Origin of the sequence: Limosilactobacillus coleohominis 101-4-CHN (assembly GCF_000161935.1) — a bacterium.
GTDB lineage: Bacteria > Bacillota > Bacilli > Lactobacillales > Lactobacillaceae > Limosilactobacillus > Limosilactobacillus coleohominis_A.
The window spans coordinates 198,230-313,572 of record NZ_GG698803.1 but is presented as its reverse complement, the minus strand read 5'-3'; the positions used below and the strand labels follow the sequence as shown (position 1 = coordinate 313,572).

Below are 115,343 nucleotides of genomic sequence, written 5' to 3'. Positions count from 1 at the left end.
TCTGGAGTGCCAATTCTTGGGAAGGTTCCAAAACTACAATTTGGATTCCCGTACCCGCTTGCACCCGGGTCAATAAGGGCCACGTGAAGGCAAGCGTCTTACCAGAACCAGTTGGGGCAATTCCCACTACTGTCTTGCCATCTGCCAATGCGTCGTACACGGCAGCTTGGATGGCAGTTTGTTTCTTAAAACCGCGTTTTTCAAAATGTGCTTGTAATTGCTCGTTCAAAATAACTCCTTTTTAACGGTTCCGATCAGCTGGGAACATCAAATCAGCGGATTGACGCAGGTCAAACATCACTGAGTTAACAACCCGCGCTTCATCAAACCACTTGTTGTAACGTGCCAGTTGATCTTGATCATCTGGATTTTCGAAAACATCCGCAAAATCGTTCATTTCATCAACCATTGAGTTGGTGTAGAAGACTGGTGCCTTAATTGGTTCCGCCTGCTTTTTTTCGTTGTAATACGTTACCTTAGTGGTATCGAAAATACTGTCAAAGTACAGCGTATCCTTTAAGCCGTAAATTTCAGAACCAAGGTACGAGTTCGCGGTCTTACCAACGTTCAGTGTAACTTCAAAGTTGTCATAGGTTAAGATGGCAACTCCTTTACCATCAACGCCGCTGGCAACCATCGTTGGGAAGTAAACGACTGAATTAGGGGTACCAAAGAGGTCCACAGCCGCGTAAACACCGTAAACCCCTAAGTCTTGCAAAGCTCCACCAGCAAATTCCGGGGTAAAGATGTTTGGATATGGCTTTTCACCAGCTAAGACCTTGTCGTACCGTGAAGAATACTTCATGACGGTAAAGGTAGCTCCCTGAATCGTCTTCATTTCCTTCATCTTGTCCTTAGCTTGTTGGTAAATGCCGGTATGGATGTGCCGGGCAGCTTCAATCAAACGAGCCTTAGGGTGGGCCTTCAACAGCGATTCGATTGCGCTAAATTCTTCTGGATTGACGAGCGCTGGCTTTTCCAGAATGATAAACTTATCATTTTCAATTGCTAAGCGGACTTGTTCGTAGTGCAGACTGTTTGGTGAAGCAATGTAAACCACATCGAAGTCGCCTTCATCAAAGAAGTCTTCCAAACTGTCATAAAATTCGGTTGCTCCGTAAGGTTTGCCAAATTGTTTTGCTCGGTCAAGCGTCCGTGAATAAACCGTCGTTAATTGATAACGACCAGTCGTTTTAGCGGCATCTAACATCTGATCAGTAATGATATGAGTACCAATAATTCCAAGTTTCAACATTATCATCAATCTCCTTTGCAATCTTTACTATTCTATTATACAAACTATTGCGAGTTTTTAACAGAAATGAAATCTTTCCCTTCCATAAATCTGTGTATAATGAATGTAATGAATTAATTTAGATCAGACGATAAAAGAAATTATTACTGTTGGGAGAGTTGCAAATGATGAAGAAAAAAGGAATGCTTTTGTTCGGCGCGGGATTAATGGCTGGAATCTCAAGTTCATTTGGTTTCAGCCATTCACGACATAAAACTCCCGCAACGACCTCTCCCCTATTTTACGCTGGTACATGGGAATACTTTGACGAAGAACGGAAGCGGTCGCATATCATCACCATTGCTCCTGATTTAAAGTTGGGGATTGATCATCAAGAGATCCCCGCAACGGTTGAACAGGTGAGCAGTACGGAGCTAGTGTATCTTGATAAATTCGGGTATCATATTACCGTTAAGGCGAACGAACAAATGCCGATTCAAATTATTGATGAAGCGGATGAACAAGCCTACCGGATTAAACCAGTGGTTAGTAAAAAGGCATGAGTTGATTTGGCTCATGCTTTTTTGCTACTTAGATTGGTGGTTCAATGTTAAAATACAGGTATTAATCTAAATTTGGGGATGAAATCATGATTAAAAAACTTGCAGTGTACTGTGGTGCCCGTCCCGGTTGCAACCAAGAATATATTGATATGGCAGCCGCTTTTGGTGACGCCATGGTGAAAAACCACATCGAACTCGTGTATGGTGGTGGTCGGTTTGGTTTAATGGGCACCGTTGCAAACCACGTTTTGGATAACGGCGGTCACGCCTATGGAGTCATTACTGAAGAACTCTATTCCCGTAACACCAGTTTATCCCGCCTCACTGATCTGAAAGTCACCGCCAACATGGACTTGCGAAAGGAAACAATGATGGACATGGCGGACGGGTTAGTAGCCCTCCCTGGTGGTTTAGGGACGGCTGAAGAAGTTATCCAAGCTGCTTCATGGACCGGAGTTGGTGATAATGCAAAACCCGTTGCCTTCTTCAATTACAACCACTTTTATGATCAAATGTACGAACAATTCGTCGTCATGAATCGAGAAGGATTTCTTGAAAAAGAATATCTAGACGCCGTTTGTTTTACCGATTCATTCGGCGAGATGCTGGACTTCATGAACCATTATCAAGCACCAACTTACCGCCAATATCACTAATTTAAAACATTCTGCATCGCTGCTAACTGCTGTTGAATCGCGTTAGCAGCGACTTTTATTTGCTCAGTTTCCAGTGGGTACAGGGGTAGTAACACGTAGTTACCAACTCCCTGACGATTAAGTTGAACTGGATAACTTACATACCCATCAAACTGGGGCTGATTGACCGCTAGGGAAAACGTTGCGTTACTATTCGTGAAAATGGCTTGCAGAACCCGCAATGTCCAAGCTACCACGGCGTTCCAGTCGCTCCCTAACCCGCGGAGTGCATAGAAACCATTTAACTTAGCCTGAACCGTCAGTTCATGATCATCCAGCTTTTTTCCATAAATCGGCTGATCAATAGTTTGGCCATTAACCCGAACCGTTGACCAGGCCGTCACCAAATTACCATCGTGTTGGCCGTATACGTAACCTTCAATTGAGTGCACATTCTGTTGGCTAGCATTTTGAATGGCTAACTTTAACCGTGCGGTATCAACCACCGTTCCCAACCCGATGACTTGTTTAGGCGCAAGCAGCCATTCCTGTTGAATCAGCGCGGTTAGCGCTTCATTGGGATTGGCTAGGTTAAGAACAATTCCTTGTGGATCGGCCTCACGCACCTGCTTTGCCATTTGATGAACCGCCCGGGCATTCACCGTTAATTCACCAAAACGATTCTCCTGTAGTTGCTGTTGGTTACCAAACGCTGTGATAATCACATCCGCAGTGTGCAGACTCGACCAGTCCTGGGTCTTGATTTCGGCGGTCGGCCACCCGGCTTGAAGGTCGTTTTGAAGGCCCACCACCCGTTCGTCATTCTCATCCAGCAATGTTAAACGATCAACTTGGTGGGTAGCCAACAATTGCGCTGCCAATGCACTACCAACTTGACCAACTCCAATAATTACAATTTCACGCATTAATATATCCCCTCGTATAAAAGGCGGTGTGGCCAGTTCTATTGGCCCACCGCCTCTTCAATTACTGAATTTCTGGAAACAGGTTACGAAGATAGGCTTCTGGGCCCTCTGGCATTTCAATTTCCAATTCTGGATCAAGTTTTTCAACATGATCACCATATTCAAATTCAACTTCATCATTAAACCAAACTTGGATTCCCAAGGTAATTGCCACCCGCACTAAGCGCTGAACGGAGACTGAACTCCCTTCAGAAATTACCGTTAATGGTTTACCAGATTGAACCAGTTGGGAGAAGCGGTCATTTGCTAACTTTAAACCAAATGAAAGCAACTTGCCATCGTCAATCTTGCTAACCATTTGACCACAAATTGTCAGGCTGGGATCTTCAATCCGGCGTTGCACAAACTTCAAAGCTAACCGATACCGCTTTGGGGCATCATACTCATCACAAAACGCCGCTAACTTATCGGTAAACTCTGTCGCCTCTTGTTTAGTCCAATCAAATTGTTCCGTTGGATCCTGCATCGCCACTGCGAAGTTCCGTTCCCGCGCGTCCGCAATCTCTTCTGGAGTGTATTCGCCAACGGGCTTTACTAAGTGATAAACCATTACTAATTCAATAAAGTTCAAGGTGTCTTCACTAATTCCAGCCCGGGAGAATGGATCTAGATCAAACATCCGCAAACTAATGAATTGCACCCCTTCTTGTGGTAGTTTCCGAACGTCGTTGGTCTTCCCATGGAAAGCAACCGGACCACAGAAATCACCACTATCCATGTAGGTGCCGTTTTCCAGCAACCGGGAATATGATGAAACGTACTCGTTAAAAGAACCATATTCCACTTGTTCACCTGGCAGATTATGGAATCCATCGGGACCATTGCGGAAGCTCCGCACTTGGTGATCTAGTCCTGGTGCGATGATATCTTGAGCCTTTGGTGGCACTGGGCTAGCACCAAACAAGTAGGTGAACAACCATTGAAGAGCGTAATAGCCAAGGCCCAGTTTAAAGTAGAGGTAGTTACGGAAGTCGGCTTCGGAATCAAATTCGAATTGACCAAACTTTTCATACAGCTTAGCAATTAGCTCTTCATCCAAACTATAACCAACGTGGACTCCACCCATTAGAGCCCGTTTGACACCATACTTTTCGGTCATCCGACGGCAGCGGTCACGAGTACTCTTCTTTGTACAAGAATCACTCAATCGATCCAAGTCATGGAGATAAACGGGCGTCGGTGCAAGGCTAAGCGGCCAAAGCCGTTCCGTTTCGTGCAAGTCACCATCCACGATTTGTTCCAAAATTTCTAGTTGTCGAACCGCCGCTTTGGCGCTCCGGACAATAATCGCGTTGAATTCCATTAAGTTATCAGAATAACCACTTGTTAAGTACGGATTACAATCCCGATCCCCGAGTTCCTTTGGATAAGGGAACGTGCTGGTTCGACCATTGGTGAGAATCCGGTGCATTTCCGTCCGCATCCCAAACTTACCTTCAAATAGCAAATCACGAAACGCTGGTTCGTGAAAGGCGGTTTCTAACTCTTGCTTATCCATTACCTTCACCTTCATCTAATTCTTTTTCTTTTATCTTTTAATCGTGGCAATTACCACAAAAAATTAGCAATCCAATTATCAACGGTTTTACTCTTATGCAATCCCGAATGAGTAGCCTTTGCATTCTTGAAACACTTATTTTTAACTGGCGTCTTTTGGTGACGAAGTAAGTAGTTAACGGATAACGAAGACGCATTCGTTACTAGACTGTCAGAATTTGAACCATCACCTAAGTTTCCGTAAATGTTTAACACTTTCACTTGCTTCGGAAAACTGGTACTCAACTGAAGCAATTGCTGGTAACTTGGGTAATAACTATTCGCCGGATACATAATACTTGGCTTGTAATGATTTTTAGCATTTACCTTATTCTTATTAGCTTCATCGTTCAATGACAGAACACCATCAAACGGCCCCGCCAAAATTACAAACTTTTGGGTAGTTGGCGTATGACTGGTCTGCGCTGCCAAAGCTTGGTACACCGCAACATTTCCTGCAGAATGCGCCACGATATTAATCTTTTGAACCCCCTGTTTTTCATATAGGTAGGTCAACGCCTTATTTAGCCAATGCGCGTTCGTCGTAGTACTAGCGGAATTATTAAGAAAGTTGACTTGAACGAGCGGATGTTTGACCTTCTGGAAGTTCCCGGATGTCGATAACTCACCGTTGGGTTTAACATTAATTGTCATAACCTTTTTAGTACCGGGATACCGACGGCTCAAATCCTGAATCATCGTATCAGTGGAACCATGATTTCCTTGCAAACCATGTACAAAGACAGTCGGCGTTCCACCAGCGTAGGTCGCTGCCTGCGCATTCACTCCACAAGCAACAAAGGCGACCAAAACGGCCACCATTAAGAACAAGTATTTTTTAAGTTTCATTTGTAATCTTTAAATCCTTCTTAAAATTTAAGTACAGTGCTAACATACCACAAATGTTAGTAAATAAGATAGCTTTTTACGAAAAAAACTTCATGTCAAAAAACATGAAGTTTGGCGCCTCATTTAAAGTAAATACTCAAAAAGCTTGGCAGGAGTCGGCCCAAGATCATCGTAATCCAGAATCTGCTCGTTATTAAATTTAAAACCAGCCTTTAAATAGGCCTTTTCAGCAGGCAGATTATGCTCAACTACATCAATGTGAATCACGCGTTGACCATTCTGCCGTGCTTGATTAAAAATCCCCTGAAGGGTTTGCTGCGCAATTCCTTGACCACGGTATGCTTTGCCAACCGCAAATAAGTGCAGAATTGCCACTTCACTATCTAAGAAATGATGCTGCCATGGAACCACTCGGTAATTGGGATCTTCACCGATCGAAAGAACCCCCGCTGCTGCGATTTTCTCGTTAATCACATTGATGATAACTTGCGCATCATCTAATTTAGCGCTGAGGTATTCTTTGCTCGGGTAATCACCCCACTTCCAGCGAGGTGAATATTCATCATTCTGTTGCTGCAGACAAATCTGTAGATAAAAATCACATAAGGCCGATAGATCTGCAGTCGTAGCTAGTCGAATTGTCATCTATTTATATCACTCATTTCCCCGGAAATATTTTGGTATGACTAGGCCACTACCATTGCACGCATTTGTGTACGGATTAAATTAAGATAGTCCGGATTAGCAAAATCTCCTAAAATCTCTGTAGCCCGTACCTTGGCAGAATCATTGGAAGTGGTAATTAGACGATGCACCCGCGGATGATCTTGAACGTATTGACGAGTTATCGTCGTTGCATCACCAATTCCATGAATTACAAACTGGTCTAATTGGTATGCAGCGACTGCTGATTGAATCTCCGCAACCCGTGCCGGAAGACTGGCCATTTCATTTTGATCTGAGAGGTACGAACCAGTTAATTCTACCATGATAATTTCGACATCATTTTGTCGAGCAAAATCAGAAAATACCCGGAGGTAATTCCATGGCATCTCTGGACTTTGGTGGACGAGCATCAGCTTTCGTGGACTATGGCCAATTCGCCGTGTCCACAGGTGTTGACCATTCGGTAATGTTACAAAACGTGTTTGTGCAGCTAACATAATGATCCCCTCCAGTTAATCTTTGTAAACGTTTTCTACACCTATATTGTACTCTTTTCCATCAAAGAATTCAGGAAGAATGCTTAAGTCAGTTACATGCCCTGCCATAAACAGCGTTTAATATCAACATGATTTTCATCCCGAAATGGAATGTTCTCTGCCACTAACATTGGTCGTTGGTCAATCCATCCTGGAACAAGTCGGCCATTAGCAGTGACCACCCGGTGGCAGGGGTGCTTACCATAACCACCAGCTTTACTAAGAGCCTTCCCGACTAAACGCGCATTTCGTGGCCGCCCGATCAGACGGGCAATCTGTCCATAAGTAGCTACCCGACCTAGTGGAATAATATCCACAACATTTAAAACATCACGCATAAATTGATCATCAATTTTGGTCATAAAGCACCTCACTCATCCATAATTTGTCGTACCCGTTTTTGTAAATCTGGTAATACTTCATCCGTGAACCACGGATTCTTAGCCATCCAAATTTGGTTCCGGGGTGACGGATGCACAATTGGAAAATAATTAGGTAAGAATTTCTGATAATGACGAACAATCGTCGTTAAGTTGACGGATTTCTGAATATCAAGGTAAGCGTGGGTAGCATAGGCGCCAACTAGAATGGTTAGTTTGATATTAGGCATTAATTTTAGTAACTGCGGATGCCACTGCTGGGCGAAATTTGGCCGAGGCGGTAAATCACCATGCGGACCATTTCCCGGGAAATAAAAATCCATTGGCATAATGCCAATCTTTCCGGAATGATAAAATTCATCCCAGCTGACCCCCAACCACTCACGCAAGCGCTGCCCACTCCGGTCATTCCAAAACATTCGTTGCGCCTGTGCCCGTTGTCCTGGCGCTTGGGCAATAATATTGATTCTTACCTGTTTGCCTGCATAGTAAAGTGGCTGAATCCCTTGTTCCGTAAATTGCTTATTCTCAGGACTGACCTCGATTTCGTGAAAGATCTTTTGAAATTGATTAGTTGTCATTGCTTTCACCAGCTTCACCTAAATTAATTAATACCATAATAGATTTAAAGATGTTAAAACGCAAAACAGCGAGTTCAAACATTCTCGCTTTGAACTCGCCTTACTTATTTACTTGAGTGATTCTTATCTGTTCGACTCGCCGTTAAAGGATACTTGGTATCCAGTTTTGGATCAATTTTATTTACAATCCACCACCTGCGAAGAGGGTTCATGATCATCCAGCCACCAACCCATAGCATCCCAATAACTGCAGACCAGCGACCATGAATCATCGGAAAGCAAGCGCCCCAGACCAGCATTACAATAATATAAATTGTGCCATAAAGCCGCTTAAACGTTTTGAATTCTTGCCAGCGGTTCGTAAGTTGAACTTGTAACTGACTATCTGAGCGACTAATTCGTTCTTGATTTGCTTGTGCTTGCGGATCTTCAAACAAGTCCCGTACACTAACCCCTAATGCGCCAGCAACAAGGTTTAAGGTTTCAATACTTCCATCTTGACCGGCTTCTAATCGCTGAATTGTCCGAACGGAAACTTTAGCGGCTTCAGCTAATTGCTCTTGGGATAATCCCTTTGCAACCCGTAATTCTTTAATCTGTGTGTTAACCATGTTTATCCCCTCCCTTGATTTCAATTTCATTGTAACAAACGGTAGCCGAAAAGTAGACGACACTCACCCGTCAGACACCCGCCAATTATAACCGGCTAAATTTGACTACTTGATGCTTCAAAGAGATCTTGTCGACTTGATAGCCGTATTCGTTCAACTCTTTTTTATAGTTTAAAAAGGAATGATCAAGCGGTACTCCGGCAATCTGACCAATTTCAGAAAAAGAAAGCTCAGTTGGGTGATTTTGCTGGACGTATTTCCAAAGCTTTTGATATTTACTCATTTTAATCTCCCCACATTTCATATTAGATAGGTTTATTATGTTACGTATTCTAAAAAGATGCCATTTATTAATCGAGAATGATGGACGGACTGCAATCTTTTTAAACACAAAGGGAACACGTAATGATGTATCAAAGGACTTGCAAAATTTTCTCCACTATGTCGATAATAAAGATGTCAATAATGATCCGTATGTCGATGAACTACAAGAGTATATTTCATTGCTCAATCAAAGTACCAAGTGGAGGAAAGGTTATATGGATAACAAGACACATATGATGTTTCATGATGAAGACGTTCGTGAAGAAGGTATCAAAATTGGTGAACAGCGGGGACTAAAACTTGGATTAGAAAAAGGTCAACGAAAAGGTCAAGAGTCAGCAATCCGTCAAATGATTGCCTTAACTCGCCAACTTGGTGTTTCGGAAGATCAACTTAAGCAAAAGGTTCAAAAACAGTTTGATCTATCAGACGAAGCGCTCACCAAATTTTTTGAATAATTTCCGTTTCGTACTAGCAGGGACTGTGCCATAAGACCCTCTACAATCACAGCACATTACAATAAATAAGGACTCCATTGCTCGGTAAAACCGAACTATGGAGTCCTTATACTCTTGCGGAGGAGGACAAAAAGATGAAATCAATTTATAACTTCTGTCTCCCTTATTAAATCTGTTAAAAAATCGTTGGTACTAATCCACCATCAAGACGTAGCGCCTCACCAGAGAATGAGCTAGAGTATGGACTAGCCACAAATGCTGTGAAACGACCAACCTCTTCCGGACGAATTAACCGCTGAATTTGTGACAACGGACGGTGATGCTTCATAAAGTCCCTTTCCCATTCGCTTTCCGGAAGATCCGTATTGCCATACATATCAACCAACATTTGTTGAACTCCTTCCGTTAACGTGGAACCAGGCATAATTGTGTTAACCGTAACATGGGTTCCCTTGGTGAGCTTTGAAAGACTCTTGGCTAATGAAAGGTTCATTGTCTTTGTCAAACTATATTGCGGCATTTCGCCGGATGGCATGATGGCCTCTTCACTTGCAATGAAGATAATCCGTCCAAAGTCTTGTTTCAACATCTTTGGTAAATAAAACTTAGCCAAAGCGTTACCAGACATAAAGTTCACATCGATAAATCGTTGCCAAGTGGCATCATCAATGTCAAAGTAATCCATTGGTTTGAAAATTCCCATATTATTCACTAGGATGTCCACTTTAGGAAATTTTTCAAACATCGCCTGCCGTTGATCAGCTAATGAAATGTCAAATGCGGCTCCTTGTGGATTCGTTTCCGGAAACTTTTCCTTCAATTCATTCACAACATCATTAACGACTTTCGACTGGCGACCATTAATAATAACATTCGTTCCTTCCTTAGCCATTTCAATCGCGATGGCCCTCCCAATTCCTTTAGTAGACCCTGTAATTAATGCGGTCTTCTCATCTAAACCTAATTGCATTTCTTTTTCCTCAACTTTATTTTTGAGTATTATAGCATAACACTTACTTTTTACAAGTTCTTTTACGATTTAAGTTCTGTTTGTAATATCTTTCGGGCTTCCTGAAAATCAGCATAATAGTTAATATTATCAAAATGATGGGTTCCTGAAATCATCGCTGACAAGTGCCGCTCATGATTGCGATGTAATATTAACACTGGTTTATTAATTTTCTCCGCATAAGCCAATTCATAGCCAACTCCCAGGCTCGGCTGAGTGGTTTCTGCCACAACAATATCACTTTCTTCTAGCCAATTAATGTCACGATCACGAATTTCGGTGGCAGATAATTCATGTTCACCATCCTTGGAAAGATTGGGATTGCCGATATGTTCTGTTAAAACCTGATGACCCAAAGATTTCATAAAATCAATTAATTGACGATATAATCCCTGATCAGCACGTCCACCACTAATTGAAGCTGCAAAGTAAATCTTCATAAATTTTCTCCTTCAACATCGTTTTGCAATATTATATCATCACTGTTTACAAATTTAATATACAAAAGCACCATCCCTAAGTCCGTAATGATACTCAAAGATGGTGCATTTATCGATTTAATACGTACGCTTCTTCTGCTCACTTTCAAAGCCAAACAGGCTGGTTAAACCAACAATTGCAAGTCCCAACACCCCCAGAGATTCATCATCATTACCCGTTTGTGGTAATTCAGCATTACTCTTTTGAGGAGCAGACTTCGCAACTGCTCTGCTAGCTAAATCATTCTTCCTTGAAATCTGTGATTTAGAACCTTGCCCAATAGTTGGAGTGACCGGTTTCGATTGATCTGAAGTATTCGATTCAACTTCCTTATTTTTAACATAAGTTACTGTTATATCAAGATCATCCGTAGCCGGCATTTCAGTAACAATTGTTTGATAAGCTGTATATCCTGCAAGTTCCGGACTTAATACTGCAGGGAATGAGGCAGTATTCCAGACACCCCAAGTGATATCACCAGTTGCTGCGTCCTTACTACCTGTCCGAGTCAGGATCACAGCCTGAGTTTTATCAGGGTGTGCTTCTGTTCCATCCGCAAACTTATAGTGAATTGTTTCTGTTACCGTCTTCGTATCTGTAACGGTCGTTGGCGCATTCTTATAATACGTTACTGTTACCTCACGATTGGCCGTAGCAGGTAATCCGGCCACAACAGTTTGATCGGCCGTGTAGCCAACAAGTTCTGGACTTTCAACATCTGGAAAGACACTTGTACTCCAAGCATCCCAGGTAATCTCACCAGTCATGGAATCCTTACTTCCAGTCCGACTTAAGGTTACTGTCTTCACAACATCCGGTTTGGCCGTGGTACCATCCGCAAATCGGTAATGAATTGTTTCGTTAACTTTCTTTGTATCAGTAACCGTAGTCGGCGCACTCTTCACAGTCAATTCAGCAGCATAGCTAACTAATTCTGGTAAAGAGGTTTGTGGGTCAACTTTTAGTGAATTAGTCGCTGGATCTAAATCTGCAACATAATTCCACTTCGTTGCTTGCTTACCAAGTAGTTTTGCAATTTTATCCTTACTAGTTGCTTGGCGAAATGCTGACCAAACACTGTCGGGATCTTCAAAAACAAACATTCCTGGATGTTGCTTGTCAGCATTAATTGAGTAGGTGCCAATCAACGTTGGATTATCGCCGTCAGTTGCAGGCCAGAAGAAACTAAGATAGTTAGAATCATTCCGCCCAGTAAATGTTTGCTGACTAGTCTTGGTGTAGGTATACTTCGCATCATTTAATGCGCGGACCGCGGGATCATCACTCAAGACAACTAACGGTTGACTATATTCTGAATTAGCATTGATAAACTTACCTAATCCATCAAAGGCATCCATCTTAAAGTTGCCTTTAGTCCCCCGCAAATCAATAACAGCTGGCTTCTTAAGCGCTGCAAACATTCCAGTAGTGTTAGCATTACCGAGTTTCATGTTCCGCCCATCAACAAATTGAACAGCACTGTTGAAGAACAGTTGAGAGGCATTGGAATGGCTTAAATCCCAATCACGGGCATCAACATATTCAACCCCACTTTGCGAGAACATTCCGCCTGCATTAGTATTTTTAGCTGAGAGCGCCCACTTCCATGGTGTTGTTCGATCACCAATTTGCTTCAAACTCGTTGTTTGTCTAAACATCCAAGCCGTATCAGTGTCATTTGCAAGATTCCAGTTAGTCAGGTTACCTACCGTTGTTAAATGATCAGCACCATAAAACATTGAGTTCGTGGTTATAACCTTGTCCATTCGCCACTTTGTCAAATCAAGGTTCTTTAAACTCGTACTCTTGGCAAACATTTGATTAGTTTTAACGACGTTGGAAGTATCCCAATCAGTAATTCCATTAATTGTCGTTAAACCTGGATTACCCAATCCAGAGAACATGTTGGTCATGTCTTGAACTTGCCCTGTTTTCCACGAAGATAAATCCGGAATGCTCATTAATGCGCATGGCGTTGGTTGACCATAAAAGTCTGTCATGAAATTAAACATGCCGGCCATCGTTGTGACATTATTGGTATTCCAGTTCTGAATTCCGTCAACTGATGTCAAAGCCAAGTCATGTTGAAAAACCCCACTCATATTCGTGACCTTTCCAGTATCCAGATCAGCTAATCCCTTAATCGTGGCTAATTTTGGATCATAAGCAAACAGGTCTGCCATATTAGTGATCTCTGGTGAATTCCAGCCTGACACATCAACAGTCGTTAAGTTGGCCAAACTAGAGAAAAGCCCGTGAACATCCGCATTATTATTACCAAAGTCCCAATTAGATGTATCAATGCTAGTGGCTCCCGTTCCTTCCAACATCGTCTTTAAATTATCAAAACTAAAATTACGCGTTGGGTAATGCCATGGGGTTAAATCATATAGTTTCCAGCTAGCCAAATTAATCGTTTGCAGTTTTTTAGTATCCTTCAGCATCTGAGTAAAGAAGTGAACGTTGCGGACATCCCATTTATGTAAATCCACATTGGTTAAACCGGTTCCTTGAAATGCGTCAGAAAGGTCCCAAACGTTGCTGACATTAAAATCTTCAATCCCTTTGATAGTCGTTAAATTACCATCATTTTCAAAGGCCGCCGTCATCCGTCCAAGACTATTTCCTTGCCAGCCACTCAAATCAACTATCGTTAATTCAGGACAATTCATCGCTAAATATGTAAGGGAAAGACTAGCGTTCTTCGGATCAGTGACAGTTGGCAGTTTCCAACCACTAATGTCTAATGTTTGAAGATGTGCTAAACCGGTAAACGGCGCCACCCTTAAACCAAATGCTACTGAATAGTCATCTGGAAAACGGTCAACCACTAGTTTATTAGCAGTAAAGTCCCAGTTAGCTGCTTTGATAGCCGTGACTTGAGTTCCTTGGAACATGCCATCCATGCCGGCACCATGGACGTGCGTATCAGCACGATTTTCCTGTTCACCAACCGCATCCAAACTAGCTAAATTCCAGTTAGAAATGTCAACTGTCCCCGTTAGACTACGGTCACCATTGAATAGATTATTAAAGTTACGAACGTTACTTGTGTCCCAAGTTTGTAAACCTGTAATTGCTTTCAATTGTTCATTATTAGCAAACATTGATGAAACATCGGTCACCCCACTGATGTTCAAACCTGTGAGATCAATATTTTCTAATTTTCCACCTTGGAAAGCACCATTCCAGCTACCATCCGCTGCCTTAATAGATTTTTCATCGCTGGTTTGACTGGTGACTAACGTAGTTGCATTCTTTAAAATTCCCGCCAGTTCTGGAGTAATAATAATTTGCTTAACGTCTTGCTGCCCAGCATTACGGAAATCAACTGCGTTGGGAATCACAATCGTTTGGCCAGTAACCGACCCTTGATAATTTGTTAAAGTAACTGAACCATTTGCATCAGGTGTGGTTGCCGTCCATTGATGAACATCCGCTACCGGTGTTGCCTCTTTTGCGGCTGGTGCTTGCTGCTGATCAGACGCTTGATCACCAGTCTTTGCTTGTAAACTGCTTTGTAAGTTAGCAACCCCATTCTTTTCCTTTGAATCTGGAATTGCTGTTGCATTGTTTAGTTTCACCGTCGACTGATTTAATGGCGTTGGATTAGCGACTGATGCAGTTTGGCTTGATGTCGTTGGTTCTGTAGTTACCGGTTGATCACTATCAGCTAAAACACTGGCACCGGTAATGGAAATCCCGATTAATACTGATGCCACCCCAATCGTTAAGTGCCTTAAAGCAAAGTGTTGCTGATGATTACCCAGCCATTTTTGTATTTTAACTTCCCGATTATTTTTCGCTATCATTGTTGAATACTCCCTTTTTATTTATCAAAAATTAACCAGAAATCTTTTATATTGTTACGCCTTTATAATAATATAAATAATTTATCTTTTCAACCGATTAGTAAAATCGTTAATTCAAGTTAATGTTAGATTTAAACTAATAAAAAATAAGCATAATGTCATTTATTAGCACATCATACTTATTAATAAATCTATTGTTCTTAAGAGTTTAAAAATGCTTACGTTGAAAACAACCATAACCAAGCAAGACAAAAATAATGGTATAGATAAAAGTTCCCCAGAATAACTGCCCATTCGAAAGCAATGACGCAGGGTGATAAGCCGCATAGTTATAGTATTGATTGGTCAGATTCAGCATATTAAACGGATTCCACCGAATCAGGTTACGCGAACCGACTTGAGCTAACTGTAAATTCGACGATAACCCGCTACCCATAAAAATGATTAACGTATTCAGTGCAATTACGGTCATATTCGAATTAATGAGGCAGGAGGTTAAACAAATTAGACTAATGATCATGGAGGAAGTGATTAAATCAACCCCGGTGGTTACCAGCATATTCAACCATAGTGGCTGATGATACTGGTAAATTGCAGTCCATGAAATTGGATTATTAATTAGTGGAACAATATTCAGCAAGATGGTAATTGCCATTGCGATCATATGCAAAAAGACGTTATACATCAGCAGAACCAGAACTTTGGCGAAAAAAACGGCTGATCGGCTGCTAGAATGGTACATCAATGGAATGATCGTGCCATTTTGAAACTCCATGGAAAAAATCGTGGAACCCACGATAACAAGCAACAACCAAATAATAGTACTGGAATCATAGCAAGTCATTACTAATAAATTACTATAGGTGTGCCCCATCGCTAAGCCAATGATGATCATCAAAATGACTAGCGGGATAATTACGAGCCACGGCAAACGACGATGCCTTAATTTATAAAGTTCTTGACGAATTTCACTATTCATATATTTTGCGCTCCCCTTACAAATCGCTTTTCCGGAAAACAATCAGTCCAATAAATAGAAAAATGGCGGCGTACACTAGATTACCGATGACTAATTCTGTGTCAGTCAGTGCTGTGATCTTATTCATTCCCGCATCTGATAATTGATTAATCACGTTAATCATATTCAACGGGTTCCACGCAATGACTCTTCGAAAATGCGGAAAAGCCTGCAGCGCAATTCCGGAAAAATTAGCACCTAGAAAGCCGATCAATAAACCGACGACAATTACTAGCGCGCTGGATTTAAATAGTGTAATTAAGAGTAACGTGAGTGCAATTATAAACATTAGGTAGACTGCAACTCCAAGTAGGTTCAGCAGGAGGTCATTAATGAGCGGATGTTGATGATACATCATCTGCCATGCAAACTTATTGCCTACAAAGCCGATTTTAATTAGTAACGCGAAAAGAAAGCCAATCAAAATCAACAAAAGTCCATAAATTACAAGGACGAAAAATTTGGCGAGAAAAACCGTGGAGTGACTAGGACTCTTATAGAGCAGAGTTGTCATCGTATTATTACGGAGTTCCATGGTAAAAAAGTTCGCAGTCAACGCAATCATGATGATAATGCTCCATTGACCAACGCCAAAACCTTGAGCAACTAAATTTTTAGTAATGTAAGCCGTGGGCGTTGCTGAATAAGTCATCAGACAGCAGAGAGCAACGATGGCAACCCATGACGAGCGCTGATGAACCATTTTATAAAGTTCGTGAGAAAACGTCATTTTCATTACTCATCCACCAGCTTTTCTTTCAATACTTCAACAATCGACTGCTCAAAAGTTTTCCGGACGGGCACTAACTCCCGCAACATCATTTGGTGATGACGCAGAATTGTTTGAACCTGATCAATATCTGCAATGTTTATAAACAACGACTGATTCTGACGGCGGTAAAAAATATCATTGGCCTTCAGTATTTTAGCCGCTGCCTCATTGTCGAGCGTCTTGATTTGGTATTGGGTCACTGGTGCATTTTTAAACTGATCAATTGGAACATTCATCACAATTTCATGATGGTTCAGAATAATGACTGAAGTCATAACTTTCTGCAACTCACTTAGCACATGGCTAGAAATTAGGAACGCGGTCCCTTGGGCTGCATATTCATGAATAATTTGACGGATCAAAATAGTTGCTTCAATATCCAACCCGTTCATTGGTTCATCCAAGATGACAAATTTAGGTTTATTCAGCAGTGCTAGTGCGATTCCCAGTTTCTGTTTCATTCCGATGGAATAGGCCTTTGCCGGTTCATCAATGTAGGTGTCCATCCCAAGTCGATTAATCAATCGTTTCATGTCTGCGGTATCTTGGGAGTAAAGTTCTAAATTTTCTCGACCAGACAGGAATGGATAGACCGCTGGATTTTCAATTAGCGCACCAACCTGTTGAAGGGGCTGGTGACTATTCGCTGTAATTGGCTGATGATTAAAAGTGATTGTGCCAGTGAATTTCGTTAAGCCTAGTAAAGTTTTCATAATCGTGGTTTTACCAGCACCATTCGGACCAATTAACCCCACAATTTCACCTGGCTGAATTTGAAAGGTTGCCTCCTTAATCACCTGTTTTCGGCCATAGTAGATATTCAGATTTTGTACATTTAACATTGTTATCCAACCTCACTTCAGAACTTTACCTTCATGTTAAAAGCGGTTTCACTTTAATTTTACCCCCCCCCATTTAAATTTTGGCGATACCCTGGATAGTAAAAAACTCATCAAGGGTTTTGAGGAGCGTGGAAATTAAGTGTGAGATTAAAATATATTTCTTGAATTTTGCCGTCTTTAAATAATGAGAACAAAATTTGAGGTGATAAAATTGAAAAATCAAATTAGTATTCAAGATGATTATGTTTTTGGTAGCGTGATGAGTAATGCGAAACTTTGTCACCATTTGATCCAGTTGATATTACCTGAACTGAAAATTCAGCGAATTGAATTTCCAACATTGCAAAAAGCAGTTCAAGAGGATCCCCATAGTCATGGCGTACGTTTTGATGTTTACACAGAAGATCAAAATGCAGTTTATGAGATTGATATGCAAGTGCGGCACACAAAAGGATTACCGAAACGGGTGCGGTATTACCAGGGACGGATTGACGCTGAACTATTAAATCATGGTGATCAATATGATTTAATGAAAAGAACTTATGTCATTTTTATTTGTCCATTTGATCCATATGGTAAAGGTTTATATAAATATGAATTTCGCAATTTTTGCGTTAATGCTAAAGAATTAGAAATGCATGATGGGCGGACCGCGATTTTTTTGAATACCAAAGGTTGCCAAAATGATGTTTCAAAAGACTTGCAAAACTTCCTTCATTACGTAGATAATAAAGATGTCAAAAACGATCGCTACGTAGATGAATTACAAAGCTATCTCGGCCAACTAAGCCGAGATCGGAAATGGAGGAACGGCTATATGGATAATAAAACTCATATGATGTTTCACGACGAAGATGTCCGCCAAGAAAGTCGACAAGAAACCATTCAACAAATGATCACGCTGACTCGTCAACTAGATGTCCCAGAAGAGCAATTGAGGCAAAAAGTTCAGAAACAGTTTAAGCTGTCTGATCAGGAAGTTGCTAAATTATTCCAATAAAAATACCATCCGTAGGTAACACCTTAAGATGGTAAAAGCTTTTGTTGACACTCAACGATTGTGGTTGGGTGTCCTTTTTTGATAGTAATAGTAACCAATTGAAAAAATCAGTCCAATACAATTTAGAATAATACAAATCAAAAAAATAACGTAAAGCCAATCAAATTTTGTAACCATCATCCTTGTAATTGGGAAAGATATAATTAATCCTAGCAACAACAAAATAATTACGTTGATCATTATTGAATTCAAAGGACTAGGCGTTACTTGGTTAGAACGAGCCGTAGTAAATTCTCCTGACTCGTAACGAGCTTTAATCTTATCGTGTAATTTTTTTAATGTCATCTTCATCACCTCGGATTCTTTTTAGCTATCAGGATTTTGGTTGGTAACCATCCCCACAGACCATCCCAGCCAGCAGAATAAACTTGAACCTCATTGCACCCTAATTCAGATAACCACTTCTTATATTCCTGTACATGTTCAATATCAATAATCACCAATTGTCCATTATTCTTTAATGTCCGCATTGCCTCTTCAATCGCTAGACGTCGCTGTGCTTTGGGCTTAACATTATGGATTGCTAAACTCGCAAATACATAATCAAAATGATTTTCTTGAAAAGGCAGACTAGTCATATCAGCTGTTTGCAGGCGTGCAACATCATCCAGTCCCAATTGATCTATATTTTGTTGCGTAACAAGCCGTGAATTATTCGACTGATCGACAGAATTCCAAATATCGATTCCAATAACTTTTCCAGGAACACTTAACCTTTGAGCAACCGTTAATAATACTGCTCCATGACCGGTCCCTAAGTCTAAAATCTGGGAAGTACTTGGAATCTCCAGCTTTTCTACAACATGCTGGATAATTCTGTATTTACCAATCAAACTCGTATGCAGATAAATTATCGCCATTAATATCATGAAAGCTGGAAAAATATAATTAACGTAATTATTCGAATGCATTGCAAACATTAATCCAACTAAGCCATACATAGTGAACATAAGCGGCGTAATGGGCGCATCAATTCCCTTTTTCATATCCTATCCCCCCCATTTTTTAGGATTATACCTGAAAAAATGGGGGGGTAAAGTACTCGATTAATACATAAAAACGTCACCTTCACGCGATTTTAATTCACGTTCAAAGGTGACGTAATCATTAAGATTTTTTTGATATTGTTGTACTAATTGATCAGCAAAAATTGGTCTCTAAATTTTCACTTTACTGTTACTCAGGAAGTTCCGGTAGACTACGTAAGCTGCAATTCCCATCCCCAGTAAGGTACCTGTCAAACTACGCCACATCATACTTCGTGAACTAGATACTGCCGCCCAAATTCCGACAACGTAAATCAATAAATTATTTACAACATGCGCGGTAAAACTAGCCCAGATACTGCGATTTGCAACAGCAATGAGGGTGAAAAACATCCCCATTGCTGTATAGGCAACCACAAGAAATAATGCATTGTACCAAGCCGCTTTGCCAAGTGATGATAGGTGAATCAGGCCAAAAATAAATGCCGTTAGCCAAATTGTTGTGGAACGGTTGAAAATACTATCTAAGGCACCAAATACATACCCACGGAAAACATATTCTTCAACTAATGGAGCACTAATAACCGTCATGGCAAATTGGAGCCACCAATTACTCATCGTCGTTACTGATGAATGAAAACCGGTTTGGGCCAGTAAAGAAAATAAGTAAACTAATCCATCCGCCAAAATTGCGTAAATTATCGGCCACCATTTAAAATGCCATTTTGCTACTAATGGTAATTCCTGGTGAAATAAAAAATGATTTAGTAGCCATCCACCGCCGATCACAATAATTGGATAGACAATCGTCATCGTGATCACCGCAGCATTTTCCGAAAAGTTTAAATGATCAGCTACTGCTAGCGGTGCAATTTGTCCCACTATCATTAGTATCATCACTACGATGATCATGATTAACGCTTTGGCATATTTTCGCATCTCGTGCCACCTCGATTTGATAGTTCTAAGGTTATTGTACATCTCCATGACGTTTAGACCTTAAAAATATCAAAAATCACCATCTTCCAACGCTAAATAGAGTTCACGTTCAAAGATAGTGAAGTGATTAAAGTTAAGATGTGAATATTTACGGGATATGTCACTTAACTATTTTGGTTGGGTGCTGTTTTTAATTACTGCATTAGCCGTAACTCCACATATTTCCAAAGATCTTCTGTATCTTTTAACTTCGTTAGTTCTTTGTCTGTTCCTATTTTAGAAATTAGTTGGAATATAATCTTGCATAGTTCAAAGTACATATCATCAGCAACTTCCGCACGTCCGTTATGAACAATATTAGACCTCACATCATAACTTCGCTTCATAAATGTATTTAATTTTTTCTTATCTTCTATGTTTTTGCCTAAAAGGGTATAGATAGACATACTTATCTGGCTGACAATGGAGATATTATTGCTTTTTATTTCAAGAATCGTTTCTAAAGCTATCATAGCTTGTAAAAAAGACATTGGTATATTACTTAAATCCGCCAAGCTCATCCAGTCTATAGCTGTACATGCCTTTTCTTGTAACTTCGTCAATGCTTGTTCTTTTTGCACATTTATTAAGAACTCAAAGTTATGTAACGTATTTGATATGTCATTTAATTGAATTTCAGGTATAGGATCTTTCACTCTTGACCTACCAAATGCACCTTTACCATCCACAAATCCATAATATTCATCAATATCGTTATGAACTATCACTTCGTTAATGGGGTATACCTTAATCGGAAACTTGTTACCATATATTAAGTTTACGAGACCTATTATTCGATTAGCTTTCTTTTTTGCTACTTCATAGGTCATATCATTCTGTGCACCTTGAACAGTAACAATAAGAATAGCATTATCTTTACTTAGTATTTTTTCCAAATGATTGCTATGACTCAAATGAAGTTTATTTTTGATACCTTTAGTGTTAGTAAAATAATCCGTTGAATCAATTTGGATAGGCTGTTGAGGAATTTTAATGCCAGACACTAAAAAGATATACGACCTGTTCGTCTGCATTTCTTGTCGCCAAAGTTTTAACTTCTCCCGAAATATGCTTTTTGTTATATTCAAATGGTCCTTAGACAATAGATCACTAAGCCAGTTACTTGTCATCTTTCTTACATCTATAATGCTGTAGCCGGGCAAATTATTTACTTCTAATTTACGTAAAATGTTATCGCATATATCATTGTACTGTTTCAAATTATCCTGGCTAAAATATAAGCTCTTTGACGGACAATATAAATATTCCTCTTTTTTGAAGTACATTACATTACCGTTTTGCTGATTTTGCTTTAATGCTTCAAGTAATTTATTAAAATTTTCGAGAATTTTATCTTTCTTTTTGCTCACTTAATATAACTCCCTTTAAATCATATCAATAAAATTTTTGCTTTGTTATATTATACGTCGAGTACACAACTGTCCTGCTATTTCCTTTTTTTCAGCAAAATTGCTAAAATTCAATATTACACCTATCCACTCAACTCTCCAAAACGGACACTTGCACACTCGACCCGAAAATCCAGCACGCTGTCCACTCGACACTCTAGTACAATAAGCAAAAAGTGTACTAATCCCCAATCAATAAAACGAGAATTAGTACACTTTTCATCTATCAAGGATGCCGTCACACCGACATTCATCGCCTATTTTTATGTGCGTTCCAGCAAAGTAACGCTCTCAACATGCCACGAGCTCAGTTGGTCAATTACACATTTTCAAACAACCGTCACGTTAGGCTTTTTGCTTCGTTTGTTTCAAAACATTGTGTTTGTTAACTCGCTATCGTAATAACGATTTTTGACCTATTATCGCGATAAATAGCAGACTTCCAATTTATACCGGTTTGCGGGAACACATAACCCTCAAAATAAAATTACAGCGTTTGTGGAAAAATATGAAATTAGCAGATTATTCACTTGGGATTACACTAAGCCGATTTTCCAAATTTAATTTATTTACAATGTTATCACCATGTGTTTCGCTCAACGAATCACCATAATTCGTAAGTAAATTATACAAATGAGTTATAGCTTCCTGACGCTTGATTAACTTTTCCTGATCATTCTCGCCAGGATAATAATAGTATTCTATCTTACAATTAGAGTAATAAAGATCATTCTCGTCAAAAATAGCTTCAAAATATGAATAATCTGCTGCACTCAGGGAATGACAATAAATTGTAATCAGATCTTTTCCAGCATACCCTGATGAACTTCTCATTTCATTTATCTCATTCTCAATAACTCTATAGGCTTTAGTAAATGAAATTCTAAGATCTGATTGGCCTTTTCGTGAAACTATACCATGACTATCAATGCCAAAAATAGGAGCTGGATAATATGGTGTTTCCTCATGATGAGCAATTCCATGAATATTAGACCAGGTCTCTAATCTATTATCATCTATTTCTCTATCCAAAATATCCTTAAACCTATCATCTAATGAATAATTAAAATTTAGGACATCAATTTGGTCACTTACGGAACCCTTATTAGACCGATTGTATTTAGAAATATCTTTGTATAACTTAATTGCATTATCAACGTACCCACTATGAGTCTGATTCAAGTCGATTTGGTTTGTAATATATATAGCAAAGCTATGTTCAAATTTTTTTAATTCTCTTAAAAGTTCAGCAGCAATTTCTTCATCCGTATTGTGCCCTGTAAAAGATAAATAATAGACTATCTTTGAAAATAACTTAATACCTTCATCTTCATATGGGCCAATTTGGACATCCTTAACATAGTGCATTTTGTAAGTACTCTTTGCATTTAACGCAATAGAAATAACATCAAAGATTAGAGATTCAACATCTTGCCATTCATATTTATTTACACTCTTATCCACACAAGCATCCGCAAAAAGAAAGAATAAATCCCATCTCGTGATGTCATTATTTTCTGAAAAATAGGTTTCCTTGTAACGTTTAAAATAATCACAATCATTATTATCGTTAGGCTCAAAGTTAAGTTGATTTCTTAAATTCGAAATAAATGATAAAATGCTTCGTCTTCTTTCAGATAAATTATCTTCTAAATCTTCAATGCACGTTGTGCTTTCTTTTTCTTCACAAAATAAGCTTCTAAATCTATCAAAAAAGAAATCTGAATAACTACTCTTTAAACCACAATGAATATCGAAACCATTTCCTAGTACAATCAGCTGATTCACTACCTATACCTCCACATCATGATACCCTGACAGTAATCTGCATATCAGGCACTAGAAGCTACTTATCAATCGCGAATCGCGTTCATAATCATAACTTTCTCTTTATCTTTCAACTTCTTATTAAGACAGTACTGTCGATAAAGCCATATTGAATAAGATCACTCTTGGTTGTTAATAATAAATAGTACCTGGTGCACTAATCTGCTGGCTAGTCCCGACTGTTGACCCAATTTTGGGGAAGCAACATGAAAGTCAGATTAAAATACTCAAAGTACAACCGCACTATAATACACTGTCTGACACAGTGAAATTGATTCACCCAAGGTACTAGGATTTGACACTAATATTTTACTTGCGCATTCCCGGTCTGGAAATGGTTAATCATATCTTCACAGTGCTTCTCACTATAAGCATCATAATTTTTAGAGCTTAAACTTCCGGGACCCAATTTTAACTAGATTTAATTTTTAATACATATTTTTATAGTGGTTTTGTAAACCTTTGACGTATTTATATAATTAGGGAGGAAAAATTTCTATACTATATTATTTGTTCCCTTCCTTAGATTTTATAGCATTTAGAATCGTATCCGTACAATAATTTAAATCTTTGAACACTTGATGTCTTTCCCAAAAACGAATCACTGTCCATCCCATTTTTTTAAGCTCATCGTTAACTTTCCTGTCGTGTTCCATATTATAATTTATTTTCTTAAGCCAGTATTGTCGATTACGATGCACTCTTTTACCTGACTTGATTTCATCATAATTATAGCCATGCCAATATTCACCATCTACAAATACTGCAATTTTGTATTTGGTAATTGCCAGATCTGGCTTACCGGGAAGTTTTTTATAGTTGCGGAAATATCGAATTCCCTTATGCCAGATTGCTTTACCAAGAATGGTTTCCGCCTTTCCACCGGTTGAGCGGATTTTGGACATCATTTTGGAACGATATTCAGTTGTCTCCATAGTCTGCCTTCTTTTCCGTAACATGATAAATAGCCTTATTGACTGGGAACTTAATATTAGGAACCCAGATTTTATCTGACTTCCATCCTTTACCAACCACTTCGTAAAGTGTCATAACTGGCATGTCGGTAATTTGATTTCCTAAAGCAAGATCATTTGGAGAAAGCAATGCACCTGTTCCCTGAGTAATGTCACGATTTCGACGAATAATTATAACTCCTTGGCTTCTATGATCTTTTAACATATCCTGCAAAGCGGTTATGTAGTCACCGACATTAAAGTCAGCACCACCGTCAATATTTTCCAAAATACGGATAAACAATGCTAAATTAACCTGTTCTGATGGTTTATGTGCTTCAATTGGATCCAGAATATTGACAATTTTAGTGATTTCATCAAACGACTTGTTAGATGGATTAAACGGAAAGTAATTTTTGCCGCCGACAAATATGTGAACGAAACGATTATCAAGTACATTGGCACGCGTCGGTGATAATCCTTCTGGTAATGAAATAGTTATTTGAGAAAGGTCACCATCACTGCTGTCAATCTGTTGAACAATCGCATTATTAACAGAGTTGATGTCTTCAAAGAGCTTATAAAGTTCTTTACTGATATAAACAGCCATTAAATTAGCATGTCGGTCATAACCAAACATTCTACTATGTTGCCACATGGTATCAGCCTGCGGGCGCTTAGAAGAGCGTACATAGTAAATTGTTTGCAACTTAGGAAACGTGACCCCACGTCCAAGAGTATTTCCACCGATCACAATATTGCTACCAGTAGCGTAATCTTCAGCTTCAACGTGCTCTTTTCCATTAAGCATGTAGATGTTTGTAATATTAAGCAGATCAGTAGCCAGTTGTAAAAGCTGATTCTTAGTCGTTAGGCTGGCCTCTTTGGCAACTTCATCATACTCTTTAGAAAATTTAGCTTTGAAGTCGCTATTATTTTCTTGATAGGAGCTAAGGATTCTTTTTACCTTATTAGCGTATTCTTGGTGTTTAGCAACTCGGACTGATGGATGGATCATCATGTTGCATACCTTATCACCACTGTTAAACATCTGAGCGGCAACAACCAAATGATGAAGCACAGATTCTTCAAGTGGATCTGGTGTTTCATCGATGTAATGAATGCATGATGGAACTTTATTTTCTGGGAAAAAGAAGTTGCCACCAAGATATTGTTGCCCTGGAGTAAAGTAGACCGCAAAATCTGGATGCCAGGTACTATCAGCAGTTTGTAATAACAAGGCTTGGGGTGTTGCAGTTGATTGTAGGTAAATCGAACCAATAGAAAGCTGATTAATCTCATCCAGATATTTATTAATAGTGGATTGCTTATCCTTATTAACAAGGGTATTCAGTGATGAAGCATCGGCCTCGTCATCCAAAATAAATAAAGGATTTCCTGCGACGACACCAGAAGATTTCAGGTTATTGGACCATTGATGAAGTGTATGAAAATTCTTTTTTAATACAATTACCGTGGGTTTTGCCAGGTTGTTTTCATTGAATTTTTCAGTGTCATATTCACCACAAATGCAAAAATCAGGCAGGTCGTTTTGGATTCTCTCTAGTGTTTGTTTCTGTAAAGTGACGTTGTCGGTAGTAAGTAAAATAAAAAGCGGAAACATTTCGTCTGCCGCGGCGCAAATAATGCCGAACATATGCCCTGTTTTACCAGACTGAATATTGCCAAATAATAGACCGGTTTTTCGGCCACCCATGTAATCAAAGTTATTTGCAATTTTTTGATAGGCTTCTTCAGCAGTTTCTTTAATAGAATTGGCAAATTGCGGGTTTCCACTATTAGTGATATGTGATACGTAATCGTTCAGATAACTCATTTAGCTAATCTTCTTTCAGTTGGTGTGGTAAGAACGACAGGAGCCAAACATCTAGTACTTCTCCATGCTCGTTTTTAGACTTTTGAGTAGTTTTGGTAAGACTCAAGGTAGTCTTGCCATACTGTTCTAACATTTTTTCGGTAATAAGGCCTTTGAAGTCCTTATCATTTTCAACATGATCTATAGGTTTAACGATACCAGCAGCAACAAGACGGCCTTTTAACCAGTAACCCATAATTTTAAGATCATCTTTGGAATAAAAGTTCTTGTTGTGGTCACCGCATGTCCATGCTTCAAACTTCCAACCATCGTCAGTGACAACCATGAATGGTTTTTTATATTCGGGATAGCCTGGCAGAGTATATATTTTCTTTCCGTTAACGACCTCTGTTTCCCACCATTCACGTTTACGACCCTTTGCATAGCAAACATTAATATTAGATCCTCTAAACTTCTGGTCATTATTGTCCTTTGGCACCTTTAATGGAATTTCGATCGTCGTACCAGTTAAATGACGCTCGTAGGTGGCAATTTCATCCGAATTCATGCGTTGGACGTGTTCAACATCTTTTAATTTGGCATTCTCTTGACGAATTAATGGGATATTGTCTTTAACAGCGTCAATTGGCTTGCAACATGACTTATCAAGCTTTGCAATGTGATCATTTAGCTCATGAAGGCTGCTCTGTTCTTCTAAATTGATGGACATCTCATATTGCCGGCGAGTCTGAGCGTTTAATGAAATAGCTCCTAGGTTAGCCGATCCAACAATGCCGGCAAAGTCTTTTCCATCACGTGAAAAAAGATAGCATTTGCCATGATAGCGGAAAGTACATACTATATTAACTCCGCCGATACCGCGTTCTTTCCATCGATGATTCATTCTTATAAGCGTGTTAAAGATGTTTTCGGGCATTCCTTCGATAAAGTACATGCCAATAACCAGATTAATATGGCTGATATTGTATTCAGCTATAAGCCTATCGAGATCTTCAAGCGAATCCTGTGAAACATATCCAGTTGCAATTTCTACACTATCGGCTTGTTTAATATATTCGTAGAATTTATCACGAAAGTTATCTTTAGTGTTATCTGTACGAAGTGGAGGGACATTTGTATATAGAATAGACATAGCTTTCTCCTTTTTGCTGCGAAATCGAAAATATATTCATTAATCGTTTCTTTATCGCAGCTAATATGTTAAAATTATAGACAATTAATAATGTAAGGAAGGTATCATATGAGCGAATCATTAGGTCAATATTTAAGAAGCCTTCGCAACACCAAGCATATGAGCATGGCCGATGTTCGTGAACAAACAAATATAACTAATTCTCGGCTTTCTAAGTTAGAAAATAATCAGATAACCGACCCCTCAATATCAGTAATCTGCAAGCTATCCAAATGCTATGGCGTAGATGTTGTTAATGTGCTAAATGAAGCAGGCATGGATATAGATAAATCTACGCCATTTAATCATACGTCCTTCTTGAATAAAGAAGAAATAGACAGCTTACAAAGAATTATTGACTTGTTAACGAAAGAGAGATGGAACAATGAAGTATAAACTAGGTGAATTATTTTGTGGTCCAGGCGGTTTAGCCCTTGGTGCCAAGACAGCAGATATAGGTAACGGTGATCAAATTGTTCACGCATGGGCGAATGACTTTGATAAAGACACATGTGAAACCTATATTCATAATATATGTCCAGAAAATCCAGAATCTGTCTATTGTGAAGATGTTAGAAAATTTGATTTAACACAATTAACACCAATTGATGGACTAGCATTTGGATTTCCCTGCAATGACTTTTCAGTTGTGGGCAAGCAAAAGGGATTTAACGGAACTTATGGGCCTCTTTACACATATGGTGTCAAGGCGTTGAAAATATATCAGCCTAAATGGTTTCTTGCAGAAAATGTAGGGGGCATAAAATCAACAAATCAAGGCAAGGCTTTTCAAAAGATACTTTCAGATATGAAGGACGCTGGCTATACAATTGTTCCAAACCTTTATAAATTCGAAGATTATGGCGTTCCACAAGCTCGTCATCGGATTATTGTAGTAGGAATTCGTAATGACCTGGCATCCAAATACCATTATAAAGTCCCCTCTACGGAAATGTATAAAAACGTGGATAACAGTGCAAGAAATGCTATTGAAAATCCACCAATTCCAGAAAATGCATTTAACAATGAACGCACGCGTCAAACCAAAACTGTCGTTGAACGATTAAAGTATATTAAGCCGGGGCAAAATGCCTTCAATGCCGACATTCCTGACAAACTTAAATTACATGTTAAAGGAGCCAAGATTAGTCAGATTTATCGTCGACTAGAACCTGATAAACCATCATATACTGTTACCGGTTCTGGCGGAGGTGGAACTCACATGTATCACTGGTCGGAGCCACGAGCATTAACTAACCGTGAAAAAGCTCGTTTGCAAACTTTCCCAGATACTTTTGAATTTATGGGTTCCAAGGAAAGCGTTAGGAAGCAGGTAGGCATGGCTGTACCAGTACGTGGTGCGCGTATTATCTTTGAAGCAATCTTGAAGACATTTGCTGGCATTGATTATCCATCCCAAGATGCCCATATATAGTAAAGATTTTAAGTTATGATAAAAATAAAGATCAAATATTATTAAGCAAGGTTTTGACAATTCAATACCTTGCTTTTTATTTAAGGTGAACTAGATGAATATGTGTCTACCTAACTATTAGGCAAAAAATTTATATGATGCATAAACTACTATCAGCAACATTAAACAAAAATTTCCGGATGGTTGAACATAATATCTCTAGTTTCATCTCTAAGATTTATATCATTAACATTTGCCAAATCACTACTCAATCGATATGATGTGCCATCAACATCAAAAAATTCTGGATGTTTTTCAATATAGTTAGCAGATTCTCTTGAATAACCACATTTTTGTAACCAAATCCGGAACCCGTCGTGAGTCCCATATTCAATGAATTCATACCAATCATTATCTAGGCTCGGCACATTAAAATAATTTTTCATTTCTTTGGAGACTTTCAGGAAATAACTAGCAAAATCAAAAAGCAGAACGTTTTGTATAGCATATAAGGTATCATTAATGATTATATTTTTTTGAGATTTAGAATCATCAAAATCATAGTACTCTTGATTACGATATATAGCATTATGAGGATTCTCACGTTTATATTCGATTGCTTTATTAATTATGTTTCTCAAGCCTAATCCAGAAATCCATTGAATTAAGATAACTGCATACCATCGACGCTTGTTCGCATTACCGATTTTACTTTTCTCATACTGTTGCCAATTAAATATTGAGTCCAGCTGATCAAGAAAACTTAATACTTCTTGATAATTTAACTGCCCACTTTCATTGAATGTGGGATATTTTAATCCTTTCTTAATCATCAGTTTTAACTTACTAGTTTGGTCAGTTGAAATATTTACATCATTATCAAATTTTTCGCTATAGCGACTATGTAAACAAGTTAGTATTTCATGCTCCTCTTGAGGATCAATAAATTGCTGGAATTTTTTTCTAACAATACTCTGTCTATTATTTTGAATATCATTTAAATATTGAAGTACAAATTTCCTAACTGTTTTGTATTTCCAGTTTGTCCAATTAGAGAGATTGAAAAGCAATTTCAGTGTAAGATCTCCCTCAAACAAACTTTTTTTTATCAGCAATACAACTTTTTTAGTCAAAAGATCTGTATTCAATCTTTGATGTTCTATAGTCGCCTTTAGTAATTTTTTATAGTCTCTCTTATTAGCTCTTCCAGAAAATGATTCAGGTAATATTGCTAAAAATACATTTCCTATCATTGAATGCTTTAAACGACCGGTGCGTCCTACTAAATTTCTAAAATCAACAGTACTTAAGATAGCATTCCCCTTCTTATTACTGGTAATAATCAAATTATCTGCCGGAAGATTAACCCCTTCCATCAGAGTACTAGTTGAGAATAAATTCTTTATTTTTCCTGCTCTGTACGCCTTTTCAATTCTTAGTCTTACGTTTTTGGGTAAAAAAGATACATGATATGCTACGCCTTTTTTTACCAAATCAGCTAAATAATAATCCTCGTTTATTTCACTCTTTATATCTGACGATAATTTGTCCAATGTCAAATCATTTTTATCTTCTAAGCTATCAGCATATTGAACTGCTAATCCAATAGCTGTATCAATTTTGTTACAATAAATCAAATTCTGAATTCCACAATTCGAGTTATCAGAAAAAGAATCAATCAGATCAAATAAGCTTTCTTCACCTATATTTTTTAGTGGCTTTAATTGTTTACTTACTGGGTTATAAATCTGAACAGTACTATCCGTAAAATCTACCACATATGAGACTTGAACTACCGGTGAGTACTTTATTTTCCTAGCATTTTTACTTTTTTTATTGTCTCGTATTAACTCTAAATAAATATCAGGATTGGGTATGTTAGGAGAAGCAAACGAGATTCGAGAATTTCTTTCTTCCAACATATCAACTAAATTGTAATAAAACCCAGATCGAACGTCATGTTTAGAAATATTTTGTGCTTCATCAATAAAAACGAATGGCAAGTCCATGTTTGGAAACGCAATTAGTAAGTACATTAATCTTTCAGGAGTCATCACAAAAACATAATGATATCCATCATCAATACTGTATTCATTCAACTCGCTAACTGAACGAATAACTCGATATCTATTTTGAGATAAATTATTACCCAAATCATTGATAATTTTGCTAGAAATTTCGTTAATTAATGCTTTAGTTGGAACAACAAATGCATAATTTCCATTTTTATTAGTCAGTATTTGATTCTTAATATATGTTCTAGCTAAAAAGGATTTCCCCATTGAAGTAGGCGCGGAAAAACTAAGGTTACTTTCGGTCATATCAATATAGACTGCTTTCTGCTCACCTATAAACGTTTGATCATGAGAACCTGGTATTTGTAACTCCCCTTTTTTATAAGTATTCGCTAAATAATTAAGCAAAGCATCTCCAGATGGAACCGTATGTAGATCATTATTTTGAACAGAATAATTGTTTAGTGTAGATTGAATTCTTTGCTTAACAAACTTGACAGATATATCATCAGGAAATAAGTACTCCAACATAAAAATAATTTGTTGTGAAATATTTTGATGAAAATTGGATTCTTTCAGCATCCTTGAATGTGCTAGTAAGTCTGCAAACCTCATCAAATTATTTTTAGTTACTAAATCCAATTGGTGTTTTTTACCAAATACTTTATTGGAATACTCATCTAAAAGTTTTGAAAAAAGAACTTTTAAATATTTATTAGAAGTAATATCCCCGAAAAATTCTTCCATTGCTGCTTTAGTAGTTGTTTTCATCTTTTTCCCAATACCTTTTCCATTATCATTTTGCTTGTTTCAGTAACATCCCTAAATGGCAATAAATAGACATAATATGAATATTGCTTAATATTTTTATCACTTATTGCTATATTCAGTTGTTGAATAACATCCTTTAAATCATTATTAATTTGTAAATTGACAATCTCCCGCACCTTTTCGGTAGACAGTAGATTAATATCACATGATAAGTTCATTGAGTATCCTAAAAATATTCCGAAGCCATTAACTTCAAGTTCATCTTGCGGCTGTGTTGGGATAAATATACGCTTCAGGGCTTTTAAATCATCTACGGGAAACCTGTTGATAAAGTTGAAGTCCGATACCAATATAGAAGGGTTAAAGGATTGAGAGACTAAAGAACATATTCTCTCTACCGCATGTGATATTCCATCGTATACCGATGGGTATATTTTTGAAGTGCCTAAAACGATCTGATATTTATCGTTAATTTTCTTCAAATAAACGCCATCACAATCATTCTTATAATTATTAAATTCAATTTTGCTCATTAGTTTAGGTGCATTTTCTTCATTTTCAATAAAAAGATAATTTAGTAAATCACCTAAAGTATTACTGTCAACATTTAATTGAGAAGCTGCTAATAAGGTTTTACGTTGAACGTCTGCAAAGCTAATGTTTCTTTCAAGTTGATCTATTTCAGCTCTAGAATATACATAATTGCAAATATTATTTTGCAACAAACTAATTACCTGTGTGTAATCTTCTTCATACAAACTATTTCTTAGTTTAAAAGCACGGATATGATTAGGATTAGGAATGTCAAGTTTCCCCACACATATCTCCTCAAATACGGAGTCGAAATTTCTATTTGAAGACGTGAGTTTAACATCATTTAATGGGTGTCTTGCCTCTGTTAACGATAACCCTGCCACGTTAAAAGAAGCGATTTTCGTTTTAGACAGACTTTTAATATAACTGTGCGTCTCCTGATCTTCATTATCATTCTGTCTAATTGTGAAAAATAAAAAATCTGCTATGGTTTGAGCTAAATCAAAAGAGCTAGCATTTAGATAATGCCTCTTTGTGTTGTTTCCGATAGGTGTATCATCATTCAAGCTGCTATCCTTTTTTAGGCAATTCAGAAAAAAAGCGACAAATGCTAAAGGCTTCGTTATTAAAGGTACAATTTTTGTTCTGACATTTTGAATAAATCTGGCATCTTCTTCTATGTAGAAAATATTGCCAGTAATATCACGAGGTATTGAAGCAAGACAGTTCTTCATTTTTGTGGCAACTCCATTCTCCACATTATAATCAGGATTAACTAATTTAAACAAGTAATCACAAGCTACTCTCTGTTTCAAACTAGAGCATGCCCAAAAATCAGTTAGCATAATCCCAAATTTTAATCTCACCATAGTACCTCACCTGTCATTTTATGCATAATCACTCATTATAATTATAATACATTATTACTACTCATCTCTAGCACCCTACAATACGGGTGCTTTTTTTTTGAGCAAAAACAGAGCTTTTTAGAGCTTAAATATCGTTTTTTTGTAGTTATAGATTTCTTATTATCTTAATTGAAGATAGTAGTGAATATTCAGACGTGATTATTTTCCGACATTACCACCTTCTACATACTTAAATATTTAATCTGTAACCAACCATCGGAAGGACGGCTACAGTACCCAAGCGATTCAATCGTTTAGGACTGTTTAGTGCTGTCTTTCTGGTGGCTTTTAGTATGCCTTCGATTCCTTCGCTTGGGAGATCCAAGAGGAGGAATTTTTATGAAGAAATACTACGACGACCGGAACCAACTCAATATGGAGATCTCAGATGCTAAAGATGGCAGTATGCACATCAGGCTACATCAACCGACTGGGATTAAAGAAATCACAGTTACAGAAGCTGAAGGTAAAGAAATCATCGAGCTTAATCGTATTGAGTACAACGATAATCACCGTGAAACTCGGCGTCACGTTTCACTCCAAGCCTATGACCCATATGGCACCCTGGTCAAGGACGATGCCGATCCGTTGCAAGAGGTAATTAATAAGGAAGAAATGGATCAACTCCACCAGAGTATCAGTCAACTTACGCCAGCACAGCAAAAGTTACTCATGAAGAAATTCTGGGTTGGCATGAAACAGATCGACATTGCCAAAGACGAAGGCGTCAGCAAAATGGCAATTACTAAGCGGTTGCAAACCATCAAGCGGCATCTCAAGAAAATTCTTCAAAAATAATCGTTTACTTTTTCGTTTCCCATGGCCTGTAAGTGTAAGGCAGTTATTCCTTACCAAACTTAATAAGAAAGGAACAGTCAAAATGGCTAACAAAATTTCGATTTCAGTAGCCAGGCATCCCCACCAAGATGGTGTCGTCAGCATGCGTGGCATCACAATCCGTGAACGACTGCTGCGTTTACTACTCGGTCAACCACACAATCTGATGGTGATCACACCAGGTAAAGATGTTCAACAGCTAGAGATTAACGAAGTAAAGGAGGATTCCTATGAGCGTGATGAATGACCTTGATTTAAAACTCAAGGAGGCTGAAGAGCATCTTTATCAAGCCCAAAATACTATTCGGTCCATTAGAGAATTGCTTTCAGGTCATGAAGATGAATCTCAAAGCAAGAATGACCAAACAAAACGTGACCCTGTAGAAGATAAAGTAACCGTCCGCAAGATATTAGCAAAGAAGAGTGCCGAAGGATACACCGCTCAAGTCAAAGAATTACTTCATAAGTTCAACGCGAAAAAATTATCTGACGTGGATCCTAAGGATTACGAAGATCTCTATTATAGTGCGGAGGCGATTGGACAATGAGTTCGCCAACCCATCACGCACTATTATCGGCTTCCAGTGCTCATCGCTGGTTAAGCGCCCCACCATTGCCACGTTTAGAACAATACTTCCCGCACTCCACTTCCAGTGCAGCCGCTGAAGGTACTGCTGCTCATGCACTAGGCGAGTATAAGATTCACCGCTTGCTCGGCGACAAGTTCAAACGTCCCGTTTCTGATTATCAATCTGATGAAATGGAAAGTCTGACCGATGATTATGCCAGCTATGTAATCGAGCAATACAATCAGGCAAAGGAATTCGCACCTGACGCCACCATCAGAGTAGAGCAAAAACTGGACTTCTCGAAATATGTTCCAGAAGGTTTTGGTACCGGTGACTGCGTAATTGTTTCTGATCACCTACTCCATATTATCGACTTTAAGTATGGCAAGGGTGTCCGGGTAGAAGCGCAAAACAATCCCCAGATGAAACTCTATTCCGTCGGTGCACTAGAAATGTTCGGCAGTCTGTACAACGTTGATGAAGTTGAAACGACAATCTTTCAACCTCGAATGGCCAATATTAGTACCTGGACCATTAATGCTAAAGAACTAATGCACTGGGCCAATTCCGAATTAAAAGAGAAAGCCGAACTCGCATTTGCTGGCAAAGGTACCGTCCATTATGGTCCTTGGTGCCAATTCTCCGCTTGTAATGCTGTACTGCGAGCTCGTTTTGACTATCATCACAAGCTCACCCGCTTTCAACTACGGTCACCGAACTTGCTAACAGATAGTCAGGTAACCGAGGTTCTCGAGCACATCGATGATTTGAATCGTTGGGCTCACGAAATTAAAGACTATGCCGCTGACCTAGCCATTAACCATGGTAAGCAGTGGCCTGGTTACAAAATAGTCGAAGGTAGGTCTGTCCGCCATTACAAGGATGAAGCTGCCGTAGCAAAAATTGCTGAAGAACATGGCTACCATGATATTTACCAAAAGAAGCTATTACCGATTACAAAACTAGAAAAACAGGTCGGTAAGAAGAAATTCACCGAACTGTTTAGTCAAGAAATTGTTAAACCCGCGGGTAAACCAACTCTGGTGCCGGATTCAGACAGCCGCCAAAGCATAGGTAAATCAAACCCGAAGGATGAATTCAAGGAGGAAAAATAATATGTCACAACAAACTAAAGTAGTTACTGGTATCAATACTCGTCTTTCTTACGCTAACATCTGGGAACCCAAGTCCATCAATGGCGGAAAGGAAAAGTATTCGGTTAGCTTGATCATCCCTAAGTCAGATCAGAAAACGGTCAATGCAATTGAGAAAGCAATCGATACTGCTATCCAGGAAGGAATCGGTAAGTTCGGTGGTAAGAAGCCTAACAAGGCTACTCTCAAGCTACCCCTGCGCGATGGAGATGTGGAACGTGATGATGCCTACCAAGATAGTTACTTCATCAACGCTAATTCGATCACGGCACCACAGATTGTGGACAAGCATGTCCAACCAATCCTTGATCGTGATGAAGTTTACAGTGGCTGCTATGCCCGAGTATCGATTAACTTCTATGCTTTTAACACCAACGGTAACCGTGGAATTGCCTGTGGCCTGGGTAACATCCAAAAGATCCGTGATGGAGAACCACTAGGTGGACATGCTAGTGCCAGCGATGACTTTACCGCCATTGATGACAACAGCGATGATGATTTCTTAGCTTAAACCAAAAGATGGGCAGTCGACTTTGACTACCCATTTTTTGTAGAAAGGATTTCTAATGAAGCAACTTTCAATAGATATCGAAACTTATTCCAATACTAACCTGAACCAGACTGGAGTCTATCGTTATGCAGACAGTAAAGACTTTGAACTCCTGCTTTTTGGCTACGCTATCGACTTCGGTCCAGTAAAGGTTATAGACCTCACTCAGGGTGAATCAATTCCTCCTCAGGTTATTAAGGCGTTAGATGATCCTACTATTATTAAAAGTGCCTTTAACGCTCAATTTGAACGGGTCTGTCTGTCACGTTTCGTAAGCCACCGCTTAAAGCCTGCTGGTTGGCATTGCTCACGGGTATGGTCGGCTACCTTAGGACTACCCTTGTCGCTTCGTGATGTAGGTACCGTTTTAGGGCTACCACGACAAAAAATCACTGCTGGTAAAGAGCTTGTGCGCTACTTCTGTACACCTTGCAAACCTACGAAGGCCAATCAAAATCGCACTCGTAACTTCCCCTACCATGCTCCTGATAAATGGCAACAGTTTAAGCAATACAATCAGCGTGACGTCGAGGTTGAAATGGAAATCACCCAGAAGCTCGAATGCTTCCCCGTCCCACAGAATGAATGGGAAAACTACTGGATGGATCAAGACATTAATGATCGCGGTATCCGGATTGACCAACAACTGGTTAACAATGCGATCAAATGTCAAAACGTCTTCCATGACCAGTACTTACAAACTGCTAAAAAATTAACGGGTCTAGCAAATCCTAACTCTCCTTTGCAACTAAAAGACTGGCTCCATCAGCAAGGCATTAAAACTGATTCACTATCCAAAGCATCAGTGGCACAGCTATTACAAACCACTACCGGCACGGTCCATCAAGTATTAGCTCTCCGCCAGTTGTTATCTAAATCAAGTATCAAAAAGTATCAGGCTATGCAGAAAGCTATGTGCCAAGATGGTCGTGTCCATGGTCTTTTACAATTTTATGGTGCTAACCGGACGGGTCGGTGGGCTGGTCGCCTTGTACAAGTACAAAATCTTCCCCGTAATTCAATGCCAGACCTCGAAGAAGCTCGCGAATTAGTTAAGCAAGGCAACGTACCAGCACTTGCAATGCTTTATGATTCAGTACCAGACGTCTTATCACAATTGATTCGCACTGCTTTTATCCCTAGCAAAAATCATCATTTCTACGTGGCTGACTTCTCAGCGGTTGAAGCACGGGTGATTGCTTGGCTATCTAATGAAAAATGGCGACAAGAATCCTTTGCCAAGAATGAAGATATCTATTGTGCATCCGCAAGCCAGATGTTTGGTGTCCCGGTGGTCAAACATGGAATCAATGGTGAACTCCGTCAAAAGGGTAAAATTGCGGAACTCGCCCTGGGCTATGGCGGTTCTATTGGTGCGCTCAAAGCCATGGGTGCCACTAATCTTGGCCTAACCGATGATGAATTACCACCACTGGTTCAAATGTGGCGTAATGCTAGTCCTCACATTGTGCAGTTTTGGTGGGACGTTGATAAAGCAGCTAAAGAATGTATTAAAACGCACCTCCCGCAAACTACCCACGGAATGAAGTTTATTTACCGGAGTGGCTGCATGTTTCTTCGTTTACGGTCGGGACGTTATCTTTGCTACCCCCAACCTAAAATTGGCATTAACCGGTTTGGTTCTGAATCGATTACCTTCATGGGGAACAACACCGTGAAAAAATGGGATCGAATTGAAACCTATGGGGCCAAGCTGGTAGAAAACATTGTCCAAGCAACTAGTCGGGACTTGTTAGCCGGGGCTATGCGTCGCTTAGAAACAGCTGGTAATCCTGTCGTAATGCACATTCATGATGAAGCCGTGATTGATGCTCCGACAGACCGCTCGCTCGACACAATAGTTAAGATTATGACCGAAGTCCCTGACTGGGCTGATGGCTTAATCCTCAATGCTGCTGGCTTTGTCGGAGGCTTCTACAAAAAAGATTAATTTTTATGGTTTACTTCTCGCCCTCATCTGGCTTATCAGTGAGGGCTTTTTTAGTCCCATAAATTATTAAGAAAGGATCTGAATCTATGTCAGAAGCAACGCTAGCTATCGCCAAGCTACGTACCAATAAGCCTAATCCCAACTACCGACCGTTGATCTTCGTAGTCGCTCCCTTTACGGAAGTAGTGAAAAAAGATCCAGTGATCGTTCATAAGGTGCAGTCTTACTGCCGATTTGTCTATCAACATGGCGGCATTCCCATTTGTCCACAGCTTTACCTACCTCAATTTATTAACCTGCACCATTCACAGGAATTTCAAGTAGCCACTTTTATTAACATTGTGCTACTGACTAAATGCGCCGAAGCCTGGTCATTTGGTAAACCGACGCACGATATGTGCTACTTCATCCGCTTTGCCAAACGTAAAAATAAAAATATCCGCTACTTTAATAATGAAATGGAGGCCAACTAAAGATGCATTTTACTTTATCGATGGCAGGTAATTCCGGTCAGGCTAGCAATACGATCTATCCTCATCAACAAACTATCACTAACGCACAGGAATTAGAACAGGCTGCCCATTATGACCATGTCTGCGGTCAATTTACAAATAACCAACGCGCTATTGCCAACTTCATCAAAGCTGACTGCCTGATCATGGACTGCGATAACGATCATTCTGACGATCCGACTACTTGGATCAAACCTGCAAACATTGCTAACTATTTCGATGATGTTTCCTACGCCATTACTTTCTCGCGAAACAATATGAAGGCCAAGCACCATAAAACACCCCGGCCTAAGTTTCACGTCTACTTTCCGATTACTGAGATTACGGATGCTAAAACCTACGCCGAACTAAAACACGAAATTCAAGAATACTTTCCCTATTTTGATGACAATGCGCTTGATGCGGCCCGGTTTGTCTTTGGTGTGCCTAGTACTAAAGCCATCTGGCATGAAGGATCACAAGCCGTGGACAAATTTATGATGGCCCAGCGTTACTTTGCTCAGCAAAACATCGGATCAATCCATGAAGGCAAACGTAATGCAACCCTCTCACATTTTGCCGGTCGCATCATTATGCGTCTTGGCAATACTGCTGAAGCTCGTCAGGCATTTCAGGAAGAAGCTGCTAAATGTGATCCACCACTAAGCAAGCAGGAATTAAAAAACATCTGGCATAGTGCCACCAAATTTGGTCAGCGCATGGCTAGTCAAAAAGGTTATATTCCGCCTGAAGAATACAATCAGCCCAATGACGATCTACAACCGGATGATTACTCGGATACTGGTGAATCTTATGTCTTTGTCAACAACTGCAAAGAGCGGGTTTGCTATACCAACCAATCAGGTTTTATGTGGTTCGATGGGAAGGTTTGGCAGGAATCGGAACCTTTAGCTCTCGGTGAAGTCCAGCGCTTTACCGATAAACAATTAACTGATGCTCAGCTTCGTGTCACTAATAGTTATAAGAAGATTCAGCAAAATGGTGTGACATCCGCTTTGCAAGCAATGGGTAAAACAAAAGCTAGTCGTACTTTTAATGATGAACAACTAGCCGCATTCAAAGATTACGAAAATGCTAAAGCTTACGAAGCCTTTATTCTCAAGGAACGCAGCACTCGAGGTATTAACGGGATCTTAACTAATTCTCGACCAAAGCTCGTCAAAGAGATTAATGATTTTGATGCTGATCCGTTTTTATTGAACACGCCCAACGGACCTTTCAATTTAAAGAAAGGGATGCACGGTCAACAGGAAATTCAAGCTGATGAATTAATCACCAAATCCACATCCTGTGTTCCTGGTAATCAAGGAGCTTCACTCTGGCAAGAAGCACTTACTACTTTCTTCTGTGGTGACCAAGCGTTGATTAATTACGTCCAAGAAATTGTGGGACTGGTGGCGATCGGTCAGGTGTACCTGGAAGCTCTGATTATTGCTTACGGCAGCGGGAGGAATGGTAAGTCAACCTTCTGGAACACCATCGCTAATGTACTCGGCACTTATACCGGTCACCTCTCAGCTGATGCCTTGACCACTGGTGTTCGGCGAAACGTCAAACCAGAGATGGCCGAAGTCAAAGGCAAGCGGCTAATCATCTCCGCTGAACTAGAAGAAGGTAAGCGACTGAACACTTCCATCGTCAAGCAACTCTGTTCAACTGATGAAATCTATGCCGAAAAGAAATACATGAAACCTTTCTCTTTTACGCCCAGCCACACCATCGTGTTATACACCAATTACCTGCCCCACGTAGGTGGTAATGATGAAGGAATCTGGCGCCGATTGATTGTGATTCCCTTTAAAGCCACGATTGCTAAACGGAATGACATTAAAAACTATGCTCAGTATCTAACCGAACAAGCTGGTCCAGCGGTATTGCAGTGGATTATTGAGGGTGCCCAGCGAATCATTCAGCAAAATTACCAGTTAACCACCCCCGTTGCCGTAACCAAAGCGGTACGATCCTACCACGCTAATAACGATTGGCTAGGACATTTTCTTAATGAGAATTGTGAACTTGACCCCAGTTATGAACAAAAGTCAGGCGATCTTTATCAAAAGTATCGCGAATATTGTCAAAGTATCGGTGAATATATCCGCAGCACGTCAGACTTTTACACGGCCCTCAAAAATGCTGGCTTTCAACGTCAACACAAACAAAACGGTCGTTTCATCAAGGGACTGCGATTAAAAGTTAAGGCTGATGAATTCCTCAGTTGACTGTCATCGACTGTCACCCTTTACAACTTAAAAAACTTGATACATCAGTATTTACCAATCCTAATGACAGTCATGACACTCTTTTACCTTACTTGTATATAGGAATAAAAATAGAAAAAAAGAGGTATAGAGAAGAGTAGTAAATCAACTGACACGACCGTCATTAATCCTGACGAATCACTGATAAATCAACGTTTAGAAAGGATTTTATAAATGTTAGAAAAACGAATTGAAACTGCTTTTGTCAAAGCTACTCACCAACGTGGGGGCCTTTGCCTGAAGTTCACCTCCCCATCGATGGCCGGAGTACCTGATCGGTTAGTTCTCCTGCCTGATGGCCACATGGGCTTTGTGGAGATGAAGGCTCCTGGTAAGCATCCCCGCCCGTTGCAAGTACAAAGAATCAACCAATTAAAACGGCTTGGCTACCAGGTTTTTGTTTGCGACCAGTTTGATCAGATTGGGGGAATGCTTGATGCAATACAAGCCGCATGAATATCAACAATATGCAACTCAGTTTATTCTGGACCATCCCATAGCAGCTATCTTGCTTGATATGGGACTTGGTAAAAGCGTCATTACTTTGACGGCCATCAAGCAACTCATCAATTGTGGTGAAGTGCAAAGAGTCTTAGTTGTTGCACCATTGCGCGTGGCAAAACAAACCTGGCCGGAAGAAATTGAAAAGTGGGACCACTTAAAAGGCCTTACCTACTCTGTTGTCACTGGTTCTAGGACACAAAGAATCAAAGCACTACAACAAGATGTCAACATTTATATCATCAACCGGGAAAACTTGAAATGGCTAATTGAATCCTCTGGTACTTCCTTTGACTATGACATGTTGGTGATCGATGAACTCTCCAGTTTTAAGTCCTACCGCTCACAACGCTTCAAAGCCCTCAAACGAGTACGACCCTTGATTAAACGCGTGGTTGGCTTAACAGGTACACCGTCGTCTAATGGCTTGATGGATCTGTGGGCGGAATTCCGCGTACTGGACATGGGCCAACGACTCGGGCGCTTCATCTCATCTTACCGGATGAACTACTTTGACCCCGACAAACGGAACATGTATCAAGTGTTTACCTACAAACCCAAGCCTGGCGCTGAGCAAAGTATCTACCGTGCCATTGATGACATCACCATTTCTATGAAGTCTAAGGACTACTTGAATCTGCCACCATTAACTATGAACACCGTTCCGGTAAAAATGAGTAATAGTGAGCAGGCAATCTATGATGAGCTTAATGCCCAGCTAGTAGTTTCAACCCAGGGTAAACAAATCGATGTCCTCAACGCAACCAGTCTATCGAATAAACTTTGCCAGATGGCAAATGGTTGTGTCTACGACGACCAGCAGCAGATTGTTCAAATTCACCAGCGAAAACTTGATGCCCTTGAAGATTTGGTTGAAGCTGCTAATGGTAAACCTGTCTTGGTAGCTTACTGGTTCAAACATGATCTAATCCAGATTAAAAGTCGTTTCAAAGTTCGTGAGATCAAAACACCCCGTGACATTCAGGACTGGAATGCTGGTAATATTCCATTGGCATTGATTCATCCTGCTTCTGCCGGACATGGTCTCAACCTGCAGGCTGGTGGTGCCACCTTGATTTGGTATGGATTAACTTGGAGTCTGGAACTCTACCAGCAAACTAACGCTCGGCTCTGGCGACAAGGACAGCGTCAGCCAGTAGTTATCCACCACATCATCACCGAAGGAACCATTGACGAAAACATTCTGGCTGCCTTGAAACGTAAAGATAAAACCCAGTTAGCTTTAATTAACGCAGTGAAAGCCAACCTGAAAGGAAGTGTTATGGCATGAGTATCATGTGGAATTACTTAGACAAACGGCGAGCAACCGTTGCAGCCTTGAAAGATTACGATGGTATGAAGTTCATCATTGACTCTTACCAAGACGACTTGAAGCTAGCCAGGGAACAAATGATTGGTGTCAGTTCGCCACGCTACGGTTTCGTACCTGGCGGCAGTAAAAAAGATAACCCAACTGAGCATCGCCTGCTGCATGGCATCGATGAGACAACCAAGCTGAATGAACGCTACCAACAAGCCCAACTTTACTTCAAGTGGTTCGAGCCAGCCTGGCAAGAGTTATCTGAAGACGAGCGCTTTGTTTTAGATGTCTGCTATCGCACTCCAAACCAGTCAATGAACGAGGGACTAACCATCGTGATGGACAAGTACTTCATTGCGAAAACCACTGCTTACAATCGAAAGAACAAAGCACTCGATCACCTCACGCTCTTACTTTATGGATCCCATCATTAGAAAGGTAAAACGCAGAACAAACAATCAGCCTATCCATGTTACGATAGTAGTGTAGAAAATTAGGATAAAGGCATTTGCTTTATAACATTGAAGCCTGGCGGTGCAAACTGCTGGGCTTTTCTTATAACCTCAGAAAGGAGGAGTGTCATGCCTTACTCACCTAAGAAACCCTGTCGCTACCCTGGCTGCCCACGATTAACCCACAACACTTATTGTGACGCGCACGCCAAGCAAGTCAGCTCTCACTATAATCGTTACCAACGACCAAAGCGTAGTCGTCCGCGCTATCATTACGGCTGGCCAAAGATCCGTCAACGCTACTTGCTCCACCATCCCTTCTGTGAGATGTGCCTAAGCCAAGGAAGGTATACCCAAGCCACCGAGGTCCATCACGTTCTGCCTCTGGAACACGGCGGCACCAACGAGTTCAAGAACCTGATGGCATTATGTAAGCCATGCCACTCCCGCATCACCGCCCAGATGGATGATCGCTGGCATAAAAAGCCACGTCGATATCATTACTAAACCACGGAGGGGGCCATCAAATCCTTAAAAATTTTTCGCGCGGGAGCGGGCCTGGGCCTTCGTGTACAAAAAATCGAAATCAAACAGGGTATTAACCCCTGCCGGAAGGAGGGAGAGATTTGGCTAAAGATGGTACGAATCGTGGTGGATCCCGAATTGGTGCTGGACGTAAACCTAAGTCACTTCACGATAAGCTCGAAGCTGGCCAAGAAGCAACCGTCATTGATTTGCCAGAGCCAGCTAATCTGGAAGGCCACGTGATGCCGCCAGTCAAGAAATACCTCAAGGCCAAACAGAAGAATGGTTTAGAATTTGACGCCGCTGATATTTTCAAAGAAACCTGGGAATGGTTGGTCGAACGTGGTTGTGAAAAGCTAGTTAACACTCAGCTGATTGAACACTATGCCGTTAGCGTTAGCCGGTGGATCCAGTGCGAAGAATGTATCTCTAAGTTTGGTTTTCTCGCTCGCCACCCTACCACTGGTAATGCAATTGCTTCACCATATGTTTCCATGAGTCGTGACTACATGAAGCAATCGAGCCAATTATGGTTTCAGATTTTTCAAGTGGTTAAAGAAAACAATGCCACGACTTATCAAGGATCAACACCACAAGATGATGTCATGGAAAGACTCTTAAGAAGTCGGAAAGGAATGAACTAATGAAATTTGTTAAGAAAAAAATACCGGACCTCATCCCCGCGGATTACAATCCACGAAAAGACTTAAAGCCAGGTGATCCTGACTACGAAAAGCTAAAACACTCAATGAAAGAATTCGGCTACGTTGATCCAATCATCTGGAACCAGCAAACTGGTCGCGTGGTTGGCGGACACCAGCGGTTAAAGATTCTCCAGGATGAAGGGATCAAAGAAGCCGAGTGTGTTGTCGTTAATTTAAATGAAGACAAAGAAAAAGCTCTCAACGTTGCCCTCAATAAAATCAGCGGTGATTGGGATAAAGACAAGTTGGCCTTGCTAATGACTGACTTACAAGCCAGCGACTTGGATGTTTCCTTAACTGGCTTTGACGAGAATGAGATCTCAGACCTTCTTAGCACCGCTGACGATACGCATGATGATGATTTTGACGTTGATAGCGAATTGGATAAACCGACCTTTTCAAAGCCTGGTGACTTATGGCACTTAGGTAAACACACTTTATTATGTGGTGACGCTACTAAAACAGAAAGCTACCAGAAATTACTGGGTGATCATAAGGTCAACCTAGTATTAACCGATCCTCCATACAATGTCGATTACTCTAGCAAAGCTGGCAAGATCAAGAATGATCATCAAGCCGATGACAAGTTCTACCAGTTTCTGCTTGCTGCTTTTCAAAATATGAATCAAGCAATGGCTAACGATGCCAGCATCTATGTATTTCACGCCGATACGGAAGGCCTTAACTTCCGCCGTGCTTTCCAAGATGCTGGATTTTATTTATCCGGTTGCTGTATCTGGAAGAAGCAATCATTAGTACTTGGTCGCTCTCCCTATCAGTGGCAACATGAACCCGTACTCTATGGATGGAAGAAAGATGGCAAACACGAATGGTACACCGGGCGAAAGGAATCCACCATCTGGGAATTTGATCGCCCAAAGCAGAGTAAGGAACACCCAACGATGAAACCAATCCCACTACTAGCCTATCCAATCATGAATTCCACCATGTCCAACTGTACCGTTCTCGATCCATTCGGTGGTTCCGGTTCAACTCTGATTGCATGCGAGCAAACTAATCGGATTTGTTACATGATGGAACTGGATCCTAAATACTGTGATGTGATTGTTAATCGCTACATCAAACAAGTCAATTCGGATCAAGATATCAGTGTGGAAAGAGATGGTCATATAATTCCTTACAGTAATCTAAAGAAGCCGGCCTAAAGCGCGGGAAAGCCTTGCTATCTGCGCCTTTTAGAGTGATGTATACAGTGATCAAACAAGGAGGTACAGAATATGGAAATTAATTTTAATGTTCATGGTCAACAGCGTAAAAAGCTAGTCGAACAGATTGCTAACTATACTCAACAAAAAGCTGAATATCAGTACACACCAACCTACGCATACCAGATTGGCAAATACACTGTCAGTAAAGATGGGAACCTTTCATCCCCTGATGAGATTCCATCCAACCTAATCGACAAACTTAAACAACTTGGTTTCCGGCCCGCTAACATTATCAAATTGCATCTTGCTTACCGTCGAGACGACTTTACCGATCAAGCCTTAGAAAACCTGCGTCACCTAATTTGGGCCAAGGGACAGCTAATCAAAGATGCTTGTCAGCTCGATTCGCTAAAACTAGACGTTGATGATCAACAGGTGACATTTAACTGGTTCAACAAGGTAAATCTTGATGATGCCACAGCTTATCAACAATTTATCGACAAACTTGTGCAATATGCAAAAAATCATCAACGGATTGTGTCAGAACCTCATGAAGAAAGCAATGAGAAATATGCTTTTCGTTGTTTTCTACTACGCCTGGGTTTTATCGGTCCCGAATACAAAACACAACGGAAAGTACTGTTACGAAATTTAGCCGGATCAGCTGCTTTTAAGAATCAGGAGGCCTAATCATGAGCAGAATCAAAAATGAACTAGCTAGACGTGACCGCATTCGCCAGCAGGTCTTACAAATTCGCAATACTGGCGAAGTAAACATGTTTGATATCGAGAATGTTAAACGACTGGCCTACTATTACAACTGCCACGATTTGATCGATTACCTGACTACTGAACGGGCCGGCTATGTCAATTTGATTTTAACTGGTAAATTCAATTAATCATTAAGCATTGAGTTCATTCTCAGTGCTTTTTTAGTACTAATGAAAGGAAGTGATGTTTTCTTGAGAAAGTTAAAAGATTATAAACCAACTCGTTTTATGGCTAAGGATTCCACTTACAGCAAAGATGCAGCTGATTTTGCAGTTTCTTTCATTGAATGTCTCTGCCATACTAAGGGAACTTGGGCAGGAAAACCCTTTGACTTGATTGATTGGCAAGAAAAGATTATTCGTGACATCTTCGGTATTCTGAAGCCTGATGGCTACCGCCAATTCAATACTGCTTATGTTGAGATTCCAAAGAAACAAGGAAAATCAGAACTAGCGGCAGCAGTCGCTCTTTTGCTTTGTTGTGCAGATGGTGAGGAACGAGCCGAAGTGTATGGTTGTGCCGCTGATCGGCAACAAGCAGCGATTGTTTTCGACGTGGCCGCTGATATGGTACGAATGAACCCGGCTTTGAAGAAACGATGCAAAATTCTCGCTTCACAAAAACGGCTGATCTATGAACCCACTAATAGTTTCTATCAGGTTCTATCTGCTGACGCTTATTCTAAACATGGGTTCAATGTGTCCGGAGTTATCTTTGACGAACTGCATACCCAACCGAACCGGAAACTCTATGACGTTATGACGAAGGGATCAGGGGATGCCAGAACGCAACCTCTTTACTTTCTAATAACCACTGCTGGTAATGATGAAAATTCAATCTGTTATCAAGTCCATCAAAAAGCAATTGATATCATGAAAGGTCGCAAACATGATCCCCGCTTTTATCCGGTAATTTATGGTGCTGGTCGGGATGAAGATTGGTCGAGCCCCGAAGTCTGGAAAAAAGCTAATCCTTCTTTAGGAATTACAGTCAAAATGGAGAAAGTAAAAGATGCCTATAATTCAGCCAAAGAAAATCCTGCTGAAGAAAACACCTTCCGTCAACTCCGTTTAAATCAGTGGGTTAAACAAGATGTCCGATGGATGCCGATGGATAAATGGGATGCTTGTGCTTTCCCAGTTGATCCTAATGAACTACGGGGACGAGATTGTTACGGTGGACTCGACCTGTCGTCGACTACTGATATCACTGCTTTTGTTCTAGTGTTTCCACCAAGGGATGATTCTGAAGGTTATACCCTTCTACCCTATTTCTGGATTCCCGAAGATAATGTTGACTTACGAGTTCGGCGTGATCATGTTCCATACGATATTTGGAAACAACAAGGTTATCTGCAAACAACAGAAGGTAATGTAGTTCACTACGGATTCATCGAACACTTTATTGATGATCTGGGAAAGAAATATCACATCCGTGAAATTGCCTTCGACCGGTGGGGAGCTGTCGAAATGGTTCAAAATCTTGAAGGTATGGGATTCACCGTGGTCCCGTTTGGCCAGGGATTTAAGGACATGACGCCTCCAACTAAAGAACTAATGCGATTAACTCTGGAAAAGAAGATCGCTCATGGTGGTCATCCGGTCTTACGCTGGATGATGGATAACATCTACATCCGCACTGACCCAGCCGGAAATATTAAACCGGATAAGGCTAAGTCAACCGAAAAAATTGATGGCGTAGTGGCCACCATTATGGGACTGGATCGTGCTATCCGAAATGAGGATAATGGTGATTCTGTTTATGATGGTCGAGGCCTATTGATGTTGTAATTGCGTAGGACTGAAAGGAGTTGATGCCATGGGTTTATTTAATAAATTATTCCATACCAATAAAGCTTAACCTAAAAACACCTTGTCTAGCACCATGTCATTTTTCTTCGGCAGTTCGATGGCTGGCCAAAATGTGACCGAACGTACTGCAATGCAAAATACTGCAGTTTATGCTTGTGTTCGAGTCTTGGCTGAAGGATTAGCTGAACTACCACTTCATATTTATCAATACACCAGCGATGGTGGTAAACAGCGGGCAATTAACCACCCACTTTATTTTTTGCTTCATGATGCGCCAAATCCAGAAATGACCAGTTTTATCTTTCGTGAAACCATGATGAACCATTTATTACTGTGGGGTAATGCCTATGCACAAATCATTCGAAACGGTCAAGGCAAGATCACCGGACTCTATCCTTTGATGCCTGATCGAATGGACGTTAACAGAGCTGCCAACGGTGAAATCTACTATACCTATACTCGCAACTACGATGATTACCAGGCAAAAAATAAATCGAAACAAGTAATTCTCTTGTCCGATGAAGTCCTTCATATCGCCGGATTGGGTTTTGATGGTTTGATTGGTTACAGTCCCATTGCTATGGCTAAGAATGCGATTGGATTATCCATGGCTGCCGAACAATACGGAGCCACTTTCTTCAAAAATGATGCCACGCCTGGTGGTGTTCTAGAGCACCCTAATGTAGTCAAAGACCCTGAACGGCTTCGGAAAAGTTGGCAGTCACAATTTTCGGGATCTAATAATCACAGCATTGCTGTCTTGGAAGAAGGAATGACTTTTCACCAGCTTTCCATTCCACCCGACCAAGCGCAATTTCTTGATACTCGAAAATTCCAACTCGACGAAATTGCCAGAATTTTTCGTGTACCACCGCATATGGTTGGTGACCTAGATCGTTCGACTTTCTCAAATATCGAGCAACAATCACTCGAATTTGTAAAGTACACCCTGAACCCTTGGTGTATTCGCTGGGAACAAGCTATGAATCAACAGCTACTTTCCGCTGATGATCAACGAAAGTTTTTCGTTAAATTCAATGTTGATGGACTACTACGTGGCGACTACGAAAGCCGAATGAATGGCTATGCAATTGGACGCCAAAATGGTTGGTTGTCTGCAAATGATATTCGGGAACTTGAAGATCTTAACCGCATCCCTACTGATGAAGGTGGTGATCAGTACTTGGTTAACGGTAACATGCTGCCACTTAACCAAGCCGGTAATTTCTATAACACGCAAACAACCAAAGAAAGTGAGGAACCAAAAGAATGAAACGTTTCTGGAACTGGAAACAAAATGGTGATCAGCGGCAACTAGCTATCTCTGGGGTAATTGCTCCTGATAGCTGGGTGCATGACGATGTTTCACCACAGGTATTCCAAGACGAACTTAATGAAAGTCAGGATCCAATCGATCTCTGGCTGAACTCCCCTGGTGGTGATTGTACCGCTGCCAGTCAAATTTATACCATGCTGATGAATTACCCGAATGAAGTCAATGTCAAAATCTCAGGTATTGCGGCATCTGCTGCTTCGGTAATTGCGATGGCTGGAACTACTGTTTCAATGGCTCCTGCGGCTATGCTAATGATCCACAATCCACTGACTATTGTCGGCGGTCAAGAAAGAGATCTCGACCACGCTGCGCAAATGCTAGCTGAAACCAAGGAGTCGATCATCAATGCCTATGAGCTGAAAACCAACCTGCCCCGTGAAAAGATTTCAACAATGATGGATAACGAAACTTGGATGAACGTCAATAAAGCTATCGAATTAGGCTTTGCTGATGCCATGCTGGGTGACAATAAGAATGTCACAGATTGTTACTCGTATTCCGATAAGCAATCTGACCTGGTGTTATTGAATAAACTCAAGCCTAAAGCAAAATCTACTATTTCTGTAAAGTCGCTGCAAAAGCGGCTTTCTTTGTTATCACACTAATTTAGGAGGAACTTATCAATGAACAAGATTACTGAATTACAAGAAAAGCGTGCCCGTATTTGGAAGCAAGCAAAGTATTTCCTGGACACTAAACAAAAAGAAGCTGATGTACTTTCTGCTGAGGACAACGCTACCTACGAAAAGATGGAACAAGACGTCGTCAACTTGGGTAAGGAAATCGATCGGCTCCATAAGCAAGCCCAAATTGAAGTAGAACTCAATCAGCCCACAACTAAAGCCCTTACTAATACCCCGACTGCTGGAGAATTACCAAAGGGTCAGGATGCTTATGCGCAGAACTTTTGGCAAATGATGCGTGGTCATGCGGTCGTTGATGCACTAAAAGAAGGTACGGATCCAGATGGTGGCTTCCTAGTGCCAAATGAGTTTGAAAATCAACTGATTCAAAAGCTTAAAGAAGCCAACGTCCTGCGAACCATCAGCCATGTCATTCAAACAAATAGCGGTGAACATAAGATTCCGGTTGTCGCGAGCGAAGGAACAGCTGCTTGGCTCGAGGAAGAAGCAGCCTACACAGAATCTAATACTCAATTTAGTCAAGTATCCCTCAGTGCTCACAAATTGGGGACTCTGATCAAGGTATCGGAAGAACTACTGAATGACTCCGCCTTCGACTTGATGTCCTATTTATCTGATGAATTTGGTCGTCGACTTGGTAATGCTGAAGAACAAGCCTTCCTAACGAGTACCGGCACTGGCCAACCAACTGGTATCTTAACCGACACTAATGGTGCGTCTGCGGGATCCACAGCTGCTAAGGCCGATACATTGACTTTTGATGATTTGATCGAACTTTTCTATTCCTTAAGAGCACCATACCGTCAAAATGCTGTTTTCTTAATGAATGATGATACCGTGAAAACCATTCGCAAAATGAAGGATAACAATGGTCAATATATCTGGCAGCCTTCTGTTCAAGCTGGCCAACCAGATCGAATCCTCAATTGCCCAGTTTATACTAGTCCGTTCATGCCATCCATGGCCGCATCTAATAAACCAGTGCTCTTTGGTGATTTCAATTACTATTGGATTGCTGATCGTCAAGGTCGAACCTTTAAACGACTTAATGAACTTTATGCTGTAACTGGTCAAGTCGGTTTCTTGGGCTCGCAACGAGTAGATGGCAAAGTCATCCTCCCAGAAGCCATTAAAACTCTTGCCATGGCTGCTAAGTAGAAAGGACTGATGAAATGTGGCTGCTATTACTTTGGCCGAAGCAAAAGCCTACCTAAGAGTTGATAACACTGTTGAAGATGACCTCATCACAAAGTTGATTGGATCGGCGACTGCTACCGTCGAAAATGTCCTTCGTCAGCCTCTATCAGCATTTGATCCTCTCCCTGATGATATTCATACCGCGATTCTCTATACCGTAGCTTACCTTTACGAATATCGGGAAACGGCTGATTTTGATGCCATGATCAAGTTTCTTCGGGCCATCTTGTCCCCTTACCGGAAGGAGGAATTTTAATGCAACAGCAAAATAAACGGGTCAGTAAGATTGCTGATATTGGTGAACTAGATCGCCGCATTACGCTGATGAAAAAGAAATATGTCGGCGAAAATCCTAATACCGGAATGTCGATGTACAAGGATGTTCGCTTAGGCGATGTGTGGGCAAAAGTTTCTGCCCTACACGGTCAGGAATACTACACAGCGGTCACGGTGAAATTGGAAAAACAACTGTCATTCATCATCCGATACCGTGATGATATTGACGAAGAAACCAACATTTGGTTTGAAGGTCGTGGCTACAATATTGGCTTTATTGATGACGTTAAGTACAACCATGAGTATCTGGAAATTAAGGCTGAATATTCGAGAGGAGTTGATGATCCGAATGAAGACAACTAGTTTAACAGTAATTAATTCATGCTTTGGTGCAATTGGGGCTTTCCTCGGCTGGTTCTTAGGCGGACTGGATGGTTTTCTATATGTTCTACTCATTTTCATGGTAGTGGACTATATCACCGGAGTGCTTTGTGCCATTAACGAACATAAACTCTCCAGTGAAATTGGCTTTCGTGGGCTTACGCGCAAAGTGTTAATTCTATTATTGGTCGGTATTGCACATTGCCTTGATATTTACCTATTAAAGAATGGTTCAGCGATCCGTACTGCTACGATTTTCTTCTATATCTCTAATGAGGGCATTTCTCTATTAGAAAATATAAGCCGTCTGGGGCTACCCGTACCTGATAAATTGAAAAGTGTTCTCCAACAATTGCACGATAAGGACGATAATAACTAACTTTTACCTGTGGACTGCGGTCTGCAGGCTTTTTGTTGTTTCTATGGTAAAATATCATCAGGTCTGAAATGGTGGGTCGCTCCCAACATGGAAGGCTTAGTGATAAGGACATGGTCGCATCACCCCTCAACTATTCCTGATAACGCGAGGTGATGACTATGTTAATTTGGAAAGAATCGAGGACTCGGCATTACTGCCGCCATAGTTATCGTGGCAGTCGGCCAGTTGATCATTGACTGCGCCAAAGCCTACGCGATAATAAAAAAAGCCAACCATAACGGTTAGCTTCATCCTCGATCATTCCTGATCACGCTTGAGGGTAACGAGATGCAGCTCGTTGCTCTCTTTTCTTTTATTATGATAGCTGATCTATCCTGTTTTTTCAACTTTTTAGCTGGCAGTTTTCTGTCAGCTTTTTTCTTTTACCATGGTTTACTTTTCGACCTCCGCTGGCTTATCAGTGGAGGTAATTAAACATGGTGAAGAAAGTACAACCAGTAACCCATCAACCACTAATAACAAGTAAGAATATTAGCTCAGAGCAATTAATGAATGATTTGCATTATCAACAATCAAAACAAATTATTCAAAGTCTACTCAACAAGGGACTAATTTCGACTACTGAATTTAATGAAATAGATACTCTAAATAAACAATCATTTCTACCATTATTAGGACCTGGAAATATTGATACATCAAGGTTCTAGAGCTAACATACCACACTGACGAAAGGAGGATTGTCATGTCGACCATTACTAAAATTCAAAGCTACCATCGTGATGCCAAGCAACTCCGTGTAGCGGCCTATTGTCGAGTTTCAACTGACCACGTTGAACAACTTGAAAGTCTTGAGAATCAGCGTGAACACTATCAAAAATACATTAGCAATCAACCAAACTGGCAGTTAGCTAAGATCTATTACGATGAAGGAATCTCGGGTACCAAATTGACGAAGCGTGATGCCTTAAAAGAATTACTAGCTGATTGTCATAATCACCGAATTGACCTCGTAATTACCAAGTCGATCAGCCACTTATCACGGAATACAACCGACTGTTTACAAATAGTTCGAGAACTGCAGCAGTTGAACATTCCAATTATCTTTGAAAAGGAACACATCAATACTGGAGCAATGGCCAGCGAATTATTTCTATCAATTCTCAGCAGTATTGCTCAGGATGAATCTCATTCGACTGCAGGAAATTTACGCTGGTCAATCAGACAACGTTTCGCTAGTGGTGAGTTTCGAGTATCATCTGCTCCCTATGGATATTCAATTGAGGATGGCAACTTAGTTATCGATTCAGTGGAAGCCGGGGTTGTGCGAGAAATTTTTCAACAATTTTTAAGCGGGATGTCAGCTAGTCAAATTGCTAAAGGATTGAATCATAAACACATACCAACAAAGCGTAGTGGCCAATGGCGTAGTAACACCATTATTAATATCTTACGAAATATCAATTACACCGGTGATATGCTCTGTCAGAAAACTTACCGTGATGATCAATATCACCGTCATTTTAACCAAGGTGAACTCCCCCAATACTTAATTGAAGAGCATCACCCTAGTTTGGTTAACCACGAAACTTTTAACCGGGCTCAAGTCTTGCTTAAAGAAGCAGCCCAAAAACGCCATATCGAAACTGGTAGCCATAAATACCAACACCATTACCTTTTTTCTGGAAAAATCATCTGCGGTAATTGTGGGACTACTTTTAAGCGGCAAACACGTCCCCATAAAATTTACTGGGCCTGTCAAAAACATTTAAGGTCTGCTAAACAATGCCCAACTAAAGCAGTGTCTGAAGCAGGTTTGGAAGCAGCCTTCTGTAATATGATGAATAAACTGGTTCACAGTCGGAAGTTCTTATTACAGCCATTGTTAGAAGCCCTGAAAGAAGAAGCTAATGCCAACAGCGATGGTCAACTCATTTCTTTAAATAAGCAAATCAAGTCCAACGACCATAAGGCTGAAACATTAACCCAATTGATGCAAACTGGGTTACTCGACCGAGCCATCTATATCAATCAAACCACTAAGCTCGAGCAAGACACTTACCAATGTCAGGAAAAGATTAAACAGCTCAATGGTAAGAATACCGATTCAGCAAATAATTTTGAAGATGTTCGTACCTTGTTGAATTGGTGCCAGCAAGGGAAACAGCTTACTGAATTTGATGAAGGTATATTTCAAGAGTTCGTCCAACAGATTGTGGTTAACAGTTCAAACAAAGCAACCTTCATCTTGAAATGCGGATTAGCGTTACCTGAAAAGCTAAACAAAGCTGCCACCATCGATGAACACTTCTTTCGTAGTATCATCAAACAACGTTATAACGATCCAATCAAGCAAGCCGAATATTTGTACAGCATTATCGAAAGTGAAGGTGATTTAATTGGGTAAAGTACGCATTATTCCTGCCCATCAGCCAAAAGGAAACAGCGTCCATCATCAACGTAGTTCACAACCTTTTGAAAAGCTCCGGGTAGCTGCTTATTGCCGGGTTTCGACCGACTATGATGAGCAGGCTAGCTCCTACGAAACTCAGGTAGCTCACTACAAAGAGCTAATTCAAAAGGAACCAACCTGGGAATTTGCAGGTATCTATGCTGATGATGGAATCTCCGGAACCAACACCAAGAAACGGGAACAATTTAATAAAATGATCGCCGCCTGTAAAGCTGGCAAGATCGACCTCATTGTCACCAAGTCCATCAGCCGGTTATCCCGGAATACCATTGATTGTCTGAAGTACATTCGGGACTTAAAGGCCATCAATGTTGCGATCTTCTTTGAAAAAGAAAACATCAACACCATGGATGCCCAGGGTGAAGTTTTAATTACCATCATGGCTTCCCTCGCCCAACAAGAAAGTGAGTCCTTATCGCAAAACGTTAAAATGGGGATTCAATACCGTTACCAACAAGGTAAAGTGTTTGTCAATCATAATCACTTCCTCGGTTACACTAAAGATGATCAGGGAAATCTAGTAATTGAACCAGAGGAAGCCAAGGTCATTAAACGGATCTTCTATAGCTACCTAAACGGAATGACGATGAAACAAATCGCCGATTCGCTCAAAGCTGATGGTATCTTGACCGGTGGCAAAACAAAAAATTGGCGCTCTAGCGGCGTGGCTAAAATACTTAAAAACGAGAAATATATGGGTGATGCCCTTTTACAAAAGACTTACACCGTTGATTTTCTTAATAAAAAACGAGTGAAGAATGAAGGTATCATGCCACAATACTACGTGGAAAATGATCACCCGGCGATTATTCCCAAGTCTGTTTTCATGCAAGTGCAGCAGATCATCAAACAACGACGTAACGGAATCACCACTAAAAACGGTAAGCATCGGCGACTTAACGGCAAATACTGCTTCTCTCAAAAAATATTCTGTGGCAAATGCGGTGATATTTTGCAGCGAAACATGTGGTATCGGCCAGAAAAAGTGGCTGTGTGGCGTTGTGCCAGCCGAATAAGAAGAAGCAGGACTGGTCGCCGCTGCATGATCCGAAATGTTAAAGAGCCCCTTCTCAAGGAAGCTACCGTTGAAGCTTTCAACCAGCTCATTGAAGGGCATGAGCTGGCCAGCAAACAAATCAAAGCTAACATCATGAAAGTCATCAAAAGCTCCAAAGGACCAACACTTGACCAGCTCGATAAGCAACTAGAAGAAGTGCAGATGAAATTAATTCAAGCTGCTAACCAGCATCAAGACTGCGACGCACTAACCCAGCAAATCATGGACCTGCGGAAGCAAAAAGAAAAAGTCCAAAGTCGTGAAACTGATCAACAAGCCAAACTACACAACCTTGATGAAATCAACAAATTAGTCGAATTGCACAAGTATGGCTTAGTTGACTTTGATGAACAATTGGTTCGTCGCTTAGTAGAAAAAATCACCATCTTCCAACGCTACATGGAATTCACGTTCAAAGATGGTGAAGTAATTAGAGTTAATATGTGAAATTTATGGTGTACGGCACTCAGCTATTTTGGCTGGGTGCTATTTTAAACATTCTGATCTTTATTAAACCTAATTTACAGTAAGTTCGTGTTACTTAATAGTAATGAGTAGTTAAAACATTCTTAAATTTATTAAGTATCTTTGGTTTATCAATGGTTATCCCTAATTTTTGTAAAATAAAGATTCTAACCATAAAGCCGAATATTTTTGTCATATACGTCGAGTATACAACTCTCCTGCGAATTTTCGATATGATTATAAAACAGATCCGCATCGAATCGCTTTCGAGTTAAATATCACAGACTGAAAAAGGAGACAGAACTAGCTTGCTAGTTCGTTTTTCGACACGAAGCTAGCCTGTAGGGAACCCTCCGTCGAAGCGAAGTAAGTCTTTAGAAATCACAAAGAGATCGACATAGTAATTGGATTACTATTTTGTGTTTCATTACGCTTTATGACAGATATTAAGCAATAATCTTTGTTAATAGTGGCTTTTTTAGGAATCCTCTAATACATATTCAATTTTATCAATATGAGGAAAGTTCTTTTTTATTTTTATCGTCAATTGCTCCTTCTGTTCACAATTTATTTTCTTGTGAAGTTCCACAATGATGGAATGATTGTTGTTAGTGTCACTAACTGAAGTGACAGAATTAATATTATGTGATAACTTAGCAATTTTCTTGTTTTGTTTATTTTGCTTGATTAAACGCCTTTTATTCTTCTCATCTTCTGTTTGTCTTTGTCGGTTAATGATACTTGTTACCTGATTATTTAGCTGCCTCTCAGTTGCTACATTAAGCTGCGCTACCTGGATAACATTTAATGAATAGTCTTTAAGGTTATAATTGGTTAATCTTTTTTTGATACGTTTAATTTTTTGAGAATTTTCTTTGGAGCCAGAGATTGTCAGGTTAATAGTTTTATTTTGGTTATCAATATCTTCTTTAATAACTAGTGAATCAGCAAATTCGGACGCAACTAATTTATGGACATTATTTTCAATAATTGATTGTTGTACCATTTGTTTTGCAGAAAATATACTTGGAATAGTCAATGATAATATGGCGATTATAAAGAAAAACTCTTTTCTAGTAGGCAAACGAAAAAAGCTAGTAGAATAATTATTAGCATGGCTTAAATACCGCATAGCCTTAACTCCTAAAAATGCAGTTAAAATGATAAATACTGCATTAATTAAAAAGAGATAAGAGGCACCTAGAAAGAATGTTAAATTATGCGAAGCAATTCCATAGCCGACTGTACAAAGCGGAGGCATTAATGCCGTAGCGATAGCAACGCCTGGTACAATGTTAGTAGCTTCTTTTTTGCTAGCACCAATAATTCCTGCTACTCCTCCGAAGAATGCAATCATTACGTCCCAAATAGTTGGGCTAGTTCGAGCGATAATTTCTTTACTTGCATAAGAAAGCGGTGAAAAAAAGAAATAACTGGTTGAAGCTAAAAGACTAATAATGATTTCTACGAGGATTGTCGTACTACCGTTTTTAATTAATTTTATGTCGTAAATAGCCAGTCCAGTACCAATAGCTAATAAAGGAGACATAAGTGGTGAAATCAACATTGCCCCGATAATCGTTGCTGTTGAGTTCATGTTCAATCCAATACTAGCAATGAATATTGCACATGTTAGGATTACAAGATTCTCAATATTTAGTTTACTGTCATTCGTAAGCTTTTTGATAAAAGTATTAGTTAACATAATGGTCCTGCCTCCTTGTAATTTTAATTACTTATTGACTAACTGATAATAAGGTCCCGCCATTAAAAAATAGCGAGATGTATTAAGACTTGTTAGTTATGTATAGCCAACTATCTGGAAATTTTAACATATGGTACTTATTTTTTGCCCATTGCGTTTTATTAAGTTGATCGAAGAAAGGAGAAGATAAAGATTACGATAATTAATCAAAACTATTCCAAAAAGAATTATAAAAGGGCACCAATAAAGAAGGTTCACTTAAAGGTACTATTAGCTATTATCCTTGGACAGATGGCGTGTGGATATGCATTAGGTATTAGTGGAACCGCCCTCAGCGAAGCCCAAAATTATATCCATATTAATGACTTTTGGGTTGGCCTAATTGGAGCTGGTAGTTTACTGGGATTGATGGGGAGTACCATTATAGGTAGAATTGCAGACCGTATTGGTCGGCGAAAAATGCTTATGATTGATATGTATGTATTTTCTCTTTTCTCCCTTCTTCAGCTGCTAACAATAAATCAATTGGCTTTATTTCTTATCTGCTTCTTTATTGGATTAATGATTGCTATTGATTACACTGTTGGTAATTCATTGTTAGTAGAGTGGCTGCCACTCAATGAAAGTGGAAAAAAACAGAGCCAATTGATAATCTATTGGACTATTGGTTTTATCTTTTCTTACATAGCCGGAATAACAATTCATGGCTTTGGTAGCCGCAATTGGTAAATTATTTTAGATTCATCAGCCATTTTAGGCTTAGTGACTGCTGTTTTTCGTTCGGTTGCTAAACTACCAGCCTCGCCAAGTTGGTTGGCTAGTCAAGGTAAACATAAAAAGGCCCAGAAATTAATTCAAAAACATATTGGTAAAAAATGGGGACTTCCATCGAAATTCTTAAAGGCCATTTTAAAAAACCGGAAGAGCCGGAATTTTGATTGTCATTAAGAAACCAGTAGGCCTTTACCTCAAAATTCTGAAACATATTCTTATCACTTATTTTATTTTTCATGAAAGCACCTTCGTTCGTAATCATCATGTTTATTCTATATGTATTTAAAAAGAATAATTTTTGTCATATACGTCGAGTATACAACTCTCCTGCGAATTTTCGATATTCTAACCGAATTAGCATAAATTCAATATTATTTTTGTTAACTCAATCCTTAGTACAAAACTGACCGATTCGTACATACCACAAACGCTACCATATCAAGGCTCACCTCTACTTCCACTACCCTAATCGACACGACCTGCCAAACTGGACAATCGTCTACTCGACTATCGAAATAGGACATAGAACACTCGACCCGCCAGCTTCAAATAGAAGAAGTGTACTATTTCCAATAGTTCAGAAGGAAAAAAGTACACTTTCAATCATCTATAAATACCGTCAGAGCGCGGTTTATCGGCTATTTTTCTGTACGTTCAAGGACAGTAACACTCTCGACATGCGTCGTCTGTGGGAACTGGTCGACTGGCTGAATTGGCTTCGTGACGTGGTAGCCCTGTTCCGCAAACCGTTGAATATCACGAACCAAGGTCGCCGGGTTACAGCTAACATAAATTACCTTTTTCGGTGCCATCTTACCAGTGGCTTCAATTAATGATTCAGCGAGCCCCTTCCGTGGTGGATCCACAATCACAACATCCGGTTTCAACCCTTCCGCTTGCCACTTGGCAAACTGCTCTTCTGCCTTGCCAACAACAAACTCCGCATTCGTAATCTCATTGTTTTGCGCATTCTTCTTCGCATCTGCAATCGCGGCCGGTACAATTTCAACCCCATAAACCTGCTTGGCATGCTTAGCAACTGCTAGAGAAATCGTCCCAATTCCACAATAAGCATCAATCACGGTCTGAGAACCATCAAGTTCTGCATTATCAATGGCTGCTTGATACAACCGTTCCGTCTGTTGCGGATTAACCTGGTAGAAAGATAATGGCGAAATTGCAAAATCAATCCCTAATAATTGGTCATGAATTTCGTCCGCTCCCCAAAGCGTCACATCCTGATCGCCAAGCAATCGATTCGTACGGCGATCATTAATATTTTGCACAATACTTTTCACTTCTGGGACGCCAGCCACGATGCCATCCACAATCTGTTGCTTCATCGGTAAGTGCTTAGTATTAGTAACCAAAACAACCATCACTTCATGACTGTAATAACCACGCCGCACCATAACTGTCCGAATAATTCCCTTACCAGTTTGTTCATTATACGGCGTCACGTGATACTTCCGAAGCAGATCTCGAACGACCACAATTGCCTGATCAATTGCAGGATCCTGAATATAGAAATCTTCAATTGGGACAAGGGTGTGGCTACCCCGCTTATAAAATCCCGTTTCTAGCTGACCACGAATCATTTTTACTGGTACCTGAGCCTTATTACGATAATGGTATGGCTTTTCCATCCCTAAAGTTGGCAACACTTCGATATTATCTAAATGCGCCTTTGCTAAAAGTTCTTGAATCTGATGCTGCTTAAACTTTAGTTGTGCTTCATACTTTAGATGGCCAAGTGGCGCAATGCCCGTCTGAATATATTTTTTATTTTGCACATCAACTCGATCCGCACTTTTAGTTTGCCAATCCATCACCCGTCCCCACGCGAAATGACTAGCAACCTTCGTAATCCGAACCGTAATTTGCTCTCCCGGAAGCGCGTTTGGGACAAACACGGGAAAGTCATCAATTTTAACTAAGCCATTGCCTTCGTAAGTTAAATCAGTGATCGTTGCTGAATATTCTTCATTTTTGTGTACTGGAATTTGGCGTTTCACAGTTCTTCCTCCATTATTAACGTTTGTAATGTTTTCATTATAACAAAGCTCGTGTAGCAGATACCGACATTTTCAAAAAGCATTTCGCCCCGATTTAAGGAAAAGTTATTTTATATTATGTTTTTCATAAGACGGTTTCGTAAATATATCTTTTTATAAAACATTCAGGTATGATTAAGATACTAAATAACCACATATTTCTGAGGAACTCGTTATCATGGTCAAACCCTGCAATATCGTATTCACTCAATGAATCATCATTTTTGATTCATGGCAAAGAAAGACCATAGGTGAAAATATGTACTGGATTTGGGTATTAATCGTAGGTGGTTTAATCGGATTAGTTGCGGGAGCAATTACTAAACGGGGTGGCTCCATGGGCTGGATCGCTAACATCATTGCAGGATTAGTTGGCTCCTCCCTGGGTCAAGCATTATTATGATCATGGGGACCAAGCCTCGCTGGTATGGCAATTATCCCGTCATTAGTGGGAGCCATCATCCTAGTATTAATTGTCTCGCTCATTTTCGGGGTTAAGAAAGATCCTGCTTAAATAATGATCAGGTTGGGAAGTGCTCCCCAGCCTTTTTATTTGGTTTACTTTCAAACTTACTAATTGTAAGTTATAATAAAGATACAATCTTTGGAGGTGACAATCTGATGAGTAAAATTTTTGTTGTTGGCGGATCAGGCCGGGTTGCAACTGACTTAATTAAAGATCTTGTTAATGCAGGGCATGACGTCATCGCCGGTGCTCGTCATCCCGAGAAAGTCTGGCAAAATGACCATGTTACGGCCTTCAAACTAGACCTGCACAGTGATGTTTCAGAAATTGCCAAGCAATTCAATGGTGCTAATGCCATTTATTTTGTGGCTGGATCACGGGGTCAAGATCTACTGCAAACGGACGCCATGGGTGCAGTTAAAACGATTCAGGCAGCTGATCAAGTTGGCATCAAACGCTACATCATGCTGAGTTCGATGTACGCGCTCCAACCTGAAAAGTGGCAAGATTATCCAGCCTTAGCCGCAATTACCGATTACAACATCGCAAAATTCTTTGCGGATGATTATCTGGTAAGCAGTACCGACTTAGATTACACCATTATCCAACCGGCTTTACTCACGGAAACGCCCGCAACTGGTAAAGTTACGTTTGGCGAAGGTCAAGATACCACCAATTCTATTGCAGACGTGGCGCAAGTCCTCGCTGATGTCTTAAATGCACCGAACACCATTAAAAAAGTCATTATGATGCGGGCTGGTGACACCCCAATTGCAGAAGCAATCCAGCAAATTTAAATGATTCCACGAGATAAGAAAACGACTTCAGGATCTCCTGAAGTCGTTTTTTGACTACCATCAATTATTTATCGTTCTGTTTAATTTGATCGACACCGCGAACAAAATCATCTTCCGCCTTTTTCATATCTGGCGTCAACGTTGAAATGGCTTGATTAGGAATCGCATCAACATCGGCAACAATATCCAGGTGCTGACGTAATGCTTGAAAGTGCATTGGTGCGTCCCCACCATACTCACCATCAAGGTTAATCATCAACCGTTCATTTTGTTCAACCGGTGTAATTTCGACATCCTTGGCCTTCACATAAATTACTCGTGGATCACCAATATGGGTTCCCTTGAGGGTCTTTGCCATCAATTGCATTAGGCCGACCATATTGCTATCCTTCACGATAATCAAGGAAAACATTCCGTCATCCAAGGCCGCGTCTGGAACGATTTGCTCAAAACCACCAACTGAGTTAGTTAGCGCTAAGAACACCGTCGAAGCCATCCCATCGAATTCATGACCATCATATTTAATGTTCATATTAACCGGCTTTACCTGGGGTAGCATTTCAGCCCCTTTGGCAAAGTAAGCTAGATAGCCGAAGAGAGACTTCATTTGGCTGGAAACATCGTAAGTTAATTCGGTCAATGTTCCACCCGCCGCAATGTTCATGAAGTAGTTATCGCCCGCTTTTCCCAAGTCAATCTTAAAATGATTCTGGGGATTTAAAATTAGCTTAGCAGCGGCAACTGGATCTTCTCGTGGAACGTGCAGGGCCCGCGCATAGTCATTCGTGGTTCCGGCAGGAATAATTGCTAGGCGTGGTCGTTGATCTAAACCGGCAATCCCATTGATTACTTCATTCAACGTTCCGTCACCACCCGCAGCAATGATTAGGTCAAAGCCCTCTTGGGCCGCCCGCGCTGCTTCGTTTTTGGCGGAATTTGGTTCCGGTGTAGTCGCAAAGGCACTCGTTTCATACCCTGCCAGTTCATAAATTGCCAGGATGTCAGCCAGATCATCATGCATCGCTTCACGACCAGCGACTGGGTTATAAATAATCCGTGCTCGTTTCCGCATTGCTGACCTCCTGATTATTGTGCATTCAATGACTTCATTAACAGTTGGTTAACCACTTGTGGGTTTGCCTTACCACGGGTCTGCTTCATAATTTGACCGACTAAGTAGCCAACTGCCCGATCCTTACCATTCTTAAAGTCTTCAATTGATTGTTGGTTATTTGCCAAAATATCATCAATGATTGGTTGCAATTCCTTAGGATCAGATAATTGAACCAAACCATGCGCCTTGGCATAGGCAGCAGGTTCTTCACCAGCAATAATTCCCTTAAAGACCTTCTTAGCCATCTTCGATGAAATCGTACCATCCGTAATTAACTTAACCATTCCCGCTAAGTTAGCTGGTGTTAACTTCGTATCTTGAAGATCCACTTGTTCATCGTTCAGATAGCTATTAACGTCATTCATCAAGTAGTTAGCAACCCGCTTTGGATCTGCCCCATCCTTAACCGCTTCGTCGAAGAAGTCAGACATTTCCTTAGTTTGGGTTAAGACCATTGCGTCATAGTCAGAAAGCCCTAAATCATTAGTGTAACGTTTCCGCCGTTCACCTGGCATTTCTGGCATTTCACCCTTAATCTCATTAATCCATTCATCGGAAACGTCCAATGGTGGAATATCAGGTTCAGGGAAGTAGCGATAATCTTCGCTTCCTTCCTTGCTTCGCATTGAGACGGTTTCCTTAGTGGCTTCATCATACCGCCGGGTTTCTTGGGCAATCGTACCACCAGATAAGATAACTTGTTGGTGCCGCTTCTCTTCAAATTCAAGCGCATTCTTAACGTAGTTGAAGGAGTTGATGTTCTTCATTTCCGTCTTAGTACCAAATTGATCAGAACCAAATGGCCGGATAGAAATGTTGGTGTCCACCCGCATGGACCCTTCTTCCATCTTCACGTCAGAGATCCCAGTAAATTGAATTCGCTGACGCAGTGCTTCCAAATAAGCAACTGCTTCATCTGCTGAAGCAATGTCCGGCTTAGAAACAATTTCAATCAATGGCGTTCCCTGCCGATTTAAGTCGACATAAGAATATTGCCCAGTGTGCGTGTTCTTTCCGGCATCTTCTTCAATGTGCATTTCGGCAATCCCGATCTTCTTTTTCTTGCCGTTGACTTCAATTTCAACCCAACCATCCGTTGCAATCGGCGTATCGGATTGAGTAACCTGGTAAGCCTTTGGGTTATCTGGATAGAAATAGTTTTTCCGGTCAAAGTGCATGTGCTTGGTAATATTAGCGTGCAATGCTAATCCTGCCATGATCCCATCTCTAACAACCCCTTTATTTAGGGTTGGCAAGGTTCCTGGATAGGCCCAGTCAATCACATTAGTATTGAGGTTTGGTTCCACCCCATATTGAACTGGGGAAGGACTATAAATTTTGGAGTTAGTCTTTAATTCAACGTGGACTTCAAGACCAATGGTTGTTTGAAAATTCATCTTAGTCTTGACCCCCTAACTTAGCATTCTTTTTGTGAAAATCAGTGGTTTGTTCAAATGCGTATGCTGCATCGTAAATCGTTTGTTCATCAAATGGTTTCCCGATAATTTGCAGCCCAACAGGCATACCATCCTTCTTGGAGAAACCAGCTGGCAATGACATTGCTGGTAATCCCGCCATGTTGACAGGAATGGTTAACACATCATTCATGTACATCTTCGTAGGATCGGTAATCTTATCGCCAAATGGAAAGGCAGTCGAAGCATCCGTTGCCCCCATAATGACATCATAGTCCTCAAAGACCTTGTTGAAGTCATCCGCAATCAAACGCCGTACTTTAGCTGCTTTATTGAAGTAAGCATCGTAAAAACCAGCAGAAAGGGAGAACGTTCCCAACATAATCCGCCGCTTAACTTCTTCACCAAATCCCTCAGTCCGGGTTCGTACATATACATCTTCCAGATTCTTAAAATCATCGGCACGGAAGCCATAACGAATTCCATCATACCGCTGCAAGTTTGAGGATGCTTCAGAGGAAGCCAAAATGTAATATGCAGAAACACCGTACTTCGTATGTGGCAATGAGACGGTATCAATCGTGGCCCCTAATGATTCATAATGTTTCAGTGCTGCCTGAACTACTTCACGCACATCTTCATCAATTGCATCGCTCACGTATTCTTCGGGAACGGCGATCTTTAAGCCCTTTACGCTTGCTTGATCCAAATTAGCTGCCCAGTGTGGTACCGGTCGGTTAGCAGAGGTCATATCATGATGGTCAACACCACTGATTGCTTCCATCAAAAGAGCATTGTCTTTAACATTCTTAGTTAACCAACCAACTTGATCAAAACTAGAAGCAAAGGCAATGACTCCCCACCGAGAAACCCGACCATAAGTTGGCTTCATTCCGACAATGCCATTAAAGGAAGCTGGTTGCCGAATTGATCCACCAGTATCGGTCCCTAATGCGGCTAAAACATCTCCTGCAGCCACTGCAGCTGCGGAACCACCAGAAGAGCCCCCAGGAACCCGCGTCAGATCCCATGGATTCTTAGTTGGCTTAAAACCAGAGTTTTCTGTTGAAGAACCCATCGCAAATTCATCAAGGTTCGTCTTACCAACGTTGATGGAACCAGCATGGTTTAGATTTTCAATCACTGTAGCGTTGTAGATAGGCTTAAAGTCCTTCAAAATCTTGGAAGCAGCAGTTGTGCGAAGTCCTTTAGTGCTGATCATATCCTTGGTTGCAAACGGAATTCCCGCCAGAATTTGATCATCCTGAATACCAGATTGATCTAAAGCAGCCGCTTGTTTCAGTGCCGCCTCTTCATTCAACGTCAGAAATGCCTGAACATCATCTTCGGTGTTTTTAATTTGCTTGAAAGATTCCTTAGTTAACTCTGTGGCACTCACTTCACCATTAACTAATTGATTGTGAAGATCCGTAATGTTGGTTTCATTAAAATTCATTATTCGCCATCCTCACTTTCGTCAATAATTGCTGGAACCTTAATTAAGCCATCATGCGTTTCAGGTGCATTTGCCAACAGTTCATCTCGTTGACCACTCTGCACTCCCTTGTCTTCACGCATTACATTATGTTCGGTTGTTGGTGTATACATTGGTTCAACACCGTCCGTATCAACCTTTTGCAAGTCAGTAAAAAGATCGATAATTTCTTCCAACTGCGGAGTAATCTTATCTAATGCCGCATCATCAAATGATAATTTGGCGAGGTCAGCGACGTGCTTTACTTCTTGCCGATCGATTTTTTCAGCCATTCTCTTAACCTCTTTCCATTCCTTCAAAAATATTACACGAAACTATTTTATCACAAGCCCGGGCCTTTTACCGCTCTTCAAAGCGCTTTTTACGATCAAAAGGCCGGAATGCTCTCCAGCCTTTGTGAAAAATTAATATGAGTTAAAGACATGTGATTGGAAATTATCAGAGCCGGAATTCCGGTAAACCACAGCCTGCATTTCGGAATCTGATTGAATCTTAATATCGATAGGAATCCCATGTGGCAAGTAGCGTTTAGCGGCCCGGGTAATGTATTGCGTAAAGCTGGTAATTTCCGATTGACTGTAGAACTGCGTAGTAATAGTGATGTGCATCCCGGACAAATTACCATTGTGATACTGAGCCTGCGCAGTAACACCACTCAAGTTCGGGAAGAAATTCTGTACTTGACTCTTAAAGTTGGAGAAACTGTCGTTGTCAGTTGAACTACCAGAATTTTCACTAGTTTCTGCACTAGCCTTTGGCAAAACAGCGTTCCGATAATTCAACTTGGTCCAACTAGATACTGTCTTCCCCTTGTTATTGCTGTAAGCAAAGAACGTCCCACCAACTAAACTATCATCAGGGGCTTGTTTATAAAGAGCAATTACAATTGGAATATTCTTTAGAGCTTTCCTCTGGCGGAGCCGCTTTAAAATCTTGGCCGCCGCAATTTTACCCTGCTGTTCAACTTCAGAATCGGAGATCTTCTTAGTGTAGTATGGGCCATCCGTCTTCTTTTGGTAGCGATATTCACTATTGATTCCAATTCCGATCGTCATTCCCTTGAGCTTTAAGGAATTACCACTTTCGGTCATGTAATCCTGTTCTTCAATTTGCTGAATATACTCAGGGTTCGGGTTACTCTTTTTCCCTTGCTTAGGATTCAAACCATTGGGATTACTGCTAGACTTCCGACCAAGCCAGCTCTCAATCGTATCTGAACTTAAATACTGGCCTTCTTGGAAAATATAGTTTTTCGTCGAGAAGACCCGTTTTGAAACCTCTGTAAGGCCATTTTCAAAACTCTTCAAATTATATTGATTGTTGTTTTGACTGGTATTGACTCCCCGGGCCTTGCTAGTTCGGTAACGGCCACCCTTAATTACACCTTGATACGTACCGCTTGATGAACCAGTGGTCGTGTAATTACCCTTACTAGAACTTTTACCACAAGAAGCCAGTATAAACGTTGCAAGCAATACTGACCCAGTGATCAGTAATTTTTTAACTTTCACGAGCTTAATTATCCTCCTTCATTGCTTGACTAAAGCGTTGTTCATCCCAAATTGGAATTCCTAACCCCTGAGCCTTTTGCAATTTACTGCCGGCCTTTTCGCCTGCAATCAACAGGTTCGTTTTTTTAGAAACACTTCCGGTAACTTGTGCACCATGTTCTTCCAGCCACTCTTTGGCTTCGCCACGTGTAAACATCGCTAATTTCCCGGTTAAAACAACCCGTTGACCATTCCATTCACTAGAAAGATCAACATGCGAAGCAGCCGTGTATTCCATATTGACTTGAACATCCTTCAGTTCTTGAATAAGCTGGTGAACCTGCGTGTTTGCAAAGTAGGTAGCAACACTATCCCCGATTGTTGGTCCAATCGTATCCACGGCAGCAATATCCTCTGCTGACGCCTTCATTACCGCATCTAGCGAACCAAACTTTTCTGCAATTAACCGGGCCACCTTAGCACCAACATGACGGATTCCGAGGCCGAACAATAAACGTTCGACTGAATTATGACGGCTATTATCAATTGATGTCAATAGGTTAGTAGCCGATTTTTCACCAAATTTATCTAAAGTTAATAATTGCTCTTCATTTAGCCGATATAAGTCGGCAAAATCACGAACTAATTTTTTATCCCAAAGTTGTTCAATAATTTTGGGGCCTAAACCATCAATGTTCATCGCATTCCGTGACGCAAAGTGGGCTAACCCTTCTTTAATTTGTGCTGGACACATTGGATTTACACAACGGAGTGCCACTTCACCGTCGAGGTGGACTAATTTAGATTCGCAAACCGGACATTGTGTTGGGATTTGGTATTCTTCACTATTGACAGGTCGCTTTTCAATTATTACCCGGGAAATCTCTGGAATAATATCGCCGGCCTTATGCAAGAGTACCGTATCGCCTAATCGAATATCCTTTTCACGTAAATAATCAGGATTGTGCAAGGACGCGCGGCTTACTGTCGTCCCCGCCAATTGGACTGGATCCATAACTGCAGTTGGCGTCACGTTACCAGTACGACCAACTGTCCACACAATTTCACGAACAACCGTTGCTTGCTCCTCAGGAGGAAACTTATAGGCAATTTCCCACCGTGGTACTTTCACCGTGTTGCCAAGCTTAGTCTGGAGATGCAAATCATTTACTTTTTCCACAATCCCATCAATACCATATGCTAATTGATCCCGCTGCGCAGTATATTCACCAATATACTCAGCTAGCTCCTTCTCACTATGAACGGTCTGGTTATGCGGATTCACATTAAATCCTAAGTCCCGCATTCGTTGCAACGCTTCTTCCTGGGTCGTCACACCTAGCTTTTCATATTCTGGGACATAATACATAAACGTTGCCAAATTTCGCCGAGCAGTAACTTGAGGATCTAATTGACGAAGACTACCCGCGGCAGCATTCCGTGGATTAGCAAAAACCGGCTGGCCATTCGCTTCCCGTTCAGCATTTAATTTGACAAATGACTCCTTTGGCATATAACACTCGCCACGAAATTCTAACGAAAGTGGTTCCGGGAGTTGATGTGGAATATCTTTAATCGTCATAGCATTTGCCGTAATATCTTCGCCAATTACCCCATTTCCTCGGGTCGAAGCTTGAATTAACCGACCATTTTCATAAACCAAAGAAAGGGATAAACCATCAATCTTTAGTTCCAAGTCGTATTCAATTGGTGCAGTATCTAATAGATTACTTTGTTGCCGTTCGTTAAAGGCATGCAATTCTTCTACAGAAAAAACATCGCCCATTGAAAGCATTGGAATATCATGGGTAACCTTCGCTAATTGAGTATCTGTCTGGCCGCCGACCCGCTGAGTTGGGGAATCTGGGGTGACCAGTTCCGGAAAGCGGGCTTCTAATTCAACCAATCGTTGATACTGACGATCATAAACATAATCCTCAACACTTGGATTATCTTGCTCGTAATATTCCTTTCCCCACTGAATCAATTGCTGACGAAGCGGACCAATTTCTTTTTTGGCCTCAGCCAGAGTTATTTGTTCTTCAGCCATCTTTATTCATCTACCTTTTCAATTGGTGCAAATGTTGCCAACAATCGGCGAACGCCCTCTTTTGGAAAAGCAATATCTAACTCCATATCGCTTCCTGAACCATTAACAGCGACCACGGTGCCAATTCCCCACTTTTTATGCTTAACCTTATCGCCAGCACTCCAGGATTGTTTATCTGCTCCCGTACCATTATTCGTCTTTGGGGCAACTCGTTTGCCAGCTGAAGCATATGAATGCGACCGTCGACTAGCACCATAAGTTGTAGCCGTTGCTGCACGCTGCGCATAATTGTTTCGCCCACCATTTCCAAATGGGGTTCGTATACTTTGTTGACTATCGAAGTCTAAAAGTTTGTCATCAATTTCGTCAACAAACTCTGACTCCGGATTTCTTTGAATTCGTCCATATAGAACCCGGGACATCGCATTAGTAAGGAATAACTTCTTCTGGGCACGAGTAATACCAACATAAGCTAAACGCCGCTCTTCTTCCTCTTCTTCCGCATTGTTCAGGGCCCGGGCCATTGGGAAGATACTTTGTTCCATTCCAATTAGGAAGACAACCGGGAATTCTAGTCCCTTGGCCGCATGCAAGGTCATCAATGTTACCGTATTTTCTTGATCTTCAATGTCATCTTGCGGAGATACCAATGCAAGATCAGTCAAGAAACGGGTTAATTTTTCTTGAGCATTTGCAGCATCATCTGCGTTGTTCTTATCAAATTCCTGGGTTACGGACTTGAATTCATCAAGGTTGTCCAACCGTGATTGGGCTTGAAGACTCTTTTCAGCTTCGTCTTGTAACGCTTTACGATACCCAGTCCGCTCCAAGATTAAATCGGTTAATTCAGTAATGGAAAGTTCATCGGCTTGGTCCTGAATCGTACGCATTTCTTGGGCAAAACCATCAAGCTTATTACGCACACTCGTTGAAATTTGGTTAGCCAACATGATGTTTTGGGTAGCGGTCAGCAGCGACATATTATTTGTGGCCGCAAAGTCCCGCAATTTTTCAATACTGGTTGGTCCAATTCCCCGCTTAGGCGTATTAACAACCCGTTCAAAACTCATTGAATCATTCGGATTGGCAACGAGTGTTAAGTAAGCTAAAATATCACGAATTTCTTTTCGGTCATAGAACTTGTGACCACCGACCATCGTGTATGGAACTGAACTTTTCAGAAATGTTTCTTCAATGATCCGCGATTGAGCGTTGGTCCGATATAAAACAGCAAAATCGCCATACTTATAACCATGTTCCCGCATTTGTTCTTGGATTTTTTTCACCACGTAGTAAGCCTCATCGTGCTCACTTTGGGCACGATAGTACGATATCTTATCACCTTGACCATTTTCCGTCCACAGGTTCTTATCTTTTCGCTTTTGATTATTAGCAATCACTTCATTTGCCGCATTTAAAATTGTTTGTGTGGAACGATAATTTTGTTCCAGCATAATTGTCGTGGCGTTCGGATAGTCCTTTTCGAAATTCAAAATGTTATTCATGTTGGCACCCCGCCAACCGTAAATACTTTGATCAGCATCACCAACCACACATAGGTTATGATAGCCATCCGCTAACATATGAACCAGTTCATACTGAGCATCGTTGGTATCTTGGTATTCGTCAACGTGAATATATTGGAACTTATCTTGATAATATTGCAGCGTTTCAGCATCCGCCTTAAATAGCTGAATCGTCTTCATAATCAGATCATCAAAGTCCAGCGTCTGGTTGGTTTCTAACTCGCGCTGATAAAGACGGTAAGCTCGACCAACCATTTTACGAAATGGATCTTGATACCGCTTTTCATATTCATCTGGTGTCATCATTGCATTCTTGGCATTTGAAATGGCACTTAGAATCTGCCGAGGATCAAATTTTTTGGTGTCAATATTTAACTCCGCACAAATCCGTTTCATTAATGTCCGTTGTTCACCAGGATCAGCAATTGTGAAGGCAGTGTTGAAGCCTAACTTATCAATATCCCGTCTTAAAATTCGCACACATAGCGCATGGAAAGTGGAAACCCAAATATCATTGGCACTATCACCTAACAACTTACCAATCCGTTCTTTCATTTCGCGTGCTGCCTTATTGGTAAAGGTAATGGCGAGAATATGCCATGGTAGTACATTTTTTTCTTCAATTAGGTAGGCTACCCGGTGGGTTAACACCCGCGTTTTGCCTGATCCGGCGCCGGCCATTACTAAAACCGGACCCTCAGTCGCTAAAACCGCTTCTTGTTGCTTGTCATTCATTCCTGCCAGTGCTGATTGCATTGTCACACCATTCCATCCTCTCTTAAAATCAGTCAGTGAATATTATACCAAACTTAAGTTTGAGTTATATTAAAAAAGAGGGTTCGATAGAACTAATTTAATTAGTTCATTATCACCCTCAAGGTACCAATATCAATTGATGAACATGGATTAAATTATTCAGCAGCCTTTCCCTGATCAAACCAAACTTCGGTATCATCAACCTGACTTTGAATTTCATCAATCGTGCCGTCTTCAGCAGTTGCCCACACGTAGGCAACCACAGGATTCTCTTGATGACGGTTGGCGGCAAAGAAACTAAACTTCCAGTTATCCCGAATTAATACCTGCCGTTCCAGTGCCGAAAGTTGTGCTTGGCGCCCAATCAAAAAGATTGCAGGTTGAACTTCTTTAATGAAGTGCGCTGGCCGCCCAGCGGAGATCCGTACTTGTTGATCATACTGACTAACGTTCGTACTTTCCGAGAAGATGTTGCCACTCGTCGAAACCCCGGGCTCCAGATCCTTCACATAAAGATTGCCAGTACTGGTTACGTAGAAATTAACTGAAATAATTCCCTTATAACCAAGTTGGTTACCGATTGAATTAGCAATCCGTTTCATTTCTTGATGCATTTCATCAGGAACGACCACTGGCGACTTAACCGCCTGTAATCGGTGTCCAGTCCCATATTGTAACTCGCTCAATGGATAAAGGTGATTTCCATCAGCATCAATCGCCATTGTAATTGCATACTCTGCGGTATGATCAATCCATGATTCAAGTAAATAGGTTCCCGCTTGGATAAAATCAGCAGCCCGCGCAATATCAGATTCTTTGTGGATTACTAATGAGTTCTCGCCAACGCCGCGTTGAATTGGTTTTAAAACGGCCGGATAACCAATAGAATCAATTGATTGATAAATGTCATCTAAACTAATTACCGTCACATATGGAGCAACATTAACGTTGATTTGGTTCAAAAAGGCCCGTTCCATTAAGCGGTCTTGCATAATCTCTAGTGGATCTAATCCCTGTGGAATCGCTGTATATTGACTCAAATATTTAATAACGATGGAGTCGATAGCTGCCGTTTCATAGATCACTGCATTACAATTTTGACCAAACTCAGTTAGCTTATCCTTATCACGATAATTACCAATCACTGTAAAGTCTGCTTGTTTAGTAATCTCTGGTTCAGGATGATCAAGATAGACCCCAACGTTTAAGCCGGCTTCCTTAGCAGCTAAAATTAACTTCTTTCCATTTCGGTCAATTTCCATAATTCCAAGGGTATTGCCTTGATATAAAACATCCGTACTCATAACCACACCTTCACTTTTTTAGACAAACTCAACCTGGCCATCTTCCAACGATTTGATTTGAGCAAGAGAGTAAACTTCAACACCCTTGTCTCGTAATTCTTTACCACCCGGTTGAAAACTTTTTTCAATGACGATTCCTGCGCCGGCAACTTGAACGCCAGCTTGATCAGCGATTTCCATCATCCCTTCAACCGCTTGACCATTTGCCAAAAAGTCATCAATTAACAGGACCTTTTCTCCAGCTTCAACATACTTTTTAGAAATGGAGATCCGGTTAGTAGTCTTTTTCGTGTAGGAATAAACATCCGCTGTAAACATGTTGTTATTGAGGGTCAGGCTCTTGTGCTTCCGCGCAAAAATCACTGGCAAGTGCATGGCTAACCCTGTCATCACAGCTGGAGCAATCCCCGAAGATTCAACTGTCCAAATTTTAGTAATTCCTTGATCAGCAAAATGTTTAGCGAATTCTTGACCAACTTTGTACATTAAATCTGTATCAACTTGGTGGTTCAAGAATGCATCAACTTTTAAAACATTTCCTGGCAATACTGTACCGTACTTTTCAATTTTTTCTTTTAGTTCTTGCATAATTTTCTCCTATTGGTCGTATTTGTCTAAGTGATAGGTTTTAATAACACTGATTAACTTACTAGCGTAATCTGGATCGGTCGCATAATTGGCATCCTGTAATGCTTGAGCAGCCTCACGATAGTTATCTGCATCAATTACCTTTTGATAATTTTCTTTCTTATACTGCGTCCCATTCAGCATCAATTGAGTATGGTCCTTAATTGAAGCAGACCAGCTCGAGTAGACCTTAAAGCGATCCTTAATTACAACCCACTTACCATGCGTATACTCTTTGGTGGTCATCAATTTAGAATTGGGACCCGTCCCCTTAATGCCAAAGAGGTTGTGATAATCACTAGCTAATTTACTCGTGCCCCAATTGGATTCCAAAATCGCCTGGGCCATCGTAATGGAAGCTTTAATGTGATACTGATTCTGCATTGCTTGCGCTTCAGGAGCAATTGCTTTGATAAAGAGTTGCTTAGAATGTTGCTGTTTTTCGATAATTTCTTGCTGCAAATGCCGCTGGTAGAGATGGTGTCCCACATAACCAGCTGTCAAAACGATTAAGATGACTAAAACAACCGTTAGCCATTTTGATGCACTCGAACGTTTCTTGCGACGAGGACTCGTTCGCCGTCTTCTTTTACGTGCCACGCTTCGTTGACTCCTTTTATTTAGTATTCTAATGTAACAATTTTACCGCATTTTCAGTAAGAATTTAAATGAATTTAATATAAAAAAAACGGTTGGCTATTAACCAACCGCAAATCAAAATTGATTCTAGTGAAATTGCATTCCACCATCAACCTCAAGGGTTTGTCCTGTAATGTAATCAGAATCAGGGCCAGCTAAGAAGGCAACGGCATTCGCAACGTCTTCGGGTTCAGAGAGCCGCTTTAAAGCAATATCCTTGGCAAAGGTTTGCATTCCCCATTCGTCACTCTTACCAGCATTTTGACCAACCTTGTGTGCGATATCGTACATCATTGGCGTCTTAACAATCCCCGGTGCAAAGGCATTCACTGTTGTTCCTTCTTCAGCTAATTCGCGAGCTACAACTTGAGTAATTCCTCGAATAGCGAATTTTGAACTGGAGTAAACAGTTAAGTTCGGGTTACCGACAACCCCGGCTTGCGAGGTAGCATTAATGATTTTACCAGAATGACCCAGTTTCTTAAATGCTTCATGAGCTGCTTGGATTCCCCAAATGGTCCCGTAAACGTTAATTGTGTATACATAATCCAGGTCATCCTTAGTCACTGTATCGAGCGGTGTCGTGGGAGCAACTCCAGCATTATTAACCATTACATTAAAGTCGCCAAACTTATCAATGGTCTTGTCAACTGCAGCAAAAACTTCATCACGCTTTGCAACATCGGCAGTTACTGGAAAGGCTTCACCACCGGCTTTTTCAATTTCATCAGCAACCTTCTTTAAGTTGTCCATATGACGAGCAACTAAAGCAACTGCAAAACCATCCTTTGCAAGACGCTTAGCAATGGCTTCACCAATGCCTTGACCTGCACCAGTAACTAATGCAACCTTCTTTGTCATAACAATCTCTCCTTTTGTGAAATGCTTCTCAAACATTTTTAATTGTATCTAAAGCGTTTCCATTAGTCAATATTTTGTCAACAAAAAAAGCATCAGGAAAAATCCTGATGCTTTTAATTTGAAACGATAATCGAAATTAACGCTTACTAAATTGAGCAGCCTTACGAGCCTTCTTCAGACCTGGCTTACGACGTTCCTTCATCCGTGGGTCACGAGTTAAGAGACCTGCCTTCTTCAAGGCATCACGGAAGTCAGGGTCGACGGCGAGTAAAGCACGAGCAATCCCATGACGAGTTGCTCCAGCTTGGCCAGAGAAGCCACCACCGTTAACGTTAACTAATACGTCATATTGACCTTCAGTTTGCGTTACTGCAAATGGTTGGTTAACAATGGCACGTAAGTTAGCAAACGGAATGTAGTCTTCGATTGCTTTGCCGTTCATAGTAATCTTACCAGAACCTGGTACTAAGCGGACACGTGCAGTAGAATCCTTACGACGTCCAGTACCGCTGTATTGTACTTGTTGAGCCAATTCCGTTCCCTCCTTAGATTAAGTTAGTGATATCGAGTTTTTCAGGCTTTTGAGCTGCATGACTGTGGTCTTCACCAGCGTAAACGTGCAACTTCATACCCATCTTGCGGCCAAGTGGGGTGTGTGGAAGCATCCCTTTAATGGTTTGTTCAACCATCTTGGCTGGTTCTTCAGCGAGGAAGTTACCAGCAGTCCGTTGCTTTAAACCACCTGGGTGGTTAGAGTGACGGTAGTAAATCTTCCGACTAGCTTTCTTACCAGTTAACTTAACATCTGCTGCGTTGATTACGATAACATTGTCACCTGTATCAACGTGAGGGGTGAACGTTGGCTTGTTCTTACCACGTAAGATGGAAGCAACAACGGATGCTACACGACCCAAAGAAACGTCTTTGGCATCAACGATGTACCACTTACGGTCAACTTCACCAGGTTTTGCCATGTATGTCGTTCTCACGATTAAGTCCTCCAATTTTTGTCTTTCTTTTACAATAAATTGTGTACCGAGTAATTTATGGAAAAGAAATACCAGCTACTAGTGTACTTGATTATCCCTTGTCAGTCAATGGTTTATTCTAGTTATTACCACCATAATCTACGTTAACCAAATATAAACCACTGGCGGGTGCAGTCATCCGTGCCTCCTGTCGATCACGTGCTGCTAATACACGCTGGACATCGTCAACTGGGCGTTGTCCGCTACCAATTTCTAATAATAAAGCCACCATGATTCTGACCTGGTTATACAAAAAGCCATTTCCAACAAATTCAAAGATAACTTCGTGATCATGGTCTTCATAGTAAACTTTTGCTTCATAAATCGTCCGGATATTACTTTTCGCCTGCGATCCAGAGGCAACAAAACTGGTGAAGTCATGTGTTCCAACCAAATCCTGTGCCGCTCGATTCATGTGAGCAATATCTACTGGATATTTAAAGTGGGCAGTGTAATTACGCTTAAACGGATCAACAAACTCCCCTTGAGTTACACGGTAGCGATATCTTTTTCGGTGAGCGTTGTATCGTGCGTGAAATTCATTTGAAACAATTTCGGCTTTTTTAACGATAATGTCCAAAGGTAACTGACTATTCAAAGCTCGCACCATTGATTGCTCTGGAATATGATAAGGAAAATCAAAGTGAGCAACTTGATTTAAGGCATGGACACCAGCATCCGTTCGCCCGGAACCAATAATTGAAATGGCTGGGTCAGGATTTTTAGCCATTCGGTTGACAATTGTTTTCAATGTTTGCTCAATTGTCCGTTTATGTGGTTGAATTTGAAATCCAGAAAAATTAGTTCCATCATATGCAAAGGTAATTTTGTAACGAATCAAAGCTAGCTCCTATCAAAATATTCTTAAAGTAACAAGGATTACTGTGATCAAAAGCAGAATTACAACTGCTACCGTATCTTGGTGGTGCCACACCAAGAGTCGATATTTAGTCCGCTGACCATCTGGGCTGTACCCCCGAGCTTCCATTGCGATGGCCAGTTCCTCAGCTCGTTTAAACGAAGATACAAATAATGGGATCATTACTGGCACCAACTTTCGTGCCCGTTGATAAAGATTCCCAGCAGAAAAATCCATTCCACGAGCACGTTGAGCATTCATAATCGTGGTGACTTCATCCATAATAGTCGGAATAAAACGCAACGCAATGGAAAGCATCATTGCAATCTGATTTACCGGTACCTTTAAATGCTTCAACGGTTTCATCAAACTCTCAATCGCATCTGCCAGTTGCAATGTGGTTGTGGTCACCGTTAATACAGTTGAAATTGTAATGATATACGCAAAGCGAAGAATTAAGTATAAAGATTGAATCACACCGACAGAAGTAATGCTCATGAAGTGCCATTGCCAGTAGACATGACCACCGGTTGAAAAAAATAATTGAACTGCCGCAGTAATTATAATAATCCACATTAACGGCTTAATTCCCGCCCAATACATTTTCAACGCAACGTGACTCAGTTGAATAATAAAAAGTAAAACCAAGCCTAGCCACAAATTAGTCCACAAATTATTTGCAAAAAAAACTAAAATTACATACCAAAAACAGGCAATAAATTTAAATCGTGGATCAAGATGATGAATTAAAGAAGTTGTTGGCACATACCGGCCGAAAATTACTTTATTTCCCATCATTAATCATCCTTTTCCTTTTTGTGCTAGCGATTTGATCCGCTAGTTCGGTTATCGTTAGCGGGGTATGTAGTGACAGCCCCTGCTTCTCTAACTGTCGAGCAAAACTCAATGTGTGTGGCTCTGCCAAGCCAATTTTAAGTACTAAATCCTGATTATCAAATAACTGCCGCGGTGTTCCTTCAAAGGCAATTTTCCCATTTTGCAACGCCACTACTCGATTGGCATACTGAACCACCTGTTCCATTTGGTGAGTGATAAAAATGATCGTGGTTTCCTGCTCATGAAGCTGTTTTATTAATTGCATGAGCTCATGCTGACCATTTGGATCTAAACCAGCAGTTGGTTCATCTAAAATTAAAATTTTCGGTTTCATTGCCAGAACCCCTGCAATCGCCACCCGTCGCATTTGTCCGCCAGAAAGTTGAAAAGGTGACTGATCAAACAAATCACTTGGAAACTTAAGTAATTGAAGTGCATCGATTGCTTGCTGCCGCGCTTGATCTTGCGACATGCCCAAATTCGATGGTCCGAACATTACATCTTGCAAAACAGTGTCCGCAAATAGTTGTGACTCAGGAAATTGGAAGACAAAACCGATCTGCTGACGCAATTTAGTAAAATCCGCTTTACTAGATTGGCTAGTCACCGTCACCCCGTTTAATTGAATTTTACCCGAAGTTGGCACCAATAATCCATCAACCAGCTGCATCAGGGTAGATTTTCCGCTACCTGTTTGACCGACAATTGCTGTTATTTCATTCTCCATAATATCCAAGTTGATATTGTGCAGTGCCTGGTAAGCAAATGCCGTTTCACCACCATAAATATAGTTTAGTTTTTGAATATTAATTGCTGGCTTACCCATTTAATTATTTGCTCCTCAGTCATGTACTCCGCAGGTAATTGCATCCCTCGAGCTTGTAAAGCTCTTTTTAGTTGCTCAGTAAACGGCAATGTCAGCTGATACTTATTAAGTAGATTATAATTACCCAAAATGTCTGTAGCTCTTCCATGAGCAACCACATGTCCCTGATCCATAATCACAATATTATCGGCATAGGTTGCTTCAATTGGATCATGGGAGATTGCGATAATCGTAAAACCTTTCTCAACTTTTAATCGCTTTAACAACTGCAAAACAGTTCGCCTAGCCACTGGATCTAGCATGCTAGTTGCTTCATCAAAAATTAATATTTTCGGACGAAGACTGAGAATCCCAGCAATCGCTACCCGTTGCTTTTGACCACCTGATAGCATTCCTGGTTCTTTATGGGCATAACTCTGCATCGCTACATCAGCTAAAGCTTGATTGATACGAAATTGCATCTCACTTCTGGGTACCTGATGATTTTCCAAACCAAATGCCACATCATCCTCAACTGTAGTCCCAACAAATTGATTTTCTGGGTTTTGAAAAACAAAACCGATTTTTTGATGAATATCAGACAAATGATCTTCATTTACCGGAACTCCATCAACCGTTATGGATCCTTGGTCGAGGGGCAATAGACCATCGATCAATCGTGCAAGAGTGCTTTTCCCACTTCCGTTATGACCAATAATGGTTGTCCACTCATTTTGGTTGAAAGCAACCGAAACATTCTTTAATGTCATTTCTTGATTGCCAGGGTATGTGTAAGACACATTATGGACATCAACAATTGCCATGTTCTTGTCCCTCCGTTAGTTTGCTGATTTTATTTTACCAAAAGATCCATTTATATGTATAAAAAAATCACTTACAATTGTGGCGCGTGATTTCTCACATTCAAGCTAGACTAAGGAAAAATCCCATCATCATAACGCTTTATACCAGCAATCATAGTGATTCTTAATTAAACTACTAAACAAGTTCTAAAATAACCATTTGGGCACCATCACCACGACGTGGCATGGTCTTCAAAATCCGTGTGTAACCACCATTACGATCAGCATATTTAGGTCCAATTTCTTCAAACAGGTTTTGAAGAGCTGATTGTACCTTAATGTCATCGCCATCTTCTTTTACGTCTGCAACAACATTGCGAACAAATGCCGCTGCCTTACGACGTGATGCTAGGTCACCCCGCTTAGCAAGAGTGATCATTTTATCCATGGTCTTACGAACTTCTTTTGCCTTTGGTTCAGTGGTCTTAATTGAACCATTAACAATTAAATCAGTAGTTAAGTCACGTAATAAAGCTTTACGTTGTGAACTTGTACGTCCTAACTTACGGTAACTCATGAAGTGCTCCCTCCTTTTAAATTAAAAATTAATCTTCCTGGCGAAATCCAACACCAAGTTCATTTAACTTGATCTTAATTTCATCAAGTGATTTTTGTCCTAAATTACGAACCTTCATCATATCAGCCTCAGTTTTTTCAGTTAAGTCCTTAACGGTTTGAATATCTGCCCGCTTAAGACAATTGTATGAACGTACTGATAGATCAAATTCTTCAATTGTTTTGTCAAGTACCTTTTCTTGATGTGATTCTTCCCGTTCAACCATAACTTGGGCGCTTTGAGCTTCTTCAGTTAAGTTAACAAACATTGCTAAGTGTGACGTCAGAATCTTAGCAGCAAGACTTACAGCCTCTGTTGGTGTCAGTGAACCATTGGTCCAAACATCAAGAGTCAACTTGTCATAGTCATTATTTTGACCAACCCGAGTGTTTTCAACGGTGTAATTTACACGTTCGATTGGGGTATAGATGGAATCAATTGGTAAAACTCCAATCGCTAAATCCATCCGTGTCTTATTATCATCAGCAGAGGAGTATCCATGCCCCTTATCAGCAGTCATTTGAATATGCAATTCTGCACCATCCGCGACTGTTGCAATGTGGAGATCCGGATTCAAAACAGTAACGTCGCCATCACCTTGGATGTCCCCGGCTGTTACTTCTGCAGGACCTTTAACGTCTAATTCCAAATTCTTTTGATCTTCAGAGTCGATCCGCAAGGATACTTTCTTTAAGTTCAAAATGATTTGAGTAACGTCTTCCGTAACCCCTTCAACAGTGCTAAATTCATGCAATACACCATCAATATTAATGCTTGTAATTGCAGCTCCCGGTAACGAAGCGAGCATAACACGACGAAGAGAGTTCCCGAGGGTTGTCCCATAACCACGTTCAAGTGGTTCTACAACAAACTTACCGTAATTATCGGTTTCTTCAACTTTGTGAATGTTTGGTTTTTCAAATTCGATCATTCTACTCTAGTACCCCTTTCAAAACGTGGATCGTATTTCCCAAAAAGGCATCTGGCTTAAACACCGCCGTTAATGATGCACTATTAAACACGACGACGCTTTGGAGGACGAGAACCGTTATGTGGTACTGGAGTTACATCACGAATTGCAGTAACTTCAAGACCAGTTGCTTGAAGTGCACGAATAGCAGATTCACGACCAGAACCTGGACCCTTTACAGCAACTTCAACAGTCTTCATACCATGTTCCATAGCTTGCTTTGCAGCGGCTTCAGAAGCCATTTGTGCAGCAAATGGAGTGGATTTCCGACTACCCTTAAAGCCTAAAACACCTGCTGAAGACCAGGCAACAGCGTTACCTTGGACATCAGTAATCATAATTAAAGTGTTGTTAAATGTTGAGTGAATGTGAGCAACACCAGTTTCAACATTCTTCTTTGCACGACGCTTACGCGTTTTTTTGACTGCCATAAACTAACTAACCTCCTTTACTTAATTATTTCTTCTTGTTAGCAATTGCAACTGCCTTACCCTTACGAGTACGTGCATTATTCTTCGTGTGTTGACCACGAACAGGTAAACCACGACGGTGACGCATCCCACGGTAAGAACCAATTTCTTGCAGACGCTTGATGTTCAACGAAACTTCACGGCGAAGATCACCTTCAACCTTGATGTTTTCAACTTGCGAACGAATCTTTTCTTCTTGATCCGGTGTTAAATCACGTACACGAACATCTTCAGATACGCCAGCATCTGCCAAAATCTTTTGTGCAGTTGAGTTACCAATACCATAAATGTATGTTAAGCCGATTACGATTCGCTTATCACGAGGTAAATCGACACCAGCAATACGAGCCATTTTTACACCTCCGTTTCCTTAAAAATTACTTACCTTGACGTTGCTTATGTTTAGGGTTAGAGCAAATAACCATAACCCGACCACGACGCTTAACAATCTTACAATTATCGCACATCTTTTTTACTGATGGTCGTACTTTCATTATGAAAATCCTCCTCTGGTATAGACTAAGACCTATTTAAACCGGAAAGTAATCCGACCTTTGGTCAGATCATAAGGGGACATTTCAACCTTAACACGGTCTCCAGGTAAAATTTTAATGTAGTGCATCCGAATCTTACCAGAAACGTGAGCTAAAATTTCTACCCCATTTTCCAGTTGAACTTTAAACATTGCATTCGGTAAAGTTTCAGTCACTTTACCTTCGACTTCGATTACATCAGCTTTTGCCACTGAATGGTTCCTCCTTGCCGGACTTAAAATTACGTAAAAAGGTGGGTTGCTAAACGCTACCCACTACGAGCTAGATAAACCTTGCATAGTTTAACATAGACCGTTGTTTTACGCAAGAGTATCGTCGCAATCTACTTTGTAAGGTTTTCTAGTACTTGCTTAACATCTTGATAAACCCTATTAATATCTTGTTCACCATCGATTTGATGCAAAATTCCTTGCTTTTCATAAAAATCAACTAATGGTGTATTCAACTTAATATTAACATCAAGACGGTTCTTAACCGTTTCGGGTTTATCATCATCACGTTGGAAGAACTCATGATGACCACATACATCACAAGTTCCTTCTACTTTAGGTTGGTTATACAACTTATGATAAGTAGCACCACAATTCTTACAAATGAATCGACCTGATAAACGATCAACTAGAACATCAGGTTCAACGTGAATATTAATCACAGCATCTAAGCGACGACCTTTATTTTCCAGCATTTTATTCAAAGCATTCGCTTGAACAAGATTTCTAGGAAAACCATCTAACATGAAGCCATCTTTAGTATCATCATTAGCTAACCGTTCTTCAACAATTCCATTTGTAACTTCATCTGGAACCAGTTCACCTTTATCGATATACTTCTTAGCTTCTTTGCCCATCGGCGTTCCATTCTTCATCGCTGCACGAAAAATATCACCAGTCGAGATATGTGGGATATCGAAGTCTTCAACAATCTTTTGAGCTTGAGTACCTTTACCGGCACCTGGCAAACCCATCAAAACGAGGTTCATACTCATAGCAGTGTCCTCCTACTTAATCATGGATAAATCCAATATATTCACGTTTCATTGTTAATCCATTTAATTGCCGGTTTACATCCAAAGCAATTTGAACAACGATCAACAAACTAGTACCACCTAAACCAATTGATTGGCTAAGGTTCCACACATTGCTTGCAATCAATGGAATTAATGAAATAATTCCTAGAAAAAGGGAACCAACTGTTGAAAGCCGCATTAACAGGTGGGAAACAAATGTCTGCGTTCCCTTACCTGGCCAAACACCAGAAATATAACTCCCTTGTTTCTGTAAATTCTCAGCTAACTTCTCAGGATTAACCTGTACAAATGCATAGAAGAAAGTGAAAATAATAATCAGTAATGTATACAATGTAATCCCTGGTCCTGACTGCATATTAAAAATATTAGTCATTATTTGATACCAAGAATCGCCACCGTGAGTTCGTTGAAAAGCCATTAAAATTGTCTGTGGCGTAGAAATAAATGATCCAGCAAAAATAACCGGAATCACTCCCGAAACGTTGATTTTTAACGGCAAATAACTACTTTTTGGCGAAGTAGTTGTTCTTCTTGTATATTGAATTGGTAAACGCCGTTCTGCTTGTTGAACCCACGTTACAAAAGCAACGATGATCAACAAACAAAGTGCGACCACTGCAATAAACCCAGTTCCAGCCCATAGTGCTGATCCGGATTCGCCAACAATTTGGTCATCCCATAGCTGCTGTAATCCCTTCGGAAATTGAGCAACAATTCCGGCAAAGATTAACATTGAAACACCGTTTCCTAACCCCCGCTCGGTAATCATATCACCAAGCCATGTAGCAAACATTGTTCCGGCAGTTAAAATCAGACCAATTGTCAAATATGTTCTCACACCCGGATTGTTCACCAATTTAATAGTGCTTAATGCATTGAATCCGGCCGTAATTCCGATTGACTGGATGAAACCTAAAAGGATTGTTAACCATCGTGTTGCCTGATTCAGTTTTCGACGACCAACTTCCCCTTGTTTACTCCATTCAACAAATTTTGGCACGATGTCCATTTGCAACAACTGAACAACAATTTGTGCAGTGATATATGGAGAAACTCCCATTGCAAAGACGGAATAATTCTCCAATCCACCACCACTAAACGTATTCAAAATTGAAGCTAAACCAGTTGAGGAAATTTGCGCTAATGCTGCAGCATTAACACCTGGAACAGTGATGGATGCACCTAACCGATAAACAATCAATACAAATAAGGTAAACAGAATTTTACTTCGAATTTCTTTAACCTTAAATGCATTTTTGACGGTTGTGAACATTAGATCACCTCAGTCTTACCACCAGCAGCTTCAATTGCTTCTACAGCTGAAGCAGAGAACTTGTTAGCTTTTACATTCAGTTTCTTAGCTAGCTTGCCACTACCAAGAACCTTAACACCATTCTTAGCATTCTTAACAATACCAGCTTCAACTAATGTGTCAGGAGTAACTTCAGCACCATCATCAAACTTGTTGAGCGCTGCCAAGTTAACTAAAGCATAGTCCTTATGATTCATACTAGTAAAACCACGCTTTGGCTTTTGCCGGTACAGAGGCATTTGGCCCCCTTCAAATCCAAGACGGGTCTTGCCGTGAGCCTTTTGACCTTTAGTACCACGACCAGAAGTAAAACCATGACCTGATGATAACCCACGTCCCTTACGAAGACGCTTAAAACGGGAACCTTCAGAAGGCTTTAATTCATTTAATTTCATTAGGTTGCACCTCCTTGTGTAAAAATGTATTACTTAACTTCTTCAATTGAAACCAGGTGAGCAACTTTAAAAATTGCACCACGAGTAGCTGCGTTATCTGGGAGAATAACGGAGCTGTGTAATTTACCGAGGCCTAATGCCTTAACTGTCCGACGTTGAGTTGGTTCACGGTGGGCAGCACTCCGGATTAAAGTAACTTTAACTTTAGCCATTATTTTGTCCTCCTATTATTCAGCGAGGTGTTCAGCAGAAACACCACGAAGCTTAGCAACTTCATCGGCACTCTTCAATGACTTCAAGCCTTCAAATGTTGCACGCACAACATTAATTGGCGTATTAGAGCCCAAACGCTTTGAAGTAACATCATCAATACCAGCTAGTTCCATAACGTTACGTACGGCACCACCAGCAGCTACCCCAGAACCTTCAACAGCAGGCTTAAGCATAATCTTACCACCACCAAAAGTACCAATAACTTCATGTGGAATTGTTGTACCAACCTTTGGTACTTCAATCAAGTTCTTTTGTGCCGCAGCAGAAGCCTTCCGAATTGCTTCAGGAACTTCTTGCGCCTTACCAGTACCGAAGCCAACGTGACCGTTCCGATCACCAACAACGACTAAGGCAGCAAACCGCATCCGACGACCACCTTTAACAACCTTAGTAATCCGGTTGATAGCTACAACTTGATCATCAAGGTCTAATTTAGCTGGGTCAATATAAGTTGATTTAGCCATTACGGGTTTTTCCTCCTTCTTTTAGAATTGCAGTCCGTTTTCGCGAGCAGCTTCAGCCAAGGCTTGAACACGACCATGGTAAAGGTAGCCCCCACGGTCAAATACAACGTTAGTGATATTCTTTTCATTAGCACGCTTTGCAACTAATGCACCAACACCTGCAGCCTTTTCTGACTTAGTCTTGCCGCTAACTTCACTGTCTAAAGTTGAGGCACTTGCGAGCGTCACACCCTTTACGTCATCAATAACTTGAGCGTAAATGTTTTTGTTAGAACGGTAAACACTTAAACGTGGGCGCTCTGCAGTACCAGAGATTTTGCCGCGAACGCGCTTATGACGACGTTGACGGACTTTGTTTTTATCTGGTTTTGAAATCACAACTGTCACCTCTATATTTTATATGATTATTTAACTAACTAATAAGCTATTACTTACCAGTCTTACCTTCCTTACGGATAATGTGTTCATTTTCGTAACGAATTCCCTTACCCTTGTAAGGTTCTGGTGAACGAATTGAACGTACATAAACCGCAAATTCTCCAAGTTCCTCCTTATTAATACCACTAATCTCAATAGTAGTGTTGTTTGGAACTTTCACTTCAAGATCTTCAGGAACATCAACTTCAACAGGGTTTGAATAACCAACAGTTAAAACTAATGTCTTACCCTTCATTTGTGCACGGTAACCAACCCCAACAAGTTTCAAGGTCTTGGAGTAACCATTAACAACCCCTTCAACCATGTTATTAACATTAGCACGGGTAGTACCATGTAATGAACGGTTACGGTTATCATCACTGGAACGGTCGAACTTTACGACGTTGCCATCAACGGTCATCGTAATTAGTGGTGAAATTTCACGAGTTAAAGTCCCCTTTGGTCCCTTAACAGTAACAACATTACCCTTTTGTGAAACCTCAACGCCTTCTGGCAAGTCAATTTCCTTGTAACCAATACGACTCATAAATACACCTCCTATCGACTATTCTTTTTACCAAACGTAAGCAATAACTTCGCCGCCGACCTTCTTGGCACGAGCAACTTTATCAGTAACAACACCATTTGATGTTGAGATGATAGCAATGCCTAAACCATTCAGAACCTTTGGTACCGCGTCAGCCTTAACGTATGTCCGCAGACCTGGCTTAGAAATACGCTTTAAGCCAGAAATTACTTGTTCGCCATCTTGACCATACTTTAAGAATACACGGATGATGCCTTGCTTGTTGTCATCAACATATTCAACATCGCGTACAAAACCTTCTTGCTTTAAGATTTCAGCAATGTCCTTCTTCATCTTTGATGCAGGTGCTTCAACTGTTTCGTGGTGTGCCATATTAGCATTACGAATACGAGTTAAGAAATCTGCAATTGGATCACTCATAGACATCGATGTTTTTCCTCCTTTTGTCGAATTGTTTACCAACTAGCCTTCTTCATGCCAGGGATTTTACCTTCATGGGCAAGGTCGCGTAAGCAAAGCCGGCATAGGTGGAATTTACGGTAAACTGAGTGCGGACGGCCACAACGTTCACAACGTGTGTATTCACGTGATGAAAACTTAGCTGGACGCTTGCACTTAGCGATCATTGATTTTTTAGCCACTTTTGTGAAACCTCCCTTTTACTTAGCGAATGGCATACCCAATTGTGCCAATAATTCATGTGATTCTTCATCGGTGTTTGCGGTTGTAACAATAACAATATCTAAACCACGAACACGCTTAACGTTATCATAATTAATTTCTGGGAAAATTAATTGTTCACGTACACCAAGTGTGTAATTACCACGACCATCAAATGATTTATTTGAAACACCGTGGAAGTCACGAACACGAGGAAGTGAAACGTTAACTAACTTGTCCAAGAAGTCATACATACGTTCACCACGTAATGTAACCTTGGCACCAATTTTCATACCTTCACGTAAACGGAAACCGGCAATGGACTTCTTTGCCTTAGTAATCACAGGCTTTTGACCAGCGATTAAACCTAATTCTTCAACTGCTTCATCAAGGTTCTTTGAGTTTTGAGTTGCATCCCCAACACCCATGTTAAGAACGATCTTTTCGATCTTAGGAGCAGCCATTACAGAAGAGTAATTAAACTTTTCAATTAATGATGGACGAACTTCATTTTCGTACTTAGCCTTTAAACGGTTTTCCATGAGAAATAATTTCCTCCTTTCTTTTTATATTAATCGATTTGCTTACCAGACTTCTTGGCAATCCGAACTTTCTTGCCGTCAACAACTTTGAAGCCAACACGAGTTGGTTCGTTAGTTGATGGATCAATTAACATCACATTTGATGCTTGAATTGGCGCCTCAGTGTCAACAATCCCACCGTTAGGGTTAGAATTACTTGGCTTCTGGTGTTTTTTAATTTTGTTAATTCCTTCAACGATTACACGGTTTTCTTTAGTAAGGGTCTTCTTGATAGTACCTTCCTTACCCTTGTCCTTACCGGTAATGACGCGAACTTTGTCACCTGTCTTTAAAAACATGTGGTAGTGCACCTCCTTATTTTTGGTAATCTTAAAGAACTTCTGGGGCCAGTGAAACGATCTTCATGAAGTCGTCATCACGTAACTCACGAGCGATTGGGCCAAAAATACGGGTACCCTTAGGGCTCTTGTCGTTGTTAATCAAAACAGCAGCGTTTTCATCAAACTTGATGTATGAACCATCCTTACGGTGCAGACCATGCTTAGTCCGTACAACAACAGCTTTGACAACGTCACCCTTTTTGACAACGCCACCTGGTGTTGCTTGTTTAACAGTAGCAACAATAATATCACCAATATTACCGGTCTTAACTCGGGAACCGCCAAGAATCTTGATTACTAAAATCTCACGGGCACCAGAGTTATCAGCGACCTTCAACCGACTTTCTTGTTGAATCACGGTTAATGTCCTCCTTCCATCTTTTTATAAGAATTAGAATACGAATTAAATTGGATTGCAATAGAAAGCACTAAAGAATAACTGCCTTCTTGACAACCTTAACAAGCCGGAAACGCTTCTTTGCAGAAAGCGGCCGAGTTTCCATGATTTGAACGGTGTCACCAGTGTGAGCTTCATTGTTTTCATCATGGGCATAAAATTTCTTTGAGTACTTTACACGCTTACCATAAATTGGAGCACTCTTGTAAGTATCAACTGAGACAACAATGGTCTTGTCCATCTTATCTGAAACAACGCGACCCTGGTACACCTTACGTGCATTACGTTCGTCACTCATGCGCTAATCCTCCTTTTCGTATTCTTATTTATTTAATTCTTGTTGGCGAAGAACTGTCTTAACCCGAGCAATGTCCTTGCGAACGTTCTTAAGGCTTGCAGTGTTTTCCAACTGGCCGGTTGCTAATTGGAAACGTAAGTTAAACAATTGTTCCTTCAATTCCTTTTCACGGCTAAGCAATTGATCAGTGGTTAATCCATTCAGCTCTTTTACAAAATCTTTACTCTTCATGAGATTGTCCACCTACTTCCTCACGTTTGATAATCTTAGTGCGAACTGGCATCTTGGTACCGGCAAGACGTAAAGCTTCACGTGCAACTTCTTCAGAAACACCTGCAACTTCAAACAATACCTTGCCACGCTTAACAGGGGCTACCCAACCTTCGGGAGCACCTTTACCGTTACCCATCCGGACACCAACACCCTTGCTAGTGTATGACAGGTGTGGGAAGATCTTAATCCATACCTTACCACCACGCTTCATGTAACGGGTAATTGCGATACGGCCAGCTTCGATTTGACGGTTTGAAATCCAATGTGAATCTAATGCTTGCAAACCGTATTCACCGAAAGCGACCGTCTTACCACCTTTAGCTTCACCACGAAGGTGACCACGTTGAACCTTACGGTGTTTAACTCGCTTTGGTACTAGCATGTTTTACTTCCCTCCTTTTGAATTATTCTTCTTTTCAGGAAGAACCTCACCACGGTAGATCCAGGTCTTAATACCTAAAGCACCATAGGTAGTACGAGCTTCATCCCATGAGTAATCAATATCTGCACGAAGTGTATGCAACGGAACAGTACCATCAGAGTATGATTCAACCCGTGACATATCTGCCCCATTTAAACGACCAGCAACTTGGATCTTAATACCCTTTGCACCAGCACGCATTGCACGTTGCATAGCCCCACGCATTGCACGACGGAAAGCAATCCGATTTTCAAGTTGTTGTGCAACATTTTCACCAACCAGGTGAGCGTCCAAATCAGGCTTTTTAATTTCAACAACATTGATGTGAACACGCTTACCAGTTAGTTTGTTTAATTCAAGGCGAAGTGCTTCAACTTCTGAACCACCTTTACCAATTACCATCCCAGGACGAGCGGTATGGATTGAAACGTTAACGCGATTTGCGGCACGTTCAATTTCGATGGTTGAGACAGAGGCATCAGCAAGTCGCTTTTCGATATATTTACGGATCCGAAGGTCTTCGTTTAGGTATTCAGCGTAGTGCTTTTTATCAGCGTACCACTTAGCACTCCATGGACGAATGACCCCAACACGGAAACCATTAGGATTAATCTTTTGACCCACTATTCATTCCTCCTATTTTTCTGTAACAACCACTGTGATATGACTTGTCCGCTTATTAATTGGGGAAGCAGAACCTTTAGCACGTGGACGGAACCGCTTAAGGGTTGGTCCTTCGTTTGCAAAAGCTTCTGAAACAACCAATGAAGCACGATCAAGGTCAAAATTATTTTCAGCGTTTGCAACAGCAGATTTCAATACTTTTTCAACATCTGAAGCAGCACCATTAGGAGTGAACTTCAGAATAGCAAATGCTTCAGCAACGCTCTTGTTACGAATAGTATCTAAAACTAAACGAACCTTCCGAGATGATACACGGACCATCTTAGCAGTTGCCTTAGCTGAAGTAACATTTTCAGCCATTACTCAATTCCCTCCTTAATTACTTAGCTTTAGTCTTCTTGTCATCAGATGCATGACCATGGAAAGTCCGTGTTGGAACAAATTCACCAAGCTTGTGACCAACCATATCTTCTTGCACGTAAACTGGCACATGCTTACGACCATCATAAACAGCAAAGGTGTATCCAATGAAGCTTGGGAAAATCGTAGAACGACGAGACCAGGTTTTGATAACTGATTTCTTTTCGTTATCGGCTTGTGCTTCGACCTTTTTTAGCAGAGATGCGTCAGCAAAAGGTCCTTTTTTCAAACTACGAGCCATATTTGTACCTCCTCTCAGGTATTATCAAATTAAAATTAACGAGTATGTGGACCACGCTTACGACCACGAACAATGAACTTGTTGGAACGAGCCTTGTGTGAACGCGTCTTCTTACCAACAGTCTTCTTACCCCATGGAGAAAGTGGAGATGGTAAACCAACTGGTTGCTTACCTTCACCACCACCATGTGGGTGATCGTTAGGGTTCATAACAGAACCACGAACATGTGGACGACGACCTGCATAACGATTGCGACCTGCCTTACCCTTGATAAGCAAAGCACGTTCTTCGTTACCGATTGAACCAATCGTAGCACGGCAAGTTGCTAATACCATCCGAACTTCACCAGAAGAAAGACGTACTAAAACATACTTCTCTTCCTTACCAAGTAATTGAGCTGAAGCACCAGCGGAACGAGTTAATTGTCCACCCTTTCCTGGCTTCAATTCAATGTTATGAATAACAGTACCAACCGGAATGTTCTTCAATGGAAGAGCATTACCAACCTTAATATCTGCTTCTGGACCAGCCTCTACAGTCATACCAACTTCAAGTCCCTTAGGTGCTAAAATGTATGCCTTGGTTCCGTCAGCGTATACTAACAGTGCAATGTTAGCAGTACGATTTGGATCATATTCAATTGCTTTAACAGTTGCTGGAACATTATCCTTGTTCCGCTTAAAGTCAATGATACGGTATTGACGCTTTGTACCACCACCACGGTGACGAACAGTCATTTTACCTTGACTGTTACGGCCTGCGGTATGCTTTAAAGGTGCTAACAGTGACTTTTCTGGAGTAGTCTTCGTAATGTTAGCGAAGTCAAATCCGTTCATGTTACGGCGACCGTTAGTGGTTCCTTTATATTTACGAATTCCCACTATTTTTTCCTCCTAACTTTTAAGTTTAGTTGTTGTCTTCTGCAAACAACTTAATTTCCTTTGAGTCAGCAGAAAGTTGAACAATGGCCTTACGACGACGCTTAGTGTAGCCAACGTAACGACCTTGACGCTTTTGCTTCCCCTTAATGTTCATAATGTTAACTTTGACAACTTTAACATCGAAGATTTCTTCGACAGCATTCTTAACTTGCGTCTTAGTTGCTCGTAAATCAACATCAAATGTGTAACGCTTATCGTCCATTGCAGCAGTAGATGCTTCTGTAATAACAGGACGTAAGATAATATCGCGTGCTTCCATTATGCGAGCACCTCCTCTACTTGAGAAAGAGCTGACTTAGTAATGACGATCTTTTGAGCATCAACAACGTTCAAAATGTTCACACCAGCAGGTGTAACAACATTAACCTTTGACAGGTTACGTGCTGATAATCCCGCATTCTTATCATCGTCAGTTACAACGATCAACACTTTTTCGTTGACCTTTAAGTTGTCTAATACACTAGCAAATTCTTTCGTCTTTGGTGCATCAAAGTTAATTGAATCAACTACAACAAACTTATCATCTGCAACCTTTTGAGAAAGAGCTGATTTAATAGCAAGTTGACGAACCTTACGAGGCAGACGGTAGTTGTATGAACGTGGAGTAGGTCCAAATACAATCCCACCACCACGGAATTGTGGTGAACGGATAGAACCTTGACGAGCACGTCCAGTACCCTTTTGACGCCATGGCTTCTTACCACCACCGCGAACTGCTGAACGGTTCTTAACTGCGTGTGTCCCTTGGCGAAGTGAAGCCCGTTGACGAATAATTGATTCATATTCTGCATTTTCGTTAACTTCAACACCAAAAATTGCATCGTTTAAATCAATATTGCCATTTTGGCTACCATCTTGGTTGAATAATGCAACGCTAGTCATAATTTACTTCCTCCTTTCTTAATTATTGTGTTGTTTGCTAAGGCTCTTCTTAGTGTTAGCCTTAACTGAGTTTTTAATAGTTACGTATGATTTGTTGGCACCTGGAACATTACCCTTAATGAGTAATACATTGTTTTCAGTATCAACCTTTACAACTTGTAAGTGTTGCATAGTGCGGGTATTACCACCCATACGACCTGGGAGCTTCTTTCCCTTGAAAACGTGGTTAATAATTGCACCTAATGAACCAGGACGACGGTGATAACGAGAACCGTGTGCCATAGGTCCACGAGATTGACCATCCTTATGGATGTTACCTTGGTAACCATGACCCTTAGTGATACCAGTTACATCAACTGTTTCACCTTCGGCAAAAATATCCGCCTTAACTTCGTCTCCAACTTTAATGTCGTCTCCTAATTCAGCGTCGCGGATTTCACCGATGAAGCGCTTAGGAGCCGTGTTTGCTTTTGCTGCATGACCTTGTTCAGCCTTGTTGCTCAAGATTTCCCGTTTGTCATCGAAACCAAGTTGCACAGCATTATAACCATCATTTTCGACAGTCTTAATTTGCATAACAACGTTTGGTGTAACGTCGACTACAGTAACAGGAACCAGTTCACCATTGTCAGTGAACACTTGAGTCATTCCGACTTTTTTACCTAAGATTCCTTTGGTCATGAGTACACCTCCAATTTATTTTGATTTATTTTGTCGTTTAATGCTTCAAATTAAAGCTTAATTTCAATGTCAACACCACTAGGCAGGTCAAGCTTCATTAATGAGTCAACCGTCTTAGGCGTAGGATCAACAATGTCAATCAAACGCTTGTGGGTCCGCATTTCAAATTGTTCCCGTGACTTCTTGAACTTGTGTGGTGAACGAAGCACCGTGTATAAAGTCCGTTCAGTTGGTAACGGAATTGGGCCTGAAATTTGAGCACCAGTACGCTTAGCAGTTTCAACAATCTTATCAGCTGATTGGTCTAAAACTTGGTGTTCATAAGCCTTTAAACGAATACGAATCTTTTGTTTTGCCATTATGTTCCCTCCTTCGTCAGATTTAAAATTTGACTAGCTCCATGGAAATTACCGCCACATCCTGTGGCAAAGCGGCCGGGTGTGTCGCAACCTTCCACTTCATCGCCTGTGATCTTAAACTTACATTCTAGTGCATACTACACCCTTGGTAAATTCAAGCACTTAACCATAATACTAGAGAATCATTGACGCCGCAAGGGTTTTGCATAATTAATTTCAATTTTTATGTTAAAAAACTGTTACAAAATTTTGGATATAAAAAAAGCCCGTACAAATTTGTACGAACTTTTTAAATTAAACTATTAGTTGTTGCCACCATTCTTGGAGATAATATCTTCTTGAACAGACTTTGGAACAGCTGAGTAGTGATCAAAGGTCATTGTGAATGTACCACGACCTTGAGTTGCTGAACGAAGCGTAGTGGCATAACCAAACATTTCTGATAATGGAACAAAGGCATGAACAAGTTGGGCATTCCCACGTTCTTCCATCCCATCAATAGAACCACGACGAGCAGTAACGTGACCCATAACATCACCTAAATTATCTTCTGGGGTAACAATGTCAACCTTCATGATCGGTTCAAGGATCACTGGATCAGCCTTCTTAGCAGCATTCTTCAGAGCAAGTGAGGCAGCAACCTTAAATGCAGCTTCAGAAGAGTCGACTTCGTGGTAACTACCATCATAGAGCTTAGCATGCATGTCAACTAATGGGTAACCGGCAAGAACTCCGTTTTCCATTGCTTCCTTCAAACCTTGTTCAACAGCTGGAATGTATTCACGAGGAACAACCCCACCAACAATGGCATCTTCAAATTCAAAGCCTTTACCTTCTTCAAGTGGTGTAAATTCGATCCATACATCACCGTATTGACCTTTACCACCAGATTGACGAACGAACTTACCTTGAGCGCTAGCTTGCTTAGTGAATGCTTCACGGTAGGAAACTTGTGGCTTACCAACCGTTACTTCAGCATGGAATTCACGACGAAGACGCTCAACAATGATGTCCAAGTGTAATTCACCCATCCCGGCAATCAAAGTTTCACCAGTTTCAGGGTTAGTTTCTGTCTTGAACGTTGGGTCTTCTTCGGCAAGTTTTTGTAGTCCCTTATCCATCTTGTCTTGGTCAGCCTTGGACTTAGGTTCAACAGATACCTGAATAACAGGTTCTGGGAAGTCCATTGATTCAAGTTGTAATGGATGATCTGGATCAGTTAATGAGTCACCAGTTGTGGTGTTCTTCAAACCAATTGCCGCTGCAATATCACCAGAGAACACTTCAGGAATTTCGTGTTGTTGGTTCGAGTGCATTTGAAGCAAACGACCAATCCGTTCACGCTTATCCTTAGTTGCGTTCAAAACATATGAACCTGATTGGAGTGAACCAGTGTAAACCCGTAAGAATGTCAAACGACCAACAAATGGATCGGTGGCAATCTTAAATGCTAAAGCAGCAAATGGCTTGTCATCCCCAGCAGTTAATTCAACTTCGTTACCATCTGCATCATGAGCAACAAATGGCTTAACATCCAATGGTGATGGCAAGTAATCGATAACTGCATCAAGCATCATTTGGATACCCTTATCCTTGTAAGCTGAACCAGCTAAAACAGGGAATAACTCTTGTGAAAGGGTTGCCTTACGGATAGCAGCTTTAATTTCATCAACAGAAATATCCGCACCATCAAGGTACTTTTCCATAATGTTGTCATCAACGTCAGCTAGAGTTTCAAGCATTTCATCATGACGCTTTTCAGCTTCATCCTTAAGGTCATCAGGAATGTCAACAGTATCCCAGTTAGTACCTAATTTGTCTTCGTCATAAACGTAAGCAACCATCTTAACAAGGTCAACCACACCTGCAAAGTCATCTTCGGCACCAATTGGCAATTGAATTGGTAATGGGGTAACGTTCAAACGATCTTTAATAGTTTGAACAGAATAATCAAAGTTAGCACCCATCTTGTCCATCTTGTTTGCAAAAACAATCCGTGGAACATCGAAGTCATCCGCTTGACGCCAAACAGTTTCTGTTTGTGGTTCAACCCCTGCTTGAGCATCCAAGACCGTTACGGCACCATCAAGAACCCGCAATGCCCGTTCAACTTCGACAGTAAAGTCAACGTGTCCTGGGGTATCAATGATGTTAATCCGATGATCCTTCCAAACCGCCGTAGTAGCTGCAGAAGTGATAGTAATACCACGTTCCTTTTCTTCATCCATCCAGTCCATTTGTGAAGCACCATCATGAGTTTCACCAATCTTGTGAATCTTACCGGTGTAGTAAAGGATCCGTTCAGTAGCAGTGGTCTTACCGGCATCGATGTGGGCCATAATACCAATGTTACGGGTCTTGGCAAGTGGATATTCACGTTTGTTAGCCATCTTTTTGTGTATCTCCCTTCAAATCTTTCTTTAAAAAAAGGGTGACGTTATAAGTATATTGCGTCGCCCTCAGCGAAACTTGGTCGACGACCAGTTTCAATTTATTACCAGCGGTAATGTGCAAATGCCCGGTTTGCTTCGGCCATCCGCAGTGTATCTTCCTTCTTCTTGATGGAAGCACCAGTGTTGTTAGAAGCATCAATAATTTCAGCAGCTAACCGTTGAACCATGGTGTGTTCACCACGAAGACGTGCGAATTGAGTTAACCAACGAAGAGCCAGTGTCCGTTGACGATCTGGACGAACTTCAATTGGAACTTGGTAGTTAGAACCACCAATCCGCCGTGCCTTAACTTCAAGTGCTGGTTGAACATTTTCAATTGCTTGTTCAAATACTTCAACTGGATCATTACCAGTTTGGTCTTTAATTTCGTTAAATGCTTGATATAAGATCTTAGAAGCAGTACCACGCTTACCATCTAACATCAAGTGGTTAATCATACTAGTTACCAGCTTTGAGTTGTAAATTGGATCTGGTAATACTTCTGGTTTTGCAATATGTCCTTTACGAGGCATTTCCTATTTCCTCCCTTTGCAGATTAGTCCTTAGGCTTCTTAGCACCGTACTTAGAACGGCTTTGACGACGACCTTCAACACCGGCAGTATCAAGTGTCCCACGAATAATGTGGTAACGAACCCCTGGCAAGTCCTTAACACGACCACCACGAATTAAAACAACTGAGTGTTCTTGAAGGTTGTGACCGATCCCAGGAATATAAGCCGTTACTTCAATCAAGTTTGAAAGACGAACACGGGCATACTTCCGCAAAGCTGAGTTAGGCTTCTTTGGTGTCATCGTACCAACACGAGTTGCAACCCCACGCTTTTGTGGTGATGGTGTCTTAACTTCTTCCTTCTTGAAACTGTTGTAAACAAAGCCCAAGGCAGGTGATTTTGACTTGTCCTTGTGGCTCTTCCGGCCCTTACGAACCAGTTGATTAATTGTAGGCATAATTAATCCCCTTTCTTTGATTTAAGTCCACACATCCAGGTGGTTCTTTTTTGGTTATAAAAAAATGGATGGTTATTTAATTTGTGCTATCGCGGACGTTCGTCTGCCCAACGACAGACACAATCGCTGCTAACAAAAGCACCTTGACTAATTTAACATGCGGTGCGGCCATTGTCAAATGATATTCGCGAGGATTTTTCATGAGTTAGTGGTCCTTTTTCGTAATTAAAAAATGAGGTGACATCATGATTATCATTTTACTATTATTTGGTGCCTGCTGGTCATCATTTTTGGCGACTTGGACCTGGCGTACTATTTTCGACCCAAATCATTCCTTAGGGCTCTATTCCGTTTGTGATCACTGTCGAAACAAAATTAGCTGGTATTACTTGATCCCACTTATCGGCTATCTACTTCAACTAGGCAAGTGTCACTACTGCGGGAAACGGATTAATTGCTATTGGTTTATATGTGAGGTGGTTGGAGCATTTTCCTGGGCTGAGTTTCCAATCTTTTCCACACAAGATTTAATCATCTTCTTAATTGTTGACTCATGCATGATTATTACGTGTACTCAGGATTGGTTTACCCACGAATTTAATGGTTACTTGATACTTAACATCTGGCTACTTCACTACTTAAATGTTATTAATCCAAGTCATATGACAGTCCTCCTTTACGCTCTATTTTGGATGACTGGATATTTTTACTCCCAAATTGGTAATGGCGACATTGATTTTATTATCATGACTACCTTAAGTTGTGGACCGTATATTTCTACCCAGGCAGTCCTTTTCGCTTGCCTCTTATCCATCCTTCATCCTAAACTCTATCGCCATGCTCCGATTCCGCTTCTCCCCTTTCTTTGGCTAGGACTATTTTTAAGCCTCATTATAAAAAAACACGTCCTGCTTTAGGACGTGTTAAATTAACAAAACTATTTTTCAGATTGAGCATCGACCACTTTAATGGTAACGGGAAAAATTTGGACATTATTATTAACCAAGTTTTCAATGTATTGAAGTAATAACAAAACCCAGGCAAACGCCAATATAAATGCAATCAATTCAAAAGCGGTTAATGATAAATAAGTAAAGGCTTCGAAGACAATATAGTCAACGGCAATTACCCCACCAATCATATAAGAAACTTTTAAGAATTCTTTGGTTACTTCTGGTAAAATCCAACGAACGGTAGCAATTAAAATTAATAATAAGTACACAAGCCACATCGCAATTCGATCATGAAATACGTGGAACTGTGGATTATTAGGAAACAAACCGATGCATCCAATACACCCACCAAGCGCATATAATAAGCCCCGCAATGTATTAACTTTCCATCCATGATATTTGTGGTTCAAATTAACGAAAAGATAGTCAATCAAAATCATCAATAACAGCCCTGAGAAAACTAACGTGATATTAAACGAAAAGTGAGTATTATTCTGGTTAGTTCCCAAACAGCTAAAATTATGGCGCCACCAATTTTTGGTTGAGTTTGTCAACATTGAAAAGCCAACACCACCAACAATCATAATGGTCATCAAATTAGTAATGATTCCCGGCGAAATCGTCATTGCTAAGTTAATCATTAAATAATTAACTACTGCTACAGCAATAAACACCAACACTGTCGATGTATATATATCAAGCATTAGGCCCTTAAAAAGTTCACCAAAGAGCCAATATACGGCCAGCATAATGAACACAATAATCATTGCACATGCAACAATTAGCGGGGGTAAACTTCGCCAAGAAAAGGAACGAGCAGGACCGGTACCCCTAATTTTCTGCATAATGAATGTGATTGCAAATACTAATGTGCCACAAATTGCACTTAGCAAAATAGATGCCGTGGCAATTGAATAATTACCGCTCAAAGGCACCACATGATAATGCTGATTAAGCATATAAAATAAAAAACAAGCGGCAGACAAAAATGCTAAACTCCCATACCACCAAAAATGAATCTGCGGAATTAAATCAACAACATTTGCCGGCCGGACCAAAATCGAATTATGCTCTAGCCGCATTGAATACTCTGTTCCATCTAATTCTAGCTGTTTCACCGCTGATTTTGGAATTTCAATCTGATATTTTTCCAATTGATCTCCTCCCACTATTAACTTTATAACATTAGCACCTTTATTAAGGAAAACACAAGCAAAAAATAAGACGTGAGCCATCTTGACTCACGTCTTATTGATATTTAAAGAAAATTACTGATTGTCATTTTCTTTCATTTGCTCTTCCATTTCACGGATAGAGCCATTTGGCATTGTAGTCACTGCGCTATCAGCAGTTGCTCCAACACTAACTTCCTTTGGTTTGATGTTCCGGTAGGCACTCATACCAGTACCAGCTGGAATAATCTTACCAATAATAACATTTTCCTTCAGCCCAACAAGTGGATCTTCCTTGCCACGAATAGCAGCATCGGTAAGAACCCGTGTCGTTTCTTGGAATGAAGCCGCAGATAAGAAACTGTTCGTTTCAAGGGCAGCTTTGGTGATCCCAAGAATTACTGGACGGGCAGTTGCTGGAATGCCCCCTGAAATTAACGTCTTGTAGTTAGCATCACGGAATTGACTAATATCCATTAATTCTCCTGGAAGCACATCAGTATCACCAGGATCCATGACCCGAACCTTACGCATCATTTGACGAATCATAATTTCGACGTGCTTATCTAACAGATCAATCCCTTGCATCCGGTAAACACCTTGAACTTGGGCCAACAAGTATGTTTCCGTGGAAAGAACATCCCGAACTCGGATCAATTCCTTTGGATCAATTGAACCTTCGTTAAGAGCAGCCCCACGATGAATAAAGTCACCTTCGGCAACCCGTAAACGAGCTGTGATTGGCAGAGTGTAAGTCCGCGTATCGTTTTCACCCTTAACAGTAATGTCCTTAGTTTGTTCTGCTGGGTTTTCTTCAATAGATTCTACTTCACCAGTAACTTCGGAAATCGTTGCTTTACCTTTTGGATTCCGCGCTTCAACAATTTCTTGCACACGAGGAAGCCCTTGAGTAATATCTTCATTTCCGGCAACCCCACCAGTGTGGAAGTTCCGAAGAGTCAATTGAGTACCAGGTTCACCAATTGATTGGGCAGCAACTGTACCAATTGCTTCCCCTGCTTCAACCTTGTCACCAGTTGCGGCATTTCGACCATAACACCGTTCACAAACCCCGTGTTCAGTGTTACAAGTGAAGGCAGAACGAATCGTAACCGTCTTAACTCCGGCATCGACAATCTTCTGGGCCATTGCTTCATCAATTAGCACATTCTTGCCCACAATCCGTTCACCAGTTGAAGGATCAAAGACCGACTTCATGGTGTAAAGACCTAAAATTCGGTCGTACAATGGTTCAATCATTTCATTACCATTGGTAATTGCAGAAACGTCCAATCCACGATCAGTTCCACAATCTTCTTCCCGTACAATAACGTCTTGAGCAACGTCAACTAACCGCCGGGTCAAGTAACCAGAGTTGGCAGTCTTCAGAGCCGTATCAGTCATCCCTTTACGAGCACCGTGGGAGGAAATAAACATTTCCAGCACAGACAATCCTTCACGGAAATTAGAAAGAATTGGCAATTCCATGATCTTACCAGATGGTGAAGCCATCAGTCCACGCATCCCGGCAAGCTGAGTAAAGTTAGAAATGTTACCACGCGCCCCGGAGTCGGACATCATGTTAATTGGGTTATGGATATCCATATGCTCAATCAGTTTTTCTTGAACTTCATCCTTAGCGTCATTCCAAACACCAATAACCCGTTCATAACGTTCGTTATCAGTGATTAAACCACGACGGAATTGCTTCGTAATTAAGGCAACCTGTTTATGAGCCTTTTCAATAATTTCTGGCTTTTCCTTTAAGTCGGTAATATCGGCAACCCCAACCGTTAACCCGGAAATGGTTGATTCATAATAACCAAGGTCCTTAATTCGATCTAGGAATTCAGATGTTTCCGTCACTTTGTAAATCTTGTAGATTTCCGCAATGATATCTGAAAGGAAGCCCTTCTTAAATGGTGGAACAAGTGGAGCATTTTCAAGGTAATCATGAATGTCTTCACCCTTATCCAAAAAGTACTTATCAGGAACCCCATTTTGTAGGTTATCATCAGTTGGTTCATTAATATAAGTGTAATCTTTTGGCAAGATCTTGTTGAAAAGCAGCTTACCAACACTTGTTACCATAATCTTGTTGCGTTGATCATCCGTAAATGGCTTTTCAGGGTAAGCAGCCACTTGTACCCCAACACGAGTTTGTAATGCAACATAACCATTTCGGTAGGCCATTTCTGCTTCATCAGCATCCTTGAAGATCATTCCTTCACCTTCACGACCCTTATCTTCTGTGGTCATGTAGTAGTTACCGATAACCATATCTTGTGAAGGCGCCACAATTGGTTCCCCATCACGAGGAGATAGAATATGGTGAGCAGCCAACATTAACAAACGAGCTTCGGCTTGTGCTTCATCAGAAAGCGGAACGTGGATGGCCATTTGGTCACCATCAAAGTCCGCATTGTAGGCTGTACATACTAATGGGTGTAACCGCATGGACTTACCAGAAACCAAAATTGGTTCAAAGGCTTGGATACCCAAACGGTGCAGCGTAGGTGCCCGGTTCAAAAGAACTGGGTGTTCCTTAATAACATCTTCCAGAACATCAAATACCTTATCATCACGCTTATCAATCATGCGCTTGGCTGCCTTGACGTTATTAACTAAGTTACGCTTAGTTAATTCGTGCATGATAAATGGCTTAAATAGTTCTAGCGCCATTGGAATTGGTAATCCCATTTGATTCATCTTTAATGATGGACCAACATCGATAACTGAACGTCCAGAGTAGTCAACCCGCTTACCAAGCAAGTTTTGACGGAAACGTCCTTGCTTACCCTTTAGCAAGTGTGAAAGAGATTTCAGTGGACGATTACCTGGCCCGGCAACTGGACGACCGCGACGACCATTGTCAATTAATGCATCGACCGCTTCTTGGAGCATCCGCTTTTCATTTTGAACAATGATGCCTGGTGCATTTAACTCTAATAAACGCTTCAAACGATTGTTACGGTTAATAACCCGCCGGTATAAATCGTTCAGATCAGAGGTAGCAAAACGTCCCCCTTCTAGCTGAACCATCGGTCGTAAATCAGGTGGCATAACTGGAATCACATCCATTACCATCCATTCAGGCTTGTTACCAGACTTGATAAATGCTTCCAAAATATCTAGATGCCGAACTGCTCGTGTCCGTTTTTGACCTGTTGCGTCCTTCAATTCAGCCTTTAATTCGTCAGCTTCTTTTTGAAGATCAACATCTTTCAAGAGCTTCTGAACCGCTTCTGCACCCATTTCTGCAGTGAAACGGTCACCATATTCGGCCTTCTTATCACGATACTCTGCTTCCGTCAAAAGTTGTTTCTTTTCTAATGGAGTGTCACCTGGATCAAGAACAACATAGGAGGCAAAGTAAATTACTTCTTCCAAAGCCCGTGGACTCATGTCCAAAACGAGACCCATCCGTGATGGAATCCCCTTGAAATACCAAATATGTGATACCGGAGCAGCTAACTCAATGTGTCCCATCCGTTCACGACGAACCTTAGAACTTGTAACTTCAACTCCACAACGGTCACATACTAATCCTTTAAAACGAACTCGCTTGTATTTACCACAAGCACATTCATAATCTTTAGTTGGACCAAAGATTCGTTCGTCAAACAGACCTTCTTTTTCAGGCTTCAAAGTCCGGTAGTTAATCGTTTCTGGCTTCTTTACTTCACCATATGACCAACTACGAATCTTGTTAGGTGAAGCCAATCCGATCTGCATACTTTCAAAATTATTGACGTCAATCAAAGAGCTGTCCTCCTTTTTTAGTCTTGCTTAGCTTCATTTGGTTCAGCTGACGTTGATTGATCAGCATTTGCCGTTTCTTGTTGTTTTTGTTGGGCGTGTTGCGCTGACTTACGTACATCAATCACATCTTCGTCCATGTTTTTAAGTTGTACTTCTTCATGGTTATTGTCGAGTACCTTCATGTCCAAGCCAAGTGATTGCAGTTCCTTAACCAATACCCGGAATGATTCTGGAACACCTGGCTTTGGAATTTGGTCACCATTAATGATGGCATCATAGGTATTAACCCGACCAACAACGTCATCTGACTTGTAAGTCAAGATTTCTTGCAAGGTGTAAGCTGCACCATATGCTTCAAGGGCCCAAACTTCCATTTCACCGAACCGCTGGCCCCCAAATTGGGCTTTACCACCAAGTGGTTGTTGGGTAACTAATGAGTAAGGTCCAATTGAACGTGCGTGAATCTTATCATCAACCATGTGAGCTAATTTCAGATAGTGCATAACACCAACGGCAACACGTTGTTCAAATGGTTCACCAGTCCGCCCATCATAAAGAATCGTCTTTCCATCTGATGGCAAACCAGCTTCCTTAACGGCATCCCAAACATCTTGATCAGTGGCCCCATCAAAAACTGGAGTAGCAATGTGAATCCCTAATTCACGGGCCGCCATTCCCAAGTGTAATTCGATAACCTGACCAATGTTCATCCGTGATGGCACACCCATTGGACTTAACATGATATCGATTGGCGTTCCATCTGGCATGTATGGCATATCTTCTTCAGGAACAACGATTGAAACCGTCCCTTTGTTACCATGCCGACCAGACATTTTGTCCCCAACCTGAATCTTACGCTTTTGGGCAATGTAAACCCGAACCATCTTGTTTACACCAGGTGACAGTTCATCCCCGTTTTCACGAGTGAAGACTTTAACGTCTTGGATAATTCCGCCACCACCATGAGGAACCCGGAGTGATGTATCACGAACTTCACGGGACTTTTCACCAAAGATCGCATGCAGTAAACGTTCTTCTGCTGATAATTCAGTAACCCCTTTTGGTGTAACCTTACCAACTAAGATATCACCATCATGTACTTCGGCACCAACCCGAACAACACCATTTTCATCCAAATTCTTTAATGCATCAGCACCAACATTTGGAATTTCACGAGTCATTTCTTCGGGTCCTAACTTAGTTTCACGAGCTTCTGATTCGTAAGATTCAATATGAATTGATGTATAAACATCATCCTTCACTAATCGTTCAGAAATTGCGATGGCATCTTCGAAATTGTAACCTTGCCAAGTCATGAATGCAATCAGTGGGTTTTGCCCTAATGCCAATTCACCTTGTTCCATTGATGGACCGTCAGCCAAAATATCATCAGCATCAACATGTTCACCAACTTTAACGATTGGACGTTGGTTATAGTTCTTACCACCATTTGAACGACGGAATTTCATTAGTTTGTAAGTATCAAGAGTGTCATCATCACGACGAACACGAATTTCACGTGCATCGACATATTCAACAGTTCCGGAATACTTAGCAATTAAAGCAACCCCAGAGTCATGGGCAGCCTTATATTCAATCCCCGTCCCAATCAAAGGAGCATGAGGATTAATAAGTGGAACAGCTTGACGCTGCATATTAGCCCCCATCAGCGCACGGTTAGAGTCATCGTTTTCCAAGAATGGAATACATGCAGAAGCAACAGAAACTACTTGTTTAGGAGAAATGTCCATGTAATCAACGTTTTCAGCGGTAGTTGAAATATAGTCATCTTTATCACGACACATAATTTCATCTTCGGCAAATGATCCATCATCGTTTAGCTTAGTGTTGGCTTGCGCAATGATGTAGTTATCTTCTTCATCCGCTGTTAAGTAGTCAATCTTGTCCGTAACTTTATGAGTTTCCCAAGAAACCCGCCGGTAAGGCGTTTCAATAAAGCCATACTTATTTACCCGTGCATAGGATGACAGACTGTTGATCAATCCAATGTTTGGACCTTCAGGAGTTTCAATTGGACACATCCGGCCATAGTGCGTATAGTGCACGTCCCGGACTTCATATCCAGCCCGATCACGAGTTAAACCACCAGGTCCAAGGGCAGAAAGACGCCGCTTGTGAGTTAATTCTCCCAGTGGGTTAGTTTGGTCCATGAATTGTGAAAGTTGAGATGAACCAAAGAATTCCTTGATGGAAGCCACAACTGGACGAATGTTAATTAATTGTTGTGGAGTAACCGTATTGATATCTTGGATTGACATCCGTTCGCGAACAACCCGTTCCATCCGTGCTAAACCAATGCGGAATTGGTTTTGCAACAATTCACCAACAGAACGAATCCGCCGGTTACCCAAGTGGTCAATATCATCAGTTGAACCGATTCCTTCTTGAAGATTAAAGAAGTAGTTGACTGAAGCAATAATATCAGCCGGTTGAATGTGCTTCAGTTCCAATGGAATGTGACCGTTGGAAACGATTGGCACAACTCGTTCTGGGTCTTTCTTAGAATAAACCAGAATCTTTTGGAGCTTAACTGGTGCAGTTACTACAGCTTCATCGGAAGGTGTGTACGTCACCATCTTAAAGTCATCGCTTTCAAGAGCCGGTTCTAACTTTTTAAGGACTTCCTTAGTAACTACATCGCCCTTATTAGCTAAAATTTCACCAGTTTCTGGGTCAGCCAAGGTTTCAGCCAAGGTTTGTCCCAACAAACGATACTTCATCTTAAGTTTCTTATTTGTCTTGTAACGGCCAACTGGTGCCATATCATAGCGCTTTGGATCAAAGAAACGCGCAGTCAAAAGACTCCGTGCAGAATCCGCAGTCTTTGGTTCGCCTGGACGTAACCGTTCATAAATATCTTTCAATGCTTCTTCAACACGGGAGTCTTCAGCATCCTTATGAACATCCTTATCCAGAGTTGCGCTCAGTGAGTCAGAATTACCACCAAGCATTTCGATGATTTCATCATCTGAACCAAAGCCAAGCGCACGGACTAACTCCGTTAATGGCAATTTCCGTGTCCGGTCAATCCGCACATATGAAATTCCCTTAGCATCCGTTTCGTATTCCAACCATGCACCACGGTTAGGAATGAAGTTAGCACCATAACTTGGCCAACCATTCTTGTCGGTTTCTTCATTATAATAGACCCCTGGTGAACGAACTAATTGAGAAACAATTACCCGTTCTGCACCATTAATAATGAAGGTCCCTTGATCAGTCATTAGTGGAAAATCGCCAAAGAACACATCTTGTGACTTGATTTCACCAGTTTCGTGGCTTGTTAAGCGTAATGTGACGTGGAGTGGTGCTGAATAATTAGCGTCATGTTCACGTGCTTCATCAACTGTATACTTAGGTTCCATAAGTTGATAATCAACGAATTCCAAAGAAAGTTTTCCTTGGAAATCATCGATTGGCATAATGTCATTAAACATTTCCCGGATCCCTTTATCCATAAACCAATTATATGAATTAGTTTGGATTTCAATCAGGTTCGGTAGATCAAGAACTTCCTTAATCCGAGAATAACTACGACGGGTACGGTGTTTACCGTATTTTACTAAATGTCCGGCCAAAGTATTCACCTCTCTAATTTGTTGGGTAAGTTCAACTTGCGAAATGTTACATTTTGATTACATTTTGGATAAAATGCAACTTTTGGGCAAAAAAAATCCAAAAGCAGCTGGCAACTACCTTTGGCATTTATAAGGATTGCAATGGACAATAGATCATTACAACCGTTGAACTTACAGTTAAATACTTTCAAAGTATAATCGTTTTTTCTAACTAAGTCAACTGTTGTGGCACTAAAAAAAGAGATTAGCTCATTAACTAACCTCTTTTATTTGAACGTGATTTATTAACGCTGATTCAATCCGTTCATAAAGATATCTAAAATAATCCGGTTACGTTGTTCTTGTGTAATTGAACGACCACCAAACTTTTGGAATGAATTAAACATTGGACTTAGACTAGAAATAAACAACTCCGCAGCTTCTTTCGGTAAGACATCCGGCCGCATCTTAATGTCAGGTTGCTTAAAGAATTCAGAAACTGGTTCAATGTAATCAATCATGAAAATTACGTTCAATTTTCGCTTTGAACTTTGGCTAAGCAAGTCCCCCGCGCTTTGCCACTGTTCATAGATATCTTTTGGATGCAGACGCAACAGGGTCTTGGCTAATTCCCATAAACGTTCTTCACCTTTCAGTTCGCTTTCCCGCATCACCTTATTTACTTCTTGACGAACCCGACTTCCATGACTAGTCATTACATCTAAGAAGAGGACTTCTTTATCATTGAAGTGATGATATAAAGCGGGCTGGGTAATTCCGATTTCTTTAGCAATATCACGGGTGGACGTCCCCCCAAAGCCATTATTCAAGAACAACTTAGTTGCCGTCTTCATAATTGCTGTCCTGGTTTTTGCTAATTGTTCAGATCTTCTCATATTTCAAACGAGCCTTTCTCATATTCAGTTTAACCAAATACCAACTATTTTAGTTTGCCAAAATAATTGTACATTATTTACTCATTTTTTCAATGAATTTTCGCGAACTTTATTTCCTAATCAAATCTACTGTTCTTCATCATTAGACAGCCAACGGATGTTTTTTACCGGCCTTTTGGCTAGTAAAAGTTAGCTTTCCTTGACGGGCACCCACCGTAACCGTTGCGGCATTCTCAACTTCACCAGAAAGCAATGCTAAGCTCAGCGGATCTTCCACTAAAGTTTGAATGGAACGACGCAATGGTCGAGCACCATACTCTGGATTATAACCATCTTGGGCAATCAGATTGATCGCAGCAGGAGTAAACTTCAATGTGACATTTTGCTCTGCCACCCGCTGGGTCAGATCCTTTAATAGTAATTTGACAATTTGATGGAGATCATTCTTTGTCAGAGAATGGAAAACGATCGTTTCATCAATCCGGTTCAAAAATTCAGGCCGGAAATGTAACTTTAGCTGTTCTTGAATGGCTGCCTTCATCGCTGCGTAGTTATCTTGAAGATCCTTAGCACCAAAGCCGACTGTCTTTTCATCGCGGAGTTGGGTCGCTCCTAAATTAGAAGTCATAATCAAAATCGTATTTCTAAAATCAACTTTGCGACCCTTCGAATCAGTCAAGAAACCATCATCTAACACTTGCAATAGTAAATTAAAAATATCAACATTTGCTTTTTCAACTTCATCCAGCAGCACGACAGAATATGGATGTTGACGAACTTTCTCCGTTAATTGGCCACCTTCTTCATAACCCACATATCCCGGGGCAGCTCCAACCAACCGACTAGCACTGTACCGTTCTTGGTATTCTGACATGTCGATGCGAATCATGTTGTCTTCCGAGCCAAACATTTCTTCTGCCAATGCCTTAGCTAATTCCGTCTTACCAACACCAGTTGGACCTAGGAACATAAATGAGCCTATTGGTCGGTGCGGATCCTTCAGTCCGCTCCGTGCTCGACGAATCGCCCGTGCTAAAGCTGTTACGGCTTCATCTTGGCCAATCACTCGTTGATGAAGTCCTTTTTCTAAGTGAACCAGCCGATCACTTTCTTTTTTCTTTAATTGTGTTAATGGCACCCCAGTCCACTCTGAAACCACTTGTGCAATGTCATTATCATCAATTTCTAGGGAATACTCATCCTGGGCTTCCATTTTTTGCCGGCGATCTTTCTCACGATCAACCTTATCCTTTAGCTTTAGTTCTTGCTGTCGCAATTTGGCCGCTTGATCAAAGTCCTGTTGTTCAATTGCCAATTCTTTTTGATCACGCAGCTCATCCAGCTGGTGAATTTGCTTGGCAAGCGCGGTATTTCGTCCTTGACCATCAATCCGTTTCATTGCAGCCGCCTCATCCATTAAATCAATTGCCTTATCCGGAAGAAAACGGTTAGTAATATACCGATCCGACAATGAGACCGCCGCCTCTAAAGCTTGATCAGTAATCTTTAGATGGTGATACTTTTCATACTTTGGCCGAATTCCCCGTAAGATCTCCACTGAAGCTTCTTTCGTCGGTTCGTCGACCGTCACAGTTGCAAACCGTCGTTCAAGTGCTGAATCAGATTCAATGTGCTTTTGATACTCATCTAACGTTGTCGCACCAATTAACTGCAATTCACCACGAGCTAATGCCGGCTTTAAAATATTAGAAGCATCAATCGCACCTTCAGCACCACCAGCGCCAACTAGTGTATGTAATTCATCAATAAACAGGATCACGTTGCCGTCCTGGTAAATTTCATTAATGATTTTCTTTAAACGATCTTCAAATTCACCACGATATTTAGTCCCTGCAACCAATGACCCCATATCTAACATCATTAATCGACTACCAATTAAATTAGCAGGAACTTCTTCTTTAACGATTAACTGCGCCAAGCCCTCAACAATCGCCGTCTTACCGACACCTGGTTCACCAACTAAGACTGGGTTATTTTTAGTCCGTCGGCTCAAAATTTGTACGACCCGTTTAATTTCACGATCACGGCCTACCACTGGGTCCGGATCTTCATCACGGGCAATCTTAGTCAAATCTCGTGCCAGTTTATCGAGGGTTGGAGTCTTGTGACCATTTCTTTGCGAACCATTTGGTCGATTATTAAACCGTTGTTTAGCATTGTTAACACCCAACCGACGTAGAAGAGTCCGACGAGCTTGCGGAACGTCCACGTTCAAACTATTTAAAATCCGCGAAGACAGAATATTACTGTCACCGAGCAAGGCTAGCATTAAATGCTCAGTGCCAATCTGGTTAGTGCCTAATTGTTGAGCCAGCTGACCTGCTACCGAAAGCACCTCCCGCATTTTAGGAGAGTATGGTAAATAACTATCGGCAGTCATATTAGTCATCGTCCCATAGCCTGTAAAACGTTCAATTTCTTCCCGAAGGTCATCCGTTGTAACATTTAGCTGCCGTAATAAATTTGCAGCAACGCCATTCTTTTCTAAACTCAATGCTAGTAAGAGATGCTCTGTCCCAACTGCCTGATGTTGGAAGTAACGTGCTTGTTCTTGAGCAATATTCAAAGCGGATTGAGCATTAGGAGTATACAAATAATCTGCCATAAGCGTTCTCCTTTCACTTAACTTTCATAACGAAGACGATTTAAGAAGGCCACCAACACACGAGCACGCAGTCGATCCGCATCTTGTCGCGCACTTACGCTAAGGGTTTCTTTCGAGAGAGCTGCTAACATCAAATCACCCTCTCGCTGCGAGATCACCTTTTCTGCATATAACGTTTGAACAATCGTAAACGCATCATTTTCCGTTAGCGATTGGCCAATTGTATTGATGAGCATATCTAGTACATCAACATCATCAATCAGATTAACCCGTTCAATCCGGATATAACCACCGCCACCCCGCTTGCTTTGCACTAAATAACCATTTTGCAATGTGAAGCGTGTTTTGATGACGTAATTAATCTGCGATGGAACAACGTCAAAATGATTAGCAATCTCAGCACGGCGAATTTCTACTTTTTCGTCATCTGCTAAAATCGATTTTAAATACTTCTCAATAATATCTGAGATACTTTTCTCTTCCATTTTCTCATCCCCATCTCTGACTAATATTGACCTTAATCTTAATAACATTATAACAGACACAGCTTTTTCAATGAAAGAGCAATTCAAATTCACCATTGAGTCATATTTAAGACAACAAAAACAGCCCGCAACCTAACATTGCGAACTGTTTTTAAATTGTTTAAATATTAGTCCTTGTTGTGAACAAAGTCAACAACGTTCCGACCAACAACTTTATTATCCTTCAATTCTTGGATCATATCGTTAATTTCTGAAAGCTTCCGAGTCTTAACAATTGGGTGAACCTTACCTTCGGCACCAAATTGGAAACATTCAGCTAAGTCTTGGCGAGTACCAACCAATGAACCAGCAACGATGATTCCATCAAGAACAGTCTTAGCAATATTTAGTTTCATATCACCTTGTGGAAGGGCAACAGCAACTAACTTACCATCTGGACGAAGTGAGTTAACTGCTTGGTCAAAAGCAGCCGTGGTAACAGCAGTAACAACCGCTGCGTGAACCCCGCCAACCTTTTCTTGAATTTGTTCGTCAACATTATTGTCATGACGGTTAATGCAGATTTCAGCACCATTTTCTTTAGCAGCCTTCAACTTGTCAGGATTACCATCAACGGCAATTACATGTGCGCCAAAAACATTGTGGGCAAATTTAATCCCGAGGTTACCTAAACCACCGGCACCAACAATTGATACCCATTGGCCAGGCTTAATGTCAGCAACTTTCAAAGCCTTGTACATCGTAACACCAGCACAAGTTAATGAAGTAGCTTCAACTGGATCAAGTCCTTCTGGAACCTTAACAGCGTAATCAGCAGGAACAATACATTGTTCAGCCATTGCACCATCAGCCGTGTAACCAGCGTTCAAAACGTTCCGGCAAAGAGTTTCACGACCAGTCAAACAATATTCACAATGACCACAGCCCTTGAAGAACCAAGCGATTGAAACCCGATCGCCAACTTTAAGGCTTGTAACACCAGGAGCAACCTTTGATACACGGCCGACCCCTTCGTGTCCAATAATCCGACCAGGCTTCTTACCGAAGTCACCGGCAGCACAGTGAAGATCAGTGTGACAAAGTCCACAGTATTCCATGTCGACTAATGCTTCGCCAGGCTTCAAATCACGCAATTGAACATCTTTAACAGTAACGTAACCGTCTACTGGATCATTAATAACAGCAGCTTTCATAGTGCAAAAATCTCCTTTTTTCTTGCTTGAAATCGTTTACGTCTATTATCATAGCAGAATTTCAGCAAAAATAAAGTGAAATATTGAACATTCTTTGTAAATTATTATGGACCATTAGTTAAAAATCGTCTATGACATCAGTCTACGATTGGCTGCAGCGTTAAAACCAAAATTAATAATTTTTGTTACCATTTTCACTTACTTTAATAAAGCAGAAATGGTCATTTCTTTTTGAATTTACACTTTTCTTTTTTTGTAAAGCTATTTTTACATATAACATTCAATTTAATTTTCTACAAAAACGTAGAACTCATTGAAAGTAACCGATTACATTGGCTTTATAAGTAGAAATATCTACCATCTTGACTAATTAATGGTATTTTATTTTTCTTCGTTCACTGCCAATATTTCTTAACAAAATTAAGATATTAGACATTACAGCTTGAAAAAATTTAGGTTTTTGGATATATTTCATATTATGTATAGTGACATTTAGCGTTTTTTGTCAATAATTGAAGGTGAAAGGTCCTTTCAAGACAGTTTTGATTTAGACAGTAAAAGATTTGTTTTCACCTTTACTAATGGGAAAACCATTAGTGTTTAATTCTCGTGGGAGATGGTGATAATGGCTGATGTTCCAGCTATTGGTCCGCATAGTGGACCGCATTTCAGCCACGACAAAACATTAGATAATAGTACAAGACAATATAACCAGTTAACTGGTCTCAAACTCTTTGCCATGTCATGTTCTGTTGTGATCTCAGTTGACGAATTCGCCCCATTTGGCAAAGCCGGCGCAACCTCATTATTCTGGCTACTTATTGCCGGCATCCTCTGGTTCTTACCAATTACTCAAGAAACTGGGGAAATGGCTTCAATTGACGGTTGGGGTGATGGTGGTATTTTTACCTGGGTCAAAGGAACCCTTGGCGAAAAATCCGGTTGGACTGCAATGTTCTACCAATGGATTCACATCACTGTCGGAATGGACACCATGATGTACTTTGTAATTGGCGCATTTTCAATTGCATTTAACACTCCGTGGTTTAATACCCAACCATTAATTCGTTTTGGTTTAATGATGATTATTCTTTGGGGATGTGTTTTAATTCAGCACTTTGGTGAAAAACGGGTTGGTAAAATCGCCGAATGGCTTTTCGGCTTAGGAATCGCCACCCCAGTTATTCTCCTAATCATTGTCTTTATCACTTATTTGATTCAAGGCAATCCGATTTACGTCCACCTATCATGGCGTACGGTGATTCCAAGTAAGTTCAATGGCACCACCCTGGTAGCATTTGTTCCATTCATCCTCGCATTCTGTGGTGGTGAAGCACAAGCGCCACATGTTAAAAACTTGGAACACCCTAACCAATACCCAAAGGTAATGTTGGGGTTAGCGCTAACCGCAATTTGTTTTGACCTCTTGGGAAGCCTATCCATCGCAATGACGGTACCAAAGGCTGATATTCAAAATAGTACTGGCTTTGTCTACACGTATGGACACCTTCTTTCATCAATTGGCTTACCTGGTGATTTACTTGGTAAAATCGTGGGTGTTCTACTCGCCTGTGGCATTATTGGTGAATTAAGCAATTGGTTGGCCGGGCCCAATCAAGGTTTATTTGTCGCTGCTCGTCAAGGATACATGCCAAAGTACTTTGCCAAACCTAACAAGCGTGGCGTTCCAATGCGGATCGTGGTTTTACAAGCAATTGTAGTTACCATTACTGCATTAATGATTACTTTCGATAGTGGTGAAAATGCAGATTTTGCCTTTAATGTTTCAATGGCCGCAACCACTGCACAATATCTGATGGTTTACCTAATGATGATTGTTGCGTACATTGTTTTAAAGAATAAATACGAAAACCTGCATCGAACTTACCGAATGAGTAATAGTCGGACTTTTAGTATTGTGGTTGCAGTAATTGGCTTTGTCATTACTTTAATGGCCTTCTTCATTACCTTCATCCCCGCCGAAGGCACTCCTGCCCATCTTCGTTCTACCTATGTGATTACTCTCGTAATTATGGTCGTAATCGTTGGAATTTTACCATTGATTATGTACCGCTATCACGATAAGTGGAGTAAAGAAGTCGCTCAGTATCTGAAGGAAGAAGATAAAACGCTCACTCAAGAAAATAAGTAATTAATTGGGGAGGTAACTTATTATGATTACAGCTGATGACGTTCGGAAACTCGCTAAAGAAGAAAATGTTCGTTACTTACGGATGACCTTTTCAGACGCTTTAGGAGCACTGAAAAACATTGAAATCCCAATTGCACTTCTAGATGATGCTCTAAATAACAAGATTAAAATTGATGGTTCTTCTATCAAAGGGTTCTTGCCGATTGAAGATGCGGATATGTACCTCTACCCAGATACCAATACCTGGAAAATCTATCCTTGGGTTGCCGATAAAAATAAGACTGCATCCATGATCTGTGACGTTCATAATGTTGACGGCACCCCGTTTATTGGCGACCCACGGAGCATCCTGCGGCGGGAACTCGATGCCGTTAAAGAACTGGGCTTCGACACCTTCGACATTGGGGCAGAGCCAGAATACTTCCTGTTTAAGGCAGATGAAAATGGTAATCCAACCATGAAAGTTAACGATGATGGTTTCTACTTTGACCTTGAACCAAAGGACTTGGGTGAAGCCTGCCGGCGTGAAACCGCGAATACGTTAACCCAGATGGGATTTGAAGTTGAAGCTGATCACCACGAAGCTGCGGCTGGACAACATGAAATTGACTTTAAATATGATAAAGCCCTTTACACCGCAGATAACGTTCAATACTTCAAGCTCACAATTCGGCGAATTGCTCAAGACTTTGGCCTCTGCGCAACCTTCATGCCAAAGCCAATTACCGGGATTAATGGATCCGGAATGCACCTCAACATGTCGTTATTCAAAAATGGTCAAAATATGTTTGACGATCCAGATGGCTTGAAGGGACTCTCCGAAACAGCATTGTACTTCTTAGGTGGTGTATTGGCCCACGCTAAGGTGATTACCGCCGTTGCTAACCCAACGATCAATAGTTTCAAACGACTCGTTCCTGGCTATGAAGCACCAACATACGTTGCTTGGTCGACATCTAACCGGACTCCACTAGTGCGGGTACCAGCTGGACGGGGTAAATTGACCCGGCTAGAACTACGCTCTGGTGATCCAACGGCCAACCCATACATTGCAATTGCTGCTGCACTGGCTGCTGGGATTGATGGAATCAATAACAAGATTATGGCACC

The 115,343-nt window shown here is 40.8% G+C and carries 121 protein-coding genes and 2 pseudogenes (2 of these 123 running past the window's edge); 38 read left to right on the top strand and 85 right to left on the bottom strand.

The genetic code is table 11. From position 1 onward, the window contains the following. Both HMPREF0501_RS04740 and HMPREF0501_RS04735 read right to left on the bottom strand, forming a co-directional pair. Positions 1–229, bottom strand: partial view of a DEAD/DEAH box helicase gene (locus tag HMPREF0501_RS04740; RefSeq protein WP_006916730.1) — the 5' portion only. The gene continues 1,085 nt to the left of window position 1, outside the view; the window shows 229 of its 1,314 coding nt (coding positions 1–229); it begins with the start codon at positions 227–229; the stop codon falls past the left edge of the window. A 12-nt stretch (positions 230–241) separates the two neighbouring features. Next, complete coding sequence (locus tag HMPREF0501_RS04735) at positions 242–1,255, bottom strand: Gfo/Idh/MocA family protein (protein WP_040455872.1); 1,014 nt, start codon at positions 1,253–1,255, stop codon at positions 242–244. Between the two features lie 167 nt (positions 1,256–1,422). Between HMPREF0501_RS04735 and HMPREF0501_RS04730 the strand changes: the two genes are divergently transcribed. Together HMPREF0501_RS04730 and HMPREF0501_RS04725 are read left to right on the top strand one after the other, a co-directional pair. Then, entirely contained in the window at positions 1,423–1,797 is a 375-nt protein-coding gene (locus HMPREF0501_RS04730; RefSeq protein WP_040455914.1) for a DUF4828 domain-containing protein, read from the top strand. An 86-nt stretch (positions 1,798–1,883) separates the two neighbouring features. Continuing rightward, positions 1,884–2,453, top strand: a complete 570-nt coding sequence (locus HMPREF0501_RS04725) for a TIGR00730 family Rossman fold protein (RefSeq protein ID WP_006916727.1) — start codon at positions 1,884–1,886, stop codon at positions 2,451–2,453. Here the strand turns inward: HMPREF0501_RS04725 and HMPREF0501_RS04720 are convergent. The 9 genes from HMPREF0501_RS04720 to HMPREF0501_RS04680 all read right to left on the bottom strand — a co-directional run bounded on the left by HMPREF0501_RS04720 (position 2,450) and on the right by HMPREF0501_RS04680 (position 8,860). Next, positions 2,450–3,358, bottom strand: coding sequence for a lactate/malate family dehydrogenase (locus HMPREF0501_RS04720; RefSeq protein ID WP_006916726.1), 909 nt, complete (start codon positions 3,356–3,358; stop codon positions 2,450–2,452). The two genes, HMPREF0501_RS04725 and HMPREF0501_RS04720, sit on opposite strands and share 4 nt — an antisense overlap. A 61-nt stretch (positions 3,359–3,419) precedes the next feature. Further along, positions 3,420–4,916, bottom strand: a complete 1,497-nt coding sequence (locus HMPREF0501_RS04715) for a glutamate--cysteine ligase (RefSeq protein ID WP_223206782.1) — start codon at positions 4,914–4,916, stop codon at positions 3,420–3,422. A gap of 50 nt (positions 4,917–4,966) precedes the next feature. Next, positions 4,967–5,803, bottom strand: a complete 837-nt coding sequence (locus tag HMPREF0501_RS04710) for an alpha/beta hydrolase (RefSeq protein ID WP_006916724.1) — start codon at positions 5,801–5,803, stop codon at positions 4,967–4,969. A gap of 123 nt (positions 5,804–5,926) precedes the next feature. Continuing rightward, positions 5,927–6,448: a GNAT family N-acetyltransferase gene (locus HMPREF0501_RS04705; RefSeq protein WP_006916723.1), complete on the bottom strand. Its 522-nt coding sequence runs from the start codon at positions 6,446–6,448 to the stop codon at positions 5,927–5,929. A 41-nt stretch (positions 6,449–6,489) separates the two neighbouring features. Then, positions 6,490–6,966: a hypothetical protein gene (locus tag HMPREF0501_RS08535; protein WP_006916722.1), complete on the bottom strand. Its 477-nt coding sequence runs from the start codon at positions 6,964–6,966 to the stop codon at positions 6,490–6,492. Positions 6,967–7,058: 92 nt separating this feature from the next. Further along, entirely contained in the window at positions 7,059–7,367 is a 309-nt protein-coding gene (locus HMPREF0501_RS04695; RefSeq protein ID WP_040455870.1) for an MGMT family protein, read from the bottom strand. 8 nt (positions 7,368–7,375) lie between these two features. Beyond that, complete coding sequence (locus HMPREF0501_RS04690) at positions 7,376–7,966, bottom strand: uracil-DNA glycosylase family protein (RefSeq protein ID WP_006916720.1); 591 nt, start codon at positions 7,964–7,966, stop codon at positions 7,376–7,378. Positions 7,967–8,070: 104 nt separating this feature from the next. Continuing rightward, positions 8,071–8,577 (bottom strand): helix-turn-helix domain-containing protein, encoded by a 507-nt coding sequence (locus HMPREF0501_RS04685; RefSeq protein ID WP_040455868.1) that lies wholly within the window; start codon positions 8,575–8,577, stop codon positions 8,071–8,073. Positions 8,578–8,662: 85 nt separating this feature from the next. Then, positions 8,663–8,860, bottom strand: a complete 198-nt coding sequence (locus HMPREF0501_RS04680; protein WP_006916718.1) for a hypothetical protein — start codon at positions 8,858–8,860, stop codon at positions 8,663–8,665. A gap of 37 nt (positions 8,861–8,897) precedes the next feature. On the opposite strand from HMPREF0501_RS04680, the gene HMPREF0501_RS04675 reads away from it, so the two are divergent. Further along, positions 8,898–9,359, top strand: a complete 462-nt coding sequence (locus tag HMPREF0501_RS04675; RefSeq protein ID WP_006916717.1) for a hypothetical protein — start codon at positions 8,898–8,900, stop codon at positions 9,357–9,359. A gap of 175 nt (positions 9,360–9,534) precedes the next feature. Here HMPREF0501_RS04675 and HMPREF0501_RS04670 read toward each other — a convergent pair whose 3' ends face one another. The 6 genes from HMPREF0501_RS04670 to HMPREF0501_RS04645 form a co-directional block, all read right to left on the bottom strand. Continuing rightward, the gene (locus tag HMPREF0501_RS04670; protein WP_006916716.1) at positions 9,535–10,329 is read right to left on the bottom strand and encodes an SDR family NAD(P)-dependent oxidoreductase; all 795 of its coding nucleotides are present in this window, start codon (positions 10,327–10,329) and stop codon (positions 9,535–9,537) included. A gap of 62 nt (positions 10,330–10,391) precedes the next feature. Further along, on the bottom strand, positions 10,392–10,808 hold the full coding sequence (locus HMPREF0501_RS04665) for a nucleoside 2-deoxyribosyltransferase (protein WP_006916715.1): 417 nt from the start codon (positions 10,806–10,808) through the stop codon (positions 10,392–10,394). A 117-nt stretch (positions 10,809–10,925) separates the two neighbouring features. Next, the gene (locus HMPREF0501_RS04660) at positions 10,926–14,660 is read right to left on the bottom strand and encodes a BspA family leucine-rich repeat surface protein (RefSeq protein ID WP_006916714.1); all 3,735 of its coding nucleotides are present in this window, start codon (positions 14,658–14,660) and stop codon (positions 10,926–10,928) included. Between the two features lie 208 nt (positions 14,661–14,868). After that, positions 14,869–15,639 (bottom strand): ABC transporter permease, encoded by a 771-nt coding sequence (locus HMPREF0501_RS04655; RefSeq protein ID WP_006916710.1) that lies wholly within the window; start codon positions 15,637–15,639, stop codon positions 14,869–14,871. 16 nt (positions 15,640–15,655) lie between these two features. Further along, entirely contained in the window at positions 15,656–16,414 is a 759-nt protein-coding gene (locus HMPREF0501_RS04650; protein WP_006916709.1) for an ABC transporter permease, read from the bottom strand. Continuing rightward, entirely contained in the window at positions 16,414–17,292 is an 879-nt protein-coding gene (locus HMPREF0501_RS04645) for an ABC transporter ATP-binding protein (protein WP_006916708.1), read from the bottom strand. The genes HMPREF0501_RS04650 and HMPREF0501_RS04645 overlap by 1 nt, the downstream gene beginning before the upstream one ends. A gap of 202 nt (positions 17,293–17,494) precedes the next feature. On the opposite strand from HMPREF0501_RS04645, the gene HMPREF0501_RS04640 reads away from it, so the two are divergent. Continuing rightward, entirely contained in the window at positions 17,495–18,292 is a 798-nt protein-coding gene (locus HMPREF0501_RS04640) for an Rpn family recombination-promoting nuclease/putative transposase (RefSeq protein WP_223206781.1), read from the top strand. A gap of 350 nt (positions 18,293–18,642) precedes the next feature. On the opposite strand, the gene HMPREF0501_RS04635 is transcribed toward HMPREF0501_RS04640, so the two are convergent. The 7 genes from HMPREF0501_RS04635 to HMPREF0501_RS04605 all read right to left on the bottom strand — a co-directional run bounded on the left by HMPREF0501_RS04635 (position 18,643) and on the right by HMPREF0501_RS04605 (position 27,474). Beyond that, a complete protein-coding gene (locus tag HMPREF0501_RS04635) occupies positions 18,643–19,338 on the bottom strand; it encodes a class I SAM-dependent methyltransferase (protein ID WP_006916706.1) in 696 nt (231 codons plus the stop codon). Between the two features lie 171 nt (positions 19,339–19,509). Continuing rightward, on the bottom strand, positions 19,510–20,277 hold the full coding sequence (locus HMPREF0501_RS04630) for a CPBP family intramembrane glutamic endopeptidase (RefSeq protein ID WP_040455866.1): 768 nt from the start codon (positions 20,275–20,277) through the stop codon (positions 19,510–19,512). A gap of 194 nt (positions 20,278–20,471) precedes the next feature. Then, entirely contained in the window at positions 20,472–21,686 is a 1,215-nt protein-coding gene (locus HMPREF0501_RS04625; protein ID WP_006916701.1) for a HEPN domain-containing protein, read from the bottom strand. Positions 21,687–22,247: 561 nt separating this feature from the next. Beyond that, entirely contained in the window at positions 22,248–23,513 is a 1,266-nt protein-coding gene (locus tag HMPREF0501_RS04620; RefSeq protein WP_155801156.1) for an AbiH family protein, read from the bottom strand. Between the two features lie 545 nt (positions 23,514–24,058). Then, the gene (locus HMPREF0501_RS04615) at positions 24,059–24,487 is read right to left on the bottom strand and encodes a very short patch repair endonuclease (protein WP_006916698.1); all 429 of its coding nucleotides are present in this window, start codon (positions 24,485–24,487) and stop codon (positions 24,059–24,061) included. Beyond that, positions 24,474–26,342: a Z1 domain-containing protein gene (locus tag HMPREF0501_RS04610; RefSeq protein WP_006916697.1), complete on the bottom strand. Its 1,869-nt coding sequence runs from the start codon at positions 26,340–26,342 to the stop codon at positions 24,474–24,476. Before HMPREF0501_RS04610 ends, HMPREF0501_RS04615 begins: the two co-directional genes overlap by 14 nt. Before the next feature lie 4 nt (positions 26,343–26,346). After that, a complete protein-coding gene (locus HMPREF0501_RS04605) occupies positions 26,347–27,474 on the bottom strand; it encodes a restriction endonuclease PLD domain-containing protein (RefSeq protein ID WP_006916695.1) in 1,128 nt (375 codons plus the stop codon). A gap of 108 nt (positions 27,475–27,582) precedes the next feature. Between HMPREF0501_RS04605 and HMPREF0501_RS04600 the strand changes: the two genes are divergently transcribed. Together HMPREF0501_RS04600 and HMPREF0501_RS04595 are read left to right on the top strand one after the other, a co-directional pair. Continuing rightward, complete coding sequence (locus HMPREF0501_RS04600) at positions 27,583–27,909, top strand: helix-turn-helix domain-containing protein (protein WP_006916693.1); 327 nt, start codon at positions 27,583–27,585, stop codon at positions 27,907–27,909. Then, complete coding sequence (locus tag HMPREF0501_RS04595) at positions 27,899–28,948, top strand: DNA cytosine methyltransferase (RefSeq protein ID WP_006916692.1); 1,050 nt, start codon at positions 27,899–27,901, stop codon at positions 28,946–28,948. Before HMPREF0501_RS04600 ends, HMPREF0501_RS04595 begins: the two co-directional genes overlap by 11 nt. A gap of 161 nt (positions 28,949–29,109) precedes the next feature. On the opposite strand, the gene HMPREF0501_RS04590 is transcribed toward HMPREF0501_RS04595, so the two are convergent. Beyond that, entirely contained in the window at positions 29,110–31,713 is a 2,604-nt protein-coding gene (locus tag HMPREF0501_RS04590) for a DEAD/DEAH box helicase (RefSeq protein WP_006916690.1), read from the bottom strand. Continuing rightward, complete coding sequence (locus HMPREF0501_RS04585; protein WP_006916688.1) at positions 31,710–33,116, bottom strand: DUF1837 domain-containing protein; 1,407 nt, start codon at positions 33,114–33,116, stop codon at positions 31,710–31,712. Before HMPREF0501_RS04585 ends, HMPREF0501_RS04590 begins: the two co-directional genes overlap by 4 nt. A 378-nt stretch (positions 33,117–33,494) precedes the next feature. Between HMPREF0501_RS04585 and HMPREF0501_RS04580 the strand changes: the two genes are divergently transcribed. The 26 genes from HMPREF0501_RS04580 to HMPREF0501_RS04455 all read left to right on the top strand — a co-directional run bounded on the left by HMPREF0501_RS04580 (position 33,495) and on the right by HMPREF0501_RS04455 (position 56,427). Further along, positions 33,495–33,953, top strand: a complete 459-nt coding sequence (locus HMPREF0501_RS04580; protein ID WP_040455864.1) for an RNA polymerase sigma factor — start codon at positions 33,495–33,497, stop codon at positions 33,951–33,953. An 82-nt stretch (positions 33,954–34,035) separates the two neighbouring features. Beyond that, positions 34,036–34,239 carry a hypothetical protein gene (locus HMPREF0501_RS04575; RefSeq protein ID WP_006916685.1) on the top strand — a complete coding sequence of 68 codons (204 nt, stop codon included), beginning with the start codon at positions 34,036–34,038 and terminating at the stop codon, positions 34,237–34,239. Continuing rightward, positions 34,223–34,540: a hypothetical protein gene (locus tag HMPREF0501_RS04570; RefSeq protein WP_006916684.1), complete on the top strand. Its 318-nt coding sequence runs from the start codon at positions 34,223–34,225 to the stop codon at positions 34,538–34,540. The genes HMPREF0501_RS04575 and HMPREF0501_RS04570 overlap by 17 nt, the downstream gene beginning before the upstream one ends. Continuing rightward, on the top strand, positions 34,537–35,676 hold the full coding sequence (locus HMPREF0501_RS04565) for a DUF2800 domain-containing protein (RefSeq protein WP_006916683.1): 1,140 nt from the start codon (positions 34,537–34,539) through the stop codon (positions 35,674–35,676). Before HMPREF0501_RS04570 ends, HMPREF0501_RS04565 begins: the two co-directional genes overlap by 4 nt. After that, on the top strand, positions 35,654–36,226 hold the full coding sequence (locus tag HMPREF0501_RS04560) for a DUF2815 family protein (RefSeq protein WP_006916682.1): 573 nt from the start codon (positions 35,654–35,656) through the stop codon (positions 36,224–36,226). The genes HMPREF0501_RS04565 and HMPREF0501_RS04560 overlap by 23 nt, the downstream gene beginning before the upstream one ends. Positions 36,227–36,281: 55 nt before the next feature. Beyond that, a complete protein-coding gene (locus tag HMPREF0501_RS04555) occupies positions 36,282–38,216 on the top strand; it encodes a DNA polymerase (protein WP_006916681.1) in 1,935 nt (644 codons plus the stop codon). 86 nt (positions 38,217–38,302) lie between these two features. After that, on the top strand, positions 38,303–38,689 hold the full coding sequence (locus HMPREF0501_RS04550; RefSeq protein WP_003672034.1) for a hypothetical protein: 387 nt from the start codon (positions 38,303–38,305) through the stop codon (positions 38,687–38,689). 2 nt (positions 38,690–38,691) lie between these two features. Continuing rightward, on the top strand, positions 38,692–40,947 hold the full coding sequence (locus HMPREF0501_RS04545; RefSeq protein WP_006916680.1) for a phage/plasmid primase, P4 family: 2,256 nt from the start codon (positions 38,692–38,694) through the stop codon (positions 40,945–40,947). Positions 40,948–41,160: 213 nt separating this feature from the next. After that, on the top strand, positions 41,161–41,442 hold the full coding sequence (locus HMPREF0501_RS04540; RefSeq protein ID WP_006916679.1) for a VRR-NUC domain-containing protein: 282 nt from the start codon (positions 41,161–41,163) through the stop codon (positions 41,440–41,442). Beyond that, positions 41,423–42,778: a DEAD/DEAH box helicase gene (locus HMPREF0501_RS04535; protein ID WP_006916678.1), complete on the top strand. Its 1,356-nt coding sequence runs from the start codon at positions 41,423–41,425 to the stop codon at positions 42,776–42,778. Before HMPREF0501_RS04540 ends, HMPREF0501_RS04535 begins: the two co-directional genes overlap by 20 nt. Continuing rightward, entirely contained in the window at positions 42,775–43,242 is a 468-nt protein-coding gene (locus tag HMPREF0501_RS04530; protein WP_006916677.1) for a hypothetical protein, read from the top strand. Before HMPREF0501_RS04535 ends, HMPREF0501_RS04530 begins: the two co-directional genes overlap by 4 nt. 147 nt (positions 43,243–43,389) lie before the next feature. Continuing rightward, positions 43,390–43,767, top strand: coding sequence for an HNH endonuclease (locus HMPREF0501_RS09295; RefSeq protein WP_006916676.1), 378 nt, complete (start codon positions 43,390–43,392; stop codon positions 43,765–43,767). A 119-nt stretch (positions 43,768–43,886) separates the two neighbouring features. Beyond that, complete coding sequence (locus HMPREF0501_RS04520) at positions 43,887–44,429, top strand: P27 family phage terminase small subunit (RefSeq protein ID WP_006916675.1); 543 nt, start codon at positions 43,887–43,889, stop codon at positions 44,427–44,429. Beyond that, positions 44,429–45,655 (top strand): site-specific DNA-methyltransferase, encoded by a 1,227-nt coding sequence (locus HMPREF0501_RS04515; protein ID WP_006916674.1) that lies wholly within the window; start codon positions 44,429–44,431, stop codon positions 45,653–45,655. The genes HMPREF0501_RS04520 and HMPREF0501_RS04515 overlap by 1 nt, the downstream gene beginning before the upstream one ends. A gap of 72 nt (positions 45,656–45,727) precedes the next feature. Continuing rightward, positions 45,728–46,348, top strand: a complete 621-nt coding sequence (locus tag HMPREF0501_RS04510) for a hypothetical protein (RefSeq protein WP_006916673.1) — start codon at positions 45,728–45,730, stop codon at positions 46,346–46,348. 2 nt (positions 46,349–46,350) lie between these two features. After that, positions 46,351–46,557 carry a DUF5049 domain-containing protein gene (locus tag HMPREF0501_RS04505; protein WP_006916672.1) on the top strand — a complete coding sequence of 69 codons (207 nt, stop codon included), beginning with the start codon at positions 46,351–46,353 and terminating at the stop codon, positions 46,555–46,557. A gap of 63 nt (positions 46,558–46,620) precedes the next feature. After that, entirely contained in the window at positions 46,621–48,219 is a 1,599-nt protein-coding gene (locus HMPREF0501_RS04500; RefSeq protein WP_035160208.1) for a terminase large subunit, read from the top strand. 82 nt (positions 48,220–48,301) lie between these two features. Then, positions 48,302–49,513 (top strand): phage portal protein, encoded by a 1,212-nt coding sequence (locus HMPREF0501_RS04495; protein ID WP_318175622.1) that lies wholly within the window; start codon positions 48,302–48,304, stop codon positions 49,511–49,513. Then, positions 49,510–50,181, top strand: coding sequence for a head maturation protease, ClpP-related (locus HMPREF0501_RS04490; RefSeq protein WP_003671987.1), 672 nt, complete (start codon positions 49,510–49,512; stop codon positions 50,179–50,181). The genes HMPREF0501_RS04495 and HMPREF0501_RS04490 overlap by 4 nt, the downstream gene beginning before the upstream one ends. An 18-nt stretch (positions 50,182–50,199) precedes the next feature. After that, entirely contained in the window at positions 50,200–51,378 is a 1,179-nt protein-coding gene (locus HMPREF0501_RS04485; RefSeq protein WP_006916669.1) for a phage major capsid protein, read from the top strand. Between the two features lie 16 nt (positions 51,379–51,394). Further along, positions 51,395–51,673, top strand: a complete 279-nt coding sequence (locus tag HMPREF0501_RS04480) for a head-tail connector protein (RefSeq protein WP_003671991.1) — start codon at positions 51,395–51,397, stop codon at positions 51,671–51,673. Next, positions 51,673–52,056 carry a phage head closure protein gene (locus tag HMPREF0501_RS04475; RefSeq protein ID WP_006916668.1) on the top strand — a complete coding sequence of 128 codons (384 nt, stop codon included), beginning with the start codon at positions 51,673–51,675 and terminating at the stop codon, positions 52,054–52,056. The genes HMPREF0501_RS04480 and HMPREF0501_RS04475 overlap by 1 nt, the downstream gene beginning before the upstream one ends. Then, positions 52,043–52,453, top strand: coding sequence for a holin family protein (locus HMPREF0501_RS04470; protein ID WP_040455862.1), 411 nt, complete (start codon positions 52,043–52,045; stop codon positions 52,451–52,453). Before HMPREF0501_RS04475 ends, HMPREF0501_RS04470 begins: the two co-directional genes overlap by 14 nt. Before the next feature lie 476 nt (positions 52,454–52,929). Next, a complete protein-coding gene (locus HMPREF0501_RS04465) occupies positions 52,930–53,160 on the top strand; it encodes an SHOCT domain-containing protein (RefSeq protein WP_006916666.1) in 231 nt (76 codons plus the stop codon). Positions 53,161–53,195: 35 nt separating this feature from the next. Next, on the top strand, positions 53,196–54,857 hold the full coding sequence (locus tag HMPREF0501_RS04460; protein WP_006916665.1) for a recombinase family protein: 1,662 nt from the start codon (positions 53,196–53,198) through the stop codon (positions 54,855–54,857). Then, complete coding sequence (locus tag HMPREF0501_RS04455) at positions 54,850–56,427, top strand: recombinase family protein (RefSeq protein ID WP_040455859.1); 1,578 nt, start codon at positions 54,850–54,852, stop codon at positions 56,425–56,427. Before HMPREF0501_RS04460 ends, HMPREF0501_RS04455 begins: the two co-directional genes overlap by 8 nt. Positions 56,428–56,923: 496 nt before the next feature. Here the strand turns inward: HMPREF0501_RS04455 and HMPREF0501_RS04450 are convergent, their stop codons facing one another. After that, entirely contained in the window at positions 56,924–58,150 is a 1,227-nt protein-coding gene (locus tag HMPREF0501_RS04450; protein ID WP_006916663.1) for a DUF389 domain-containing protein, read from the bottom strand. Between the two features lie 198 nt (positions 58,151–58,348). Between HMPREF0501_RS04450 and HMPREF0501_RS08725 the strand changes: the two are divergent. Further along, positions 58,349–59,056 (top strand): annotated as a pseudogene (locus tag HMPREF0501_RS08725) (MFS transporter); the annotation flags it as partial. A gap of 506 nt (positions 59,057–59,562) precedes the next feature. Here the strand turns inward: HMPREF0501_RS08725 and rlmD are convergent. Then, positions 59,563–60,939, bottom strand: coding sequence for a 23S rRNA (uracil(1939)-C(5))-methyltransferase RlmD (gene rlmD, locus HMPREF0501_RS04440; RefSeq protein WP_006916661.1), 1,377 nt, complete (start codon positions 60,937–60,939; stop codon positions 59,563–59,565). 298 nt (positions 60,940–61,237) lie between these two features. Here rlmD and HMPREF0501_RS04435 point away from each other — a divergent pair. Both HMPREF0501_RS04435 and HMPREF0501_RS04430 read left to right on the top strand, forming a co-directional pair. Further along, positions 61,238–61,492: pseudogene (locus HMPREF0501_RS04435) on the top strand (GlsB/YeaQ/YmgE family stress response membrane protein). Positions 61,493–61,599: 107 nt separating this feature from the next. Further along, a complete protein-coding gene (locus tag HMPREF0501_RS04430) occupies positions 61,600–62,241 on the top strand; it encodes an NAD(P)H-binding protein (protein ID WP_006916659.1) in 642 nt (213 codons plus the stop codon). A gap of 64 nt (positions 62,242–62,305) precedes the next feature. On the opposite strand, the gene HMPREF0501_RS04425 is transcribed toward HMPREF0501_RS04430, so the two are convergent. From HMPREF0501_RS04425 to HMPREF0501_RS09250, 50 genes are all read right to left on the bottom strand, one after another. Beyond that, positions 62,306–63,313, bottom strand: a complete 1,008-nt coding sequence (locus HMPREF0501_RS04425; protein WP_006916658.1) for a diacylglycerol kinase — start codon at positions 63,311–63,313, stop codon at positions 62,306–62,308. Between the two features lie 14 nt (positions 63,314–63,327). Continuing rightward, on the bottom strand, positions 63,328–64,752 hold the full coding sequence (gene gatB / locus HMPREF0501_RS04420; RefSeq protein WP_006916657.1) for an Asp-tRNA(Asn)/Glu-tRNA(Gln) amidotransferase subunit GatB: 1,425 nt from the start codon (positions 64,750–64,752) through the stop codon (positions 63,328–63,330). Position 64,753: 1 nt separating this feature from the next. Then, positions 64,754–66,226, bottom strand: a complete 1,473-nt coding sequence (gatA, locus tag HMPREF0501_RS04415) for an Asp-tRNA(Asn)/Glu-tRNA(Gln) amidotransferase subunit GatA (protein ID WP_006916656.1) — start codon at positions 66,224–66,226, stop codon at positions 64,754–64,756. Next, the gene (gatC, locus tag HMPREF0501_RS04410; RefSeq protein ID WP_006916655.1) at positions 66,226–66,537 is read right to left on the bottom strand and encodes an Asp-tRNA(Asn)/Glu-tRNA(Gln) amidotransferase subunit GatC; all 312 of its coding nucleotides are present in this window, start codon (positions 66,535–66,537) and stop codon (positions 66,226–66,228) included. Before gatC ends, gatA begins: the two co-directional genes overlap by 1 nt. 132 nt (positions 66,538–66,669) lie before the next feature. Continuing rightward, positions 66,670–67,776: a CamS family sex pheromone protein gene (locus HMPREF0501_RS04405; protein ID WP_006916654.1), complete on the bottom strand. Its 1,107-nt coding sequence runs from the start codon at positions 67,774–67,776 to the stop codon at positions 66,670–66,672. Between the two features lie 4 nt (positions 67,777–67,780). After that, positions 67,781–69,805, bottom strand: a complete 2,025-nt coding sequence (gene ligA / locus HMPREF0501_RS04400) for an NAD-dependent DNA ligase LigA (protein WP_006916653.1) — start codon at positions 69,803–69,805, stop codon at positions 67,781–67,783. A 2-nt stretch (positions 69,806–69,807) separates the two neighbouring features. Next, the gene (gene pcrA, locus HMPREF0501_RS04395; protein ID WP_006916652.1) at positions 69,808–72,087 is read right to left on the bottom strand and encodes a DNA helicase PcrA; all 2,280 of its coding nucleotides are present in this window, start codon (positions 72,085–72,087) and stop codon (positions 69,808–69,810) included. A gap of 155 nt (positions 72,088–72,242) precedes the next feature. Then, positions 72,243–73,391, bottom strand: coding sequence for an ATP-grasp domain-containing protein (locus tag HMPREF0501_RS04390; protein WP_006916651.1), 1,149 nt, complete (start codon positions 73,389–73,391; stop codon positions 72,243–72,245). A gap of 18 nt (positions 73,392–73,409) precedes the next feature. Continuing rightward, on the bottom strand, positions 73,410–73,979 hold the full coding sequence (locus tag HMPREF0501_RS04385; protein WP_006916650.1) for a xanthine phosphoribosyltransferase: 570 nt from the start codon (positions 73,977–73,979) through the stop codon (positions 73,410–73,412). A 9-nt stretch (positions 73,980–73,988) separates the two neighbouring features. Then, a complete protein-coding gene (locus HMPREF0501_RS04380) occupies positions 73,989–74,618 on the bottom strand; it encodes a glycoside hydrolase family 73 protein (protein ID WP_006916649.1) in 630 nt (209 codons plus the stop codon). Between the two features lie 126 nt (positions 74,619–74,744). Next, entirely contained in the window at positions 74,745–75,518 is a 774-nt protein-coding gene (locus HMPREF0501_RS04375; protein ID WP_006916648.1) for a (S)-acetoin forming diacetyl reductase, read from the bottom strand. Positions 75,519–75,654: 136 nt separating this feature from the next. Then, entirely contained in the window at positions 75,655–76,050 is a 396-nt protein-coding gene (rpsI, locus tag HMPREF0501_RS04370; RefSeq protein WP_006916646.1) for a 30S ribosomal protein S9, read from the bottom strand. 13 nt (positions 76,051–76,063) lie between these two features. Then, positions 76,064–76,507: a 50S ribosomal protein L13 gene (gene rplM / locus HMPREF0501_RS04365; RefSeq protein WP_006916645.1), complete on the bottom strand. Its 444-nt coding sequence runs from the start codon at positions 76,505–76,507 to the stop codon at positions 76,064–76,066. A gap of 118 nt (positions 76,508–76,625) precedes the next feature. After that, on the bottom strand, positions 76,626–77,387 hold the full coding sequence (gene truA, locus HMPREF0501_RS04360) for a tRNA pseudouridine(38-40) synthase TruA (protein WP_006916644.1): 762 nt from the start codon (positions 77,385–77,387) through the stop codon (positions 76,626–76,628). A gap of 12 nt (positions 77,388–77,399) precedes the next feature. After that, a complete protein-coding gene (locus HMPREF0501_RS04355) occupies positions 77,400–78,200 on the bottom strand; it encodes an energy-coupling factor transporter transmembrane component T family protein (RefSeq protein WP_040455855.1) in 801 nt (266 codons plus the stop codon). Beyond that, positions 78,190–79,068 (bottom strand): energy-coupling factor transporter ATPase, encoded by an 879-nt coding sequence (locus HMPREF0501_RS04350; RefSeq protein ID WP_040455853.1) that lies wholly within the window; start codon positions 79,066–79,068, stop codon positions 78,190–78,192. Before HMPREF0501_RS04350 ends, HMPREF0501_RS04355 begins: the two co-directional genes overlap by 11 nt. After that, entirely contained in the window at positions 79,035–79,871 is an 837-nt protein-coding gene (locus HMPREF0501_RS04345) for an energy-coupling factor transporter ATPase (protein ID WP_006916642.1), read from the bottom strand. The genes HMPREF0501_RS04350 and HMPREF0501_RS04345 overlap by 34 nt, the downstream gene beginning before the upstream one ends. 175 nt (positions 79,872–80,046) lie before the next feature. Continuing rightward, entirely contained in the window at positions 80,047–80,427 is a 381-nt protein-coding gene (rplQ, locus tag HMPREF0501_RS04340; RefSeq protein ID WP_006916641.1) for a 50S ribosomal protein L17, read from the bottom strand. A 28-nt stretch (positions 80,428–80,455) separates the two neighbouring features. Then, entirely contained in the window at positions 80,456–81,397 is a 942-nt protein-coding gene (locus HMPREF0501_RS04335; RefSeq protein ID WP_006916640.1) for a DNA-directed RNA polymerase subunit alpha, read from the bottom strand. A gap of 83 nt (positions 81,398–81,480) precedes the next feature. Beyond that, on the bottom strand, positions 81,481–81,867 hold the full coding sequence (rpsK, locus tag HMPREF0501_RS04330; RefSeq protein ID WP_006916639.1) for a 30S ribosomal protein S11: 387 nt from the start codon (positions 81,865–81,867) through the stop codon (positions 81,481–81,483). A 25-nt stretch (positions 81,868–81,892) separates the two neighbouring features. Next, entirely contained in the window at positions 81,893–82,258 is a 366-nt protein-coding gene (gene rpsM, locus HMPREF0501_RS04325; protein WP_006916638.1) for a 30S ribosomal protein S13, read from the bottom strand. 25 nt (positions 82,259–82,283) lie between these two features. Next, a complete protein-coding gene (rpmJ, locus tag HMPREF0501_RS04320; RefSeq protein WP_006916637.1) occupies positions 82,284–82,400 on the bottom strand; it encodes a 50S ribosomal protein L36 in 117 nt (38 codons plus the stop codon). 32 nt (positions 82,401–82,432) lie between these two features. Then, positions 82,433–82,651, bottom strand: a complete 219-nt coding sequence (gene infA / locus HMPREF0501_RS04315; RefSeq protein WP_006916636.1) for a translation initiation factor IF-1 — start codon at positions 82,649–82,651, stop codon at positions 82,433–82,435. A 131-nt stretch (positions 82,652–82,782) separates the two neighbouring features. Further along, a complete protein-coding gene (locus HMPREF0501_RS04310) occupies positions 82,783–83,445 on the bottom strand; it encodes an adenylate kinase (protein ID WP_006916635.1) in 663 nt (220 codons plus the stop codon). 16 nt (positions 83,446–83,461) lie between these two features. Continuing rightward, positions 83,462–84,760: a preprotein translocase subunit SecY gene (gene secY, locus HMPREF0501_RS04305; protein ID WP_006916634.1), complete on the bottom strand. Its 1,299-nt coding sequence runs from the start codon at positions 84,758–84,760 to the stop codon at positions 83,462–83,464. Next, a complete protein-coding gene (rplO, locus tag HMPREF0501_RS04300; RefSeq protein ID WP_006916633.1) occupies positions 84,760–85,194 on the bottom strand; it encodes a 50S ribosomal protein L15 in 435 nt (144 codons plus the stop codon). The genes secY and rplO overlap by 1 nt, the downstream gene beginning before the upstream one ends. Before the next feature lie 29 nt (positions 85,195–85,223). Continuing rightward, entirely contained in the window at positions 85,224–85,406 is a 183-nt protein-coding gene (gene rpmD / locus HMPREF0501_RS04295; protein WP_006916632.1) for a 50S ribosomal protein L30, read from the bottom strand. 15 nt (positions 85,407–85,421) lie between these two features. After that, positions 85,422–85,931, bottom strand: coding sequence for a 30S ribosomal protein S5 (gene rpsE / locus HMPREF0501_RS04290; RefSeq protein WP_006916631.1), 510 nt, complete (start codon positions 85,929–85,931; stop codon positions 85,422–85,424). 21 nt (positions 85,932–85,952) lie between these two features. Further along, positions 85,953–86,318 (bottom strand): 50S ribosomal protein L18, encoded by a 366-nt coding sequence (gene rplR / locus HMPREF0501_RS04285; protein WP_040455851.1) that lies wholly within the window; start codon positions 86,316–86,318, stop codon positions 85,953–85,955. Positions 86,319–86,358: 40 nt separating this feature from the next. Next, positions 86,359–86,895 (bottom strand): 50S ribosomal protein L6, encoded by a 537-nt coding sequence (gene rplF / locus HMPREF0501_RS04280; protein ID WP_006916629.1) that lies wholly within the window; start codon positions 86,893–86,895, stop codon positions 86,359–86,361. Positions 86,896–86,922: 27 nt separating this feature from the next. Then, the gene (gene rpsH, locus HMPREF0501_RS04275) at positions 86,923–87,321 is read right to left on the bottom strand and encodes a 30S ribosomal protein S8 (protein ID WP_006916628.1); all 399 of its coding nucleotides are present in this window, start codon (positions 87,319–87,321) and stop codon (positions 86,923–86,925) included. Positions 87,322–87,350: 29 nt separating this feature from the next. After that, on the bottom strand, positions 87,351–87,536 hold the full coding sequence (locus HMPREF0501_RS08720) for a type Z 30S ribosomal protein S14 (RefSeq protein ID WP_006916627.1): 186 nt from the start codon (positions 87,534–87,536) through the stop codon (positions 87,351–87,353). Between the two features lie 18 nt (positions 87,537–87,554). After that, on the bottom strand, positions 87,555–88,097 hold the full coding sequence (gene rplE / locus HMPREF0501_RS04270; protein WP_006916626.1) for a 50S ribosomal protein L5: 543 nt from the start codon (positions 88,095–88,097) through the stop codon (positions 87,555–87,557). A 29-nt stretch (positions 88,098–88,126) separates the two neighbouring features. Beyond that, positions 88,127–88,435 carry a 50S ribosomal protein L24 gene (gene rplX / locus HMPREF0501_RS04265; RefSeq protein ID WP_006916625.1) on the bottom strand — a complete coding sequence of 103 codons (309 nt, stop codon included), beginning with the start codon at positions 88,433–88,435 and terminating at the stop codon, positions 88,127–88,129. Positions 88,436–88,466: 31 nt separating this feature from the next. Beyond that, the gene (gene rplN / locus HMPREF0501_RS04260; protein ID WP_006916624.1) at positions 88,467–88,835 is read right to left on the bottom strand and encodes a 50S ribosomal protein L14; all 369 of its coding nucleotides are present in this window, start codon (positions 88,833–88,835) and stop codon (positions 88,467–88,469) included. Positions 88,836–88,905: 70 nt separating this feature from the next. Further along, positions 88,906–89,172 (bottom strand): 30S ribosomal protein S17, encoded by a 267-nt coding sequence (gene rpsQ / locus HMPREF0501_RS04255; RefSeq protein WP_006916623.1) that lies wholly within the window; start codon positions 89,170–89,172, stop codon positions 88,906–88,908. 24 nt (positions 89,173–89,196) lie between these two features. Continuing rightward, positions 89,197–89,403: a 50S ribosomal protein L29 gene (gene rpmC, locus HMPREF0501_RS04250; RefSeq protein ID WP_006916622.1), complete on the bottom strand. Its 207-nt coding sequence runs from the start codon at positions 89,401–89,403 to the stop codon at positions 89,197–89,199. After that, on the bottom strand, positions 89,393–89,827 hold the full coding sequence (gene rplP, locus HMPREF0501_RS04245) for a 50S ribosomal protein L16 (protein WP_006916621.1): 435 nt from the start codon (positions 89,825–89,827) through the stop codon (positions 89,393–89,395). Before rplP ends, rpmC begins: the two co-directional genes overlap by 11 nt. Before the next feature lie 3 nt (positions 89,828–89,830). Further along, positions 89,831–90,490, bottom strand: a complete 660-nt coding sequence (rpsC, locus tag HMPREF0501_RS04240) for a 30S ribosomal protein S3 (RefSeq protein WP_006916620.1) — start codon at positions 90,488–90,490, stop codon at positions 89,831–89,833. Positions 90,491–90,502: 12 nt separating this feature from the next. Further along, positions 90,503–90,850 carry a 50S ribosomal protein L22 gene (rplV, locus tag HMPREF0501_RS04235; RefSeq protein WP_006916619.1) on the bottom strand — a complete coding sequence of 116 codons (348 nt, stop codon included), beginning with the start codon at positions 90,848–90,850 and terminating at the stop codon, positions 90,503–90,505. Between the two features lie 19 nt (positions 90,851–90,869). Beyond that, complete coding sequence (gene rpsS / locus HMPREF0501_RS04230; protein ID WP_006916618.1) at positions 90,870–91,151, bottom strand: 30S ribosomal protein S19; 282 nt, start codon at positions 91,149–91,151, stop codon at positions 90,870–90,872. A 35-nt stretch (positions 91,152–91,186) separates the two neighbouring features. After that, the gene (rplB, locus tag HMPREF0501_RS04225) at positions 91,187–92,032 is read right to left on the bottom strand and encodes a 50S ribosomal protein L2 (protein ID WP_006916616.1); all 846 of its coding nucleotides are present in this window, start codon (positions 92,030–92,032) and stop codon (positions 91,187–91,189) included. 25 nt (positions 92,033–92,057) lie between these two features. Next, positions 92,058–92,351, bottom strand: a complete 294-nt coding sequence (gene rplW, locus HMPREF0501_RS04220; protein ID WP_006916615.1) for a 50S ribosomal protein L23 — start codon at positions 92,349–92,351, stop codon at positions 92,058–92,060. Continuing rightward, complete coding sequence (gene rplD, locus HMPREF0501_RS04215) at positions 92,351–92,974, bottom strand: 50S ribosomal protein L4 (protein WP_006916614.1); 624 nt, start codon at positions 92,972–92,974, stop codon at positions 92,351–92,353. The genes rplW and rplD overlap by 1 nt, the downstream gene beginning before the upstream one ends. A gap of 18 nt (positions 92,975–92,992) precedes the next feature. Next, complete coding sequence (gene rplC, locus HMPREF0501_RS04210; RefSeq protein WP_006916613.1) at positions 92,993–93,655, bottom strand: 50S ribosomal protein L3; 663 nt, start codon at positions 93,653–93,655, stop codon at positions 92,993–92,995. Positions 93,656–93,705: 50 nt separating this feature from the next. After that, positions 93,706–94,014, bottom strand: a complete 309-nt coding sequence (rpsJ, locus tag HMPREF0501_RS04205) for a 30S ribosomal protein S10 (RefSeq protein WP_006916612.1) — start codon at positions 94,012–94,014, stop codon at positions 93,706–93,708. A gap of 302 nt (positions 94,015–94,316) precedes the next feature. Then, positions 94,317–96,404 (bottom strand): elongation factor G, encoded by a 2,088-nt coding sequence (gene fusA / locus HMPREF0501_RS04200; protein WP_006916610.1) that lies wholly within the window; start codon positions 96,402–96,404, stop codon positions 94,317–94,319. Positions 96,405–96,508: 104 nt separating this feature from the next. After that, positions 96,509–96,979 carry a 30S ribosomal protein S7 gene (rpsG, locus tag HMPREF0501_RS04195; RefSeq protein ID WP_006916609.1) on the bottom strand — a complete coding sequence of 157 codons (471 nt, stop codon included), beginning with the start codon at positions 96,977–96,979 and terminating at the stop codon, positions 96,509–96,511. 23 nt (positions 96,980–97,002) lie between these two features. After that, positions 97,003–97,416 carry a 30S ribosomal protein S12 gene (rpsL, locus tag HMPREF0501_RS04190; protein ID WP_006916608.1) on the bottom strand — a complete coding sequence of 138 codons (414 nt, stop codon included), beginning with the start codon at positions 97,414–97,416 and terminating at the stop codon, positions 97,003–97,005. Positions 97,417–97,492: 76 nt separating this feature from the next. Beyond that, the gene (locus tag HMPREF0501_RS09250) at positions 97,493–97,618 is read right to left on the bottom strand and encodes a hypothetical protein (RefSeq protein WP_263598700.1); all 126 of its coding nucleotides are present in this window, start codon (positions 97,616–97,618) and stop codon (positions 97,493–97,495) included. A 43-nt stretch (positions 97,619–97,661) separates the two neighbouring features. On the opposite strand from HMPREF0501_RS09250, the gene HMPREF0501_RS09355 reads away from it, so the two are divergent. Beyond that, positions 97,662–98,333 carry a prepilin peptidase gene (locus HMPREF0501_RS09355; protein WP_006916607.1) on the top strand — a complete coding sequence of 224 codons (672 nt, stop codon included), beginning with the start codon at positions 97,662–97,664 and terminating at the stop codon, positions 98,331–98,333. 20 nt (positions 98,334–98,353) lie between these two features. On the opposite strand, the gene HMPREF0501_RS04180 is transcribed toward HMPREF0501_RS09355, so the two are convergent. From HMPREF0501_RS04180 to adhP, 7 genes are all read right to left on the bottom strand, one after another. Further along, complete coding sequence (locus HMPREF0501_RS04180; protein WP_006916606.1) at positions 98,354–99,523, bottom strand: hypothetical protein; 1,170 nt, start codon at positions 99,521–99,523, stop codon at positions 98,354–98,356. A 114-nt stretch (positions 99,524–99,637) separates the two neighbouring features. Beyond that, entirely contained in the window at positions 99,638–103,303 is a 3,666-nt protein-coding gene (gene rpoC, locus HMPREF0501_RS04175; protein ID WP_040455848.1) for a DNA-directed RNA polymerase subunit beta', read from the bottom strand. A 17-nt stretch (positions 103,304–103,320) separates the two neighbouring features. Continuing rightward, positions 103,321–106,911 (bottom strand): DNA-directed RNA polymerase subunit beta, encoded by a 3,591-nt coding sequence (locus tag HMPREF0501_RS04170; protein WP_006916604.1) that lies wholly within the window; start codon positions 106,909–106,911, stop codon positions 103,321–103,323. Positions 106,912–107,186: 275 nt separating this feature from the next. Continuing rightward, positions 107,187–107,777, bottom strand: a complete 591-nt coding sequence (locus HMPREF0501_RS04165; RefSeq protein WP_006916603.1) for a TetR/AcrR family transcriptional regulator — start codon at positions 107,775–107,777, stop codon at positions 107,187–107,189. 142 nt (positions 107,778–107,919) lie between these two features. After that, positions 107,920–110,403, bottom strand: coding sequence for an ATP-dependent Clp protease ATP-binding subunit (locus tag HMPREF0501_RS04160; RefSeq protein WP_006916602.1), 2,484 nt, complete (start codon positions 110,401–110,403; stop codon positions 107,920–107,922). Positions 110,404–110,420: 17 nt separating this feature from the next. Continuing rightward, positions 110,421–110,888 (bottom strand): CtsR family transcriptional regulator, encoded by a 468-nt coding sequence (locus HMPREF0501_RS04155; protein WP_006916601.1) that lies wholly within the window; start codon positions 110,886–110,888, stop codon positions 110,421–110,423. Between the two features lie 167 nt (positions 110,889–111,055). Further along, the gene (adhP, locus tag HMPREF0501_RS04150) at positions 111,056–112,081 is read right to left on the bottom strand and encodes an alcohol dehydrogenase AdhP (RefSeq protein ID WP_006916600.1); all 1,026 of its coding nucleotides are present in this window, start codon (positions 112,079–112,081) and stop codon (positions 111,056–111,058) included. Between the two features lie 625 nt (positions 112,082–112,706). On the opposite strand from adhP, the gene HMPREF0501_RS04145 reads away from it, so the two are divergent. Together HMPREF0501_RS04145 and glnA are read left to right on the top strand one after the other, a co-directional pair. Next, positions 112,707–114,233: an amino acid permease gene (locus HMPREF0501_RS04145; protein ID WP_006916599.1), complete on the top strand. Its 1,527-nt coding sequence runs from the start codon at positions 112,707–112,709 to the stop codon at positions 114,231–114,233. A 22-nt stretch (positions 114,234–114,255) separates the two neighbouring features. Next, positions 114,256–115,343 carry the 5' portion of a type I glutamate--ammonia ligase gene (gene glnA, locus HMPREF0501_RS04140; RefSeq protein WP_006916598.1) on the top strand. The gene runs 238 nt beyond the window's last position, so the window shows 1,088 of its 1,326 coding nt (coding positions 1–1,088); the start codon lies at positions 114,256–114,258; the stop codon falls past the right edge of the window.

Coding starts and splice junctions, on each gene's coding strand:
- HMPREF0501_RS04720 (WP_006916726.1), bottom strand. CDS start 3,358: ATGCGTGAAATTGTAATTATTGGAGTTGGTCAAGTTGGTAGTGCATTG.
- rplP (WP_006916621.1), bottom strand. CDS start 89,827: ATGCTAGTACCAAAGCGAGTTAAACACCGTAAGGTTCAACGTGGTCAC.
- HMPREF0501_RS04605 (WP_006916695.1), bottom strand. CDS start 27,474: ATGTCTATTCTATATACAAATGTCCCTCCACTTCGTACAGATAACACT.
- gatA (WP_006916656.1), bottom strand. CDS start 66,226: ATGAATTTTAATGAAACCAACATTACGGATCTTCACAATCAATTAGTT.
- HMPREF0501_RS04665 (WP_006916715.1), bottom strand. CDS start 10,808: ATGAAGATTTACTTTGCAGCTTCAATTAGTGGTGGACGTGCTGATCAG.
- HMPREF0501_RS04730 (WP_040455914.1), top strand. CDS start 1,423: ATGAAGAAAAAAGGAATGCTTTTGTTCGGCGCGGGATTAATGGCTGGA.
- HMPREF0501_RS04580 (WP_040455864.1), top strand. CDS start 33,495: ATGAAGAAATACTACGACGACCGGAACCAACTCAATATGGAGATCTCA.
- rplE (WP_006916626.1), bottom strand. CDS start 88,097: ATGGAAAACCGTTTAAAGGCTAAGTACGAAAATGAAGTTCGTCCATCA.
- HMPREF0501_RS04350 (WP_040455853.1), bottom strand. CDS start 79,068: ATGGGTAAGCCAGCAATTAATATTCAAAAACTAAACTATATTTATGGT.
- HMPREF0501_RS04530 (WP_006916677.1), top strand. CDS start 42,775: ATGAGTATCATGTGGAATTACTTAGACAAACGGCGAGCAACCGTTGCA.
- ligA (WP_006916653.1), bottom strand. CDS start 69,805: ATGGCTGAAGAACAAATAACTCTGGCTGAGGCCAAAAAAGAAATTGGT.
- HMPREF0501_RS04595 (WP_006916692.1), top strand. CDS start 27,899: ATGAAGTATAAACTAGGTGAATTATTTTGTGGTCCAGGCGGTTTAGCC.
- rpsL (WP_006916608.1), bottom strand. CDS start 97,416: ATGCCTACAATTAATCAACTGGTTCGTAAGGGCCGGAAGAGCCACAAG.
- HMPREF0501_RS04675 (WP_006916717.1), top strand. CDS start 8,898: ATGTTACGTATTCTAAAAAGATGCCATTTATTAATCGAGAATGATGGA.
- HMPREF0501_RS04345 (WP_006916642.1), bottom strand. CDS start 79,871: ATGGCAATTGTTGATGTCCATAATGTGTCTTACACATACCCTGGCAAT.
- HMPREF0501_RS04385 (WP_006916650.1), bottom strand. CDS start 73,979: ATGCAAGAACTAAAAGAAAAAATTGAAAAGTACGGTACAGTATTGCCA.
- HMPREF0501_RS04710 (WP_006916724.1), bottom strand. CDS start 5,803: ATGAAACTTAAAAAATACTTGTTCTTAATGGTGGCCGTTTTGGTCGCC.
- pcrA (WP_006916652.1), bottom strand. CDS start 72,087: ATGCAATCAGCACTGGCAGGAATGAATGACAAGCAACAAGAAGCGGTT.
- rplW (WP_006916615.1), bottom strand. CDS start 92,351: ATGGAAGCACGCGATATTATCTTACGTCCTGTTATTACAGAAGCATCT.
- HMPREF0501_RS08535 (WP_006916722.1), bottom strand. CDS start 6,966: ATGTTAGCTGCACAAACACGTTTTGTAACATTACCGAATGGTCAACAC.
- HMPREF0501_RS04715 (WP_223206782.1), bottom strand. CDS start 4,916: ATGGATAAGCAAGAGTTAGAAACCGCCTTTCACGAACCAGCGTTTCGT.
- HMPREF0501_RS04505 (WP_006916672.1), top strand. CDS start 46,351: ATGAGCAGAATCAAAAATGAACTAGCTAGACGTGACCGCATTCGCCAG.
- HMPREF0501_RS04550 (WP_003672034.1), top strand. CDS start 38,303: ATGTCAGAAGCAACGCTAGCTATCGCCAAGCTACGTACCAATAAGCCT.
- HMPREF0501_RS04465 (WP_006916666.1), top strand. CDS start 52,930: ATGGTGAAGAAAGTACAACCAGTAACCCATCAACCACTAATAACAAGT.
- HMPREF0501_RS04725 (WP_006916727.1), top strand. CDS start 1,884: ATGATTAAAAAACTTGCAGTGTACTGTGGTGCCCGTCCCGGTTGCAAC.
- HMPREF0501_RS04460 (WP_006916665.1), top strand. CDS start 53,196: ATGTCGACCATTACTAAAATTCAAAGCTACCATCGTGATGCCAAGCAA.
- HMPREF0501_RS04390 (WP_006916651.1), bottom strand. CDS start 73,391: ATGAGTACGGATGTTTTATATCAAGGCAATACCCTTGGAATTATGGAA.
- HMPREF0501_RS04600 (WP_006916693.1), top strand. CDS start 27,583: ATGAGCGAATCATTAGGTCAATATTTAAGAAGCCTTCGCAACACCAAG.
- rpsJ (WP_006916612.1), bottom strand. CDS start 94,014: ATGGCAAAACAAAAGATTCGTATTCGTTTAAAGGCTTATGAACACCAA.
- HMPREF0501_RS04510 (WP_006916673.1), top strand. CDS start 45,728: ATGGAAATTAATTTTAATGTTCATGGTCAACAGCGTAAAAAGCTAGTC.
- HMPREF0501_RS04685 (WP_040455868.1), bottom strand. CDS start 8,577: ATGGTTAACACACAGATTAAAGAATTACGGGTTGCAAAGGGATTATCC.
- secY (WP_006916634.1), bottom strand. CDS start 84,760: ATGTTCACAACCGTCAAAAATGCATTTAAGGTTAAAGAAATTCGAAGT.
- HMPREF0501_RS04490 (WP_003671987.1), top strand. CDS start 49,510: ATGAAACGTTTCTGGAACTGGAAACAAAATGGTGATCAGCGGCAACTA.
- HMPREF0501_RS04635 (WP_006916706.1), bottom strand. CDS start 19,338: ATGAAAAAGGGAATTGATGCGCCCATTACGCCGCTTATGTTCACTATG.
- HMPREF0501_RS04310 (WP_006916635.1), bottom strand. CDS start 83,445: ATGAGTATGAACCTCGTTTTGATGGGTTTGCCAGGTGCCGGTAAAGGT.
- HMPREF0501_RS04690 (WP_006916720.1), bottom strand. CDS start 7,966: ATGACAACTAATCAATTTCAAAAGATCTTTCACGAAATCGAGGTCAGT.
- HMPREF0501_RS04655 (WP_006916710.1), bottom strand. CDS start 15,639: ATGAATAGTGAAATTCGTCAAGAACTTTATAAATTAAGGCATCGTCGT.
- fusA (WP_006916610.1), bottom strand. CDS start 96,404: ATGGCTAACAAACGTGAATATCCACTTGCCAAGACCCGTAACATTGGT.
- rpsM (WP_006916638.1), bottom strand. CDS start 82,258: ATGGCTCGTATTGCTGGTGTCGATTTACCTCGTGATAAGCGAATCGTA.
- rpsK (WP_006916639.1), bottom strand. CDS start 81,867: ATGGCAGTCAAAAAAACGCGTAAGCGTCGTGCAAAGAAGAATGTTGAA.
- HMPREF0501_RS04160 (WP_006916602.1), bottom strand. CDS start 110,403: ATGGCAGATTATTTGTATACTCCTAATGCTCAATCCGCTTTGAATATT.
- HMPREF0501_RS04695 (WP_040455870.1), bottom strand. CDS start 7,367: ATGACCAAAATTGATGATCAATTTATGCGTGATGTTTTAAATGTTGTG.
- rpsS (WP_006916618.1), bottom strand. CDS start 91,151: ATGGCTCGTAGTTTGAAAAAAGGACCTTTTGCTGACGCATCTCTGCTA.
- HMPREF0501_RS04375 (WP_006916648.1), bottom strand. CDS start 75,518: ATGACAAAGAAGGTTGCATTAGTTACTGGTGCAGGTCAAGGCATTGGT.
- rpmJ (WP_006916637.1), bottom strand. CDS start 82,400: ATGAAAGTACGACCATCAGTAAAAAAGATGTGCGATAATTGTAAGATT.
- rpsE (WP_006916631.1), bottom strand. CDS start 85,931: ATGGCTAAATCAACTTATATTGACCCAGCTAAATTAGACCTTGATGAT.
- HMPREF0501_RS04565 (WP_006916683.1), top strand. CDS start 34,537: ATGAGTTCGCCAACCCATCACGCACTATTATCGGCTTCCAGTGCTCAT.
- HMPREF0501_RS04430 (WP_006916659.1), top strand. CDS start 61,600: ATGAGTAAAATTTTTGTTGTTGGCGGATCAGGCCGGGTTGCAACTGAC.
- HMPREF0501_RS04630 (WP_040455866.1), bottom strand. CDS start 20,277: ATGCGAAAATATGCCAAAGCGTTAATCATGATCATCGTAGTGATGATA.
- rplO (WP_006916633.1), bottom strand. CDS start 85,194: ATGAAATTAAATGAATTAAAGCCTTCTGAAGGTTCCCGTTTTAAGCGT.
- HMPREF0501_RS04560 (WP_006916682.1), top strand. CDS start 35,654: ATGAATTCAAGGAGGAAAAATAATATGTCACAACAAACTAAAGTAGTT.
- HMPREF0501_RS04335 (WP_006916640.1), bottom strand. CDS start 81,397: ATGATCGAATTTGAAAAACCAAACATTCACAAAGTTGAAGAAACCGAT.
- rplC (WP_006916613.1), bottom strand. CDS start 93,655: ATGACCAAAGGAATCTTAGGTAAAAAAGTCGGAATGACTCAAGTGTTC.
- HMPREF0501_RS04155 (WP_006916601.1), bottom strand. CDS start 110,888: ATGGAAGAGAAAAGTATCTCAGATATTATTGAGAAGTATTTAAAATCG.
- HMPREF0501_RS04670 (WP_006916716.1), bottom strand. CDS start 10,329: ATGCAATTAGGTTTAGATGAGAAGACCGCATTAATTACAGGGTCTACT.
- rpsQ (WP_006916623.1), bottom strand. CDS start 89,172: ATGAGTGACGAACGTAATGCACGTAAGGTGTACCAGGGTCGCGTTGTT.
- HMPREF0501_RS04660 (WP_006916714.1), bottom strand. CDS start 14,660: ATGATAGCGAAAAATAATCGGGAAGTTAAAATACAAAAATGGCTGGGT.
- HMPREF0501_RS04470 (WP_040455862.1), top strand. CDS start 52,043: ATGAAGACAACTAGTTTAACAGTAATTAATTCATGCTTTGGTGCAATT.
- HMPREF0501_RS04515 (WP_006916674.1), top strand. CDS start 44,429: ATGAAATTTGTTAAGAAAAAAATACCGGACCTCATCCCCGCGGATTAC.
- HMPREF0501_RS04555 (WP_006916681.1), top strand. CDS start 36,282: ATGAAGCAACTTTCAATAGATATCGAAACTTATTCCAATACTAACCTG.
- HMPREF0501_RS04425 (WP_006916658.1), bottom strand. CDS start 63,313: ATGCGGAAACGAGCACGGATTATTTATAACCCAGTCGCTGGTCGTGAA.
- HMPREF0501_RS04735 (WP_040455872.1), bottom strand. CDS start 1,255: ATGTTGAAACTTGGAATTATTGGTACTCATATCATTACTGATCAGATG.
- gatB (WP_006916657.1), bottom strand. CDS start 64,752: ATGAATTTTCAAACAACCATTGGTCTTGAAGTCCACGTTGAATTAAAG.
- HMPREF0501_RS04705 (WP_006916723.1), bottom strand. CDS start 6,448: ATGACAATTCGACTAGCTACGACTGCAGATCTATCGGCCTTATGTGAT.
- HMPREF0501_RS04680 (WP_006916718.1), bottom strand. CDS start 8,860: ATGAGTAAATATCAAAAGCTTTGGAAATACGTCCAGCAAAATCACCCA.
- HMPREF0501_RS04165 (WP_006916603.1), bottom strand. CDS start 107,777: ATGAGAAGATCTGAACAATTAGCAAAAACCAGGACAGCAATTATGAAG.
- HMPREF0501_RS04535 (WP_006916678.1), top strand. CDS start 41,423: ATGCAATACAAGCCGCATGAATATCAACAATATGCAACTCAGTTTATT.
- rpsG (WP_006916609.1), bottom strand. CDS start 96,979: ATGCCTCGTAAAGGACATATTGCAAAACCAGAAGTATTACCAGATCCA.
- HMPREF0501_RS04145 (WP_006916599.1), top strand. CDS start 112,707: ATGGCTGATGTTCCAGCTATTGGTCCGCATAGTGGACCGCATTTCAGC.
- rpsH (WP_006916628.1), bottom strand. CDS start 87,321: ATGTCTATGAGTGATCCAATTGCAGATTTCTTAACTCGTATTCGTAAT.
- rplQ (WP_006916641.1), bottom strand. CDS start 80,427: ATGAGTTACCGTAAGTTAGGACGTACAAGTTCACAACGTAAAGCTTTA.
- rplD (WP_006916614.1), bottom strand. CDS start 92,974: ATGACTAGCGTTGCATTATTCAACCAAGATGGTAGCCAAAATGGCAAT.
- rplX (WP_006916625.1), bottom strand. CDS start 88,435: ATGTTTTTAAAGACAGGTGACAAAGTTCGCGTCATTACCGGTAAGGAC.
- rplF (WP_006916629.1), bottom strand. CDS start 86,895: ATGAGTCGTATTGGTTACAAGGAAATTGACTTGCCAGAAGGCGTTGAG.
- HMPREF0501_RS04570 (WP_006916684.1), top strand. CDS start 34,223: ATGAGCGTGATGAATGACCTTGATTTAAAACTCAAGGAGGCTGAAGAG.
- HMPREF0501_RS04610 (WP_006916697.1), bottom strand. CDS start 26,342: ATGAGTTATCTGAACGATTACGTATCACATATCACTAATAGTGGAAAC.
- HMPREF0501_RS04575 (WP_006916685.1), top strand. CDS start 34,036: ATGGCTAACAAAATTTCGATTTCAGTAGCCAGGCATCCCCACCAAGAT.
- gatC (WP_006916655.1), bottom strand. CDS start 66,537: ATGGCTGAAAAAATCGATCGGCAAGAAGTAAAGCACGTCGCTGACCTC.
- HMPREF0501_RS04650 (WP_006916709.1), bottom strand. CDS start 16,414: ATGAAAATGACGTTTTCTCACGAACTTTATAAAATGGTTCATCAGCGC.
- rpmC (WP_006916622.1), bottom strand. CDS start 89,403: ATGAAGAGTAAAGATTTTGTAAAAGAGCTGAATGGATTAACCACTGAT.
- HMPREF0501_RS04540 (WP_006916679.1), top strand. CDS start 41,161: ATGTTAGAAAAACGAATTGAAACTGCTTTTGTCAAAGCTACTCACCAA.
- HMPREF0501_RS04585 (WP_006916688.1), bottom strand. CDS start 33,116: ATGGTGAGATTAAAATTTGGGATTATGCTAACTGATTTTTGGGCATGC.
- HMPREF0501_RS04475 (WP_006916668.1), top strand. CDS start 51,673: ATGCAACAGCAAAATAAACGGGTCAGTAAGATTGCTGATATTGGTGAA.
- HMPREF0501_RS04485 (WP_006916669.1), top strand. CDS start 50,200: ATGAACAAGATTACTGAATTACAAGAAAAGCGTGCCCGTATTTGGAAG.
- HMPREF0501_RS09355 (WP_006916607.1), top strand. CDS start 97,662: ATGATTATCATTTTACTATTATTTGGTGCCTGCTGGTCATCATTTTTG.
- HMPREF0501_RS04590 (WP_006916690.1), bottom strand. CDS start 31,713: ATGAAAACAACTACTAAAGCAGCAATGGAAGAATTTTTCGGGGATATT.
- adhP (WP_006916600.1), bottom strand. CDS start 112,081: ATGAAAGCTGCTGTTATTAATGATCCAGTAGACGGTTACGTTACTGTT.
- HMPREF0501_RS04545 (WP_006916680.1), top strand. CDS start 38,692: ATGCATTTTACTTTATCGATGGCAGGTAATTCCGGTCAGGCTAGCAAT.
- rplV (WP_006916619.1), bottom strand. CDS start 90,850: ATGGCTGAAAATGTTACTTCAGCTAAGGCAACTGCTAAGATGGTCCGT.
- HMPREF0501_RS04645 (WP_006916708.1), bottom strand. CDS start 17,292: ATGTTAAATGTACAAAATCTGAATATCTACTATGGCCGAAAACAGGTG.
- HMPREF0501_RS04615 (WP_006916698.1), bottom strand. CDS start 24,487: ATGGAGACAACTGAATATCGTTCCAAAATGATGTCCAAAATCCGCTCA.
- HMPREF0501_RS04355 (WP_040455855.1), bottom strand. CDS start 78,200: ATGGGAAATAAAGTAATTTTCGGCCGGTATGTGCCAACAACTTCTTTA.
- HMPREF0501_RS04450 (WP_006916663.1), bottom strand. CDS start 58,150: ATGTTAACTAATACTTTTATCAAAAAGCTTACGAATGACAGTAAACTA.
- HMPREF0501_RS09295 (WP_006916676.1), top strand. CDS start 43,390: ATGCCTTACTCACCTAAGAAACCCTGTCGCTACCCTGGCTGCCCACGA.
- HMPREF0501_RS09250 (WP_263598700.1), bottom strand. CDS start 97,618: ATGAAAAATCCTCGCGAATATCATTTGACAATGGCCGCACCGCATGTT.
- rpmD (WP_006916632.1), bottom strand. CDS start 85,406: ATGGCTAAAGTTAAAGTTACTTTAATCCGGAGTGCTGCCCACCGTGAA.